The sequence below is a fragment of the Pseudomonas sp. AC016 genome (genome assembly GCF_979253365.1).
In genome coordinates this window covers 5330641-5445983 of the sequence record NZ_CEEDCC010000001.1, presented here as the reverse complement: position 1 = coordinate 5445983, position 115343 = coordinate 5330641, and the positions used below count along the sequence as shown (strand labels likewise).

Below are 115343 nucleotides of genomic sequence, written 5' to 3'. Positions count from 1 at the left end.
CGTTGATCCGCAGTTCCGCCGCCAGATCATAGGTATCGACGTAGATCGGACCGTTGACCCAGATCCAGATCGTCAGCGTTAGCAGAGCGCCGGGGAAATAAGCCGGGTGTGGCGTGCGCTTGCCTTTGAGGGAAGTGAAATTGAAGGCCAGTTCGACATCCTTTTCACCCAGCTTCGCCGGGAAAACGATCATCTTCTGGAAATACTCGCCACGCTCGACGTGCGCGCCGATCTGCGCCGTGAGCTGTGAACTGATGTTTCGCTTCTGAAGTTCATCGATGGCCGGATCAGTGATCTTCACATCCTTGATCATTGCCCCGACCGGCAACGTATTCTCGACGGCCTTGGCCGGAAGGCCAATGGGCCCTGCGGGCACGAAGGAGACACACCCGGTCAACACCAACCCCATCAATGCGATGGCGGCGTACTGCAGCTTGTTCATTTAACGTCCTTGAAGGTGTCGCACCAGGCGGCACCCGAAGCAAATATTGATGGCATGCCACGGGCGTTGCCGGTCCATGGCATGCAAGCAGAGATAGCACTATGCTATCGAGGCCAGGATTGTAACCAATTTATTTCAGGCGTGCCTGTTCTTCTACGGCAAAGAGACGGCGCAGGACGGAGAAAGGCAAAGGGATGAAAAAGTGGGAGCTGCACCTTGGGCTGGCCACTCATGGTTATACATAAGTTTTGCTGCAATCAGGGGCTGTGGGAGGCGCCACTACGTCTTCGACGTAGCGCTGTCGCGCAGCAAACTTGGTGGGAGCGGACTTGTCCGCGAATGCAGTATTTCAGCCACTGCATATGCGTCGGATGTACTGGCCTTTTCGCGGACAAACGGAACGCCGCCCGGTCCGCTCCCACAAAATCGAGTTCCTTCAGTGGGTTACAGGTTGTTTGATAAGAAGCGGCTTGCCGGCGATGCGTTTTGTGAAACGACATATCGGTGACTGAAGGGACGCCATCGTCGACGAACCGTCTCGACGGGGGTATGCATTCACTCGGAGTGGGTGAAGACGACCCGATACGAGAACCTGATCAGTACCTGATCCGGTAGATATTCATCACCTTCTCGTTATAGAACAGGTAGTCGACCTTGCCGATGAACACGCTTTTCTCCAGCCAGTCGTTCGGCCCTAGTGGCACCTGAAACTGCGGTGTGCAGGTGCATTGATAGTGCCCGTCGGAAATGGGCCATACCCCGTTCTGAAGCTGCTCCTGCCCGACTTCGTCCATGACAAGAACCCCTTTGTTCTCGACATTGATCAACTCGCCCGTCCGGGTTCGCAACGTGAAACGTGCATTGAAAAAGGCAAGTTCGCTCGATAACTCGACAAAGAAATCACTGCCGCCAGGCAGCACCGAACCCCGAATGCTCTCACCTTCGAACTCGCCACCGATGATCGAGCTGTTGCTGCGCAGGCCATCGCTGCAGATTCCCATGAGCGTAGGCGCGTCCGTCCTCACGGTAATCGACAGGACTTTCTCCAGCAGCGGTGCCCTTACGGTCGCCACTTCACGAACGGACGGATTGCGAGGCTTCTTGAAGTCGATGATGTTCACAGGTCTGCTCACTCCACGATTCGGTCAACACGGTAGTCGGGGCCAGAAGCTTTGGGGCTCAGGCATCTGCCGGCTCGGCATTGATGCGGCAGCGTTTATTTGAAGCGGCGTTTCCAGTAAGCTCCACGGAGACGAAATAAATCGTACCGAACGGTTCAGTTTTAGTCCATGTTAATTTGCGTTACACAGGCAAACGAAGATTCCCTGAAGGATTGAGGATTTAAATGAAGGTGCGTACCGAAGCTCGCCGTGAAGCCATCATTGATGCGGCAGCCAGCGTTTTCCTCGAAATGGGCTACGAGCGCACGTCGATGAACGAAGTCACCAAACGAATGGGCGGTTCCAAGGCAACGATCTACAGCTACTTCCCATCAAAAGAAGATCTCTTCATCGCCGTTGTGAATCGGCATGCCACGGCTCACCTGGCAGAGGCGGTATCAGAACTTGCGACCTACAGCGAAAAGGCTCTTGACCTCAGGGGATTGCTCAGCCGTTTTGGCGAGCGAATGCTGGCAATGCTGATCAACGACAACACAGCGCTGGACGTGTATCGCATGGTGGTCGCCGAGTCGGGTCGATCTGAAATCGGCATGATGTTCTATGAATCCGGGCCACGCCAGTGCATGCAAACCATCTCCACTCTAATGGCCCAGGCCATGCAGAACGGACAACTTCGCAAAATCGACCCTGACCTTGCAGCACTTCAACTGACTTCGCTGCTGACCGCAGAAACCGAAATCCGACTCTATCAGCAAAGCCCGCAGCCACTGAGCTGCGAGCAGATTCGCACCATGGTAGATCGGGCGGTCGAAACCTTTCTGCTGGGCATGGGCCAACGCTGAGCTGCCCGCCACGTATAACTGATTGCCCCTCTGCCTGACGCTTCAGACGATCTTTTTTCAGAGACCGCGCATCTCCAGCCACTGGGCTTTATCGATGCGCGGGGCGCTTTATATTGCACTTGTCATCAAGAAAAGCTCCATGCAGACGATAGGCTTTCTAATCACCCATGGAGAAGGCACATGTTTTTGCGCAAACTCAACCTCGCACCTCGCTCGGCTTTATGCTTCGGTTTGTTCTGCCTCATGATTGTCGCCCTGGGACTGCTGTCGTTGCGACAAGCCGCGATTCTCAACGAAGCGGAAAAATTCATCGAAACCAACGTGCTGCCCAGCGTGAAACTGCTCGGTATGCTGGACCGTGAATTTGTCGGTATCCGGGGCAACAACGCCCGCCTGCGCAATCCGCTGGAGCCGCAGGATCGTCGGACCAAGGCCTTGAGCGACATCAAACAATCGCGAGTCCTGATCGCCGACTATTCGAACTCACTGAGCAAACTGATCGTCACCCCCAAAGGGCGCGAAGCCTTCGACGCGCTTAACAAGGCCAACGCCGACTATCAGGTCAATCAGGACCGTTATCTGGCCTCTGTCGCGGCAGGTGATCTGGACACCGCTGTCGCCATATCGAACAACGAGATGAAAAGTGCCGCGGACCAAGTTGAAGCCTCACTCAAGAACCTGATCGGCATCAACGACCAGAAAGCCGAAAGAGCCGGTGACACCGCTGAATCGGCTTACAGTCAGACCCTATGGCTGGTCGGAATTTTCATCGCCGTGGGCGTCGCTACCACGCTGTTTCTCGCCTGGCTCTATACCCGCAGCCTGACTGGTCCCATTGGCGAATCACTGAAAATAGCCGAACGCATCGCAGCCAACGACTTGAGCAAGAACATCACGGTCGAAGGCAGCGACGAAGCGGCCAAGCTGATCGCCGCACTGGCGACCATGCAGACCAATCTGCGCAGTGCGCTGACCCTGATCGGCGACTCGTCGACTCAACTGGCAGCCACCTCCGAAGAAATGCATGCCGTGACCGAGGACGCATCGCGCACCATCCTGCGTCAGAGCAATGAAATTGAAATGGCTGCAACGGCGGTCAACGAGATGAGCGCTGCGGTCGAGGAAGTGGCCAGCAACGCGGCCTCCGCCTCGCAAGTGACATCACAATCCAGCACGGCAGCCATGGCTGGACGTGCTCAGGTCGATGAAACGGTTTCGGCGATCAACCTGATGGTGTCCAAGGTTCAGGTTACCTCGACAGAGGTCCAGGGTCTGGCGGTCATGGCAACCGATATCAGCAAAGTGCTGGACGTGATCCGCGCAATCGCTGAACAGACCAACCTGCTGGCGCTCAACGCTGCCATCGAAGCCGCGCGCGCCGGTGAGGCCGGTCGAGGCTTTGCGGTGGTTGCGGATGAAGTGCGCGCGCTTGCTCACCGCACCCAGCAGTCGACCCGGGAGATCGAGCAGATGGTCAGTTCGATTCAATCCGGCACCGGCAATGCGGTGACCGCCATGGAGCAGACCAGCTTCCAGGCTCAGAAGACTCTGGACATGGCCAATGGCGCAGGCAAGGCGCTGCTCGACATCACCGAGTCCATCAGCCAGATCAACGAACGCAACCTGATGATCGCCACCGCGGCCGAGCAACAGGCTCAAGTGGCGCGTGAAGTGGACCGCAGTCTGGTCAGCATTCGCGACCTGTCCAGCCAGACCTCCGAAGGCTCCAGCCAGACCGCCATAGCCACAGCTGAACTGACCAAGCTGGCCGCTGACCTCAGCCGCCTGACCAAACAGTTCCGCGTCGCCTGACCTCCTTTGGCCGGGAACCTGGTTCCCGGCCTCTCCCCTCGCTCCAGCCTCTTCCTGCTCATCGTTCAGTCTGCAAGCAGCCTTTACTTGTCAGAAATACGGCCCTCGTCTAAGTTGTACGACGACAGACGAATATGCTGTCTATCAGGTCATGCCGAGCGCATGTTCTGGCCACCCAACAATGACAATAAAAAGGAATGCACATGAGAAAGCTCAAACTGCTCGTAGGGTTTGTCTGCATGTTCACTGGCTACGTCGTCGCCGCACCATCGGATGAGGCTGATGTGGCTCAGGCGGTGGACAAGCTGACCCAGGCCATGTGGCACAAGGACATAGCGCAGCTTCAGGCGCTGACCGCCAACAACCTCACCTACGGACACTCCAGCGGCAACATCCAGGACAAGCAGGCATTCATTGCCGACATCGAAACCGGCAAGAGCGCCTTCAATGACCTGAAAATGCTCAACCAGAAGATCACCATGTCTGGCGATGTCGCGCTGGTGCGCAACCACTTCTCGGCCCAGGCCGTGAACAGTGGCAAAGTGGTGCCGACCGAAATCGAGAACTTCCAGATCTGGCAAAAGCAGAACGGCCAGTGGTTGCTGATTGGCCGTCAGGCGTTCCGCTTCTAAACGTCAGCTACACGCACGCAGCAAGTGAAGGCTTTCACTGCTGCGTGCCGAACATTGCGGTCCAGTAGATGCCTGCATCGCTCTTGGGATCGGTTGCATAAGCCGCCCCCAGTTCACGGAAACCGGCATTCATCAGATTCGCGCAATGTCCGGGGCTTGCCAGCCAGCCATCCACCACCTTGCGTGCAGTATCCTGACCGGCAGCGATGTTTTCGCCCACCTGCTGACCGATGTAGCCAGCCAGCTCCGCCCGATCACCGGGCATGCGCCCTTCCCGGTCCTTGTGATCGAAGAAATTGTTGTTGGCCATGGACTGGGAATGAGCCTGAGCCGCCGTGCCCAGCGTAGCGTTCCAGGCCAGCGGTGTGGTGGCAGGAAACGCCTGTGTCCCGCATTGGCGTGGCGCAGTGCGAGCGACGTTGATCATTTCCAGAACCTTCTGACCTTCGGCCTGCCAGTCTCCCAGACGCGCCGCGACCAGTGAGCGCGCCAGCACAATGCGCCAATCCTGCCCTTCGCGGCTCACGCCGATATCGATGAACTGCGGATCGAGCACAACCTTGCAGAAGCTTTCCTGCACGGCCTTCAGCGCCGACGCCGCATCACGCGGCCCGGAAAGGCTGATGGCCTGCACGGTGACCATCGGATAGGACGCGCGCGACAGTGCCTGCTGCAGGTCCACCCCGCCACTGGCGGGCAGAATCAGACGCGGATCAATGACCAGCGGCGGCAGTTCCATGGACACCTGATCACCACAGCGCTGCACCTGACCGCGCCAGGCATTGAGCGAGTCGATCAGTTGCGTCTCGTCAGAGGCCAGAGCCGACTGGGCGACAAGCACCCCGAGTGACAGTACCGCTACGCGCAGGAAGGACGTGATGGACCCCATGAAAATCTCCGACGGATTGAGTGCGCCTATCATGCGCGACCTGACCCGGTGAGATGCAACTGCTTTTTGCGCGTGGCGCCGGGATTGTCACGAGCAGGCAGGCAAAGAACCATGCTGGCTGGAAGGGTGGTGTTCTGGCAGCGAATCCAATTGTGGGAGGCGGCTTGCCGGCGATGGCGTCATTCCAGTCACAGATAGGTCGACTGAAAAAACGCATCGCCGGCAAGCAGCCTCCCACATTGAGTATTGCGTGTCAGCAGCAGGTTATGCGCGCGGCCTCCTCAGAGCTTGAACTTCGCCACCATGCCATTGAAGGACGTCGCCAGACGCGACAGCTCCTGACTCGATGCATTGGTCTGGTCGGCACCGGCCGCGCTCTGGGTCGAGAGATCCTGAATGTTCAGCAGGTTGCGGTCCACTTCGCGGGCCACCTGGGCCTGTTCTTCCGACGCCGAGGCGATCACCAGATTGCGCTCGTTGATGGTCGCGACACCCTGAGTGATCTTTTCCAACGCAGAACCGGCGCGCAGGGCCTGTTCCTGGGTATTGGTGGCCAGTGAAAGGCTCTTGCCCATGGCTGCCACGGCGCCGTCGGCACCCGACTGCACGGTGCTGATCATGCCTTCGATCTCCACGGTCGACGCTTGGGTGCGATGAGCCAGCGCGCGTACCTCGTCGGCCACCACCGCAAAACCGCGCCCCTGTTCACCTGCTCGTGCCGCTTCGATGGCCGCGTTGAGTGCCAGCAGGTTGGTCTGTTCGGCAATGCTGCGGATCACGTCCAGCACCTTGCTGATCTCGCGCACATGCCCGGCCAGCTCGGAAACCGCCTCGGTCGACTCGGTGATCTCATGCACCATGGTGGTGATGCCCTTGACGGTGTGATCCACCTGACCGCGACCATCGACAGCATCTTCGGTTGCGGTCTTCGAGGCTTCAGAAGTCGACACAGCGTTGCGCGCCACTTCTTCAACCGCGGCCGTCATCTGATTGACGGCAGTCGCTGCCTGCTGGATTTCGTCGTTCTGACGCGTCAGCCCACGGGTGCTCTCGTTGGTGACAGCGCTGAGTTCTTCTGCCGCCGAAGCCAACTGATCAGAAGCACTGGCGATCTGTTGAATCGTGCCTTTCAAGCCGTCCTGCATATTCGACAGGGCGTCGAGCAACAGCCCGGCCTCATCGCTACTGGTAGACACGATCGGCTGGGTCAGGTCACCGCCAGCGATGCGCTGCGCGCTGACTACGGCCACTGCCAACGGACGAGTGATCATGCGGGTGATGAAGATGCCCAGCAGAATCGCCACGATGAACGCGATCAAGACGCCGATTTCCAGCATCATCACGGACTTGTTTCTCAGCTCCGCAGCCGCTACAGCGCCTTCCTTGATCTGGCGGTTGTTGGAATCGATGATGGTGCGCAGATAAGCGCGAATTTTCACAAACCCTTCGGTAGACAGGTCGTTGAGGCGAGTCCTGGCGTTCTGCAGGTCACCGGCCCTCATCATCTCGATCACTTGCTGCGAACCTGCAATGTAGGCAGGCAACATCTGCTCAAGCTGATCACCTGCGACACGCTCGTCGTCTTCAAGCGGCGTCGCGCGGTAAGCGGCAAACACCTTCTGGGCACGAGCCAGGTCATCGGCCAGAGCCTGACGAACACGCTCCTTGTCGGTTTCCGATACGCCACCGTCCTGAGCATCCAGCAGGCGATACAAACCACGGTTATGGGCGGTCATGCTGGTCAGCGTTTCATTGGTGTTGCCAACCGAAACCAGGTTGTTGGAAAACGTTTGTTCCAGCGCATTGCCCAGACGGGTCACACCTGCCATGCCCAACCCACCCACAGCCAGTGTAATAAGCGCACAGATGATGAACGCCGAGAGAAGCTTGGTCGAAAACTTGAACTGACGCAGGATATTCATAGGGTGGACCGTTGCGAGATGAGGGATGACGGCTACGCTGAAATGATTTAGCACTCAGCAGTGATGTCATAGTGACTTCACCTATCTCGCAAACGTTCAACACGCCAAAAAATTAATTACACAACGACATAAGATGCTGCGAAACACTCATTCGGGCCCCGCCAGACGCTGGTGGTTGATGATCAGTGAAGCAGAATCGGCTGCTGTGTCCCATGCTGTCCTCGATGCTGCTCGACAAAGGCCTTCGCTTCCTGCGTCATCCGGTCAAGGCGTCGGTCCCGTTCTTTCTCGGCATCAGCCATCGCCTTGTCTCCGTGCTGTTTGAGCAGGTAGGCGTGAATCTGCCGCACTTCCACCGAGCTGTAGATCGGCGCGATGTCCATCACTGCGAGCAACCCTTCGGTACCGTGATCACGGGTGTTCATGATCACGTGCGGGCCGCGCGCGCCCAACACCTGAAAGCCCAGTGACTCGAAATACGGCACCTTGTCGACCACGCAGTACAACTCTGCGTGCGGGTATCGGCCGACCATCTTCTCCAGCATCGAGCGCGCGATGCCCTGACCGCGATGGCTTTCCCTGACTGCAAGGTAAGTCACCGCGCACGCTTCCGGATCGCCCTGCACAGGCAGATACAGCAGAAAACCCAGCACCTTTTCCGGGTCCTCGTCATCCAGCGCCACGATCAGTTCGACGGCCATGCTGCCGGAGCCGTCCATTGCATTGAGGTAAAGATGCACCTCGTAACCGACCCCGTACTGATAGAGGTTGTACAGCGGATTGCTCGGCGAGATGGCAACCAGACTGATATCGGTGACGTAATCGACCACCATCTGCTGGATCTGGCTTCGAATGAATTCCGGCGGCGGGCTTTGCAACAGCATGACAGTGGACATTGAACGTCTGGCTCCGAGGGTGAGGCTTGCCTGAGGCAGGTGGCGCGACATGATAACCCGGCAGGGTGTCATGAGCCGAACCGGAGAGCTTCAATCGGAGTTTCCGCGCCAACGTCTGATTTAGTTATTACCGACAGAACTGTTACAGCTTATTTCTTAGTGCGCGCTGCGCACATGAAAAACCAACATCAATGAGCCACCACTCCAAACAATAAACGCTCATTACTCTGGGACGCTCGTTCTAAAACTTGAAGTTTAACGAAAGAATCCTTATTCATGAATAATGCGACTGGTTTTCATTAACTAAAAACCTACCTTCTGAAATGCAGCGTATGGTGGCACCATAACATTCGATAAATTCATACATATCATTGAGTTATAGTATTAGCAGCTCAATATAAAGCCACTGAACTACATGAATTAATCTTTAATGCCACTATCCTTTAAACGACCAACACTACTTTCAAGACAACCAGGCACTCGGTTCCATTCGGGCACAAGTATTTATCTCAATCACCCCGATTGATTTTTATAATCGCCCACTTTTCTCCCGCGCGCATAACATGGCCCCGCCTACTAAAAAAATATGAGGGATTCAAAATGCCGTTATTAAACTGGTCCAGAAACATGGTTCGTTTAACAGCAGTCGGCCTTATCAGCATTCCGGCCGCCTACGCAGCCGACACCCTGACCCGCGACAATGGCGCGGCGGTCGGGGACAACCAGAATTCCCAGACAGCAGGTGCCCAGGGCCCGGTGCTGCTGCAGGATGTTCAACTGCTGCAGAAACTGCAGCGTTTCGACCGCGAACGCATCCCGGAGCGTGTCGTACATGCCCGTGGTACCGGCGTGAAAGGCGAGTTCACCGCATCGGCCGACATCAGCGACCTGAGCAAGGCGAACGTTTTCAAGTCCGGCGAAAAAACCCCGGTCTTCGTACGTTTCTCTTCCGTAGTGCACGGCAACCACTCGCCTGAAACCCTGCGCGACCCGCACGGCTTCGCGACCAAGTTCTACACGGCAGACGGTAACTGGGACCTGGTAGGCAACAACTTCCCGACCTTCTTCATCCGCGATGCCATCAAGTTCCCGGACATGGTGCATGCCTTCAAACCTGATCCACGCACCAACCTGGACAACGACTCGCGTCGTTTCGACTTCTTCTCCCACGTGCCTGAAGCTACCCGCACCCTGACCCTGCTCTACTCCAACGAAGGGACGCCAGCCGGCTACCGTTTCATGGACGGCAACGGTGTGCACGCCTACAAACTGGTCAACGCCAAGGGCGAAGTGCATTACGTCAAGTTCCACTGGAAAACCCTGCAAGGCATCAAGAATCTTGATCCGGACGAAGTCGCCAAGGTCCAGTCCAAGGATTACAGCCACCTGACCAACGATCTGGTCGGCGCGATCAAGAAAGGCGATTTCCCGAAATGGGACCTCTACATTCAGGTGCTCAAGCCTGAAGAGCTGGCCAAGTTCGACTTCGATCCACTGGACGCCACCAAAATCTGGCCTGACGTCCCCGAGAAGAAAATCGGTCAGATGGTCTTGAACAAGAACGTCGATAACTTCTTCCAGGAAACCGAGCAGGTCGCCATGGCCCCGGCCAACCTGGTGCCTGGCATCGAGCCGTCCGAAGACCGCCTGCTGCAAGGTCGCGTGTTCTCTTATGCCGACACCCAGATGTATCGCCTGGGCGCCAACGGCCTGAGCCTGCCGGTCAACCAGCCTAAAGTCGCCGTCAACAATGGCAACCAGGATGGCGCGATGAACTCCGGCCACACCACCAGCGGCGTCAACTACGAGCCAAGCCGTCTGGAACCGCGTCCATCCGTGGACAGCGCACGCTACAGCCAGCTGCCAATCAGCGGCACCACCCAGCAGGCGAAGATCACGCGCGAGCAGAACTTCAAGCAGGCCGGTGATCTGTATCGTTCTTACACCCCGAAAGAGCAGACCGACCTGGTCCAGAGCTTCGGCGAGTCGCTGGCCGACACCGATACCGAAAGCAAGAACATCATGCTGTCGTACCTGTACAAGGCCGATCCAACCTACGGCACTCGGGTAACCGAAGTGGCCAAGGGCGATCTGGGCAAAGTCAAATCGTTGGCTGCCAGCCTCAAAGACTGATGACCTGATGTCCCGCCCCGGCGCTTTGAAGGCCGGGGCGGTTCAGGCCAGACCAGGAGAACGCCAGTGAAAACCCTTCTTTACGGACTGCTGCTGTTGACTGCCGTTGCTCATGCCGAGCAACCCGTGCCCGCCCAACCTGACCCCGTCCAATCGACACCCGCCCAGAACCTGACCGCCGAGCAGACTGCCAGCCAGTTGCGCACCCTGTTCTTCGATGCGTCGCGTGAAGGCAACAATCCGATGCTGGACACCTTCATCGAAGCGCATTACGACCTCAATGTCCGAGACGAACAAGGCTATACCGGCCTTATTCTCGCGGCATATCACGGTCATGAGGGTTCTGTCGTACGCCTGATCGACGCGGGTGCCGACCCTTGCGCCAAGGACAAACGCGGCAATACCGCCCTGATGGGTGCGATTTTCAAGGGTGAGTTGAGCATCGCCAAACGCCTCGTGCAGGCCGATTGCGGAGCCAACCTGACCAACAATGCTGGCCAGACGGCCGCCATGTACGCGGCACTGTTCAAGCGTACCGAAGTGCTCAAGGAACTGACCGACAAGGGTGCCGACCTGAGCCTGCGCGACAGCATGGGTAACGACGTGCAGGGCTTGTCCAAAGGTGAGTTTCAGGTGATGCCGACCCGCTGAGGCGCACACATCGGCGTGCCGTCCGCAATTTTTTCGATGAAAAAACTGCCATCCGCGTCAGGACAGCAGTTTTTGTCGAACCTCACCTGATTGCTCAGACCTGACCGTTGCCACTTCCCAGCTTGCCAGGCATCTCTCCCGAGCCCAGCTCTGCACCCGTGATCGGTACCTCTGCAGAAGGGTCCGATTGCGTCCTTTGCTTCATGATCATCAACGTGGCCTCATCATCCTCACTGAGCATGACCGACGCCGTTCCATCTCCACCGTCGACGGCTGGGAGCGGATGCTCGACGTACTCGAAGTCCTCGTCGCTGTTCCACGGCCCCCGTGGACTCGCGTCGCCATTGGACATGTTGAAGTACTTGCGGCTGAACTCCGGCATGCCTGGCAGCTTGCCCTGCGGGAAATTCGGCTGAATCGAGTGCAGCGCTTTTTCGAAAGAGAGCTGGTGGGCAATCTCACGGGTCATCAAAAACCCGAGCGCGTCCTTGACGCCGGGGTCATCGGTCACGTTCATCAAGCGCTCATAGACGATCTTGGCCCGCGCCTCGGCGGCAATGTTGGAGCGCATATCGGCCGTCGGCTCGCCGATGGTATCGATGTAGGCCGCCGTCCACGGCACACCGGCCGAGTTGATCAGCGGTGCGCCCGCGCCGTAGAGCACGCTGGTGATGTGCGAGTCATTTCCCGCTCCGTTGATCTCACGATACAACTCACCTTCGGCCTGGATGCCCTCGGCAATCTTGCCCTTGGCACCCTTGTTGAGCATGACGATGATCGACCCCACCACCTCCAGGTGGCTCAGTTCTTCGGTCGCGATGTCGAACAGCAGATCCTTGCGGCCTGGATCATCTTCGGACAGCGCTTGAGTGAAGTAGCGGCTGGCGGCGGCCAGTTCGCCCTGGGCACCTCCGAACTGCTCCAGCAACAGATTGGCCAGCCCCGGATTGGGCTCCGAGACACGAACCGTGTACTGCAAACGTTTATTGTGAAGAAACATGATTTCTCCCCTTTCAGGCGTAAAGCATGGCTTTGTTTGGGCAAAATCAGCTAACGACCGTCAGTGACGGATCGACGACTTAGCGAACATCATCACCATCAAGGGTTGAGAGGCAGCAACCGGATAGAAAGATTCGAAAGAACGATGCGCGCGCGACGAAAGGTTGGCGTGCCAAGGTTTCATAGGTTTTCTCAACGGTGCAACGTTCCGGACACCGCAACTTTACAGTGACCGGAACGTGCGAGCCGGGAAAGCGGCAGATCGCGAAGTCAGTCGTCGCGCTCGATCATTTCGTAAATCCGGCTGGCAAGTGCCTCCATGGTGAAGGGCTTGGTCAGCACCCACATGCCCGGATCCAGATGGCCATTGCCGATGATGGCGTTTTCCGCATAACCGGTGATGAACAGCACCTTCAGGTCAGGACGGATGACCCGAGCTGCGTCGGCCAACTGGCGGCCGTTCATGCCGCCCGGCAAGCCCACGTCGGTCACCAGCAGGTCGATGCGCTTGTCGGATTCCAGCACCTTGAGCGCCGATGCGCCCTCGCCCGCTTCAATGGGAATGTAGCCCTGGTCTTCGAGCACTTCGGCCACGAGCATACGGATCGTGGGCTCGTCATCGACGATCATCACGGTTCGCAGGCTCTGGGTTCTCAGCGATTCCGACGCCTCGACGGTCTCGACCTCTTCCGGTGCTCCCACATAATGACGCGGCAGGTAGAGGCACATCGTGGTGCCCTGATCCGGTTCGGAATATATCCGCACCTGTCCGCCGGACTGGCGCACGAAGCCGTACACCATCGACAGCCCGAGGCCGGTGCCCTGCCCCAGCGGCTTGGTGGTGAAGAACGGATCGAAGGCGCGATTCATCACCTCGGGCGTCATCCCGGTGCCGGTGTCGCTGACACACAGCGACAGGTACTGTCCGGGTGAAAGATCACGGCTTTGGGAGCCTCGCTGGTCGATCCATTTGTTGGCAGTTTCAATGGTGATCCGTCCGCCTCGCGGCATGGCGTCCCGGGCATTGATGCACAGGTTCAGCAATGCGTTTTCCAGCTGTGGCGCATCGATGAAGGTTGACCATAATCCGACCGAGGTCACGACTTCCACCGTGATGTGCGGCCCCACGGTGCGACGAATCAACTCTTCCATACCCACCACCAGACGATTGATATCGACCGGCTTGGGGTCCAGCGTCTGCCGTCTGGAGAACGCCAGCAGGCGATGAGTCAGTGAGGCGGCGCGCTTGGAGGCGTCCTGAGCGGCAGCCACGTAGCGGTCGATTTCAGTGAAACGTCCCTGGCTGAGACGATTCTTGAGCAGCTCCAGCGAACCGGTGATCCCGGTCAGCAGGTTGTTGAAATCGTGAGCGATGCCACCGGTCAACTGGCCGACCGCCTCCATTTTCTGCGACTGGCGCAAGGCTTCTTCGGCCTGGGTCAGACGCTCCTGCTCACGGCGCCGCTCGCTGACGTCATAGGCAAACAGATAGGCACCGATCGGCTGGCCGTCAGCATTGCGCAAGCTGCTGTAGCGCATCTCGAAATGGCTGGAGGGGTCATTGGAATCACTGAAGTTGACGCTGATGGCGAAATCCTCGCCTGACAGAGCACGAGCCCAGCGCTGATGGAGACCGGCCTGACTTTCGGGCCGATCATTGAGCATCTCCAACATGCTGTCGCCGACCTTGGGCCTTACGCCGAACAGCCGCTCGAACTCGCGTGATGCCGAGCCGTTGATCGCGATCCAGCGATAATTGGAGTCGATGACATGAATGAACGCGTTGGTGCCGTTGACCACATCGGCGAGTACATTGCGCTCGGCCACCGCTTCAACAACACGGGCCTCAAGGGTTTCATTGAGATGTTGCAGCGCACGCTCGGCACGTTTGCGTGCGGTGATGTCCTGAAACAGCACCGCAACCTGCTTGCGGCTGGCCGGTTCGATGCGAAATGCCGTCAATGCCAGATAGCGGCCGGTTGCCTCAAGCTCACGTTCGAAACGAATCGGCTCACCGGTCGCCAACACCTGACCGTAGAACCTCACCCAGTCATCGGCCTCTTCGCGAACCATCTCGCGCAGCTTCTTGCCGACCACGTTGGGAATGCCCGCGTGGTATTCATACGCCGGGTTGGCTTCGATGTGAATGTAATCGCTGAGCGGGCCATGGGGGCCGTCGAAAAACTCGATGACACAAAAGCCTTCGTCCATGGCGTCGAACAGAAAGCGGTAGCGCTCCTGAGACAGCGCCAGCGCATCCTCGGCCTCACGACCGTTAACGCTCAGACGCTCCTTGAGCAGGGCATTTTCGTCCTCCAGAGCCTTCAAGCGGTTCTGAAGATGTTGCAGTTCGGTCGGGGTCAAAGCGGCTGTACCTGGAAGAATGGTCGTTGCCGTTTCCCCATCCAACAGGCCGGCACGAGCACGCTACGAGAAAAACGGTTCGCTGGCAAAATTAAAGGCGATTTATGGCTGGAAAATTCAGCGGCGTTCTGATGCTTCGTGTCGCTGCCCAAAGCGGACACGGAGCGTCCTGAGAGGCGTTACCACGCTGGAGTGGGAACGATCAGTGATCTCACGCTCACTGATCGTGCTCATGCTCCGCGTGGGCATCCCGTGACGCTCCGCGTCACATTTCAGAGCGACAACAGGTCTTCAGTCAACCACCGAACGCCTGCGCAGCCACTCGTCCACCACCTGCCCCATGCGCTTGGGTTCGCCGTCGATGATCCAGGCCATGAACGCGCGATCAAACCTGAACTGCGGCCCGCACTGTTCGGTCATGAAACGCCGTACGTTCTGGGTATTTCGATAGTACGCATCTACCGCGGTATCGCGGGTAATCAGATCGCTGTGCCAGTCGAATGCCATGTCCGATTCACTCATGTAGGAAACTCCGCCCCGTTATAACGCGATTCAGAAGTGGTCACGAGTCGGCCATTGTTCGAATCAGGCCTGAAGCCCTCAGATCAGGGCCAACTCGTCAGTTTATTTCAGGCTCTTAGTAGCGAACGACAGAGAGCCCCGTGACGAAACCGGGCACACCTGCGAATACAATTCCGTACGCTAAACATCCCTCCCGAGGCACGGATACAGGCGATCCACATCCGTGCCACCTGCAGGCGATGTATCGACTCGACCATCAGCTTTCAGGTAGATATGCGTCTCAGGCCACTTGGGATCGATTCGGACACAGCCGCTGATATTCCCGCTGTCCCACCAATAAACCTCCATGAAGAAGTCCTCATCCTGAAAAATCGCTCCGTAATCACCCGTCGTTTCGCCCGGAAGCAAACGGCGTTTGAAGGTACGGTGATGGGTATTCCAGATATAACTCAACTCGCTCGTTGCGTTTTCAGAGTAATGAAGCGTCACATCTGGCGTAGCTACTTGCCACACCGCGAAAGGTGAAAGCAGCATCAGGCATTTGAATTTGGCGTCCATCAGCGTGTGTGGTTCGGATTGTTGCAATCATGGGGCTGAATGCCTTCGCCCCAGACCTCAGGGCTTACCGATATGATGCTTTTCATCACTTGGCTTGCAGTAACGCCATCAGGACAGCACTTGTATAAATCAACTCCGATTTGAATCGAGATTCGATCAGGCGCATCGTCCCAGGCGCGAAATCCGGCGATATCATCTGAGCGATGAGGGCCAGGGTTCTTTTCCCAATTCTGAATTTTGCGCACGGTATCAGACCCAATCTGCTCCAACCCGGCTCCGTCCAGCAGTAGTTGCTCGGACAGCCCGGCAGCCATACCTACATATCCGTAATGAATGTTCGACCAGATATCATGAAAATACATATAGGCACCCTGTTTATGCCAAGCACGTCCGCGATACATCTTTCTTATGGGCGGCTTGTGGTCCCAAGGTCTATTCTGGCCGACTTTTTCCGTCCACATCATCAACGCAGCAACCTTGTAGGTGTTCCCCATCACCTGTGGATTATTTGCACTTCCTACCTTGGAGTACCAGGGTAACTCCATCCACTTCCGCGTTTCCTCTGCGACATCATAATCAAGCAGCTTCCTCATGTTCAAAACGACGGCATGGCACCGATTACGGTTGATTTCTCCAGCGATATAACAGGACAAATCATTCAGCTCGTCAGGATGACTGCAAATCGCCGCGACATTAGCCGCGTCCTGATGCTTGTCTGAGGCAACCATGGCACTCGCCGCGTCCGTCTTAAGAAGCAACTCTGGATCGCTCACCAGCTCTTTCAATCGCGACTCATTCAAAGTGCCGTCGTAACGCAACATCCCAAGCCGGGAAAAGTCGACCACACCGTCACCACCCGCATTGAAGCCACCCATCACATCCGGGCTGCCGGCGACGATCATTCCGCCATGGCTGGTGGGGCTGCCCAGATGGGCCATGGGGCGGCCGTTGACCAGAATCGACGGGAAGCCCGCGACGATCACGGCACCGCAGGCACAGACGTCGCCCACCCGCGCGACGTTCATCACGTTGGCGAGCACATCGCTGGATGCGCTGACGATGGGTGTTGGAATGTGCCCGGGTATCGGGCAGACGTGCAGGTCGCCCTGGCGTGCGGAGGGAATCATGCGGGGTCCTTTGCTTTATCACCTGCGGGATGCAGGGGTGACGACGCTAAAGGACACGCTCGAAGTTATATGTCAGATGGTTCCGAATCTGATGCACGAAGCCTCACTATTGAGGCCTGTTCATTCCCCGGCAAATGGCACGAGCGAATCCAGCAGCCATGAGCCGGCCGGGCCCAGACTGCGTTGGAACGACCAGATCACATCCACTGCCGAACGACGCGGCCAGCCGGATACGTTGAGTTCCTTGAGCAACCCGCCCGAATAGCGCGACACCAGCCAGCGCGGCAACGCCGACCAGCCGAAGCCGAATGCGGCCATGTCCATCAGCAGCAGGTAATTGGGCGCCGACCAATGCCTGTGGCCGCTGGTGGGCAAGTCATCGGTGGGTATGCTTTGCTCGACCAGCGTGTTGAGGCGCAGCGCCCGGTAGCGCGCCAGTTGCTGATAATCGACCCGTTCCAGCGCGGCCAGCGGATGCTTGTGCGACACGAACAGACCGAAATCGGCGCATTCATCGATGGTCGCATGGCCGATTTCGGGCGGGTAACTGGACTGCGCCGAGAGCAGACCCAGCGACGCCCTGCCCGACTGCACCAGACTGATCGCATCGCCATGCTCGGCAAACACGCATTCCATCTCCAACTCCGGGAAGCGCTGGTCCAGCTCGGCCATCAACCGCTCGAAATCGGCAAACTGATTGGCGTCCGACAGCACAAGCGTGAGCCTGGGTTCGACGCCCTCGACCAGTCTTCCTGCGGCCCGACGCAAGCGGTCGGCAGCGCACAACACGTCATCGACCCGACCCAGCATCACTTTGCCCGCTTCGGTCAGCACCGGCTGACGTGAGGAGCGATCAAACAGCTCCAGACCCAGATCGATCTCCAGTCGGGCAATCGCTTCGCTGATGGTCGACTGGCTCTTGCCCAGCCGCCGCGCCGCTGCACTGAACGAGCCCAGCGCGGCGATCTGGGCGAAGGCCTCTAGCGCTTCAGGTGAATAACTCATGGGTGACCTCTATCGGTTTTACCGATGGTAATGATTTTCAGCTTAACGTAAAGACCGATGATAATGCCGCCATCAATGAGCACAAAGGACCGACGCGTCATGAGCCGCACTCTCACGAACACTCCTGAACAGACTCAGGTACCGACCAAATCCGTCAAGGAGCGCATCCTGCACGCCGGCCTGTTCGAGCTGGGCGGTGTGATTCTGGTCGCCCCGCTGCTGGCCTGGCTGATGAACCACTCGCTGACCATGATGGGCGCGATGACGGTCATGATCTCTACCGTCGCCATGCTCTGGAACATGGTTTACAACGCGCTGTTCGACCGTCTGCGCGCCCGGTTCGGATTTGCCATGAGTCTGATGACACGTGCGCTGCATGCACTGGGTTTCGAGGGCGGTCTGATTCTGGCGGTCGTCCCGTTGGCCGCCTGGTGGCTGTCGATCAGCCTGCTCGAAGCGTTCGTACTCGATATTGGCCTGCTGCTGATGTTCCTGCCTTACACCATGCTGTTCAACTGGGCCTATGACAAAGTGCGCGAGCGGGTTATGCAAAGACGCCTGTCGAAATATGAGGCAGTGTGAGGGCAGGTCATCCATCAAGCCCGGAGATGCACCGGATAAGGATTTCTGGTTGGATTAACGCCTCGTATCTGAAGCACACTGTCAGGCCATGACAACGGCAAAGGACCCGCAACAATGGCGACTGAAATACTCAAACTGGCTGCATTCAGCGATGGGGATCAAGGCGGTAATCCGGCTGGGGTATGGATTGGCGATGCGTTGCCTGATGATCAGGTGATGCAGCAGATTGCCGCCGAGGTCGGTTTCTCCGAAACCGCGTTTGCCGCGCCTGTAGAAGGTGGCTGGCGAGTGCGTTATTTTTCGCCGCTGGCCGAAGTGCCATTCTGCGGTCACGCCACCATCGCCCTTGGCGCTGCACTGGCCGCGCAGCAAGGCGACGGGGTGTTCAACCTCACGCTCAATCACGCACAGATCACCGTCGAAGGTCATGCCCAGGGCTCGCTGACCTCGGCAGCGCTGCAATCACCTGCCACGCACAGCAAGCCGGTCAGTACGGAACTGCTGGACGAAGCACTGGCGCTGTTCGGTTATACGCATGCTGATCTGGACACTCGCATTCCGCCTGCCCATATCAATGGCGGTGCCGGGCATCTGATTCTGGCGTTGAACAACCGGGCTACGCTGAAGGCCATGCAGTATGACCAACAGGCCGGGCATGACCTGATGGTCCGCGAAGGCTGGGCCACCATTCTGTTGGCCTATGCCGAAACCGAGCAGTTTTTCCATACTCGAAATCCGTTTGCCTTTGGCGGCGTATACGAAGACCCGGCAACCGGCGCAGCCACGGCGGCACTGGCGGGCTATCTGCGTGACATTGACTGGCCACACGGCGGGATGATCGACATTCTGCAGGGCGAGGACATGGGCAGCCGTTCGCGCCTGCGCGCCGAGATACCACAGCAGACCGGCAGTTCGATCCGCGTGTCGGGCATGGCGCGCAGGCTCTGAGGCTCAGGTCCTCAATTTGCTCCCGCCTATCGCCACGCCCAGCAGCATCACGGCAACGATCATGAAAGCGATTTCAAGGCTGCTGACATGGGCGATGAAGCCGATGGCAGCAGGCCCGATCAGAATCCCGGCGTAACCCACGGTGGTGATTGCCGGGATTGCCACGCTTTCCGGCATGGTTTTCTGCCGACCAACCGCGCTGTAACACACCGGCACGATGTTCGAGCAGCCTGCGCCGACCAGTGCATACCCCAGCAACGCCGCTTCCCAGGCCGGAATCAATGTGGCCACGGCCAGACCTGCCGCTGCGCACAATCCGCCAAGGATAATCACTCGGTTGGAACCGACCCGGCGTACGATCGCATCGCCGAACAGCCGTCCCAGCGTCATGGTCGCGGCGAACACCGCATAGCCCAGTCCGGCGTAGGAAGCCTCGACACCGCGCAACGACGTCAGGAACACCGCGCTCCAGTCCAGCATTGCACCTTCGGCCAGAAACACCGTGAAGCACAGCAGCCCGATGAACAGCACCACGCCATGCGGAATGGCGAACGCCGGGCCGTCAGAGCGGCTGCCATACGACAACAGATTGGGCGCGGCCTTGGCCAGCGCCAGCAGCGTCAGAGCGGCCACGACGAGCATCGAAGCGAACGGCGAAATGCCCAGGCTCAGCAGACCGCTGACACCGGCAGCCCCGACGATACCGCCCAGACTGAACAGACCGTGGAAACCCGACATCATGGTCTTGCCGCTGGCCCGCTCGACAATTACCGCCTGCACGTTGGCCGTGCAGTCCACGCCGCCCATGCTTGCTCCGAACAGAAACAGCACAGCGATCAATAACGGCAGACTCGATACGGTCGCCAGCAGCGGCAAACACAGACAGATCAACAGCGTCGAGATAACCAGCAGACGCCGACAACCAAACCGCGCGGCCAGCGCCCCGGCCAGCGGCATGGCGATGATGGAACCCACGCCCAGGCACAACAGCAACAGACCCAGCGTGCCCTCATCAAGCCCCATCCGTTGTTTGGCGTAAGGCACCAGTGGTGCCCACGAGGCGACGCTGAAACCGGCAATGAAAAACGCAATACGCGTCGAAGACTGTTCGGCCCGCGCCTTGGCATCCTGGGCTACGGTGCTGAAAGAGGTCATGCATGCTCCTTGTTGAGGCCGGATGCCGTCAGCACAAGTGACGATCCGGCAAAGCCGGGTTGACTGATGATTTACAGCGTAAGTGCAGGTCTGAAAAATATTGCCCTACGCCTTGAAAGTTAAATACGTCCCGGCGTAATAAAGCCAATGCCCGTTGATCGGAACGAAAAATCGTTAGCATCAATAATCGCAGACGCCTATCCCGACTTGTCACGCCGGGAGTGTGGTTCCAGATTCAGTTTCGCATGTAACCGGTGCACCAGTCTGCCGTGACGACTCACCATCAGGCATCGGACATATGAGATAAGATGCTGTTCTTCAGCGTAAATCGATTTTATGAACCCTTCATCGGAACAACCATCCGCCACTTTCCCGAGCCAAACCATGACCCTTCCAGTCGCTACAAAGGACCGTGTACGCATCAGGCAGGTCGAAGTCCTGTCGGACAACTGGTATGTGCTGCGCAAAACGACCTATGACTTCCTCGGCCGCGACGGTAACTGGGCCACCTTGAGCCGTGAAACCTACGACAGGGGCAACGGCGCGACCATCCTGCTCTACAGCAGGCTCAAACAGACCATCGTGCTGACCCGTCAATTCAGGTTTCCTGCGTTCGTCAATGAACACGACGGTATGCTCATCGAAACCTGCGCAGGCCTGCTTGACCGTGATGATCCTCACACCTGTATCCGCAAGGAAACCCAGGAAGAGACCGGATATAGCATTCGGGAAGTGCGCAAGGTGTTCGAAGCGTTCATGAGCCCGGGATCGGTCACCGAGCGGCTGTATTTCTTCGTTGGAGAGTATTTCGACGAAGACAAGCGCAGTGCCGGCGGCGGCCTGGAGGATGAAGGCGAAGAGATTGAAGTGCTGGAACTGCCTTTGGACGAGGCGCTGGCAATGATCGAGACCGGGGAAATCTGCGACGGCAAAACCATCATGTTGCTGCAGTACGCCAAGCTCCATCGACTGCTGGATTAGCGCCAACGCTGACATCGGCAGCGTGATAGTCCGTCTGCACTGAAGCTTTTTGCCCGCCCGCACACTAAACTGGCAGCCGTTTGCCCCAAACCGGGGCAGACCGTCTTATTGATAGACCCAAGAGGCCGCTGTGTACAAAGGTGTCGTGCTGTCGGTTCTGGCTTCAGTGCTGTTCGGGGTCATGTATTTCTATACCTCGCTGATGAAGCCACTGGACGGCCAGGAAATCTTCGGCTGGCGAATGCTGCTGACCGTGCCCTGCGCCACGCTGTTCATGCTGATCAGTGGCGACTGGAAGCTGGTGCGCGCACTCGCCGCCAGACTGCGCCAACAACCGGCGCTGTTCTTCGGGCTGCTGCTGTCGTCGGTGCTGCTGGGCGCACAATTGCTGATCTTCATGTGGGCACCGCTGCATGGTCGCAGCCTCGAAGTGTCGCTGGGCTATTTCCTGCTGCCGCTGAGCATGATTCTCACCGGGCGCGTTGTGTACGGCGAACACCTGTCCTATCTACAGAAGATCGCGGCAGCCTTTGCGACGATCGGCGTCGGCCACGAGCTGTGGCGACTGGGCAGTTTCTCGTGGGAAACGCTGCTGGTCGCCGGGGGCTATCCGCTTTACTTCGTGCTGCGGCGCAGACTCAAGACCGATAACCTGGGCGGGCTGTGGTTCGACATGCTGTTCATGCTGCCCATTGGCCTGTGGTTCATCGCCAACGGGCATCCGCTCGCGATTCAGCAGACGCCCATTCTCTATCTGTTGATTCCGGTGCTGGGCATCATCAGTGCCTCGGCACTGGTCAGTTACATCATCGCCAGTCGTCTGCTGCCGTTCAGCCTGTTCGGGCTGCTCAGTTACGTCGAGCCGGTGCTGCTGGTGGGCGTTGCCCTGCTGCTGGGCGAAAGCATCAGCCGAGACGAAATGCTCACCTACATACCGATCTGGATAGCGGTGGGCGTGCTGATTCTGGAAGGCGCCAAACACATGCTGGCCCAGCGCCGAAGGGATGCAGCATGAGCGTCAGTGCTCGGTGAAGCGCTCCAGTTGCATCTCTTGAAGGCGGCTCAGGGTGCGGCGGAACGCGAAGGACAGGTAGCCTTCGGTGTACAACTCATCCATCGCCACCTGCGCTTCGACATACAGCGGAATGCGCCGGTCATAGCACTCGTCGACCAGCGCAATGAAGCGTCGCACGCCGTCATCGTGAGGTGACAACTGCGGCAATTCACGGTCCCCCGCCGCCACCTGCTCAACCCCGTCCTCGGTGCCACGGGCGATTTTTGATTCGCGTTGCGCTGCGCTCAGGGACGGCACTTCGCTGACCAGGATCACCGAGAATCGGTCGCACAGGGCAATGAAGTCCATCGCCGCCAGCGGTTGTTCGCACAGATCCCGATAACGGCACCACACCGCCGTGTCGGAATGCTGAACCACATTGATGCTGCGATAGCCGAGCATGACCTGGGAATCGTGGATCGGCTGCCCGGCGCTGAGCGTGTCGAAAATCCCTTGCAGGGCGCTGGGACGTCCGGCTTCGGCCACCCAGTAACGCTGGTGCAACTGGCCGGGATGCAGACGATGGTCCTCGCCGCCGTCGACCGCGACGACGTTCATGTATTTCTGGATCGCGACGATCGCAGGCATGAAGCGCTCACGGTTATGACCGTGGCTGTACAGTTGCTCCGGCGGCTGATTGGAGGTGCAGACCAGCACCACGCCTTCTTCGAACATGACCTGCAACAGGCCACCGAGAATCACGGCATCGCCGATGTCGGTAACGAACAGCTCGTCGAAGCACAGCACCCGGACTTCGCGGGCCAGCTCTTTCGCCACCACGGTCAGCGGATGCGGCGTGCCGATCAGCTCGAACATGCGCTTGTGCATCCAGCGCATGAAGTGATGAAAATGCTGACGCCGGGCCGGAACGCTCAGGCTTTCGAAGAAACGGTCCATGAGCCAGGTCTTGCCGCGCCCGACCGGCCCCCAGAGATAAACACCCTGTGCCCGGCCACGCCGTTCAGTCAGCGCCAGGTAGCAGGCCTGAAGCTGACGGGCCGCCTGCAACTGCGCCTCATCGGGCTGAAAACCACGCTGAACCGCACGTTCGTAGGCATCCAGAGGAGACACGGCACTCATCGATCACGCACCTTCGGCAACAGAAAAGACACTTAGCATATACAGGTTCAGGCGTGCTGCACGCCCGCACGTTTGAGCAGCCGTTTGCAGCGCTCGGACAGATGCACCACACGCAGATGCTTGCCCGCCTTGGCATAGCGCTCGCGCAGGGTCTTGAGCGCAGCGATGGCCGAATAGTCGACAAAGCTCAAGTGACGGCAGTCCAGCGTGACCTGCGCCGGGTCTTCGGCCGGGTTGAACTGGTCGAGAAAGGGTGTAGTCGAGGCGAAGAACAGCGTGCCGTGCAGGTGGTAGATCTTGCTGCCGTCGGCTTCGACATGGCTGTCGGCGTATAGCTCACGAGCCTGCTGCCAGGCGAAGTTGATCGCAGCGATGACAATGCCGAACAGCACGGCCGTCGCCAGATCGGTCAGCACCGTCACGACGGTCACGGCAATGATCGCCAGCACGTCGTTCACCGGAACCTTGCGCAGCACGCGCAGCGAGGCCCAGGCGAAGGTCTGCTGGGCCACCACAAACATGACGCCGACCAGCGCCGCCAAGGGAATGCGCTCGATCAGCGGCGACAGGAACAGCACGAACATCAGAATCATCATGCCCGCGACAATCCCGGACACCCTGCCCCGTCCGCCGGAGCTGAGGTTGATGACGGTCTGACCGATCATCGCGCAGCCGCCCATGCCGCCGAACGCACCCGATACCATGTTCGCCGCGCCCAGCGCCACGCATTCGCGATCCGGGTAGCCTCGGGTTTCGGTGATTTCGTCCGTCAGGTTGAGGGTCAGCAGGGTTTCCAGCAGGCCGACCAGCGCCATCAGGATCGCGTACGGCGCGATGATGCGCAGGGTGTCCAGATTCCACGGAATGTCCGGCAGGTTGAACATCGGCAAACCACCCGCGATGTGGGCCATGTCGCCGAGCGTCCGGGTCGGCAGATCAAGGAAATACACCGCCAGGCCGACGCCGAGAATCGCGACCAGCGCAGGCGGCACGGCGCGGGTCACACGCGGCAGCATATAGACCACGGCCATGGTCAGCGCGACCAGCCCCAGCATCACGTAAAGCGGCGTCCCACTCAGCCAGGCTTCGCCGACCTTGAAATGCTCCAGTTGGGCCATGGCGATGACGATGGCCAGGCCGTTGACGAAGCCGAGCATCACAGGATAAGGCACCAGCCGCACGAGCTTGCCCAGGCGCAAGACGCCGAACAGGATCATCAACAGGCCGCCCAGCAATACCGTCGCCAGCAAATACTGAACGCCCTGCTGCACCACCAGCGCCACGATGACCACGGCCATCGACCCCGCAGCCCCGGAGACCATTCCCGGTCGCCCGCCGAACAGCGCCGTCAGCGTGCAGATGATGAACGCGCCATACAGGCCCATCAGCGGATTGAGGTGCGCCACCAGCGCAAAGGCGATGCACTCGGGCACCAGCGCAAAGGATGTGGTGAGCCCTGCCAGGACTTCGGCGCGTAGACGGATTGTTTTCATGACTGACCTGAACGACGTCTGCGGAACAGCCCGCAACGGTGCGAAAAAGGGGGCATGTTACGCAAACACGTCTCTACCGGCCACTGCTGCAAGGGTTCAGCCTGACCATTCAGGCTCAGTCACGTCAGGTAATTTCGATGTCCAGCAATGCAGCACCCAGCGCCTTGCCATGGGCGTCCAGTGCCAGTGACCGGGTCACTCCGCCGCGTAGCACGCCGGGGATCACGAAATTCAGGGCATGCACATTGGGCAGCTCGTAGCGCCGAATCGGCCCGGCTTGCGGGTCGAGCAACTGCGAGAAGTACGCCGTCACCCGATCAACGGTCAGCGCCTGACACAGCCTCGCGTAGTCTTCTGCACGGTAAGCGATGACCGAGATGTTGGAGGTATCGCCCTTGTCGCCGGTCCGCGAGTGGGCCAATTCTCGAAGTCTGATGGGAACACTCATACCGAATCCTCCAGATGAATAACGGGATTGACCGCCTCACGCGGCAGAAACAGCGAAGCGACTGCCACCACCTGGCGCACCGCTTTGGTCGCCCCGCCACCGCCATACGGTCCGTTGGTGTACAAGGTCTCGACTTCATTGCCGACCCGAACGGCCTCGCTGCGCTCAACGCAACGCGCAGCAATACGCAAGCGCACCTCCCAGGGCTCGGCCGTGGCGCGCGAACCCAACTCGCTGCCATGCAAGGCATCGACGCCGATCAACTCGGCGCGCAGGTCTTCGACAATCACGCCCGTCAGCCTCAAACGCTCCAGCACGACTTCGCGCGCCAGTTGCGCCCGCGCCAGCGCACCGGGCCCGCCGTAGGAAATCTGCCCTTCGCCGATCCAGCCATCCAGGTAGCCGACCGACACCTTCAGGGTCTCGGGCCGCGCACGGCCATCCGCTCCGGCAACCTGTACCCGGTTCTCTGCGTCTGCGTGGAAGCTGACCCCGGAAAAGTCAGCACTCACGTCGGGTGTCAGGTAAGCCGACGGGTCATGCACCTCATAGATCAGCTGTTCGGTGCAGGTCGCGGTGTCGATCCGTCCGCCCGAGCCTTCAACCTTGGTGATCGTCGCCTGCCCTGCTGCATTGACTTCTGCCAACGGGAAGCCCAGTCGGGCCAGGTCCGGCACGTCCTTCAAACCCGGATCGGCGAAGTAACCCCCGCTGATCTGGCCCGCACATTCGAGCAGGTGACCCACCAGCGTGCCGCGTCCCAGCAAGTTCCAGTCATCGGCAGACCAGCCGAATTCGAACATCTGCGGCGCCAGAAACAGCGACGGGTCGGCCACACGGCCGGTAATCACCACGTCGGCATCGGCTTCGAGCGCCTGCACGATGCCTTCGGCGCCCAGATAAGCGTTGGCCGAGATCAGTCGATCTCCCAGTGAAGCCAGCGTCATGCCGTTATCCAGCAGTCTGGAAGCATCGGTCTGCAACGCAGCCAGTACGTCATCACCGGTCAGGGCCGCGACTTTAAGCCCGGACAAACCCAGTTCGGCCGCGATGCGCCGCACCTCCCGCGCTGCCGCCAAGGGGTTGGCCGCGCCCATATTGGTGATTACACGCAACCTGCGCGAACCGGCAGTGCGCCCGACAAAGGGCAGCACCCGGCGCATGCGCTCGCTCAGCAGCGGATCGTAACCGGCGTCGGGGTCGCTCAATCGGGCCTGCTGCGCCAGCGCAATGGTGCGCTCGGCCAGGCATTCGAAAATCAGGTAGTCCAGCTCGCCGTGTTCGGCCAGCTCGACGGCGGGCTCGATGCGGTCGCCGGAGTAACCGGCGCCGGAGCCAATGCGCAGGGTTTTCATTCAGAACACTCCCAGAAGCATGGCAGTCAGGGTCATGAGGACCGAGGCTGCGAACAGGAAAGGGATGGTGAAGCGCTGGTGATCGGCCAATTCGATCTTGCACAGGCCCACCAGCAAGAAGGTTGCGGGCGTCAGCGGGCTGACCGGGAAGCCGGTGGTGTGCACACCCAGCAACGAAGCCTGAGCTACTTGCAACGGATCAACGCCCAAGGCCTTGCCGACCTCGGCGATCACCGGCATCACGCCGAAATAGAACGAGTCCGGGTCGAACAGCAGGCTCAGCGGCATCGAGATGAACCCCACCACCATCGGGATCAATTTTCCGTGGCCTGCCGGAATCTGGTGCACTGCCACTTCGGCCATCGCCTTGAGCATGCCGGTGCCCTGCATGATGCCGGTGAAGACCCCAGCCGCCAGAAGAATGCTGGCCATGGTCAGCGCGGTCTTGGCGTGAGCATCGATACGGGTGCGCTGGGCATCGACGTTCGGGTAGTTGAGGCACAGCGCAACGACGGTGCCGAGCATGAACATCACCACCGGATCGACGACACCGGAGATCATCACGCCCATCACGGCGATGGTCAGCAACAGGTTGACCCAGAACAGACGCGGCCGACGCAGCAGCTCTTCCTGTTCGGTCAACACCCGCTTGGGCACCACATCCACTGGCGCTCCCGCACCGAGGCCCAGACGCCGCTCTTCACGTCGGCCCAGAAACCAGGCGCAGGCGAAGACAAAGGCGAGACCGACAATCTGCACCGGAATCAGCGGCTGAAACAGGTCCGCCACCGGCACGTGCAAGGCCGCAGACGAGCGCAGCACCGGACCGGTCCAGGGCAGAAAGTTGACCCCCGCCGCCATGGCCGTGACGCAGGCCAGAATGCGCTTGTCCATGCCCAGCCGCGTGTAGAGCGGCAGCATCGCCGGAATGGTCACCAGAAAGGTCACCGCGCCGGAACCATCCAGATGCACCAGCAACGCCAGCAGCGCCGTGCCCATGACGATTCGCGTGGGGCGTGTGCCGACGGCCTTGAGAATCCGGTCGATGATCGGGTCGAGCATGCCCGCATCGGTCATCACCCCGAAGAACAGGATGGCAAACACGAACATGCCCACCACTGGCGCAACGTTCTTGATGCCGGTGATGATGAAGGCGCTGGTCTGCAGACCGAAGCCGCCGATCAGGGCCGCGATGATGGGCAACGCAATGAGAGCAACGAGAGGCGAGAGACGCTTGCTCATGACAGCCGCGAGCAGGCAGAGAATGGTAATGACACCGAGGATGGCGAGCATGGAGGCTTCCTTGTCATCCCTGACCCATGTGTGGCGGGACGAGCTGTTGTTGTTTTCAACGAGTATCGAAACGGGGTTATGCTTTGTAAATTGAAATGTTCGGCACCTCTCATTCCAAAAAACAGAACATTGATCGCGAGCATCGCCAGCCCATGAAGAATTCGATCCAGCACATCCGGGCGTTCCTGGCCGTCGCTCACAGCGGCAGCTTTACCAAGGCTGCGGTGGAGCTGAACCTCTCGCCGTCCGCGCTGACCGTTCAGATCCAGCAACTGGAAGAGTGGCTGGGCGTTGCGCTGCTGGAACGCAGCCCACGCCACGTCAGCCTGACGGCGGCGGGACAGAACAATTTGCAACCTATGGAAAAGCTGTTGCTGGACCTGGACAACATCGTCAGCGGTTCGCGGGACCTGGCGGCTTTGCGCCGGGGCGTAGTAACTCTCGCCGCCCTGCCCTCGATGTGCTCCAGCTCGCTGCCGATCATCCTGCGCGAATTCCGTACCCGGTTTCCCGGCATCGAAGTGCGCCTGCGCGACGTCGTGGCGCAACGTATCGACGCGCTGGTGCGTGAAGGCGATGTCGATTTCGGACTCGGTGTTCGCGCCCGGATGAGCCACGGGCTGGAGTTCGAAGGCCTGATGGTGGACCGGCTGCGGCTGTTCGTCCCCGCCGCTCACCTGCTGGCCACACGAGCGTCAGTCAGCCTGGCCGATCTGGCGGGCCAGCCGATTATTCTGACCGGACGCGACAGCAGCGTGCGCGAGCGGGTCGAGCAACTGTTCGCCGACGAAGGACTTGCCCTGGTGCCCGGCCTTGAGGCCAACTACATGTCGACCGTTCTGGCGCTGGTGCGCCAGGGGCTGGGCATGACCCTGCTGCCGGAGTCGGCCGACGAAGGCCGGTCCGACACCGTTCAGGTGCCCATCGACCACCCCGGCGTCAGCAGGGAAATCGGCCTGATCACCCGCACCGGCCAGAACCTGAGCCCTGCGGCGAACCGGTTCGTGGAGATGATGAGAGAGGTTTTGAGTAGCGAGGCCTGTTGAGTCGCGTCTTGGCAAACACCACATTGTGGTGGCGCCCCCCCACAAATATGGGGTTTCTTCGGTACTTCGTAAACAACAGACTTACCCCTAAAAACAAGGAATGCTTTCATGCAATGGAATCAAAAGCGGTCATTGCAGACCGTGCTGCTGACCAGCCTCACGCTGACTTCTTCGCTCGCGCTTGCCCAGGAACAGAACCCGAAACTGGATGACTTCGTGCGGGAAACCGCCAGCAAAGTCATGCAGGAAAACGGCATCGCAGGCCTGTCGATTGCCATTACCCACAACGGCGAGCAACAGTTCTATACCTACGGCAAGGCGTTGAAAGATACCGTTCAAGTCGTCACCCCGGACACGCTGTTCGAACTGGGCTCGATCAGCAAGACCTTCACCGCGACGCTGGCCACCTGGGCGCAGGCCAACAGACAGTTATCGCTGACCAAGCGCATCGACACCTACGTGCCGCAATTGCGTGACACGCGCCTGGGCAAACTGCCGATTTTCCATCTTGGCACCCACACGGCGGGCGGCTTCCCGCTGCAGTTTCCCGACAGGGTCCAGACCACCGGACAGATGATGGCGTACTTCAAGGCCTGGCAACCCGAGTACCTGCCCGGCACTCACCGCAGCTACGCCAACCCCAGCGTCGGGCTGCTGGGGCTGGTCGCGGCGCGCAGCATGCAAGTGCCTTTCGAGAACGCCATGCAGCAAGGACTGTTTCCGGCATTGGGCCTGAAGAACACCTTCCTCACCGTGCCCGAAGAGCAGATGTCGCGCTACGCACAGGGTTACAACAAGCTTGATGAGCCGGTCAGGGTCAACCCGGGCGTGCTGGCATCCGAAGCTTACGGCGTGAAGTCCAGCAGCCGCGATGTGCTGGCCTTTATCGAGGCCAACATGGGCCGGGGCCAGTACGACGCGCCTTTGCAACAAGCGCTCAAGGACACCCGAACCGGTTACTTCAAAGTCGGCGGCATGACTCAGGACCTGATCTGGGAGCAGTATCCGATGCCGGTGGAGCTCGACACCCTGCTTGAAGGCAATGCCAGCAACATGGTTCTACAGACTCAAAAAGCCGAGCCGATCACCCCGCCCCTTGCGGCGCAATCCAACACTTGGGTCAACAAGACCGGTTCCACCAACGGCTTTGGCGGCTACGTCGCGTTCATCCCCGAGCAGCAATTGGGCATCGTGATCCTGGCCAACCGAAACTACCCGAACGAGGAACGGGTGAAACTGGCGTACCGGATTCTGAATCAGGTGCAGTGCTTCGACTGCAAACCCTAGGCTTCAGGAACCTGCTCACCAGCCGCGAAGTCGACCGGCACACGCCACAGATACCACGCCGCAACGGTTCGAAATGGCGCGAACCGTTCGGCGAGAGCGGTCATGGCCTTCGGTGTGGGTTTGAGCTCCAGGCCGTACAGCCGTCGATAGCCCTCGCACACGCCGAAATCACTCGCGGGCATCACGTCCAGCTTGCCCAGTCCGTAGATGAGCATCATCTCGACCGTCCAGCGGCCTACTCCCGGCAGTTCGGTGAGACGAGCGATCAGTTCCTCGTCGCTCAAGGTCAGCGCCTCAACCACGTCCGGCACCAGACCGCTGACTCTGGCAGCGGCAATCGCCTTGATCGCCCGGCATTTGGACGCCGAGAACCCGCAGCCCCGCAACGCCTGATCATCGAGTTCAGCCAGCGCCTGCGGTTCAGGGAAACGTGAAGCCGGAAACAGCGCACACAGGCGCGTGACCATCGCGTCACCCGCCCTGGCGTGCAACTGTTGATACGCGACACCCTTGACCAGCGCCTGATACGGGTCCTGCGCAGCAGTGACCGGATGCAGGCAAGGGCCGACATGGTCTATCAACGATTGCCAGCGCCCATCCACTGCTTTGAGCATTTCAGTGGCCTGAACATGGGCAATGGGCATTTCCGGTTCTGCTGACATTCTGATAGTCCATAAAAAAGCGCAATGCGAGGCCAATCCACTGTGCCGCATCGCCCCCGGACTCTGCAAACCCGGACGTTTTCAGGGAGTTCCCACGCCCCGCCTCAAAAACCTGAACCTCGCCTGAACGACATCGCAAAAACGACTTTCGGACGAAAAACAACTTTCTCCATTCAAGAATGAGTATCATTATGTTACGCATTGTGTCCGGTCGATCCGTTTGCCGAGACTCTCGAAACAGGTGCGTCTTCAGTCTCAACCCGGTGAAATATGCTCGTTCCGTTTTTGATCATGCTGCGCGAAGGCATCGAAGCCGCGCTCATCGTTGGCATCATCGCCAGTTACCTGAAGCAGACCGGCCGTGGCGAATGGATGCCCGCCGTCTGGATCGGTGTGTTTCTGGCAGTCGCACTGTCGCTGTTCGTCGGCGGAGGCCTGGAGCTGATGAGCGCCGAGTTTCCGCAGAAGCAGCAGGAACTGTTCGAAGGCATCGTCGGCCTGATTGCCGTAGGCATTCTCAGTTCGATGGTGTTCTGGATGCGCAAGGTGGCGCGTTCGATCAAGCACGCACTGCATGAATCGCTGGACGCTGCCCTCACCGGCTCGAAAAACCAGACCTACGCGCTGATCGCCATGGTGTTCTTCGCCGTGGCCCGTGAAGGTCTGGAAACCGTCTTTTTCCTGCTCGCCGTGTTCCAGCAGAGTGAAGGGTCCGGCGCACCACTGGGTGCGCTGCTCGGCCTGCTGCTGGCCGTCGGCTTTGGTGTCGCGATCTACAGCGGCAGCATGCGCCTGAACCTGAGCCTGTTTTTCCGCTGGACCGGCCTGTTCATTCTGATCGTGGCAGCTGGAATCCTGGCCAACTCGGTGCAGGCCCTGCATGAAGCAGGCGTCTGGAACCACTTGCAGGACGTGGTCTTCGACATCAGCGCCTGGCTGCCGATGGACGGTCCGACCGGCTCGGTGCTGGCCGGCATGTTCGGTTATCAGGACGCACCGACGGTCAGCACCCTGAGTGTCTACCTCATTTACCTGATCGGGGCGCTGGTGCTGTTTTTCCTGCCGCACGCCCCGTCCGGCCGCACACCGTTGCAGCAACATCCATCTTCCGTGACGAACGAATAAGGGCACCCATGTCGAACCGTCCCTCAGGGCCTTCCGAGAAAGCCCGGCCTCCCCGTGTCCTGCGATTGGCAGTCGCCGGTTCCGTGATCCTGATGATCGCTGCGGGCGGGCTGTTCTACTACGCCTCGCAGGTGGCCGCCAAAAAGCGCGCCGCCAATGCAGGCACTGAAACCGTGGTCAACATTCACGCCCACAACTGCGAGCCGAATGCCCTCACCGTGGCGGCAGGCCAGAACGCTTTTCGCATCGTCAACCGCTCGGAACGCGCCGTCGAATGGGAAATTCTGGATGGCGTGCTGGTGATCGAAGAACGGGAAAACATTGCGCCCGGCCTGAGCCAGGTGATCAATGCCAACCTGGCGCCTGGCGATTACGCGATCACCTGCGGTTTGCTGAGCAACCCTCGCGGCACGCTGCACGTGACGCCTACCGCCGAGTCCGACGCCAAGGCACGTCCCTCGATGACCGCCTTCATCGGTCCGCTGTCCGAATACCGCGTGTACCTGAGCCTGCAGGGCTCGGCACTGATCAAGGCCGTCACTGCCTTGCAGCAGGCCATCGATGCAGGCGACCTGAGCGCAGCGCAAGCCGCCTACCTGCCAGCGCGCGCCGCTTACCAGCGCATCGCCCCCGCCGCACAGCGTCTGGCCGAGCTGGACAACGCCATCAACGCCCGCGCCGATTACTACGAAAAACGCGAGCAGGACCCGGGCTTCAGTGGCTTCCACCGTATCGAATACGCCCTGTTCGAGCAGCACAGTGTCGAGGGCCTGAGCCCGGTGGCGCAGCGTCTGCAGACCGACGTGACCCAGCTCAAGCAACAATTGCTGGCCCAGTCGCTGGCACCGGAGCAACTCGCCGCCATCGTCACTCGCAACATGCGCAGCCTGGCCGATGTGCGCAGCAACGGTGAAGAAGAGCGTTACAGCCACAGCGATCTGAATGGCTTCGCCGCCAATCTGGAAGGGACGCGCAAGGTGGTCGATCTGCTGCGCCCCTTGCTGAGCAAAAGCGCAGGCGATCAATCGCAGAAAATCGATGCGGCCATGGCTGATCTGGACACCACGCTGGACGCCTTGAAGACCGACGACGGCTATCGCCCTTACGACCAGGTCGATGCCGGACAGCGCAAGCAGATCGCGACCAAGGCGGCGGCATTGGCCGACGCGCTGAACACCATCGACCCGGCGCTCGGCCTGTCCGGGCTCTGAACAGAACCGATTCGCCCATCAGGAGCACAGCACAGCCTCATGAAAACTCCCGACGCCAACAACGCACCCGACTCGATTCAGCGCCGTCGTGTCCTGATGGGCCTCGGCGCTGCCGGGGCCGCACTGGCCGGCAGCAGCCTGAGTGGCAACGTTCTGGCCGCAGCCCCCGCGCAAGTCACCGAAGCGCCGAACAGCGACAAGACCGAGGACCGTAACGCGTTCCACGGCCTGCATCAGACCGGCATCGTCAACCCGCGCCCCGCTGCTGGCATGTTCGTGGCGTTCGACGTGCTGGCCTCGGATCGTGAAGACCTCGAGCGCCTGTTCCGCACCCTGAACGAGCGCATCGCCTTCCTGATGACTGGCGGCCCGGTGCCGGATGTCGATCCGAAACTGCCACCGCTGGACTCCGGCATCCTCGGACCGGTTGTCACGCCCGATAACCTGACCATCACCGTGTCGGTGGGCGAATCGCTGTTCGATGAACGCTTCGGCCTGACCGACATGAAACCCCTGCGTCTGAGCCGCATGGTCGGCTTTCCCAACGATGCGCTGGAGCCCTCCAGCTGCCATGGCGACCTGAGTATCCAGTTCTGCGCCAACACCGCCGACAGCAACATCCACGCCCTGCGCGACATCGTCAAGAACCTGCCCGACCTGTTACTGGTGCGCTGGAAACAGGAAGGCACCGTGCCGCCGCAGGCACCGAAAAAACCCGATCAGCCACCTGAAAGCGCCCGCAACTTTCTGGGCTTCCGGGACGGTTCGGCCAACCCGGATTCCAATAACCAGAAGACCATGAACGAGCTGGTCTGGGTGCAACCGGACAGCGATGAACCGACCTGGGCCGCCAACGGCAGCTATCAGGTCGTGCGCATCATCCGCAATTTCGTCGAGCGCTGGGACCGGACCCCCTTGCAGGAACAGGAGTCGATCTTCGGCCGCACCAAAAGCACCGGCGCGCCCATGGACGGCAAGGTCGAAACCGACGTGCCCAACTATGCCGCCGACCCGGAAGGCAAGAAGACTCGTCTGGATTCGCACATCCGTCTGGCCAACCCCCGCACTGCAGAGACCCAGCGCAACCTGATCCTGCGTCGCCCGTTCAACTACTCCAACGGCGTGAACAAGAACGGTCAGCTGGACATGGGGTTGCTGTTCATCTGCTATCAGGCGGACCTGGAAAAAGGCTTCATCACCGTGCAGAACCGCCTCAACGGCGAGCCGCTCGAGGAATACCTCAAGCCGGTCGGTGGTGGCTATTTCTTCACCCTGCCGGGCGTGACCGACGACAAAGACTTCATCGGACGCTCCTTGCTGGCGGCCGTATCGAAAACCCAAACCGCATGACCTTCAACCTCCTCACCCGGAAGAGCACCATGAAAAAGACGCCTCTGGCTTTGCTGCTGACCCTTGGCCTGCTCCAGACTCCGCTGGCCGCCTTCGCTGCCACGGCGCCGCTGGATCTGGTCGGCCCGGTTTCGGATTACAAGATCTACGTCACCGAGAACATCGATGAACTGGTCAGCCACACACAGAAATTCACTGACGCGGTGAAGAAAGGCGACCTGGAGACTGCCAGGAAGCTGTATGCACCGACGCGTGTGTTCTACGAATCCGTCGAGCCGATTGCCGAGCTGTTCAGTGACCTGGACGCGTCCATCGACTCACGCGTCGACGATCATGAGCAAGGCGTGACGGCTGAAGACTTCACCGGTTTCCATCGTCTGGAATACGCGCTGTTCTCGCAGAACACCACGAAAGACCAAGGCCCTATCGCGGACAAGCTGATGAGCGACGTCAAGGACCTGGAAAAGCGCGTGGCCGACCTGACCTTCCCGCCTGAGAAAGTGGTCGGTGGTGCGGCAGCGCTGCTGGAAGAAGTGGCGGCAACGAAGATTTCCGGCGAAGAAGACCGTTACAGCCACACCGACCTGTATGACTTCCAGGGCAACATCGACGGTGCGAAGAAAATCGTCGACCTGTTCCGCCCGCAGATCGAACAGCAGGACAAGGCGTTCGCCGGCAAGGTCGACAAGAACTTCGCCACCGTGGAGAAGATCCTGGCCAAGTACAAGACCAAGGACGGTGGCTTTGAAACCTACGACAAGGTCAAGGAAAACGACCGCAAGGCCCTCGTCGGCCCGGTCAACACCCTGGCCGAAGACCTCTCGACTCTGCGCGGCAAACTGGGGCTGAACTGACATTCAGCTGCGGACGCAGAGTGTCCTGAGCGGCGTTACCACGAGCGTGGGAACGATCATCAGCGGCTGCCTCAACGCTGATCGTGCCCATGCTCCGCGCTCATCGTTATATACAAATCCGCCTCAACACTGATCGTGCCCATCGCTCTGCGTGGGTATGCCTCCCGTGACGCTCCGCGTCACAAATGGCACAGACAGAGGATTCAGTTAGCCGAACGCATGACGTGGATAACGCTGGAGCTTGAGCACACATCTGCGTCACATTCGAGAGCGGACGCGGAGCGTCCTGAGCGGCATTCCCACGCGGAGCGTAGGAACGATCAAACGCTTATCGCGACTTGTGTATAACGATGAGTGCTCCGCGTGGGCATGCAGCCCGGGACGCTCCGCGTCACATTTTCACGCGGACGCAGCACCTGCTCACACCGCGATAATCCTCAGATCCCGCTGAACCAGTTGTACCCCTGATCCTCCCAGTACCCGCCGGGGTTCTCGTTGCTGACGAAGATCTCGACGATGTGTTTGGGGTTCTTGAAGCCCAGCTTGGTCGGCACACGTACGCGCAACGGGTAGCCGTAATCAGGTGAAAGGGCCACGTCACCAAAGTCCAGCGCCAGCAACGTCTGCGGGTGCAGCGCAGTCGGCATGTCCAGGCTCGAGTAGTAGCGGTCGGCGCACTTGAAGCCGACAAACCGCGCAGTGGTGTCTGCGCCGATGTACTCCAGAAAAGTCTTCAGCGGCACGCCGCCCCACTGCCCTATGGCGCTCCAGCCTTCGATGCAGATCAACCGGGTGATGTCCATGCGTTGCGGCAATTTGCGCAAGGCTTCGATCGTCCACGGCTGCTTGTCACGCACCAGCCCGGACACTGCCAGACGGTAGTCGGCCAGATCAAGCTCGGGCACGTTGTATTCGGGGTAAAACGCATTGAACGGAAACGGATTGGTCAACTGCGCCTTGCTGTAGGTCGGCGCCAGTTTCTGGCCGTTGAACAGCCAGGCCTGGACCCGGTCGTTCCAGCGCGACATGGCCCACAGCGCCTTGTCGACCTGATCGCCATCCTGCAGGTTGCAGCCAGTCAGCATCGACATGGCACCCACGGTCAGACCGGCACGCAGAAAAGAACGGCGCTGGATGTCGATCAATTGCGTCTGTTGCGCAGGCTCCAGGCGGATGCGTTGGGTAATGCGTTTGCGTGGCTCGTTCATGGTTTGGCAGTTCCGTCTTCGTTCGGCTGGCGGCCGCCGGTGATCATCGGCAACAGGGTTCGCGGCACCAGCAACACCAGCGCCAGGTGGACGACGACAAACGCGCCGATGGCCGTCATGGCACCGAAGTGCACCCAGCGGGCAAAGTCATAACCGCCCAGCAGATTGGCCAGTTCCTGAAACTGCACCGGTTTCCACAGCGCCAGACCCGACACCACCACCAGCACACCCATGGCCAGCACCAGCCAGTACATCAGGCGTTGCACGGCGTTGTACTGACCCTTGATGTGCGCCAGCTTGAAACGCAAGGCGTCCACTACGTCGCGCTTCACTTCGCTGGGACGTACCGGCAGCAGGTCGCGCTTGAAGTGCCGACTGAACAGGCCATACAGCACGTAGATCAGACCGTTGATGACCAACAGCCACATCACCGCGAAATGCCAGGCAATGGAACCGCCCAGCCATCCGCCGAGGGTCAGGGATTTGGGAAAGGTGAACGGCATCAGCGGTGCCGCGTTGTAGATGGCCCAGCCGCTCATGAACATGCAGACCATGCCCACGGCGTTGACCCAGTGCGTGAGGCGCACCGGCCAGGGATGGATCGGGCGGGTTTTCATAGTGGTGTTCCTCGACATGAGGCGATGCAGAACGACAAGGCAGACAGGCGACCGAAGTCGCCTGCCATTGTGCTCGTCAAAGGCGATTACATAGGAGGCGTGAACCCGTCCTTGCCCACCGCGACGCCGCGTGCGGATTTGCCGTCATCGGCCGGGAACAGCACAACCTTGGCACCGGCTTTCAGCTCGCTGCGCTGGCCCGGTTCAACGTAGGCAATCGGCACGTCTTCCGGCACCACCAGTTGCTTCTCGCCGCCCTTGTACTGAACGGTCAGCGTGCGGCCATTGGCCTTGGACAGCGTGCCGACGGTGCCGTTGGTCATGGTGCCGGTGCTGCCGTCGGCGTTTTCCCAACCGTAATGACCTTCGCCGCTGCCCTTCAGGCTGGCTTCGAATACGGTCACTTCCAGTGCCTTCAGCGTGCCGTCGGCCTGAGGGATGGCCGCCGAGCCGACAAAGCTGTCAGCCTTGATGGTTTCCAGATCGGCCTTGGAGACCAGACGGATGCCGGTCTTGTCGGTCAGCTGGATGCTCTGATGCTGACCGGCGCGGGTGGTGAAGTTCAGCGTATCGGCCTGGAGGCTGTCGACGGTGCCGCGCATCGGCTTGACCACCGGCATGTCGGCGGCCTGAGTCATGACAGCGGCGCTGAGCAGCAACAGGCCGAACGTAGTGGACAGTGCAGTCTTCATCGGTAATTCCTTGGCAGAGGGGTCTGGACGCATCTTTACACCGCTACCGGCACCGCAGAATGACCGGGCAATGACATTTTTGTCATTCGCCGGACACCTTCCCGGCAACTGGTTAGACTTCGGCATCGGCGCGCTGAGGGCGCCTGCAGAGCGTAGCGGACATTGAGATGCATATCCTTCTGATCGAAGACGACACCAAGACCGGGGAGTACCTGAAGAAGGGCCTGGGCGAATCCGGCTATAAGGTCGACTGGACCCAGCACGGTGCCGACGGCCTGCACCTTGCGCTGGAAAACCGCTACGACCTGATCGTGCTCGACGTGATGCTGCCCGGCATTGACGGCTGGCAGATCATCGAAGTGCTGCGCGCCCGGCAGGACGTGCCGGTGCTGTTTCTGACCGCACGCGATCAGTTGCAGGACCGCATTCGCGGACTGGAACTGGGTGCCGACGACTATCTGGTCAAGCCGTTCTCGTTCACCGAACTGCTGCTGCGCATTCGCACCATCCTGCGCCGTGGCGTGGTGCGTGAGGCCGATCATTTCCACCTGGCCGACCTCGAACTGGACCTGCTGCGTCGTCGGGTCACCCGTCAGCAACAGGTGATCGTGCTGACCAACAAGGAGTTCGCCCTGCTGCACCTGTTCCTGCGCCGCGAAGGCGATGTGCTGTCGCGTACCCAGATCGCCTCCGAAGTCTGGGACATGAATTTCGACAGCGACACCAACGTGGTGGATGTCGCCATCAAACGCCTGCGCAGCAAGATTGACCTGCCCTACCCGGTCAAGCTCATCCACACCGTGCGCGGCATCGGTTACGTGTGCGAGGTGCGGCCATGCAGCGCAGACGCCAACCTTCCCTGACCCTGCGCTCGACCCTGGCGTTCGCGCTGGTGGCAATGCTCACGGTCGGCGGCGCAGGCCTGTACCTTTACCAGTCCATCGAACAGACCGTAATGCAGCGCTCCGACCATGCGGTGCTGGCGCGTCTGGATCACTTTCGCAAGCTGCTGCGCTATGACCTGACCATGGACAACCTCAAGGGCAGCCCGCAACTGTTCGAGAACATGCTCGACAGCGAGGAAGACATCTTCATCATTGGCGAGCCGGGCAAGGCGCCGGTGATCTCGGTCAACCCGCAACGCGCGCCTTTGCCGGAGCTGCCAACCGTTGCCCAGGATCAAGCCCTGCGCGTCGAAGACCTGCGCAGCGGCCTGAGCCTGCAGGGTGTGCCTCTGCGTGCGGCGGCCGTGCAAGTGATGTCCAACGGGGTCGAAGTGCGTTTGCAGGCCGCGCACCTGATGGTCAAGGAAATGGCCATGCTTGCGACCTTCCGCGAGCGTATCTACGCGGCAATGGCGCTGGCCTTTCTGGTCACGGCCCTGCTCGGCTACCTGCTGCTTCGGCGGGGTCTGCGGCCACTGCGCCGTATGGCAGCCCATGCGGCCGCCATCACGCCAGCCAGCCTGCACAGTCGACTGGACAGCCAGGACACCCCCGTCGAGTTGCAACAGTTGAGCGACGCCTTCAACGCCATGCTCGACCGGCTGGATGACGGCTATCGTCGCCTGACCCAGTTTTCCGCCGACCTGGCACACGAGATCCGCACGCCGGTGGGCTCGCTGATGGGGCATTGTCAGGTCGCACTGCGCCAGAACCGCAGCGCCGACGACTATCAGGCATTGCTGGCCTCGAACCTGGAAGAACTGGAGCGGATTTCCCGGCTGGTGGAAAGCATTCTGTTTCTGGCCCGTGCCGACGAAGCCCAGTCTGCGCTGGAGCGCAAATCGCTGGACCTGAACGAAGAACTGCACCGAGTGGCCGGTTATTTCGAAGGACTGGCCGATGAACGCAACATGACCCTGGTCCCCAGCGGCCAGGGCACCGTTCAGGCCGACCCGATTCTGCTGCGCCGTGCGTTGAGCAATCTGGTCGCCAATGCCATCCGCTATGCCGACGAGAACAGCGAGGTCCTGATGCGCGTTGCTGCGCTGGACGGGGAATGGAAAATCGATGTGGAAAATCAGGGGCCGCAATTGCCGCAAGCCAGTCTGTCGCGCCTGTTCGACCGCTTCTACCGTGGCGATGCCTCACGCCATCAACGCTCGGACTCCAACGGCCTGGGGCTGGCCATTGTGGCCGCAATCATGCACCTGCATGGCGGGCGGGTCGAGGTCGCGCAACCCGCCGCCGGGCGTATCTGTTTCAGCCTGATATTCCCGGCAACGTGACTGGACCCACAGGCTGGATCATTTCTTCTCGTGAGCGATGGCCAGCTTGTAGAACGTCGCCGAACCCCCTTCGGTGGTGTAGCCGGTATTGTCCTGGGTGTAGACCCCGGCCTTGAAGTAGAAAAGCTTGGTGCTCCACGCTGAATCAAGCTTGGCCACCCAGACGGCATCATAGGCGTTGACCGTCAGATCACCTGAAGGCGACAGGTTGATCGCATAATTGAAACGCTGATTGAGCGGCACACCCTGGGCAATGATGATGACCTCGATTTCCGAATCCGGGGTCCGGCGAAACTTGGCGACGATGTTGCCGGTCTGCAATTTCTCCTTGTACTGGTACTCCACCTTCAGCAATGGCTCGGTGCTCTGGTAGCAGTGAATCTGACCAATCACGATCTTGCCGCTGGACGGCACCTGGTCCACTTCCAGCGTGGCACGCAGAAAATTGTCGGCACTGGAGTAGTTCCAGTTGAACGCCCTGCCGTCGGCCGTCGTTTCACGCAACTCGGAACGGGGGTACTTGGCGTTCTCGGTGGTGGAACCGGTCACGGGCGCCCAGAAGAACAGCGTATCGCCGGAGCGAAAATAACCGTCCTGATAGCCCTTCATCAATTTCGGGGTTTCGATGATGGTCGCAGGAGTCCCGACAGGGACGGACAGATTCCAAGTGGCAAGGTCGATCATGGCGTTGCTCGCAAGGTGCGCGTCGCGCATCAGCAGAAGGGCTCTGGAACGGGCGCCCTGGCCCGTTCGGTTCATCCAGACTATCGGCTGAATCGTTTATTTTTTAAACAGGCTCGACAAAGCATTGGCGCCAAAAAAAAGTCATTCAGGGGTCAAAGCCACTATTTTGATGTCAATTTCCGAAAGAAAGCCATTTGCCAGCTCTGACCTGAACGCATCGGTCTGGGCGGACCTTGTCATTTCGGCATGGCGTCATTTTTTTGAAAGAAGACCCCGAAAATTGATGGCTTGAACCTCCATTTACCGACGAACGGTATCGATTATTTTCGATAACAAGGAACTTTTCCTGGTTTTGGCTTACTACGCACGACCGTTTATCGAGGTATTGCGGTCGACATCACATCCCCGATTCCTCCGTTATCTGAAAAACACCGTTGAGCGATCCGAGGTTGACTGAAACAAGTTGTTACGGGATATTAGTTAGCAAGCTACTAATATCCTCGCTAACAATATCGCTCCTAACTAAATTTCAGGTTGTTTTCCATGTCTGTCGATGCGCTTCACAGGGCGATCAGCAGCGGTCTGGTTGCGGCATCACGCCACTGGCGACGCAACTGCCAGACCACGCTGGTCACCTACGGTATTTCCGAAGCCTGCGCGGGGCCGTTGCTGGCCATTGCGCGGCTGGGAGACGGCGTGCATCAGGTCAAAGTGGCGCACGCCGCCGGAATGGAGAGCCCGACCCTGGTCCGCCTGCTGGATCAGTTGTGCAAGGCCGGTATCGTCTGTCGCACCGAAGACCCCAACGACCGTCGCGCCAAGGCCTTGAGCCTGACCGACAAGGGCCGTGAGCTGGCCGGTTCGATTGAAACCGAGCTGACGCGTTTGCGTGCCGACGTACTGAAAAATCTCGACCTTGAAGACCTTGACGCTGCGTTGCGTGTGTTCCAGGCGTTTTCCGAAGCGGCAGGCGCTGATCACGGGGCACAGCCATGAAGGGCTTCTTCTCAAGTGTGCCGCCGGCACGCGACTGGTTCTATGGCGTGCGCACCTTCGGCGCCTCGATGCTGGCGCTCTACATTGCGTTGCTGATGGAAATGCCACGCCCATACTGGGCCATGGCCACCGTCTACATCGTGTCCAGCCCGTTCGTGGGCCCGACCAGCTCCAAGGCGCTGTACCGCGCTGCCGGTACGCTGGCAGGTGCTGCGGCGTCGGTGCTGCTGGTGCCGATGTTCGTGCAGACTCCTTTTCTGCTGGCGGTGGTGGTCGGGCTATGGACCGGCACGCTGCTGTTTCTGTCGCTGCACCTGCGCACCGCCAACAGCTACGCGCTGATGCTGGCGGGCTACACCATGCCGTTGATCTCGTTACCCGTGGTGGACAACCCGCAAGCGGTGTTCGAGATCGCGGTGTCGCGTACCGAAGAGATCTTTCTGGGCATCATCTGCGCCGCCGTGGTTGGTGCCATGTTCTGGCCCAGACGCCTGGCTCCGGTGTTTCAGGCCACCACCGAAAAGTGGTTCAGCGATGCGGCGAGCTACAGCGAACGTTTCCTGAGCCGCACCTGCGAGCCTGAAGAAATCGGCACCCTGCGCAACTCGATGGTCGGCAGCTTCAACTCGCTGGAGATGATGATCGGCCAGTTGAGCCACGAAGGTGCCCGCAAACAGACTGTGCGCAATGCCCACGAATTGCGCGGCCGCATGATTCATCTGCTGCCGGTTATCGACGCGCTCGACGACGCGCTGTGGGCGCTGGAACGGCGCACGCCGGAACTGCTCGCCAGCCTGTCGCCCCTGCTGCTGGAAACCCGCAACTGGCTGGAAAACACCGCCAACGGTCCGCAACAGGAACAGTGGCAGCAGTTGCATCGATCCATGGAGCGACTGCAACCGGACTCCGCGCAACTGGACGACCGTGATCAACTGCTGCTGTCCAACGTGCTGTTCAGGCTGGGCGAATGGATTGACCTGTGGCAGGACTGCCGCACCTTGCAATACGCGATCAAGACCGACGATCAGTCGCAATGGCGTGCGGTCTATCGCCACTGGCGTCTGGGTCGGCTGACACCCTTTCTGGATCGTGGCCTGATGCTTTATTCAGTGGCCTCGACGGTGCTGGCGATCATCGTCGCGTCGGTGCTGTGGATTCTGCTGGGCTGGAAGGATGGCGCGAGTGCCGTGGCGCTGGCCGCCGTGTCGTGCAGCTTCTTTGCCGCCATGGACGACCCTGCGCCGCAGATCTATCGGTTCTTTTTCTGGACCATGCTGTCGGTGGTGTTCGCCAGCCTGTACCTGTTCGTGGTCCTGCCCAACCTGCATGACTTTCCGATGCTGGTGCTGGCGTTTTCGGTGCCCTTCATCTGCGTCGGTACGCTGACCGTACAGCCACGCTTCTTTCTGGGCACGCTGCTGACCATCGTCAACACCTCTTCATTCATCAGCATCCAGAGCGCCTACGATGCGGACTTCCTGAACTTCCTCAACTCCAATCTGGCCGGGCCGGCGGGTCTGCTGTTTGCGTTTATCTGGACCCTGGTGTTCCGTCCGTTCGGTGTGGACCTCGCGGTCAAGCGCCTGACCCGCTTCAGCTGGCGCGACGTCGCCAGCCTCAGCGAAGACTCGACCCTGGCCGAGCACCGGCGCATGGGCGTGCAAATGCTCGATCGTGTGATGCAGCAACTGCCGCGCCTGACCCTGACCGCGCAGGACACCGGCATCGCCCTGCGTGAACTGCGCGTCGCGCTGAACATGCTCGACCTGCTCGCCTACACCCGCCGTGCGACACCGCAGGCACAGGTGCTGCTGCGCCAGGTCATCGACGAAGTCAGCGGCTATTTCCGGCACTGCACCAAGGCCGGTGAGCGTCTGCCTGCACCACGGGGCCTGTTGATACTCATGGACCGCGCACGCCGTTCGCTGACCGATCAGGACATGGGCGACAACCCGGCCCGCGTCCACCTGCTGCACGCGCTCAGCGGTCTGCGTCTGGCCCTGCTGCCGGGTGTGGAGATCGTCACCGTGGCCGACGAGCTGACCGAACAACTGCCGCATAACATCGATGGAGCGCCTTTATGATCGGCGATCTGGACATCAGCGGGATCTTCATCCCCACTTTTCTGGCCATGATGGGCATCGCCTATCTGCTGTTTCTCGGCGTGCATGCCTTACTGTCGCGCGCCCACTTCTACCGTCTGGTCTGGCACCGGGCTTTGTTCAACGTAGGTCTATACGCTTTGTTGCTCGGCGCCGTGGATACTCTCAGTCGATACCTGATGACATGAAAAAACCGATACTGACTCTGGGCCGCGTGGTCCTGACCCTGCTGGTGGTGACTCTGGCTGCCGTCGTCGTCTGGCGCATGGTGATGTACTACATGTACGCACCCTGGACCCGCGACGGCCACATTCGTGCTGACATCGTGCAAATCGCTCCGGACGTGTCCGGGCTGATCCAGAAGGTCGAGGTCACGGACAACCAGCCGGTGCACAAAGGCCAGGTGCTGTTCACTATCGACCAGGACCGCTTCCGCCTGGCCTTGCGTCAGGCCCAGGCCACCGTGGCCGAACGCCAGGAAACCTGGGAACAGGCGCGCCGCGAGAACAAACGCAACCGTGGTCTCGGCAATCTGGTGGCACGCGAGCAACTGGAAGAAAGCCAGTCCCGCGAAGCCCGTGCATTGTCAGCACTGGGCGAAGCACGCGTGGCGGTCGACGCCGCGCAGCTGAACCTGGACCGCTCGGTGATCAAGAGCCCGGTGGACGGCTACCTCAACGACCGCGCACCTCGCGAACACGAGTTCGTCAGCGCCGGCCGCCCGGTGCTGTCGGTGGTCGATGCTGCGTCATTCCACATCGACGGCTATTTCGAAGAAACCAAACTGGACGGCATTCATGTCGGTCAGGGCGTGGATATTCGGGTCATCGGCGACAACGCGCGGCTGACCGGGCACGTGGTCAGCATCGTCGCGGGCATCGAAGACCGCGACCGCACCAGCGGCTCGAACCTGCTGCCCAACGTCAACCCGGCGTTCAGTTGGGTGCGGTTGGCCCAGCGTATTCCGGTGCGGATTGCCTTTGACGATGTGCCCAGGGATTTCCGCATGATCGCCGGGCGGACGGCGACCGTGTCGATCATCGAAGACACTCCGGAGGCCACACGATGAAACGGGCTCCTCGCCTGATGGTGCTGGGTTTCAGCGCCCTGCTGTCGGCCTGCAAGATGGTCGGGCCAGACTATGAGTTGCCGAAAGACAGCGCGATCAACCGCCCGGACCTGCAGGGCGAACTGGCGGGCCAGTCGGTGAACAGCGTGTCGGCACCGGTGCCTGCGCACTGGTGGCGGCTGTATCAGGACCCGAAACTGGATGAGCTGGTGCGTCAGGCCATGGCGTCGAACACCGACCTGCGCATTGCCGCCGCCAACCTGCAGCGCTCGCGCTATCAGGGTGCCGAAGCTGACGCCGCAGGGGGCTTTACCAACAGCGCCAGGATCGGCGCACAGCGTTTGCAGGAGTCGGGGGAAGCCTTTCTGCTACCCGACAAAGTGCCGGTGGCCAACGTCGGCGATATCGGCCTGACCACGTCCTATCAGTTCGACCTGTTCGGCACTCTGCAGCGTGGCATCGAAGCCGCGCAGGCCAACATCGATGCCACTCAGGCGGCGGCAGACACCGCCCGCATCACCGTGGTCGCCGACGTGGTACGCGCCTACACGCAAGTGTGCGCCGCCAATGAAGAGCACGACATCGCCCGCGAGTCGCTGGACCTGCAACAGCAGAGCGTGAAGCTGAATCAGCGCCTGCGCGATGCCGGGCGTGGCGATGAAACCCAGGTCACCCGCTCCCAGACCCAGTTCAAGTCCCTGCGCGCCGAACTGCCGCGCTACGAAGCGCAGCGTCAGGCGGCGCTGTTCCGTCTGTCGATGCTGCTGGCCCGGCCTGTCGAGCAGTTGCCTGCGGGCGTCAGCACCTGCAATGAGTTACCGCACATCGCACAGGTCATGCCGGTAGGCGATGGCGCCGCGCTGCTCAAGCGCCGCCCGGATATTCGTCAGGCGGAACGGCATCTGGCGATGTCCACCGCACAGATCGGCGTTGCGACCGGCGAGCTGTACCCGGACATCAGCATCGGCGCGAATATCGGCACCGTGGGCATGATCGAGAACCTGGGCAAACCGGCGGCCAATCGCTGGGGCTTCGGGCCGCTGCTGAGCTGGACCATCCCGTCCAACGGCTCACGCGCCCGCATCCATCAGGCTGAAGCCTCGGCACAAGCGTCATTGGCCCGCTTTGACGGCGTGGTGCTCAACGCCATCCGCGAAACCCAGACCGGCCTGGCCCAGTACACCGCCCTGCTCGACCGTCGCGACGCCCTGAAAGACGCCGAGCAATCGGCCAGGGAAGCCGCCGACCAGACCCACCGCTTCTACCAGGCCGGCCGCGCTTCATTCCTCGCCGACCTGCAGGCCACCCGCACCTACACCGACGTCCGCGCCCAACTGGCCGAAGCCAACACCCAGGTCGCCATGGGCCAGATCAACCTGTTCCTGGCGCTGGGCGGGGGTTGGGAGAAGGATCAAGTGGCGGGCAAATAACCCGTGAGTGTGCTCGAGGCCACCGATCGTTCCCACGCTCCAGCGTGGTAACGCCTCTCGGGACGCTCCGCGTCCGGTCCAGAGTGCGACGCAAATCAGTCATCTGACACCACAGCTTGCACTCCAACCCCCAATGCTCCTAGGCTCACCCGATCTTCAGACTCGGAATGCACCATGGACGCCTCTCTCAGCCGCCGCGAGCGGCTGCATATCGTTATTTTCGAGGCTGACACGCCTGCCGGGCGGCGCTTCGACAAGGTCTTGCTGGTCCTCATCCTGCTCAGTCTGCTGGTCACGATCATCGACAGCATCGAGAGCATTCACCGCGATTACTCGCAGGTGTTTGCCTGGGTGGAATGGGGCTTCACCGCGATTTTTGCCGTTGAGTACATTCTGCGTTTGTATTGCTCGCCGCGACCGCTCAAGTACGCGTTCAGCTTCTACGGGCTGGTCGACCTGCTGGCCATCGTGCCGGGCGTGCTGGCGATCTATTACAGCGATGCACAGTACCTGCTGATCGTGCGGATCGTGCGCATGCTGCGAATCTTCAGGGTCTTGAAGCTCGGTACGTACCTGCGTCAGGCCAACTACCTGCTGGCGGCGTTGCGCGGCAGCAAACAGAAGATCATCGTGTTTCTGGTGACCGTTTCGACGCTGGTCACAGTATTCGGCACCCTGATGTATGTGATCGAAGGCCCGGAACACGGCTTTACCAGCATTCCCAAGGGCATCTACTGGGCTATCGTCACCCTGACGACCGTAGGCTTCGGCGATATCGTGCCCAAGACGCCGGTCGGTCAGATGCTCTCTTCGCTGGTGATGATCACCGGTTACTCGATCATCGCTGTGCCCACCGGTATATTCACCGCCGAACTGGCCAATGCCATGCGCGGCGAGCAACTCAAGCATGACTGCCCGGTGTGTGCGAAGAAATTCCACGAGCATGGCGCCGCATTCTGCTCACGGTGCGGCAATCAGCTGTTCCCCAGGGAAGTAAATCAGGCATAAGCACAGACGTTTTTGGTATTTAGGCTCAGCGATGCGCGACTGCTAGTGTCGAGGCATTAAGCCATCAGACAACAATGATCCACCCTCAAAGGAATTTGCAGTGAACAGACTTTTCGCCGCTTCGCTACTGGCTGCAGGCCTGGCCCTTTCCAGCGCCGCCCAGGCTGCACCGACGCTGCTCAACGTCTCCTATGACGTGATGCGCGACTTCTACAAGGACTACAACAGCGCCTTCCAGAAGCACTGGAAAGCCGAGAAAAACGAAGACGTGACGGTGCAGATGTCCTTCGGCGGATCGAGCAAGCAGGCGCGTTCGGTCATCGACGGCCTGCCGGCTGACGTGATTACCATGAACATGGCCACCGACATCAATGCCCTGGCTGACAACGGTGAGCTGGTGCCCAAGGACTGGGTCAGCCGTCTGCCGAACAACAGCGCACCCTTCACTTCCGCCACGGTGTTCATCGTGCGCAAGGGCAACCCGAAAGCGCTGAAAGACTGGCCGGACCTGATCAAGGACGGCGTGGAAGTCATCGTGCCCAACCCCAAGACCTCGGGTAACGGCCGTTACACCTACCTGTCGGCGTGGGGTTACACCCTGAAAAACGGTGGCGATGAAGCAGCTGCAAAAGACTTTGTCGGCAAGCTGTTCAAGCATGTGCCGGTACTCGACACCGGTGGCCGTGGCGCAACGACGACCTTCATGACCAATCAGATCGGCGATGTACTGGTGACCTTTGAAAACGAGGCCGAGATGATCGCCCGCGAGTTCGGCCGTGATCAATTCGAAGTGGTCTACCCGTCCGTATCGGCAGAAGCCGAGCCGCCGGTGAGCGTGGTGGACAAGGTCGTGGACCGCAAGAAGTCGCGCGTTCTGGCCGAAGAATACCTGAAGTACCTCTGGTCGCCAGAAGGCCAGGAAATCGCCGCCAACAACTACCTGCGTCCGCGGGACCCGGCGATTCTGGCCAAGTACAAGGACCGCTTCCCGAAGGTCGATTTCCTGTCGGTGGAGAAAACCTTCGGTGACTGGCGCACCGTGCAGAAGACCCACTTCATCGACGGCGGCGTGTTCGACCAGATCTATTCGGGCAAATAACCCGTCCCATGCGAAACAAAACGGCGACCCTCAGGGTCGCCGTTTTCATTTGCGGAACTCAGTTGCTGAACTGACGCCCCAGACCTGCCGGCACGCCGCTGGCATCGGTCGGCTGCCACGGGCCGTTCGGACTGGTCGCCCAGCTCCAGCCGTTGTTCCACTGGTAATAGGTACGCTGGCGATAGAACGTGTTGCTCTGGTCATCCATCACATACACGCCCATGCGCGCATCCCAATGGCTGTTGCCACCCGGCGGTGGCGCGAAGCTGGCAGAGGTTTTCGGGCCACTGGACGGTGCCTTGACGGGTGGCTTGTTCGGTGTCGGCGTGGGACGCGGAGCGCCGGGCTGCTGGCCACCGGGCAATGACTGAATCGGTTCCTGACTCGTCGGGGCCGGTGGCTGAACCGCACAGGCGCTCAAGCCCAGGGCCAGACCCAACAAGGTGATACGTGCAGTGCGGTACATAAGCGGGCTCTCTTCTTCTCTGGCTGTCTATTTATCAGGGCTGTCAATGATCAACGCCTGCTGCGCCCCGCTGTCGCTGGCCAAGGGCTGGCTGCGACCGACCCACTCACCAGTGGTCGGTTGCCCTGCGCGGGACACGCGAGCTACCAGTTGGACTTGCGGAAAGTTCGACAGTTTCAGCTGCGGCATCATTGCGTCAGCATCGCTGAGTTCGACCTCGGCGGGCAGCTCGGCAACCGTGATGCGCTTGACCGCCAGCGGCGCGGGCGGGCCATCGACAGCACGGGCGAAAATGAACACGCTGTCACGTGGCTGGACCTTGTCTTTCAAGGCAGGCGCCAGATCGACCCGCACTTTTATCGAGGCAGCCCTGCTTGCAGCCAGCGCCGGTTTCGCGCCGGTTTTCAGGTTTTCCCTGGCACGGGCGATGCCGCCTTCCAGTGCCGAGCGCGACGGATCCTGCGCAGGCAGTACGTTAAGAAGCCGGGTCCAGTAATTGACCGCCGCCTGATAGCGCTCGGTTTCAAATGCCGCGATACCCAGCAAACCCAGGCTGGTGACTTCTTTGGGATCGGCCTTCAGCGCTTCGTCGGTCAGGGCCTGCACCTGCGGCGTGAAATGCTTGTCGCTGGCGAAGTACAACGCCTGCGCCCATTGTCCGAGCAGTTCCGGTGGACGCCCGGCGAGGCCAGCAGCACGCTCGAACATCTGCGCCGCATCGCCCGGACGATTCTGCGCCATATAGCTGCGCGCCAGAAAATACAGACTTTCGGACGAATCGGGCTGAGCCTGTACGGTGCGCTCCAGACGCTGGGTCATGTCGGCGAGCGAGGTGGGCGGTTGAGAGAATTCGCGACTCAGTTCGACCTTGTCGCTGGCGCCAAGCTGCAGATAAGCCCCCATGCCCAACACCGGAACCAGCACTGCCGCCAGCAACAGCCAGGGTTTGCCAAGCCGCGCGATTCGGGCCTTTTCAGCCCCCTCGGTGTCAGCCAGCAACTCCCGCGCCGCTTCGTCACGGGCGCTCTGGATCTGCATCGCTGAAAGAACGCCTTCTTCCTGCTGGCCTTGCAGCTCGCTGAGCCGTTCCTGATACAGGGCAACGTTCAGCGCCGTGCGGTCTTCCTCGCGCTGCGCACGCTGGCCGCGCAACACCGGGACCAGCAAGAAGCCCAGCGCCACCAGTAGCAAGAGTCCGGTCGCCATCCAGAAATCGATCATTTTCGGTGTTCATCCAGCAAATGGGTGAGGCGTTGCCGCTCCTCATCGGACAGCGTATCGAACTGCCCGGCAGTCAGGTTGCGACGTCGTCTGACGATCATCGCCATCACCACCAGCCCGCCAAGCAACAGGCCTGCCGGACCGAACCACAACAACCAGGTTCTGGCGGTCAGCGCCGGTTTGTAGCGCACGAAATCGCCGTAGCGATCGACCATGAAATCGATGATCTGCTGATTGCTCCGGCCCTCCCCCAGCATGCGGTAGATTTCCTTGCGCAAATCTGCGGCGATCGGCGCGTTGGAATCGGCGATGTCCTGATTCTGGCACTTGGGGCAACGCAACTCGCGGGTCAGTTCGGCATAGCGGGCGCGCTCGGCTTCGTCGCGAAAGGTATAGGCGTCAATGGCAGCGTGAGCGAGAGCACTGATCGCAAGGCCAAGCACCAACAGCACAGCGCTTAATGAGCGGTTCATGGTCTGGCCTCGTCCACCAGCGCCTGATACAGCCCGGCCAGTTGCTCGCGCCAGACCGTGTCGTCGATTACGCCGACGTACTTGTGACGAATGACACCCTTGGCATCGATCAGAAAGGTTTCCGGCGCGCCGTACACGCCAAGGTTCAAGCCCAGCGAGCCTTCGTCATCACGAATATTGAGGCGATAAGGATCATGAAAATCCTTCAGCCATTTCAGAGCATCGGCGTTGGTGTCCTTGTAGTTGACGCCGTAGATCAGCACGCCCTGCTGCGCCAGCCGGTTGAGCACCGGATGCTCGACGCGACAGGCGATGCACCAGGTCGCCCAGACATTGACCAGCGCAGGTTTGCCGAGCAGATCGGCGCGGGTCAAAGTGCGTTCGTTTTGTACTTCACGCAGGGTGAACTCGGGGAACGGCTTGTCGATCAGCGCCGATGGCAACTCGGCAGGGTCCAGGTACAAACCTCGAAACAGAACGGCTGCCACGCCGAGAAAGACCACCAGCGGCAACACCATGATCCAGCGCCTCATGCGGTGGCCTCCGACAGGCCCAGCGCGTCACGCACCCGGCCTTTGACTTTGACGCGATAACGCCGATCAGTGGCCGCCAGCACGCCGCCCAATCCGGTCAGCAGGCCGCCGAACCAGATCCAGCGCACGAACGGTTTCACATGCACCCGCACCGCCCAAGCGCCATCGGCCAGCGGCTCGCCCAGCGCGACATAAAGATCGCGGCTGAAACCGGCATCGATACCCGCCTCAGTCATCACCGATTGCTGCACGGTGTACAGGCGTTTCTCCGGGTGCAACTCCGTCACCTGTTCGCCATCGCGCAAAACCCGGATCGTGCCGCGATCCGAGGTGAAATTCGGCCCTTCATAGTGCTTTGCGCCTTCGAACACGAATACGTAGCCACCCAGCTCGACGGACTGGCCGGGCGCCAGACGCAGGTCGCGCTCGGCACTGTTCTGGCTCGACAGCACCACACCCAGCGCGCACACGGCAATGCCGAGGTGCGCCAGTTGCATGCCCCAGTAACTGCGATGCAGGCCGCGCGCGCCATTGATCAGGCCCTTGTGACGCGTCTTGTCCAGCAGATCGCGCACCCCGGCCAGCAGCACCCAGGCCGCCAGCATGAAGGTGGCCAGCACGGCCCACTGGAAATCACCCAGCGCCAGCCCGGCAATCACTGCCAGTACCGCGCTGCCGATCAATACCGGAGTCAGCATGCCCAGCAGCCATTTGACCGGCGTGTCTTTCCAGCGCACCAGCACGCCCACGGCCATCACCACCATCAGCAGGGCCATCAACGGCACGAACAGCGCATTGAAATAAGGCGGGCCGACCGACATCTTCGCGCCGCTCACGGCATCGACCACCAGCGGGTACAGCGTGCCGAGCAGAATCATCGAGGCCGCGACCACCAGCACCAGGTTATTGCCCAGCAGCAGCGTCTCCCGCGACCACAGACCAAAGCCGACCTGACTTTTCACCACGGGTGCGCGGATGGCGAACAAGGTCAGCGAGCCGCCGACAACCATCAACAGGAAGATCAGGATGAACACGCCACGTGCCGGATCGGAGGCAAACGCATGCACCGAGGTCAACACCCCGGAGCGCACCAGAAAGGTGCCCAACAGGCTCAGGGAAAACGCCGCGATGGCCAGCAGCACGGTCCAGCTCTTGAACACGCCGCGCTTTTCCGTGACCGCCAGCGAGTGGATCAAGGCAGTGCCCACCAGCCAGGGCATGAACGAGGCGTTTTCCACCGGGTCCCAGAACCACCAGCCGCCCCAGCCCAGCTCGTAGTAGGCCCACCACGAACCCAGCGTGATGCCGACGCCGAGAAACGCCCACGCCACCAGCGTCCAGGGTCGCGACCAGCGAGCCCAGGCCGCATCCAGTCGCCCGCCGAGCAAGGCGGCAATGGCAAAGGCGAAGGCCACGGAAAAACCGACGTAGCCCATGTAGAGCATCGGCGGGTGCACGATCAGGCCGATGTCCTGCAACAACGGGTTGAGATCGCGACCGTTGGCGGGCATCTGCGGCAGGATTCGCGCAAACGGATTGGAGGTGAGGATCAGGAACGACAGAAAGCCGAGGCTGATCATGCCCATCACTGCCAGCACTCGCGCCAGCATCACCTGTGGCAATTGTCGGGAAAATACCGATACAGCAAAGGTCCAGCCGCCCAGGATCAACGCCCAGAGCAGCAGCGAGCCTTCGTGCGCGCCCCACACGGCACTGAATTTGTAGAACCAGGGCAACGCCGTGTTGGAGTTCTGCGCGACGTAAGCGACCGAGAAGTCGTCAATCATGAAGGCGTAGGTCAGGCAACCGAAGGCAAAGATCAGAAAGCTGAACTGGCCCCATGCCGCAGGACGCGCCAGACTCATCCACAGTGGATCACCGCGCCACGCGCCGATCAGGGGAATGACAGCCTGCACGAGGGCAAAGCCCAGCGCCAGAATCATGGCCAGATGGCCGAGTTCGGGAATCATCAGTCAACCCTGCTTCGATGAGGGGGAAGACGCAGCCGGTGCAGCCTGGCCGCTGTCGCGCAACGCCTTGGTCACTTCCGGCGGCATGTACTTCTCGTCGTGCTTGGCCAGCACTTCATCGGCCACCACCTCGCCTTGCGCGTTCAACCTGCCCAGCGCGACGATGCCCTGCCCTTCACGGAACAGGTCCGGCAGGATGCCCCGGTAGGTGATGGTCACCGACTTGTTGAAGTCGGTGACGACGAAGCGTACGTCGAGCGAGTCCGCCGAGCGTTGCAACGAGCCCTTCTCGACCATGCCACCCGCCCGAATGCGGGTATCGACAGGCGCTTCGCCGTTGGCAATCTGGCTCGGGGTGTAGAACAAATTGATGTTTTCCTGCAGTGCGCTGAGGGCCAGCGTCAGGGCCAGGCCTATCCCCGCCACGATGGCCAGGATGATCAACAGACGCTTTCTGCGCAGCGGATTCACGTGCGCTTCTCCCGACGCATACGACGCGCCTCCTGTTGCAGATAGCGACGACGCGCCGCCACCGGCAGCGCGACGTTGACGAGCAGCACCAGCAGACAGAGGCCATACGCCGACCAGACGAACAGTCCATGGCGGCCCATCGCGAGGAAATCGCCGAACGAATCAAAACTCATGAAAGGCGCTCCGACGGACCAAGGCGACGCAGGACTTCGGCCTGCACCCACTGGGTTCGCGACTCGCGCTTCAGCACTTCAAGACGCATGCGCATCAGCAGTACCGCACCAAAGAAGCAATAGAACCCCAGCGTGGTGAACAGCAAGGGCAGCCACATTTCGGCGGGCATGGCCGGCTTTTCAGTGAGGCTGAAGGTCGCGCCCTGATGCAGCGTGTTCCACCACTCGACCGAATATTTGATGATCGGGATGTTCACCACCCCGACAATGGCCAGCACCGCGCAGGCCTTGGCCGCGCTGTCGCGGTTATTGATCGCGTTGCCCAAGGCAATCAGCCCGAAATACAGAAACAGCAGAATCAGCATGGAGGTCAGGCGCGCATCCCACACCCACCAGGCGCCCCAGGTCGGTTTGCCCCAGATCGCACCGGTCGCCAGCGCCAAAGCGGTCATCCATGCGCCGATGGGCGCGGCCGATTGCAGGGCGACGTCCGCCAGTTTGATCTTCCACACCAGCCTGATCACGCCACAGATCGCCAGCATCACGTAACAGGATTGCGCCAGCATCGCGGCAGGCACGTGGATATAGATGATGCGAAAGCTGTTGCCCTGCTGATAGTCCGGCGGCGCGAACGCCAGCCCCCAAACCACTCCGATGCCGATCAGCAACAGCGCCGCGATACTTAGCCACGGCAACAGGCGCGTGCTGAGGCCGTAGAAGACTTTCGGCGAGCCGAGCCGGTGCAACCAGGCCCAACCGATGCTGCTCTTTTTGAGGGAAGCGCTTTTCATCACGGTGCATCCAGGGTTTTACCGGGCGCCTGACGGGCAGGCCCCGGAACCTCAATTATTCGCCGACACTGATCTTCAGGCCAGCGGCTATCGCAAAGGGTGTCAGGGTAACCGCAAGTGCGGTCAGGCTGCCCAGCCACAGCAGATGACCGGTCGCGGGCATGCCTTGCAAGGCCGCCTGCAACGCCCCGCTGCCCAGAATCAGCACCGGGATGTACAGCGGCAGAATCAGCAGCGCCAGCAACAGTCCGCCACGCTTGAGCCCGACGGTCAGCGCGGCACCCACCGCACCCAGCAGGCTCAAGACCGGCGTGCCCAGCAGCAGCGACAGCATCAGCACCGGCACGCAGTGTCCCGGCAACCCCAGCATCAAGGCCAGCGCCGGCGCCACCAGCACCAGCGCCAGCCCGGAAAAGACCCAGTGTGCCAGTACCTTGACCAGAACCAGAAGGGCCAGAGGGTGCGGCGAAAGGACCCACTGTTCCAGCGATCCGTCCTCGAAATCACTGCGAAACAGCCCGTCCAGCGAGAGCAGCACGGCCAATAGCGCCGCTACCCAGACCAGCCCCGGCGACAAGGTTTGCAACAATTGCGTCTCCGGCCCGACGGCCAGCGGGAACAACGCCATCACGATGGCAAAGAACACCAGCGGATTGGCCAGCTCTGCCGGACGCCGCGCCAGCAGTCGTGCCTCGCGCTGCAGCAACAGGATGAACACATTGCTCATGCGGGTCTGCTCCCCAGATCCAGTTGTCGATAACCGGCAGGCTTGAGGTCCAGCACATGATGAGTGGTCAGCACCACGACGCCGCCCCGCGCGCAGTGTTCAGCCAGACAGGCTTCCAACTGGTTGATGCCCTGCTGGTCCAGCGCAGTGAAGGGTTCGTCGAGTATCCAGACCGGAGGACCCGGCAAATAAAGGCGAGCCAGTGCAACGCGGCGCTGCTGTCCGGCCGACAAGGCGTGGCAAGGCACGTCTTCAAAACCGCTCAACCCGACCGTCTCCAGGGCCTGCTCGAAATCGGCAGGCTCGCCAGTCCCCTGCAACGCATACAGCCAGGACAGGTTTTCCAGCGGCGTCAGTAACTCCTTGAGCCCTGACGCATGGCCGATCCACAGCAACAGACCCGTCAGTTGCGGACGCTGACGGTCCAGCGCAAGGCCGTTGAGCATGACCTGCCCCTCTGTGGGCTGCATCAGCCCGCACAGCATGCGCAACAGGCTGGTCTTGCCGCTGCCATTGGGACCGCTGACCTGCAGCAGGTCGCCAGCCTTCAGCACGAGATCAAGGTTCTCGAACAACAGCCGTCCGTCGCGCTCGCAAGTCAGCGCAGTGGCGTGCAGAAGTGGAGTCACAGCAGTCATCGAGCGCTTCCAGTATCGCGTTGTCTCGAAATGCGCCAATAACAGCACAAACGGAAGAAATGGCAGTTCAAGTCGAGCATGAAGCGGCCGTTACATGAAGGGAACTTAATGACGGCCAGACCGCTTTGGGTCGGTATTATACATACGAGTCCTGACACCCAAGGGGCAATTTCCTCAGGTCGAATATTCAATGACAGGCGATATCACCAGCGTTCCCGCAGCGGTCCCGACGACTGCACAGCTACGCGCCAACATCACCCAGGCACAGGTCCTGACATTGCTGCAGGCGTCAGCCCAGCTGATACCGGAAGGCCAGACCGCCGAAGCCGAAGTGCTGACCCTCAAGCAAGTCGACCAGAATTTCCAGTTACTGCTCAAACTGATCCTCGCCAACGGCACCCAGACCAACCTGCCCGTCAGCAGCGCCGTGCCGTTCACGCCCGGCAGCCTGTTACAACTGACACAGGCCTCGCCCAACGAGTTGACGCTGACCTTGCAGCAGCTCAACAGCGCACTGAAAAACTCGCTGACCAGCATCGATACCCGACAGCTGCCGGTCGGCACGCTGTTGCAGGGCAAGGTGTTGACCACTCAGGTCATCGCTCAGGCGGTCAGCCAACTGGCCAACATGCCCGCGACCACCGCAGCCGCTGCGCCAGCCACTTATCGCTCGATCGTGATGCTGCTGAACACTGTACAGGCAGGCGCGAGCCTGACCATCGACAGCCCGCAGCCCTTGAAAGTCGGCAGCCTGCTCAGCGCTCAGGTGCAGGGTAATCAGGCTCTGAATTTTGTCGCCTTGCCCGGCCGCTTCGACCAGTTGGCCGTGGCACAGCAACTGGCCACCCAGCAGAGCCGTCAGGGCTCACTGGAAAACCTGTTCAACGCCCTGCAAAACCTGCCGCGCAACAGTCCGGCAATCAGCGCGCCCCTACAGGCCAGCATCAACCAATTGCTGGCCGACATCCCTGATGTCGAACAGATGACCTCGCCCAGAACCGTCGCCCAGGCTCTCAACGCCAGCGGCCTGTTTCTGGAGGCGAAACTGCAGGCGGGCATGAATCCGATGCAGGTGCCGGACCTGAAAGCCAGCCTGACGCGTCTCATCGCGCAGATCCTGCCGGGCCTGCCAGACAACAGCACCTATAACGCAGCAGCAGCGTCCAATACCCTGGCACGGGTCATGCCTAACGCCATTCGCAACGCACTGGGTACTTTGGGTCTTGTCGCAGCGCGCACCCAGCCGAGTGTCTTTCCACTGCCCTCGCGTTCGGTCAGTGGCGGCGAGAAGGAAGAGGATCTGGAAATCCTGCTCAAGCTCGCCGCAGCCGCCGTTTCCCGCGTGCAAAGCCACCAACTTGGCGGGCTGGACCAGACCCGCACCAACGCCGACGGCACGCAGGTCACTACCTGGCAAATGGAAGTGCCAATGCGCAACGCTCACGACATCGTGCCTTTGCAGGTCAAAGTGCAGCGCGAGGACAAGCCGGACGAAGAGGCCTCCCATGAAAAGGCTGACGGCGACGTTCAGGAAACCCGGGAAAAGCTCTGGAAGGTCGATCTGGCGTTCGATCTCGAACCGCTGGGGCCGATGCAGGTGCATGCCCAGTTATTACGCGGCACGCTATCAAGCCAGCTGTGGGCCGAGCGGCCCGACAGCGCAGCATTGATCGGCCAGGAACTGGGCCATTTGCGCGAACGGCTGATTGCCTGCGGCCTGGCCGTCGGCGAACTGGCCTGCAACCACGGCACGCCACCCCAGGGCCCGCGAACGGCTCTGGAACAACGCTGGATTGACGAGAACGCCTGATGAGCAGAACCGACGACACACCGCGCCAGGCAATCGCACTCAGCTACGACGGACAAAGCGCCCCGACCCTGAGCGCCAAGGGCGACGACCAACTGGCCGAAGCCATTCTGGACATCGCCCGCGAATACGAAGTCCCTATCTACGAAAACGCCGAACTGGTCAAACTGCTGGCCCGTCTGGAACTGGGCGACAGCATCCCCGAACCGCTGTACCGCACCATCGCCGAAATCATCGCGTTTGCGTGGCATTTGCGGGGCAAGTTTCCCGAAGGTCAGGACCCGGATGCACCGCCGGCAGAGCGGGATATTACGCCGCGTCGGTGAAGCGGATCGGGTCATCACGAAACAGTCTTGCTGCCGGTCCGATACAGGGAGCAAAACGTGTCACAACGTCTCACATGCGTGTTAACTGAAGTTACGGACATCCTTGGGAGGATTTCGTAATGGGACGTGCACGCCAACTCGAAGCAGATGTCCGGCGATTTGCGACATCCATCAGCCATACGGGATCGAGCAGTCAGTTTGATCTGCCAGCAGATCGAGTCGGTGACTGGCATGCTCAAGGGGTATTGATTACCCATTTTCTGAACACCTTTTCAGTCATGGCTCCAGCCTTTGAGCGCTTTATCATCGTCAGCGCAAGGTATTACCAATCATCAATCACAGACCCGAAACTCAAAGAAGGGCTGGCAGGCCTGTTTGCGCAAGAGGCGATGCATTCCCGCGAACATAGGCACTACAACCGATTGCTTAGTCAAGCTGGCTTGCCAGGCAGGGAACTCGAACGCCAGTGCTACAGATTCCTGGATTATCTTCTGGGTGGGAATCGGGTCGCTCCATCATTTCGACTGGCGGTGGCGCTTATGTTTGAACATCACACGGCGCTTGCCTCCACCGTGACGCTAAACAATCCTGCGTTGCTGGAAGGATCAGTGCCAGGTTATGCGCAGCTCTGGAACTGGCACGCGCGCGAAGAGAACGAACACAAATCAGCAGCTTACGACCTATGGAACAGCGTTATAGGTAGAGGCGTAAAACCCTATCTGTTGCGTATTGGCGCGGTAGTTCTGATAGGACCACCAACGTTTTTGATGGCCGTGACTGTATTCACGATACTGCTCAGGGCGGATCATAAACGGCGAGTGGACGCCCGGGCAGTCTGGCTATTTCTCAAACATATGTACGGCACGGAAGGACTGATCGCCAACACCGCGAAGCTCTGGTTCAGATATTTCCTGCCAGACTTTCATCCAGACATGTGACCAGCCGCCCACTGATCGAGCAGGCTGGGTCATCCCAAGCGAAGCAGGAAGTCGCAAAGCATCTACATCGAAATCGGCTTGCGCCCCGCAAACGAATGCGCCAGCGTGCCGCCGTCCACAAGATCCAGCTCGCCACCCAGCGGCACGCCGTGGGCGATGCGCGAGGCGATGAGGCCTTTCTGGTTGAGCAACTGGGCGATGTAATGAGCAGTGGCCTCGCCCTCCACGGTGGGGTTGGTCGCCAGGATCACTTCGGTGAACGTGCCCTGCCCGGCGATGCGCTCCATCAGTTGTGGAATGCCGATGGCCTCGGGACCAAGACCGTCGAGTGGCGACAGGTGGCCCTTGAGAACGAAATAGCGGCCGCGATAGCCGGTCTGCTCAACGGCGTAGACATCCGTCGGCCCTTCGACCACGCACAGCAGCGTATCGTCGCGACGCACATCGGCGCATTGCGGACAGAGTTCTTCTTCGGTCAGCGTGCGGCACAGACGGCAGTGGCCGACACCTTCCATCGCCTGACTCAAGGCCAGCGCCAGCCGCGAGCCACCGCTGCGATCCCGCTCCAGCAACTGCAGCGCCATACGCTGCGCGGTTTTCTGACCAACGCCTGGCAGCACGCGAAAGGCATCGATCAACTGGCGAATCAGGGGGCTGAAGCTCATGAAGAAAAGTCCGACAAAAACACAAGACGCGGTTTATACCCGCGCGTTGCCGCCAGCGTCAATTCGGGGTTGAAGGGGGGCGACCAATAACAGGTGTTTCGTGATGAGGACAACAGTCCTCACACCTTCAACGCCATCTCCAGAAACTCCATCAGCGCCTGCACCCGCGCGCTGCGTTGTTTACGGACAGGCACCAGCAGATTGATGGGTGCGCTGGTCAGTTGCCAGTCGTTAAGCACTCGCACCAGTGCGCCGCTGGCGATGGCGTCGCTGACGTCCCATTGCGAGCGCAGCACGATACCCAGCCCCTGCTCGGCCCAGCGGCGGGCGACAGAGCCGTCGTTGGTCAGCAGCGCCGGCTCGATACGCAATGTCTTCTTCGAAGCACCTTTGCTCGTGTGCCAGAGGGTCACGTCTTCGTCGTTTTCCCGGATACAGATGCAGCGATGACCTGCCAGCTCGTCAGGCGAGGCAGGAATGCCGTGCTGCTCCAGATACGCAGGGCTGGCGCAAAGCCAGCGGTTGTTGAGCGCCAGCGTGCGGGCGATCCACAGGCTGTCGTTGAGGCTGCCGATATGAATCACGGCATCGCTGTCATGTCGATCCGGCCAGGGCGTTTCACGCAGGTCGAGGTGCAGGCGCAGTTGTGGATGCAGTCTGGCGAAGCGCGCTAGCAGCGGCGCGATACGCTGGCGGCCATAGCCAAAGGGCGCGGCCAGCCTGAGCGTGCCGACCAGGCGTTCGTCACGCTGTTTGAAAGACTCCGGCAGCGCTTCCAGCTGTTCCAGCAAATGCGCGCTTTCCCGGGCGAAGCGCTCGCCATCGGCAGTCAGGCTCAAGCGCCGGGCATCCCGGTTGGCCAACGTAATACCCAGTTGCGTTTCCAGCTTGCGCAGCCGCATCGACAACGCCGGTGGCGAAACGTTAAGCACTCTGGCCGCCGCACTGAGTGACTCACAACGCGACAGCGTTACCGCCAGACGCAAATCTTCGATGGCAATCATTCAGTTCAGCTTAAGGATTGATGAAGGTTGATTGAACCACAGCTTCATTATCGAACAGTAGAGTGAATGCGTACCCAGCCACACGAGCGCAACACATGTCAGCCTCTCTGATGCCCAACTTACCGCCATCCCTTGATACGCCAGTCGCGCTGATCGACGTGTCACGCATGCAGCACAACATCCAGCGCATGCAGCAACGCATGAATAGACTCGGAGTACGCCTGCGGCCGCACGTCAAGACCAGCAAATCCTTGCCGGTCATTGAGGCGCAACTGGCCGCCGGTGCCTGCGGCGTAACGGTCTCGACACTTAAAGAAGCCGAATATTGTTTTGCCAACGGGATCGACGAAGTGTTCTACGCCGTCGCCATGGCACCCGGCAAACTGCATCAGGCACTGGCCCTGCGCCGCAAGGGCTGCCGCCTGAGCATCCTGACTGACAGCGTCGTTGCTGCGCAGCACATCGTTGCGTTCGGGCAGGAGCACGACGAGCGTTTCGAGGTGTGGATCGAGATCGACTGCGACGGCCATCGCTCCGGTCTGGCGGCCGATGACGAGACGCTGATAGCGGTGGCACGACTGTTGATCGACGGCGGCATGCAGTTACGTGGAGTGATGACCCACGCGGGGTCCAGCTACGATCTGGATACGCCCGAAGCATTAGAGGCGATTGCCGAACAGGAGCGTTCTCTGTGCGTCAGTGCTGCCGGACGCATCCGTAACGCCGGACTGCCCTGCCCCGAGGTCAGTATCGGTTCCACGCCCACAGCCCTCTCGGCGCAGAGCCTGGAAGGCGTGACCGAGGTCAGGGCCGGGGTTTACGTGTTTTTCGATCTGGTGATGCACAACATCGGCGTCTGCGCGGCCGACGAACTCGCGCTGAGCGTACTGACCACGGTTATCGGTCACCAGCAGGACAAGGGCTGGATCATCGTGGACGCGGGCTGGATGGCCATGAGCCGTGACCGCGGCACACAGCGTCAGCGCCAGGATTTCGGCTACGGCCAGGTCTGCACCGAAACCGGTGACTGGATCGAAAGCGCGCGCATGACCGGGGCCAATCAGGAACACGGCATTATTACCCTGGCGGCCGAGGACTGCGGCGATATCACTGAGCGCTTCCCGATTGGCAGTCGGCTACGGATCCTGCCCAACCACGCGTGCGCCACCGGCGCGCAATTTCCTGACTATCACGCGCTGGATGCCGAAGGCCGCGTGCACACCTGGAGTCGCTTGCATGGCTGGTGAAATCGAGTTGATCCATACACCTCATGCCGCATCGCCGGGCGGGCATTATTCGCAGGCCGTTCGGCATCAGGACACGCTGTACGTCTCGGGGCAATTGCCGATACGCGCCGACGGCAGCCACAGCGTCGACGAGCCGTTCGAGGTCCAGGCAGCCATCGCGCTGGACAACCTGCTGGCGATTATCACGGCTGCCGAATGCAGCATCGAGGACGTGATCAAGGTCACGGTCTACGTGGCGGGCGTGAAGCACTGGCCTGCTTTCGACCGGATCTACGCCCGATATCTGGGCGAGCATCGCCCGGCCCGCGCCGTAGTCCCCGTTCCGGAACTGCACCATGACTATCTGATCGAGATCGAAGCGCTGGTACGCGTGCCAAAAACAGCTCCATGCGCTTAGCGGCCCGCATACAGCAGATTATTCTTCGCAGCCTTCAAGATCGGCGCTTTTTATCCAGATCGCTTTGTTAGCTTATTGATATGAAACGGATTGGCCTTCACGGGCCGTCTGCTGCCGCCGATCTTTTCTCGCTCCAGGGAGCCCGCTGGATGACCATACATTCCCCGAACAGCCATCGCGTCGATCCGCACACGGCGCAGCAGTTTTACATCGATGGCCGCTGGCGCTCTCCCGCGGTTGCGGCGACGCTGCCGGTGATGAATCCGGCCACCGAAGAGGTTGTCGCACACGTCGCCAGCGGTACAGCGGCCGACGTGGATCGCGCCGTGGCAGCGGCACGAGCGGCCTTTGCCGGTTGGTCCGGCACTCCGGCAGACGTGCGGGCTCAGGTGATTGGCCGCATCCATGAACTGATCATCGAGCGCAAGGAAGACCTGGCGCAGGCGTTGTCCCTGGAAATGGGCGCATCCATCAGCTCGGCGCGGACGATGCAGGTGCCGCTGGCGGCCGAGCACGTCCGGGTTGCGCGGGATCTGCTGGGTACTTATGCGTTCCAGACCGTCGAAGGCACCACGGCGATTCAGCGCGAGGCCATCGGGGTGTGCGGCCTTATTACGCCGTGGAACTGGCCGCTGTATCAGATCACCGCCAAGGTTGCGCCGGCCATCGCCGCAGGTTGTACCGTGGTACTCAAGCCCAGCGAACTGTCGCCCTTGAGCGTATTGCTGTTCGCGCAACTGGTACACGACGCGGGTCTGCCTGCCGGGGTGTTCAATCTGGTGAATGGCAGCGGCCCGGAAGTCGGCGGCGCGATGGCGGCGCACCCTGACATCGACATGATTTCCATCACCGGCTCCAATCGCGCAGGTGCCCTCGTCGCCCAGGCGGCAGCACCGACCGTGAAACGTGTCACGCAGGAACTGGGGGGCAAATCCCCCAACGTACTGTTACCCGACGCCGATTTCGCCAAGGCCGTGCCGCTGGGCGTCATGGCGGCCTTCCGCAACGTCGGCCAGTCGTGCAGTGCGCCGACACGCATGATCGTGCCGAAGAGTCGTCTGGCAGAAGTCGAGGCGCTGGCCATCGAAACCGCCAATGCAATCATCGTCGGCGACCCGCAGTCGGAAAACACAGTGCTGGGACCTATCGCCAACGAAGCCCAGTTTCATCGCGTGCAGGCGATGATCGAAGCGGGGCTGGGCGAAGGCGCGAAGCTGCTATGCGGCGGGCCGGGTCGTGTCGAGGGTTTCGAGAAAGGCTTCTATGCCCGCCCTACCGTGTTCTCCGATGTGAACACGTCGATGCGCATCGCTCAGGAAGAAATCTTCGGCCCGGTGCTGTGCCTGATCGCCTACGAGACAGTGGATGAAGCGGTGGCCATCGCCAACGACACGGTCTATGGACTGGGGGCTCACGTGCAAAGCCAGGACCTGCAGCAGGCTCGTGCCGTGGCCTCCCGGATCCGCGCCGGTCAAGTGCTCCTCAACTACCCGGCCTGGAACCCGATGGCGCCGTTCGGCGGCTACAAACGCTCCGGCAACGGGCGCGAGTACGGGGTGCAAGGGTTTGAGGAGTATCTGGAGACCAAGGCAATTGTCGGGTTTGGCGCGGAGTAAGCCTGGCAGGGGACGTTTCAGTCGGAATCGCCTTCACACTGATCGTGCCCATGCTCTGCGCTCGTCGTTATACACAAGTCCGCAAGACGCGCAAAACGGGGGCCAAAACGTAAGTATCTGACTGAATGCATACCCCGTGGTCGCAGCAAGACTCGGGTATAACGCTGAGCACAGGCGTGGGCATGATCGGCGTGCTTGAGATCACGCTGATCGTTCCTACGCTCCGCGTGGGAATGCCGCTCAGGACGCTCCGTCCGCTCTCGAATGTGGCGCAGATGCGCGCCCAAGCTCAAGCGTTACCCACGTCATGCGCCTGGCTAACTGAATCCTCAGTCTGTGCCATTTGTGACGCGGAGCGTCACGGGCGGCATGCCCAAGCGGAGCGATGGGCACGATCAGTGTTTGACAGACTTGTGTATAACGATGAGTGCTCTGCGTGGGTATGCCGCCCGGGTCGCACAGAAGTTTCAGTGCCCGGCACAATCCTGCGGCCAAAAAAATGCCAGGCACATGGCCTGGCATTGATACCCGCAACAGCAACCGTCAGAACGGCAGCTTCATGCCTGGCGGCAGTTGCATGCCGGCGGTCATGGAGGCGGTCTTTTCCTGGCTGGCCTGTTCGATCTTGCGCACGGCGTCGTTGACGGCGGCGGCGATCAGGTCTTCCAGCACTTCCTTGTCTTCCTGCATCAGGCTGTCATCCAGATTGATGCGCTTGACGTCATGACGACCGGTCATCACCACGCTCACCAGACCTGCGCCCGATTGACCGGTGACTTCCGCATTGGCCAGTTCTTCCTGCATCTTGGCCATTTTTTCCTGCATTTGCTGGGCCTGCTTCATCAGGCCAGCCATGCCACCTTTCATCATGGGATATCTCCTCGAATATGGATGGTTCGTTTGCGCAGCGCGTGAAGCGCCGTGCCTTCAGTTATTGAGTCTGCGCTGCCGGAGCATCCACAGGCTTGATCGTATCTTCTCGAATCATCGCGCCAAACTGCTGCAGCATCTGCTGAATGAACGGATCGGCATGAATCGAGGCCTCGGCCTGGCGCTGGCGCTCGGCACGCAAACGCGACGCGGCCTGGGCAGGGGTTTCCTGCTCGGGCTTGATCAGCTCGATAGACAGATTGATCGTGCGGCCCATGAACTGGTTCAACGCGTCGTTCAGACGACGTTGCTGGGTCGAGTTGAACAGTGCGCTGTGCGCCGGGTCCAGGTGCAGCAACCAGTGATCGCCCTCCTTGCCCATCAGCGTACAGTTGGCGGCGATGCTGCCGGTCATGCCGGAGATTGGCAAGCCGGGAAACATCTCCAGCCATTCCAGCGCAAAACCCGTAGCAGGCATGGCGGCAGGCGTCGGTTCGGGTTCGACCGGTTCGGCGTCACCGACGCTCTCATGCGCCAGTTCATCCAGATAGGCGTAGGACGCAGGGTCGATGTCCACATCCGGCTCGACATAGTCATCGTCCGGTGGCGGCTCGTCGTCGCGGCCCATGGGGGCTGACAGATACGCCGCCTCCGGAATGGCTTCGAGCATGGCTGGCGTGACAGCCTGCTCGGCAACCGGCTGGGGCTCTTCGGCAGGCTGTTCCTGCGCCTGCTGTTCCTCGACCTGCGGCGCGTCCGGTACGGGACTTGCGGGCGCAGGCGTCGGCATGGGCGTCAGATCAGGTTGTTCGCCGAGGGTTTCCAGAACGGGTTCGGCAACCGGCGCTTCGGCGGGCTCAGCGACAGGCTCAGGTATCACATCGGCCACGGGCGTTTTCGGCTCGTTCCAGGGCAGATCGATTTCTTCGGCAGGCGCTGGCGCTGCGGGTTGAGCCTGTTCAGGCTCAGGCTTCACCTGCGCAGCTTTGACCGGAGCCGGTTCAGGCGCGGGCACCGTCGCTTCAAAGGCGGGATCGGGCGCTGCCATCACAGGCGGTTGGGAAGCCACCGATGCAACAGGTGTCGCATCGGCCACTGCCCGTTGGGAATCAGCCGTGGCCTGGCTGATCCCCACCGGCTTTAGCGGCTGCCTCGGCGCGTTCTCGCTATCGGCCGGCCGGAACGCCAGCATGCGCAGCAGCACCATCTCGAAACCGCCACGCGGGTCGGGCGCCAATGGCAGGTCGCGTCGGCCGATCAGGCCCATCTGATAATAGAATTGCACGTCTTCGGCCGGCAGCGCCTGCGCCAGAGCGAGGACGCGATCACGGTCGCCGTGACCGTTGTCGACACCCTCGGGCAGCGCCTGGGCAATCGCCACGCGGTGCAGCACGTTAAGAATTTCCGAGAGCACACCGTTCCAGTCTGGCCCCTGCTCGGCCAGATGGCGCACGGCTTCAAGCACGCCTCGGGCATCGCCTTCCAGCAATGCAGTCAGCACATCGAACACCTGACCATGGTCCAGCGTGCCAAGCATGGCGCGCACATCGGTAGCCATGACCTTGCCTTCACCGAAGGCAATCGCCTGATCGGTCAGGCTCATGGCGTCGCGCATCGAACCATCGGCGGCGCGGCCCAGCAACCACAGCGCATCGTCTTCGAACGGCACGTTCTCGACACCCAGTACGTGGGTCAAATGCTCGACCACACGTTCCGGCGTCATGTTCTTCAGTGAAAACTGCAGGCAGCGCGACAGAATGGTCGCCGGCAGCTTCTGCGGATCGGTTGTCGCCAGGATGAACTTGACGTAGGGCGGCGGTTCTTCAAGCGTCTTGAGCAAGGCGTTGAACGAGTGGCTGGACAGCATGTGCACTTCGTCGATCAGGTAGACCTTGAAGCGTCCGCGACTCGGCGCGTACTGCACGTTGTCGAGCAACTCACGCGTGTCTTCGACCTTGGTACGGCTGGCGGCGTCGATCTCGATCAGGTCGACGAAACGACCCTCATCGATCTCCTTGCACACCGAACAGACGCCGCAGGGCGTCGAGGTAATACCGGTTTCGCAGTTCAGGCACTTGGCAATGATGCGCGCGATGGTGGTCTTGCCGACACCGCGCGTGCCGGTGAACAGATAGGCGTGGTGCAGGCGCTGGCTGTCGAGCGCGTTGATCAGGGCCTTCAACACATGTGTCTGGCCGACCATTTCGCGGAACGAGCGCGGACGCCATTTACGTGCAAGAACCTGATAACTCATTGAAAACCGTCGCGACTGGTAAGCGGAAGACCGCCAATGCTAGCCGAGCAGGGACAAAATTGCATCCGGTGTCCTGCTTATTGTGGCCTGACGGCCGAATTTGCCCGTTCGTGAACATGTTTTCATCAATAGAGGCTGTTCGCGCTGTAGCAATAGCGTCATATTCCATCGCTACGCTCGCCTGAAATCTTTGGTAACACATAATTCAGACAGGTATTCGCGATGACCGACAGACCCGACGACGAGTCCACCCTCCACCCCAGCCGTCGTCGCTTTCTGGGCGGCATGGCAGCATTGGGCGCAGGCGTTACGCTCAGCAGTTACGTCACCGCCGGTGAAAAGCCACCTGCCGCAGCCGAGAAGCACCTGACCGGCGCAGCACTGGACAAGGCCCTGCGCGACAACGTCAAGACAGTCGTGGTGATCTACGCGGAAAACCGCAGTTTCAACAACCTGTTCGGCAACTTTCCAGGCGTTGAAAAGCCGCTGTCTTCCCTCAAGGCCGCTGATTATGAACAACGTGACCGCGATGGCAGTCTGCTTAGCAAACTGCCGCCCGCCTGGGGTGGCGTGCTGCAGGTCGGTCCGCAGAGCGTCGATGGCGTGACCTACCCGGCTGGCGTGCAGTTTCAGGAAAACCTGCCCAACGCGCCCTTCCCGCTCAAGGGTCCGAACAATGAAGACCTGCCGCTGAGCCTGGTCACCCGTGACCTGTGGCATGTGTTCTATCAGAACCAGATGCAGATCAACGAAGGCAAGAACGACCGTTTCGTGGCCTGGGCCGATTCCGGCGGACTGACCATGGGCCAATATGCGCAGACACAATACTCACTGCGACTGTGGGACGTGGCGAAAGAATTTGTGCTGTGCGACAACTTTTTTCAGGGCGCTTTCGGTGGCTCGTTCCTCAACCACCAGTACCTGATTTCAGCGACGGCGCCGATCTATCCCGATGCCGCCAACTCGCCCGCCAAATCGCAGATCGCCACGCTGCAAAGCGACAACCCGGAAGACCCGCGCCTCAAGCCGCTGGACAAGTCCCCCGCCAGCGCCATGGAAGGACCGCCGCAATTTGGCCCCAGCGCGATCACCCCGGATAACTATGCGGTCAACACCCTGGCCCCGCCCTACTGGCCGACCTGGCTGCGCGACCCGCAGAACCCCGACTATTCAAAACCGGATCTGGCCAACGTGCTGGTACCGCAGAATCATGAGCACATCGGCGACAAGCTGTCGAAGAAGGACATCGACTGGGCGTGGTACGCAGGCGCCTGGCAGGTCACGCTGGATGAATTCAAGGATTCCACCGGTATCCCGAAGATCCCCAACTTTCAATACCATCACCAGCCGTTCAACTACTTCGTAAAGCAAGGCCCGCAGAACCCTGTCGAGCGTAAACGCCGGTTGCGTGATGGTGGCCTGGGTGACGAAGCGAGCACCAATCGTTTTCTGGCCGATGCCGAAGCAGGCAAGCTGCCCGCCGTTACCTTCTATAAGCCTCAGGGCAACCTGAACATGCACGCAGGCTATGCCGACGTGGCGTCGGGCGACCGACACATAGACCGTGTGGTCAAGGTGCTGCGTAACAGTCCGCAATGGGAAAACATGGTGATTGTGATCACCATGGATGAGAACGGCGGCTGGTGGGACCACGTGGCACCGCCCAAGGGCGACCGCTTCGGCCCCGGCACACGGATCCCGGCGCTGGTCATCTCACCGTTTGCCCGCAAAGGCACAGTCGACCACACCGTCTACGACACCGCGTCGATCCTGCGCCTGATCACTCGCGTTCACGGCCTGGAAAAGCTCGACGGCCTCAAGCGTCGCGACGACGCAATGGTCGCCCGGGGCCAGCAGCCCATGGGCGATCTCACCAACGCCTTGCAATTCAGCAACCATCACAAAGCCTGAATCGGCTGTCAGGCCTGAGCCTTGTCCATTTCCAGAGCGGTCCGCTTCGACGCTCTGGACTCGGGCAGGGACGCCACGTACACCGTGCGTGACGGGAAGGCAAAACGCACATCCATGTCGGCAAACGCTTCCATGATTTCCAGATTGATCGTCTGCTGCACGTCCATATAAACGTTGTAGCTGGGATCGAGCACGATGTAGACCGTCTCGAACTCCAGCGACGTCTCACCAAAGCTGCGGAAGTGCGAACGGTCGAAACGCGCGTTCTTCAGGCGGCGAATGATCTCTTCGACCTTCTTCGGTACTTCACGCACCTGGTCAACGGAACAATCGTACGTCAGCCTGAAATCGAAGACGATGCGCCGTTCCTGCAACCGCTTGTAGTTCTGAATGGTGCTGCCGATCATGTCGGCATTGGCCATGACGATCTGCTCACCGCCCAGACTGCGAATACGCGTGGTCTTCAGGCCAACGTGCTCGACAGTGCCTGAAAGCGAACCCACGACAATGAAGTCGCCAATCTCGAACGGTTTATCCACCGCGATGGCCAGCGAGGCAAAGACATCGCCGAGAATGTTCTGCACCGCCAGCGCCACGGCGATGCCGCCCACGCCGAGACTGGCCACAAACGCCGTGATGTTGACCCCGACGTTGGACAGCATCGCCATCAGCACCGTGGCCCACAACAGCACCTTTGCACCCCAGAGACTCAACGTCGCCAGCGCACTGCCCTGAAAAGTGCTGGTCGTGCTGTGCCGTGCAAAATAACGATACAGCGCAAGCGCAATCGCCCGATTCGCCCACAGCCCGACCTGCAACGCCGCGACCACGAACCACAGGCTGCTGACACGCCCGAGCCAGCGCTCCGGCAGGTCGAGCATGCCGACGCCGATCAGCAGTGACGCCAGCAATATCAGTGTATTGCTGGTGCCGGATAGCACCTCAACGGCGATATAACTCAACTGCGCGTTGGGCGCGGAGGAGCGCGTGCGGATCTTGCGCAATACAAAACCAATCGCACCGCGAACCAGGACGAAACTCAGCGTCGAAGCGACGATGGCCAAAATCCAGTTCGCCAGTGAAATGCCTAAAAATTCCGATTCGGTGAAAAAAACGATGATGTCATGTTCCATTCGGTCCTCCGGCTGCATTGCTGCGAGACGCCCGACCGAAAAGCCTTTGACACCCGCAGCGACCTGATATGCCCCTTGCCGTAACACGGTTTCAAGCGACGCGTAGAGGATTAGGTGGCATTGGTGCCAAGGCGTTCAGTGCAATTTTCTGTACATTCATCCAACCATCTACATTGGCGGAAAATTTGCAGACAAATAGGCAAACTTGAACTAAGGATCTGCTGAAACCTGCCGATACGCCTCGCTCAGGCGTCCTGTAACGAGCAGCCTAGAGCGCTCACGGCACATAAGCGGGCACTCATCGCACTCATGCACTGAAAGAGTGAACATCACCATTAACTACCCGAATTGTCGAACAAAAGGACAATGCTTCAACTAATCGCAAGACACTAGTTACTGCTTTATATATTCATGAGCTGAATCACTCAGCCTTTCACGCACACCCGGAATGGACTCGATCATGCTTTCGGTATCGACAGCACTTTCCAGCTTTTTGCATACGCATCAGGTGGAGAACGCAACCTTTCACTTCAACCAGCCACCTTCCGCCGAACTGCTCGACTCCGTCAGCCGCTGGTTCGACCAGCCCAAGAGCAAATCCCGCAAGCGCATCAGCGGACCGCTACTGGCCGGCGACACACGGCTGTTTGCCAAATCCCAATTACTCGAAAGCCTGAAATCCCGCTTGCGCGTGACGCTTGGGCGACAGACCGCCGACGGCCGCTATGACTGGGCCGTGGAAGAACTGCACAACACCCTGGCCGCCAGTCAGCGCGGGATACCCTCGCCTTCCATCATCGGCTTTGGCTACATCCGCCGCGGTCTGGGCCTTGTACAGGAAACCCTGCTGCTGACCGAACTGCTGGACGGTTATTGCGACGGCCAGGACTGGCTTGAGCAACATCCGCGACGCGTTCAGTGGTTCGTGGAACATGCACTTGAGCTGCTGCAGCGCAGCAATGCCAAGGGCATCTATCACATGGACTTCTCCGCGCTGAACATCATGCTCGACGAGAACAACGCCGAACCGATGAAAGTCATCGACATGGAAAACTGCTTTGTCGGGCCGACACCCTACTCTGCCGAAACGCTGGCCTTTCAAACGGGCTTTCTCTATCGACGCGGCTTGTACAAGTTCATTACCGAAGCGGACTACGACAGCCTGGTTTATCGAATGACCCAACGTGATGACGTCGAAATGAGCCGCTTCGAAGCGCTTTATGACGTCTGCAAACACGAGAACATAGGCCGCAAGGAACGCCGCCGGATATTTCTTGAGGGTGGGCTGTAGGAAGACAGATGCACTGAGCGTTGGCGTCGATTATCCAGGGAACGGATATCGATGGCTGATGCAACGACATGACTGAACGGAAGATTCAGATCGAGTGCTTGGACAGAGGCTGGGTATGTTGCTGCGTCGAGGACCGACAGAGGTTCGTTAAGGTGGTGCCCCCACCAGCCACACCCCGGCACACAATGTTCCCGCTGTGGCTGCTTCCTTCCGGATCTGACCAGGTTCACGGGTAATCGTTGCGGGGGGACCGATGGGGTCACCATAACGACGCTCACCAGTTGGCGAGCCGCGCCATTGTACCGGTCTGGAGCGACTTTACAACCACTGGTTTGGATAAAAATTTCGATCAGGCTCAAGCACTTGTGTGACGGGGCCGGGACGACGTCCGAGCGCTGGAAGAGAGGCAGAATGATCCTGTACCCTGCCCTTCCAATCATCATCAGCCGACAGGTTGCCCATGCAGACTCGATTGGTCAGCTACGAAGAACTTACGCCGACTCAATGCCAGCAGCTCGAAACGCTTCAGATCGCGCCGGAACAGATCCAGTTCTCGGGCGATATCCACACTGCGCTCAATACCCTGCTGGTCAATCCCAGTGCTGACATCGCAGGCTTCGTGTTTTTGGTTGATGAAGTGCCAAAGGGCTTTTTCATGCTCAAGCGTGGGGATTGCCTGCCGCATTGGGCATTGGAGGACGCGACCGCGACCTTGCACGCGTTGCAGATTGATCGTCGAGAACAGGGCAAAGGGCTGGGCAAGGTGTGTCTGAAGGCGTTGCCAGTGGCGTTGAGCCTGAAGTGGCCGGACATCCAGCAACTGATGCTGTCGGTGGATGCCGACAACGCAGCGGCTATCGGTTTGTATGTCGGGCAGGGCTGGATTGATACCGGCGAAGCCTATCGCGGACGGATAGGCTTTGAGCGACGGCTGGTGTTGAAGCTTTAAAGCTGGCGCACGCTCCGTGGGAGGCGCCACCACGTCTTCGACGTAGCGCTGTCGCGCAGCAAACACGGACCGTAGGAGCGCGCTTGCCCGCGATTGCGTCAGTTCAGTCGCTGAGTTTCTGTCCTTAAGATCCTATCGCGGGCAAGCGCGCTCCTACAAAAATCGCGTTTCTTCAGTAAGTTACAGGTTGTTTGATAAGAGGCGCCACCACGTCTTCGACGTAGCGCTGTCGCACGGCAAACACCGGGCGTCGTGGGAGCGGACTTGTCCGCGAATGCTGCATTTCAGTCGCTGAACCTTCATCGGCCGCACCGCACCTTCGCGGACAAGTCCGCTCCCACAAAATCCAGTTCCTTCAGTGGCTTACAGGTTGTTTGATAAGAGGCGGCTTGCCGGCGATGAACGATGAAGCGGATCACCTGATACACCGCGCCAATGTCATCGCGGGCAAGCGCGCTCCTACGGTCCGCGTTTACTGCGCCTGCAACACCTCGTCCGCCTTGCCACCGGCATCTTGAATCACCAGATGGATGAAGTGCAGTTTGGCGATGACCGCGGGCGGCAGCACGAACGGGTAGAAATCAGGCTGACCCATGCTGCGTGACAGTTCGTTAAGCATACTGGCCAGTTCGATCCAGGCGTTGACGAACGACAGGAATGCCGGGCCGCCAGGGTGTTGTGGGTCGAACAGCGTTTCCAGCGGGAACGGCTGATAATCGAGCTCCATATCGCGGGCGCTCATGCCGAAGCCCAGCGCCGTGTCGACCGCGTCCATCATGTGCAGGTAATGCGCCCAGGTTTCGGCCCAGTCTTCCCAAGGGTGCATGGTGGCGTACGCACTGACGAAGCTTTCCTGCCAAGTGTCAGGCGCGCCGTTCTTGTAGTGGTGATCCAGCGCGTCGGCATAGCTGGCTCGCTCGTCACCAAACAGGTTGCGGTAGCTTTCCTGCCAATAGGTGTTGGCGATCAGCCGGTCCCAGTAGTAGTGGCCGACTTCGTGGCGGAAATGGCCGAGCAAGGTGCGATAGGGTTCATGCATCTGCACGCGCATGGCTTCGCGGTGTGCGTCGTCGGCTTCTTCGATATTCAGCGTGATCAGGCCGTTGGCGTGACCGGTGGTGGGCAGATTGCCTTCCAGATCGACGCCGACAAAGTCGAAGGCCAGACCGGCTTCTTCATCGACTGTCTTGGGAATGACCTGCAGCCCCAGCGAAATCAGCTGCGCTACCAGACGCCGCTTGGCAGTCTCGACCTTGCGCCAGCGCTCGCCGTTTTCCGGTACTGAAAGGTCTGGAATGGTACGGTTCAGGCTGCAGGCAACGCAAAACTCACCCATGTTGTGGGCCGGAAACAACCAGTTGCAGGCCGCGGGCGTGTCGAGGTTGGCACACCGCCGATAAACGCCTGCATCCGGCTCATCGCTCAGACGCCACGTAGTAGGCTCAGCCCCAGGCTCCAGCGCCGCAATACGCCCCTGCTCAGGCAGATAGCCCAGTGCTGCCGAGCACGCCAGGCATTGGGTATTGGGGAAAAACACCGACTGTCCGCACTGGCACTGCCAGACTTTACTGTTGCGTTTGGTCTCACCGACGAAAGGCGCGGTGATACGTGAACTCAATTGCTCGAAAAAACGATACATGGCGATCTCCCGTGGGCCTTGCATGGACTAGATCATGCGGGGGCTTCAGGGGTTCAAAATATTATTCGGGTCAGTGAATAAAGGCGAAAGACGCAGGTTTTCGCGCCCGTATCGATCATTCCCACGCTCCTGCGCTCATCGTTATACACAAGTCGGGAAGACGCGCAAAACGGGGGCCAAAACGAAAGTGACTGACTGAATGCATACCCCGTGGGAGGCGGCTTGCCGGCGATGGCGTCAGTTCAGTCACTGATAGGTCGCTTCAGAAAAAGCATCGCCGGCAAGCCGCCTCCCACACTAGCGATGGGCACGATCATAGAGCCGGCCCCTCAATCCACCGACACACCCAGCTCGGTCAGGCGCGCCAGCAATGCATCCTCATCCAGAACGGTGAGGCCCAGCTCATTGGCCTTGGTCAGCTTCGATCCCGCCCCCGGACCTGCGACGACGGTGTGGGTCTTCGCCGACACTGACCCGGACACCTTGGCGCCCAGGCTTTCGAGCTTTTCCTTGGCGACGTCGCGACTCATGCGCTCCAGCGTACCGGTCAGCACCCAGGTCTGCCCGGCCAGCGGCAAGCCTTCCACGGCTTTTTTCTCGCTGCGCCAGTGCATGCCGAACTCTTTGAGCTGCGCCTCGATGGCACGTGCACGCTCGGCGTTGGCGGTGTCGTCAAAGAAATCGCGCACGGCCTTGGCCTGCTTTTCGGGCAGCGCCTGGCGCATGTCCAGCCAGTCCGCGCCGATGATCGCGTCCAGCGTGCCGAACTTTTCAGCCAGCTTCAGCGCAGCACCCGGCCCTACCGAAGGCACGTGCAGCTTGTCGATCAGGCCATCCAGCGTGGTGCTGGCGGCAAATTCAGCGCCCAGCTCGCCCTGATCCTGCAATTGCAGGCCGCACTCGCCCAGCAGCGCGTCGATCACGTTGCGGTTGTGCTCGTCCTCGAAGAAGCTGTGGATCTCGTAAGCAACTTCCATGCCGATGTCCGGCAGGTAAGTCAGCACCTCCGGCAAGGCCTTTTTGACCCGCTCCAGCGACGCCAGCGAACGACCCAGCACCTTGGCCGTTTCCTCGCCGACATCAGGGATGCCCAGCGCGTAGATGAAGCGCGACAGCGTCGGCTGACGGCTGTCCGCAATTGCCTTGAGCAGTTTTTCACTGGAGATTTTCGCAAAACCCTCCAGATCGATGATCTGTTCGTACTCTAGCTTGTACAGATCGGCCGGCGAGCCGATGAGTTTTTCATCCACCAGTTGCTCGATGGTCTTGTCACCCAGACCTTCGATGTCCATGGCACGACGCGACACGTAATGGATGATCGCCTGCTTGAGCTGCGCGCCGCAGGCCAGACGACCGACGCAGCGGTAAACCGCGCCTTCGCTGACGGTTTCCTTGCCCTTGCTGCGCTTGACCAGCTGGGTGCGTTCGACATGCGAGCCACACACCGGGCAGGTCTGCGGGACCTCCACAGGCTTGGCATTATCGGGACGGCGCTCCATGACCACCTGCACGACTTGCGGGATGACATCACCGGCCCGGCGAATGATCACCGTGTCGCCGATCATCAGACCCAGGCGCGCCACTTCGTCCATGTTGTGCAGCGTCGCATTGGCAACCGTCACACCGGCGACCTTGACCGGCTTGAGACGCGCGACCGGCGTCACTGCGCCAGTGCGTCCCACCTGGAATTCAACGTCCAGCAGTTCGGTCAGCTCTTCCATGGCCGGGAATTTGTGGGCAATCGCCCAGCGCGGTTCGCGGGCGCGGAAACCCAGTTCACGCTGATCGGCGAGCTTGTTGACCTTGAACACCACGCCGTCGATCTCGTAGCTCAGCGACAGGCGTCGCTCGCCGATGTCGTGGTAGTAGGCCAGACACTCTTCGATGCCGTTGGCGAGCTTGAGCTCGCGACTGACCGGCACACCCCATTCCTTGAGCTGGTTGAGTACGCCGACATGGGTGTCGGCCACTTCGGCGGAGATCTGCCCCAGGCCGTAACCACAGAATTCCAGCGGTCGGTTGGCGGTAATCTTTGAGTCCAGCTGACGCAAACTGCCTGCTGCGGCATTGCGCGGATTGGCGAAGGTCTTGCCGCCGATTTCCAGCTGGCTGGCATTGAGCCGTTCGAAACCGGCCTTGGACATGAACACTTCGCCCCGCACTTCCAGCACTTCAGGCCAGCCGGTGCCATGCAGCTTGAGCGGGATATTGCGCACGGTGCGCACGTTGACGCTGATATCTTCGCCGGTTGCCCCGTCGCCCCGCGTCGCGCCACGGACCAGCGCACCGTCGCGGTACAGCAGACTCACCGCCAGACCGTCGAGCTTGGGTTCGCAGCTGTACTGAACCTTGCGGCTACCTTCGGGCAGGTCCAGGCCTTCGGTCACCCGACGGTCGAACTCGTGCATGTCGTTTTCTTCGAACGCATTGCCCAGGCTGAGCATGGGCATTTCATGACGCACCTGGGTAAACGCCGACAGGGCCGCGCTGCCGACCCGCTGCGTGGGCGAATCAGGCGTGACAAGATGCGGGTTCTCGGCTTCCAGCGCTTTCAGCTCGTGGAACAGGCGGTCGTACTCGACATCAGGAATGCTGGGTTCATCCAGAACGTGGTAGCGATAGTTGTGCTGATCCAGCTCTGCGCGCAGTTCCAGGATTCGGGTTTCGACGGCCTTCATACGGTGTTCTCTCAAAAAGCAAAAGAGCAGCCTGGGCTGCTCGATCGGGTGGTTCTGTAGTACCGGTCTGCAGCCCTTGCCGAACGCAGAGAATGCGGTTCAACGAGGGCTGGCACAGCAGACTCAGCCGCGACGCTGAGTCAGGGCGCGGCGTTCGAATTCGACGATGCGCTGGCGGTAGTGCTCGATGGTCTGCGCGGTCATTACGCTGCGCTGATCATCTTTCAGCTCGCCGTCCAGCTCATGAGCCAGCTTGCGTGCTGCCGCGACCATGACGTCGAACGCCTGCTTCGGATGACGAGGACCCGGCAGACCCAGGAAGAAGCTCACCGCACGAGTGCTGAAATGGTCGATGTCGTCCAGATCGAAAACGCCCGGCTTGACCGCATTGGCCATGGAGAACAGCACTTCGCCGTTGCCCGCCATGCTTTCGTGACGATGGAAGATGTCCATCTCGCCGAAACGCAGGCCGCTTTCCAGAATGTTCTGCAACAAGGCCGGACCCTTGAAGCCGCTTTCGCTGCGCGAGATTACGCTGATGACCAGCACTTCCTCGACTGGAGGCAGGTCCTTTTCCTCAGTGATGATCTGGGTTGGCTTGTCGTCCGGGAAGTCGTCGTCACGGCCGGTAAACAGGCTCGGACCGCCCATGTCCAGATTCAGGTCGCCCTGTTGTGGCTCGCCCTTGCGTTTCTTGTCGCTGTTGCTGCGCTTGCTCTCGCGAGCGTTCTCACGAACGTTGTCTCGCGGGCTCGCACTCATCGACGGCAGATCGTGCTCGTCCAGTTGCGGCTCTTTATGCGTATCCAGCACACGGGGCGGCCCCAGCACTTCGGCCGAGCTCGGTTCCTCGTCGTCCGGAAGGTTTGAAAAGCTCCGGTCCAGCCTGAATTTCAGTTTTCCCTTGCCGCCGCGCATACGGCGCCAGCCATCGAAGAGAATACCGGCGATGACAATTATGCCGATGACGATCAGCCACTCGCGCAGACCGATTTCCATGTAATCCAGTGCCTCTAATGAAGAATTCTGAAAATAAGGGCCTAAACCCCTTTAATACGTGGTGCCAAGTCTATGTTCTGACTGGCATTTTGCCCACGGAAAAATAAAAAGTAGCCGCTAAACTAGCACGACCAAAGGTAACTTTACACCGTCTGTTACACCTCTTTGGTGCGCAAATTGATATCTACCGCACGACCGTCACACTTTCAGGCATCCACAAGCCGTTTTCCCCGGAAAAACACAGGTCCCGACCTAGGCATCCACCAGCGCCATGGCCTCTTCCACATCCACCGCAACCAGCCGCGAACAGCCCGGTTCATGCATGGTGACGCCCATCAGTTGATCAGCCATTTCCATGGCGATCTTGTTGTGGGTGATATAGATGAATTGTACGGTTTGTGACATTTCCTTCACGAGCCGGGCATATCGACCGACGTTGGCATCGTCCAGTGGTGCATCGACCTCGTCGAGCATGCAGAACGGTGCGGGATTGAGTTTGAAAATGGCAAAAACCAATGCCAGTGCAGTCAGTGCCTTTTCCCCGCCGGACAGCAAATGAATGGTGCTGTTCTTCTTGCCGGGGGGACGCGCCATGATTGTCACCCCTGTATCGAGTAAATCTTCGCCCGTCAGTTCCAAATAAGCGGAGCCGCCACCGAAAACTTTTGGGAAAAGTGCCTGAATTCCGCTATTTATCTGATCGAAGGTCTCCTTGAAGCGATTTCGAGTCTCCTTGTCGATCTTGCGGATCACGTTCTCCAGCGTCTCCAGCGCTTCCACCAGATCGGCGTCCTGGGCATCCAGATAGCGCTTGCGCTCGGACTGCTGCTGGTACTCGTCGATGGCCGCCAGGTTGATCGCGCCGAGGCGCTGAATACGGCCGGCAAGACTTTCCAGTTGCAGCTCGGCGGCCTGTTCGCTGGCTTCCGGAGTCAGCGTGGCGAGGACGCCGTGCAGGTCGTAGCCGTCTTCATGCAACTGGTCCTGCAAGGCCTTGCGGCGTACTGTCAGGGCCTGCCATTCCAGACGCTGCTGCTCAAGTTGACCGCGCAGCAACTGCGATTGCTGTTCAGCCTGGGTGCGGCGCTTCTCGGCGTCACGCAGTTCGCGGTCAGCGTCTTCCAGCGCGTTCTTGGCGATGCGCATCTCGTCATCGACCACCATGCGCCGCTCAAGCAGCTCTTCCAGTTTGAGCCGCAGTTCTTCCAGCGGCGCCTCACCCTCTTCCAGGTTGAGGCTCAATTGTTCACGCTTTTCCGTCAGGCGCTCGGACTGCATCTGCAAACGTTCCAGCGCCTGACGTGTCGAGTCATGTTGCGCCTTGAGTGACCCCAGACGCACGGCCAGTTTATGGCTGCGGTCCTTGTGCAGGCGGGCTTCCTGACGCACACGGTCAAGCCGCTCGCGAAGGCTGTCACGCTGCGCCTGCAGCACTTCGCGCTGTTCGGTATCCAGCGCCATGGCGTCGAGCGCGTCCTGCAACTCCAGACGTGACTCACCCAGATGTTCATGTTCAAGCGCGCGTTGCTCGCCCAGCTCGGCCAGCTCTTCATCCAGACGGGTACGACGCAGGGTCAGCTGCTCGACCTTGGCCCTGGCCGCCGACAGCCGCGCCTTGAGTTCGCTCTGCTGGCGCGTCTCGTCCTGCACGCGACGGCGCAGCTGCTCTCTTGATTCTTCCTGTTGCGATTGCTGCTCGCGCAGGCTCAACAGCTGTTCTTCCAGCGCGGCCAGCGTCGCTTCGCGCTCGTCACGTTCCAGAACGAGCTGCTGCAATTCCTGACCTCGGGCCAGCACACCGCTCTGCGCTTCGCTGGCACGTCGCACCCGCAGGAAGTGACGGCCAACCCAGTAGCCGTCCCGACTGATCAGGCTCTGCCCCGCCGCCAGTTGACCACGCCGGGCGAGCGCCTCATCCAGGTCGTTGACCGGGATCACCTGCCCCAGCCAGGCCGACAGGTCGATATCGCTTTCCACCTTGTCGAGCAGACTGCCTGCGACGCGTTGAGTATCGGCTCCAGCGCTCAGCAGGCGCAGATCGCCCTGCTGGAAGTTCGCCACGTCCAGACCGTCGAAATCATCGACCAGTACCGCTTGCAGATCAGCGCCAAGCACCGTCTCGACCGCCACTTCCCAACCGGCATCCACCTTGAGGCTTTCCGCCAGACGCGGGCGATGATCCAGGTGCTGATCGCGCAGCCATTCGGCGGTACCGGTGTCAGGGTCGAGGGCGGCCTGTTGCAGGGCTTCCAGCGAAGCCAGTCGGCCATTGAGGCGCTGCAACTCGCCTTGGGCCTGCTGCTGGTCCTGATTGGCGCGCTGCAAGGCTTCGCGCAATTGTTCAAGACGCTCGACTGCCTGCTCTTCGCCCATGTGCAGTTCTTCGAGGGTCATGTCACGGGTGGCGAGATCTTCGCTCAGTTCCAGAATCGCCGCGTCTTCAGGGTCGGCAGCCAGCAACTGACGCTCTTCGCCCAGACGCCGCTGGCGCTCGGCCAGCCGCTCCATGCTCTGTTCCAACTGCTGGATGCGCGATTGCTGAACCTGAGCCTGACGCTGCGGCTCGGCGGACTGCTGATTGAAGACGTCCCACTTTTCCTGCCAGCCGTGCATGGCGGCTTCGGCGTCTTCCAGGGCGATGGCCGATTCTTCGGCGGCCGCGCTGGTCATCTCCTGCTCGGGCTCGAGCATCTCCAGCTCTTCGCTGAGCGTAGCCAGCAGCGTGGTGTCGTGCCCCAGGTGCGATTCGGTTTCCTGGCGGGCGCGCTCGGCTTCGCGCAAGTCGTCCTGCAGCTGACGCAAACGCTGCTGGCCGTGCTGAATGCTTTGCTCGACGCGGGCGATGTCGCCGCCCACCGAATAGAAGCGCCCCTGCACCAGATTGAAGCGTTCGGAGAGGTCGTGATGGCCGTCACGCAATCGTTCGATGCTGGCATCGGCACTGCGCTGATCAGCGACCAGTGCTTCAAAGCCGACTTCCTGACCACCGATCACGGCTTCGCGCTGACCGACCTGTTCGTTCAACGCCTGCCAGCGCAACGCCGACAACTGCGCCTTGAGTTGGCGTTCTTCGGTCTTGTATTCCTGATACTTCTCGGCCGCCTGAGCCTGCCGATGCAAACGCTCGAGCTGGCGTTCCAGCTCTTCACGCAGGTCGGTCAGGCGCGCCAGGTTCTCGTGAGTGCGGCGGATGCGGTTCTCGGTTTCACGGCGGCGTTCCTTGTACTTGGAAATGCCCGCTGCTTCCTCGATGAAATTGCGCAGATCCTCGGGCTTGGCTTCAATAAGCTTGGAGATCATGCCCTGCTCGATGATCGAGTAGCTGCGCGGTCCCAGGCCAGTCCCGAGGAAGATGTCGGTGATGTCACGACGACGGCATTTGGTGCCGTTGAGGTAATAGCTGTTCTGGCTGTCGCGGGTCACTTTGCGGCGAATGGAAATTTCCGCATAGGCAGCGTATTCGCCCACCAGCGTGCCGTCGGAGTTGTCGAACACCAGCTCGATGCTGGCCTGACTGACCGGCTTGCGACTGGTCGAACCGTTGAAAATAACGTCAGTCATCGACTCGCCGCGCAGGTTCTTGGCCGAGCTTTCGCCCATGACCCAGCGCACGGCGTCGATGATGTTGGATTTTCCGCAACCGTTGGGGCCGACAACGGCTGCCATGTTGCTGGGGAAGTTCACCGTGGTGGGGTCGACGAAGGATTTGAACCCCGCCAGCTTGATGCACTTCAGACGCATGGGGTCAGCCTGCCGTCAGTGCAGCGAGCACCAGCTGACAACTGCGCTGGCCATAGTTGATGAGCACAACACGGATCTGCGCCAGATCGCGCGCAACGACGGCTTCAAGCAATTGCCCGAACAGTTCGAGGTAATCGCTCATCTCCGCCTTGCGCTGCTCAAGGGCCAGGAAATAGCTGCGACTCATGGACGGCTGCAGATTCTCGATGGTTTCCTCCAGATACGGATTGTTGGCAAATGGATACGCCGCACGCATGACATTGAAGCTTTCCTCGACGAACGCCTTCACGTCCTGACTCTCCAGACTGGCCCGCAGACGCTGTTGAATGGCCACAAACGGAGCAAGGTCGGCCTCCGTCTTCCAGTGCTCGGCCACGGCATTGGCCTGCAGAATGTACAGCTCACTCATCAGCGTGCACAGGCTGGTGACATTGTGGGCATTGAGCACCGTAACCTGCGCACCACGACGCGGCAGGATTGCCACCAGATGGCGGCGCTCCAGAATCAGCAATGCTTCGCGCACGGAACCACGGCTGACGTTCAACGCCTGCGTGACCTTTTGCTCCTGAATCCGCTCTCCAGGCTTGAGTTCACCGCGGATGATCCGTTCTGCAAGGTGATGGGCTATCTGCTCAGCGAGGCTGTCCGGTGCCTTGAACGTCATGAGTATCCTTCAAAAACCAGTTCTTCGTACAAGAGGCGGAGTGTATCGCAACCCAAGGGCATGGCGCAGGGCCACAATCCTCGAATCTGGCACGAAACACGCAAAACCTCGACCATTGCCTGACAGGCGATTCAACAGGTGTGACGTCTTTGATCGGCAGAGGTGCCGAAAACCTGATTTCCTGACCCGAAAGTCAGAAACAAATTGACCCAATAAACAAAGCTGATAGATTCATCGACATGTCCGATGGAAGCCAATTGAGGGCATTACGCCGTGATTCAGTTCCTTTTGAACCAAGAGCTAAAGACCGAGCGAACCCTCGATCCGAACATGACGGTGCTGACCTACCTGCGCGAGCAGGCACACAAGCCCGGCACCAAGGAAGGGTGCGCCAGCGGTGACTGCGGCGCCTGCACCGTTGTGGTGGGCGAGCTGCAAACCGACGCAACGGGCGAGCAACAACTGCGCTATCGCAGCCTGAATTCATGCCTGACGTTCGTGGCTTCGCTGCACGGCAAGCAGTTGATCAGCGTCGAGGACCTCAAACACCAGGGCCGCCTGCACAGCGTGCAGCAGGCCATGGTCGAATGCCATGGCTCGCAATGCGGCTTCTGTACGCCGGGTTTCGTGATGTCGCTGTTTGCCCTGCAGAAGAACAGCGAACAGGCCGATGCGCATCAGGCCCACGAAGCACTGGCCGGCAATCTGTGTCGTTGCACGGGTTATCGCCCGATTCTGGCCGCTGCCGAACAGGCGTGCGGGCAGCGTGAGCCCGATCAGTTCGACCAGCGTCAGGCGCAGACCATCGAGCGCCTGCGCGCCATCACCCCGCAGCAGACCGGCGAACTGAACGACGGCGAAAAACGCTGCCTGATCCCGCTGACGGTGGCCGACCTCGCCGACCTGTACGATGCCCACCCTCAGGCTCGTCTGCTGGCGGGCGGCACCGACCTGGCACTGGAAGTTACCCAGTTTCACAAGCCACTGCCGGTGATGATCTACGTGGGACACATCGAGGCGATGAAGCGCGTCGAGCGTTTCGAAGATCGCCTGGAAATCGGTGCCGCCACGCCGCTGACCGATTGTTATGCCGCGCTGGAAGCCGAGTACCCCGACTTCGGCGAACTGTTACAGCGCTTCGCGTCGTTGCAGATTCGCAATCAGGGCACGCTGGGGGGCAATATCGGCAACGCCTCACCCATCGGCGACGCCCCGCCACTGCTGATCGCCCTTGGCGCGCAGATCGTGCTGCGCAAAGGCGACACCCAGCGCACGCTGGCGCTGGAAGATTACTTCATCGATTACAAGGTCACGGCGCGCCAGGAAAGCGAGCTCATCGAAAAAATCATCGTGCCGACTGCCAATGCCCGTCAGGTGTTCAAGGCCTATAAAGTCTCCAAACGACTGGACGACGATATCTCCGCCGTCTGCGCCGCATTTCGCCTGCAGATCAGCGACGGTGTCATCGAAGAAGCGCGTGTTGCATTCGGCGGCATGGCTGCGATTCCGAAACGTGCATCAGCCTGCGAGCAGGCATTGATGGGTCAGCGCTGGAACAGCGAGACCGTCGAGCACGCCTGCGCCGCGCTGGGTAACGATTTCACGCCGCTGTCGGACTTTCGCGCCAGCAAGGAATACCGTCTGCTGAGCGCCCGCAACCTGCTGCGCAAATGCTTCGTCGAGCTGCAGACGCCCCATATACCGACGCGGGTGACTCACTATGTCTGATCACGCCCCGCAAAAGACTCAGGCCGAAATGGCCGATCTCTTTCAACAGGGAATCACCACCGGCGCAGGGCGCAGTGTCAAACACGACAGCGCCGACAAACATGCGTCCGGCGAGGCCGTTTACATCGACGATCGGCTGGAATTTCCCAATCAGTTGCACGTGTATGCGCGGCTTTCGGATCGGGCTCATGCACGCATCATCAGCATCGACACCGCGCCGTGTCATGCCATCGAAGGTGTGCGGATCGTCATCACTCATGAGGACATCCCCGGCCTGAAAGACATCGGTCCGCTGTTGCCTGGCGATCCGCTGCTGGCCATCGACAAGGTCGAGTTCGTCGGTCAGCCGGTGCTGGCCGTGGCTGCACGTGATCTGGACACCGCCCGCAAGGCCGCGATGGCCGCCGTGATCGAGTACGAAGACCTGGAACCGGTACTGGATGTGGTGCAGGCCCTGCGCCAGAAGCATTTCGTGCTCGACAGTCACACCCACAAGCGCGGCGACTCGGCGACCGCCCTGCAAGGTGCAACCCATCGCTTGCAAGGCAACCTGCACATCGGTGGGCAGGAGCATTTCTATCTGGAGACGCAGATCGCCTCGGTGATGCCCACCGAAGATGGCGGCATGATCGTCTACAGCTCGACTCAGAACCCTACCGAAATCCAGAAACTGGTCGCCGAAGTGCTGGACGTTCCGATGAACCGGATCGTGGTCGACATGCGGCGTATGGGCGGCGGCTTTGGCGGCAAGGAAACCCAGGCGGCCAGCCCAGCGTGCCTGTGCGCTGTCGTGGCGCGCCTCACCGGCCAGCCGACCAAGATGCGCCTGCAACGTGTCGAAGACATGATCATGACCGGCAAGCGCCACCCGTTCTACATCGAGTACGACGTGGGTTTCGATGACAACGGCCGCCTGCAGGGCATCGAGCTTGATCTGGCCGGCAACTGCGGTTATTCGCCTGACTTGTCGGCCTCCATTGTCGACCGCGCCATGTTTCACGCCGACAACGCCTATTACTTGGGCGAAGCGACGATCAACGGCCATCGCTGCAAGACCCACACGGCGTCCAACACCGCCTACCGCGGCTTCGGTGGCCCGCAAGGCATGGTCGCCATCGAAGAGGTCATGGATTGCATCGCCCGCTACTTGGGCAAGGACCCGCTGGCGGTGCGCAAGGCCAACTATTACGGCAAGACCGAGCGCAACGTCACCCACTATTACCAGACGGTCGAGCACAACCTGCTGGAAGAAATGACGACCGATCTTGAGCAGAGTTGCGAGTACGCCGAGCGCCGTGAAGCGATTCGCGCGTTCAACGCCAGCAGCCCGATTCTGAAGAAAGGCCTGGCGCTGACCCCGGTCAAGTTCGGCATTTCGTTTACCGCCAGCTTTCTCAATCAGGCAGGTGCGCTGATCCATATCTACACCGACGGCAGCATTCACCTGAACCACGGCGGGACCGAGATGGGCCAGGGCCTCAACGTCAAGGTCGCGCAGGTGGTGGCCGAGGTGTTTCAGATCGATATCGAGCGCATCCAGATCACCGCCACCAATACCGACAAGGTGCCCAACACCTCGCCTACCGCTGCTTCCAGTGGCACCGACCTCAACGGCAAGGCCGCGCAGAACGCAGCCGAAATCCTCAGGCAGCGACTGGTCGAGTTTGCCGCGAAGCATTTCAAGATCGAGGAAAGCCAGGTCGAGTTTCGCAATGGCCATGTGCGGGCTGGCGAGACGCTGCTGTCGTTCGCAGAGCTGGCTCAATTGGCGTGGATGGGTCAGGTTTCGCTGTCCAGCACCGGCTATTACAAGACACCGAAGATTTTCTATGATCGCAGCCAGGCGCGGGGGCGGCCGTTCTACTACTTCGCCTTTGGTGCTGCTTGCGCGGAAGTGATCGTCGACACGCTGACCGGCGAATACAAGATGCTGCGCACCGACATCCTGCATGACGTCGGCGCCTCGCTGAACCCGGCCATCGACATCGGTCAGGTCGAAGGCGGCTACATTCAGGGCGCGGGCTGGCTGACCACCGAAGAGCTGGTGTGGAACGCCAAGGGCAAACTGGTGACCACAGGACCCGCCTCGTACAAGATTCCCGCCGTGGCCGACATGCCACTGGACCTGCGGGTCAAACTGGTGGAAAACCGCAAGAACCCTGAAGACACGGTATTTCACTCCAAGGCCGTGGGCGAACCGCCGTTCATGCTGGGCATTGCCGCGTGGTGCGCGATCAAGGACGCTGTGGCCAGCCTGGGCGACTACCGCCACCAACCCCGCATCGACGCGCCTGCGACGCCGGAGAAGGTGCTGTGGGGTTGCGAACAGATGCGCGAACAGGGGAAAACCGCATGCCTGTGATCCCTACTGATCGTTCCTCACGCTCCGCGTGGGAATACCTCTCAGGACGCTCCGCGTCCCGACGTACACGCCGAAACACCTGCGTGAACCGACCCAGTGGGACGCAGAGCGTCCCGGGCTGCATGCCCACGCGGAGCGTGGGCACGATCATCAATCACCACACCGATCGTTCCTCACGCTCCGCGTGGGAATGCCTCACAAGACGCTCCGCGTCCCGGCGGACACACAGAACCCTCTGCGCAAACCGACCCAATGGGGCGCAGAGCGTCCCGGGCTGCATGCCCATGCAGAGCGTGGGCACGATCATCAATCACCACACCGATCGTTCCTCACGCTCCGCGTGGGAATGCCTCACAAGACGCTCCGCGTCCCGGCGGACACACAGAACCCTCGGCGCAAACCGACCCAATGGGACGCAGAGCGTCCCGGGCTGCATGCCCATGCAGAGCGTGGGCACGATCATCAATCACCACACCGATCGTTCCTCACGCTCCGCGTGGGAATGCCTCACAAGACGCTCCGCGTCCCGGCGGACACACAGAACCCTCGGCGCAAACCGACCCAATGGAACGCAGAGCGTCCTGGGCTGCATGCCCACGCAGAGCGTGGGCATGCCTCACAAGACGCTCCGCGTCCCGGGGACACACAGAACCCTCGGCGCAAACCGACCCAATGGAACGCGGAGCGTCCCGGGCTGCATACCCACGCAGAGCGTGGGCACGATCACCAATCGCCACACTGATCGTTCCTCACGCTCCGCGTGGGAATGCCTCACAAGACGCTCCGCGTCCCGGCGGACACACAGAACCCTCGGCGCAAACCGACCCAATGGAACGCAGAGCGTCCCGGGCTGCATGCCCACGCGGAGCGTGGGCACGATCATCAATCACCACACCGATCGTTCCTCACGCTCCGCGTGGGAATGCCTCTCAGGACGCTCCGCGTCCCGGCGGACACACAGAACCCTCTGCGCAAACCGACCCAATGGAACGCGGAGCGTCCCGGGCTGCATGCCTACGCAGAGCGGGGTGCAGCCATGAATAACTGGATAAGCGCCCTCGCCGATCTGCAGGCCCGTGGCGAGCCTGGAATTCTGGTGACGATCATCGAGGAGCTGGGTTCGACGCCGCGCAATGCCGGTTCGAAGATGGTGGTCAGTGCCGAGCGGATTCACGACACCATCGGTGGCGGGCATCTGGAATACAAGGCCATGGAGATCGCCCGTGAAATGCTCGCCAGCGGCACGCGGCAGACCCGGCTGGAGCGCTTCAACCTGGGCGCGAGCCTGGGCCAATGCTGCGGCGGCGTGAACGTGCTGCTGTTCGAGCCCATGGGCGAGCCGGTCGCGCAGATAGCCGTATTCGGAGCCGGGCATGTCGGCCGCGCGCTGGTGCCGCTGCTGGCCAGCCTGCCCTGCCGGGTACGCTGGATCGATTCCCGCGAGAACGAATTCCCGGAATCGATGCCTGATGGCGTCGTAAAGATCATCAACGATGAACCGGTCGATGAAGTCGCGAATCTGCCTGCAGGCAGTTACTGCATCGTCATGACCCACAACCATCAGCTCGACCTTGAATTGACCGCCGCCATCCTCAAGCGTGGCGATTTCGGCTACTTCGGCCTGATCGGTTCGCGCACCAAGCGGGTCAAGTTCGAACACCGGCTGCGTGAACGCGGTTTCGAGCCCGGCCTGCTGCAACGCATGCGCTGCCCGATGGGGCTCGCTGAAGTGAAAGGCAAGCTGCCCATCGAAATCGCCGTGTCCATCGCCGCCGAGGTCATCGCCACCTACAACGCAGACTTTGGCCAGCAACGCGCCAACACCCAACCTATCGCCAAACTGCTGCCCGCCTCGCGTCGCAGCAGGTCGTCATGAGATGCCCATGAGTTCAGTTACGTCCCGCAAAGCCTATCGCGCCGCCATCATCCACAGCATTGCCGACCCTGCCCAAGTCGGACCTGATGCGTCCTTCGAATACTTCGCGGATGGCCTGATGCATGTCGAAAACGGCAGGATCACTGCCATCGGCCACGCCGAGGAGCTGCTGGCAACGCTGGATGACGATGTCGAGCTGATCGAATACCCGGACGCCCTCATCACGCCCGGCTTCATCGACACCCACATCCACCTGCCGCAGACCGGTATGATCGGTGCGTATGGCGAGCAACTGCTGGACTGGCTCAACACTTATACTTTCCCCTGCGAGCGCCAGTTCGCCGATCCTGAGCATTCGGCGCAGGTCGCGGATATCTTCATCAAGGAACTGCTGCGCAACGGCACCACGACGGCGCTGGTATTCGGCAGCGTGCACAAGGAGTCGGTCGAGGCGTTCTTCAGCGCCGCGCAACAGCTCAACCTGCGCATGATTGCGGGCAAGGTGATGATGGACCGCAACGCGCCGGACTATCTGGTGGACACACCCGATTCAGGCTACGCCGACAGCAAGGCGCTGATCGAGCGCTGGCATGGGCAAGGTCGTTTGAGCTACGCCGTCACGCCGCGCTTCGCCCCGACCAGCAGCCCCGAGCAACTGGCGCTGGCGGGCCAACTGCTGCAGGAATACCCCGGCCTGTACATGCAGACCCACATCAGTGAAAACCTGCAGGAAGTCGAATGGGTCAAGGCGCTGTTCCCGGAGCGCAAGCACTACCTGGACGTCTACGACCACTTCAACCTGCTGAGCGAACGCTCGGTGTTTGCCCACGGCGTGCACCTGTGCGACGCGCAGTGCGCGCGACTGGCAGAAACCGGCTCGGCCATTGCCTTCTGCCCTACCTCGAACCTGTTTCTGGGCAGCGGCCTGTTCAACTTGCCGATGACCGAGAAGCACAAGGTCAATGTGGGTCTGGGCACCGATGTCGGTGGCGGCACCACTTTTTCGATCCTGCAGACGCTGAACGAGGCGTACAAGGTCATGCAGATGCAAGGCGCACGGTTGAGTCCGCTCAAGTCGTTGTACCTCGCGACACTCGGTGGCGCACGGGCGCTGCGTCTGGAGGACAAGGTCGGCAGCTTCAAGGTCGGCAACGAAGCGGATTTCGTGGTGCTGGACTACAACGCCACGCCGCTGCTGTCCTACCGCTTGAAGCAGGCGAAGGACATTGAAGAGATTCTGTTCGTGCTGATGACCCTCGGCGATGACAGGACCGTCAAGCAAACCTGGTCGGCAGGTGAACGGGTGCATGTGCGGGGGTGAATGCAACCTGTGGGAGGCGGCTTGCCGGCGAAGCGTTTTTTCAGGCCACGCGGCTGTGACTGGCCTGACGCCATCGCAGGCAAGCCGCCTCCCACAGTCACGTGTTTGCTGCGCGACAGCGCCAGGTTGAATACTTGATCGCGCCTCCCACACATTCAGCGAGGCAGGCTTTAGCCACTGAAGCTTGAACGCCTGTCAGGCCAGCCCCAAACTTTCGGCTGCCACCGGCACCACCAGAATCCCCGCCCGCAAGCCGTTCTTCACCTTCGGGTTCGGGAAGATGATCCGCGCGCCCTCTTCCTGCACCACCCAGCGTGAATCACTCACGTCTTCAGCAAGCACGAAGCCTTTTTTCAGCGGCGAGAAGTTCTCCACGTCATCGGCCAGATGAAACTTGAAAGCGTCGCTGCGCTTGATCACTTCCCGTGCCACGCTGAACAGTTGCAGGCCGTCGAGCGAATCGTCCGGCTCGGGCTCGGTGCCTTCGATCAACTGCTCAAGGCTCGCTCGCAGCGGCTCTAGGTTGACCTGCTGGTTCTGACCGAACGGCCGGGCCTTGCCCAGTTCAAGGGTGAAGGCTTCGACGCCCAACTGATCGTAGGTGTAGGCGCTGAACACGATCGACGGCTTGTTCTGCAACAGCACCGCGCTCATGCCTGCGGCGCGCAATCGGGCCAGTTCGCGGCGTGAATGCTTGCGGCCTTCTTTCCAGGGATACAGCGCAAACTGCTCGATCTTGGAGCCCCGGATCGCGGTGTGCAGGTCGTAATGCAGGCGGTAGCGGTCCGGCAGCTTGAAGAAGCTGGCCGCCAGCCGCTCGAGCTCACAGGCCCGCAAGGCCTCGGAACCGCCGTTTTGTTCGTGACGGCCGTTGAACAGCCGATTGACGTCCTGCTCGACGAAGCGTGTGCCGCGGCGCATGGCCTCGGGGTTGCCGAACAGGAACAGAATACGTGCGCGCGGTTTCAGATCGCCGCGCGCAATGCTGCGGATCAGTTGATCCAGCAGCTCGATGGGGGCCGTCTCGTTGCCGTGGATACCGGCTGACAGCAGCAGGTCAGTGCCGTTATCACGAGCCTCGGGCGGGCGAACTTCCAGCGCCCCCTCGCCCAGCCAGCGCATGCGCACGCCTTCGACGGTCAGTTGAGTCTTTTCCGCCGGCTCACGTCCGGCCAGGGTCAAATCAAGCAGTTTGCCGAGAGCGAGCATGGCGCTTCCTTACGGGTTGTTTCAGTGGTTGCAGTCAGGACCGTGCACATGGCCGTCTTCTTCGGCACCCATGTCGGCCGGTTCCATTTCCAGCTGCAGGCTGACCAGATTGGTGGCCAGTGGACGCAGCAGTAGGTTGGCGTATTCGGCGTCGTCTTCTTCGACGTCAACGCCGATCAGCAGTTGGCCACGGCCGTCCTGCTGAATCCACAATTCCTTGCCCTGCCAGATGACGGCAACGCGGGTGCAGGAGGTTTCCAGCTGGGTGCCATCGGTGTCTTCGAGGATTAACTGCAGGGCGTCGCTCATGTTCGGAATGCTCTTGAAAGGGAAAATCATGCGTCGGGCCGTGGCTCGACGCGCAGGTTTCAAACGAGTTGAAAAGGATAAACGGCGCCCAGTTTAAGGATTTGCGTCAGTTCATCCAATGCCGTTCGGCATTCGGTCAGCAATCGGGGATCGGCCAGATCGTTTTCGCTCATGCGGTCACGGTAGTGCCGGTCGACCCATTGCGTCAGGGTTTCGTACAGCGGCGCGGTCATGATCACGCCGGGATTGACGGCCGCCAGTTCGGTTTCATTGAGCGCCACCCGCAAGCGCAGGCAGGCCGGACCACCGCCGTTCTGCATGCTCTGCTTGAGGTCGAACACCTTCACCTCGGCCACCGGACTGTCATCCGTGATCAGGCGTTGCAGGTAGTTCCAGACGCTGCTGTTGGCCTGACATTCCTGCGGCACGATCAGCAGCATCGAGCCGTCAGGGCGCGACAGCAACTGACTGTTGAACAGGTAAGAGCGCACCGCATCGGACACCGAGACCTCGGCACGCGGCACGCAGATCGCCGTTAACTGGCCGCCAACCCGCGCAAGTTTCTCGCGCAGTTCGTCCAGCATCGAGTCAGTGTGAAGGAATGCGTCCTCGTGGTAGAACAGCACCTCGCCATTACCCACCGCAATCACGTCATTGTGGAACACGCCCTGATCGATCACCGACGGATTCTGCTGGCCGTAGACCACGCCTTCATCGCTCAGACCGTGCAGACGGGCAACGGCTTTCGAAGCCTCCAGCGTCTGCCGGGCCGGGTATTTCTGTGGCGCGGGATAGCGGGTGTCAAAGGCGCTGCGCCCGAACACGAAAAACTCCACACCCGCCTCCCCGTAGTCCCGGCAAAACCGCGTGTGGTTCGCCGCGCCCTCGTCACCGAACTGGGCGACGGCAGGCAAGGCAGCGTGATGGGCGAAGTGCTGAGAATCGACGAACATCGCGCCCAGTACGCGGCTGGTGGTCGGATGCTCGATGCTGCGGTGGTACTTGCAATTGAGGTTGGCGGCCGTGAAGTGCACGCGGCGGTCGGCCGTGTCGGCACTCGGGCTGACAGTCGCGGCATTGGCGACCCACATGCTCGACGCCGAGCAACTGGCGACCAGCAGCGGCATGTCCTGCCGTGCGGCCTTCTCGATCACCTGCTCGTCGGTGCCAGTGAAACCCAGTTGACGCAGACCCGCCACGTCAGGCCGTTCCTGCGGTGCGAGCACACCCTGGGTGAACCCCAGGTCCATGAGCGCTTTCATCTTGGCCAGCCCCTGCAAGGCTGCTTCACGCGGGTTCGAGCATTGCTGGCTGTTGCTCTGGGACGCGACGTTACCGTAGGACAACCCGCCGTAGTTGTGGGTAGGCCCGACCAGACCGTCAAAATTCACTTCACAGGATTTCATCGGCAAGGCTCCGTGGATCTGTTTTTATAAGCAATCGTTCGCGCACTGTCAGCTCAGCCTGATGCCCGGAGTCAGCGTGGTCGGCAGCGTCAGGCTACCGGTTTCAAGGGATGCCACTGGATACGCGCAGTAATCGGCGGCGTAATAGGCGCTGGCGCGATGATTGCCCGACGCACCCACACCACCAAATGGCGCGCTGCTGGCTGCACCAGTCAACTGCTTGTTCCAGTTGACGATACCGGCGCGGCTTTCCAGCCAGAACTGCTGATAGCGCGCTTCGGAGTCCGACAGCAGACCGGCTGCAAGGCCGTAGTGCGTGTCGTTGGCTTCGGCAATGGCCGCGTCGAAATCGGCGTAGCGAATCACCTGCAACAGTGGGCCGAACAACTCTTCGTCGGAGCGCTCGCTGACAGCCGTCACATCGATGATGCCGGGGGTCAGCAAGGCAGACTGGGCCAGCGGCTGACGCATTTCAAGCAGCGACACCGCGCCCTTGGCCAGCAGAATGCGCTGGGCGTCCAGCAGGCCGAGCGCGGCGTCCAGCGAAATCACCGAGCCCATGAACGGCGCAGGCTGCTGATCGAACGAGCCGACTTCGATGGTTTCGCTGACTGCAACCAGACGGGCCAGAAAGGCATCGCCCCACTCGCCCTGCGGCACCAGCAGCCTGCGTGCACAGGTGCAACGCTGACCGGCGGAAATGAAAGCCGACTGGATCACGGTGTACACCGCAGCGTCCACGTCCTGCACTTCATCGACCACCAGCGGATTGTTGCCGCCCATTTCCAGGGCGAGGATCTTGTCCGGACGGCCTGCAAACTGCTGATGCAACGCGTTGCCGGTGCGACTAGAACCGGTGAAGAACAGCCCGTCGATACCCGGATTGGCGGCCAGCGCGATGCCGGTTTCACGATCACCCTGCAACAGGTTGAGCACACCGGCTGGCAGCCCGGCTTCGATCCAGCACTTGACGGTCAGCTCGGCGACTTTCGGGGTCAGTTCACTGGGCTTGAACAGCACGCTATTACCGGCCAGCAGTGCAGGCACGATGTGACCGTTGGGCAAGTGACCGGGGAAATTGTAAGGGCCGAATACGGCAACCACACCGTGCGGCTTGTGGCGCAGCACCGCAGTGGCGTCGCCCAGCGGGCCGCTTTTTTCGCCGGTGCGCTCGCGATAGCTCTGTACCGAAATCGCGACCTTGTTGACCATGGTGGTCACTTCGGTAACCGATTCCCACAGCGGCTTGCCGGTTTCTTCACCGATACAGCGCGCCAGTTCGTCGGCGTGATGCTTGAGACGTGCAGCGAAGGCTTCGAGCACGTCGATGCGCTCCTGCAACGAACGCCGCGCCCAGCCCGGAAAGGCCTGTCGGGCGGCCTGCACCGCCAGATCGACCTGCCCGGCCGTCGCGCCCTGACCGGACCACAGCACCTGCTGGGTCACCGGATTCAGCGACGTGATGGTCTCACCCTGCCCGGCCTGCCAGGCACCTGCGATATACAGCGTACTCATCAGACTCCCTCCCGCGCCGCCGACAGCGGCACTGCCCGCACGTTGTCGCCAGCACTCATGCGCAGGCGTTTGGCGGTCATCGGATCGACCACCAGGGTGCCTGCGGCAAAGCGCGCCGGTCCGACCGTGATGCGGCAGTCCTCGCGCTTGCGGTTGTAGATCAGAAATTGTGGCGCATCGTCGCCCGGCGTGCCGATGGCCAGGACCAGCGCCTGGCTGTCGTGTACCGCCCGGATCTTGCCGGTTTCGCATTCGATAGCCGGCCCGGCGTCGAAGATGTCGACGTAGCCCTGATAACTGAAGCCTTCGGCCTTGAGCATGGTCAACGCGGGCTCGGTGTCAGCGTGTACACGGCCGATCACGTTGCGGGCATCTTCGGACAGAAAACAGGTGTACAGCGGAAACTTGGGCATCAGTTCGGCGATGAACGCCTTGTTGCCGACACCGGTCAGGTAATCGGCCTGGCTGAATTCCATCTTGAAGAAGTGTCGGCCCAGACTTTCCCAGAACGGCGAACGTCCGTTCTCGTCGGACATGCCGCGCATTTCGGCGATGATCTTGTTGCCGAACAATTTCGGAAACTCGGCAATGAACAGCATGCGCGCCTTGGACAGCAGGCGGCCGTTGAGGCCGTTGCGTGCGTCGCTGCGCAGGAACAGGGAGCACAGCTCCGAGTTGCCGGTCAGGTCGTTGGCCAGGAACAGGGTCGGAATCTCGCGATAGATGTTCAGTTCCTGCGACGCGCTGACAGTCAGGCCGACCCGGTAGTTGTACCAGGGCTCACGCAGGCCGACGGCACCGGCAATGGCCGAGATACCCACCACGCGTCCTTCATCGTCTTCGAGCACGAACAGGTAGTCCGCGTCGCCCCGCTCGGCTTCGCCGCGAAAGGTCTTTTCAGCCCAGCCAACACGATGCGCCAGGCGCTGCTCGTTGGCTGGCAGGGTCGTCAGACCGGCACCGGTACTGCGCGCCAATTCGATCAGCGCGGGCAGATCACTGCTGCGTACGGGACGAACGATCATGTTATCTCCTCAGCGGCTCTCAAGAGCCTCGAAACTCGCTTAACAGCTTTCGCAGGTCTGACTCAGACCGCCACGATCCGCACACTGGCACCTTCACCGACACCCAGCGCTTCGGCGGCCTGCAGGCTCAGCACCACCGGACGACCAGGCGCCCAGTCCAGCTCCAGCAGCACGGCGCGGTAATCCTGCAGCAGACCATTGGCGACCAGATACGGACGTCCGCCCCGGCCGACATCACTGGCATTGCCGCTGTTGGCGCCCGCTTCGATCTTCACAGGAACAAGTCTGCTCTGGGCAATCGAACGAATGCCGGAGACCCGTGCGTGCAGGGTCGGACCGCCGTCGAAAATGTCGATGTAGTGATCGGTTTCGAAGCCTTCGCGCATGAGGATGTCGAAGGTGATCTGTGCACGCGGGTGCACCTGTCCCATGGCTTCCTGCGCTTCATCGGGCAGCAGCGGCACGTAGATCGGGTAATGCGGCATCAGTTCGGCGAGAAAGGTGCGGCTTTTCAGCCCGCACAAACGCTCTGCGGCAGCATAGTTGAGGTCGAAGAAGTTACGACCGATGGCGTCCCAGAACGGCGAGTCGCCATTCTCGTCGCTGTAGCCGACGATCTCGGTCACCACCGAATCGGCAAAGCGCTCGGGATGACTGGCGACGAACAGCAGGCGGCCTCGGGAGTTAAGTTCCGACCACGGCGTGCCGACCAGTTCAGGCACGACATAGAAGCTGGTCAGGAGGCTGTTGCCGGTCAGGTCGTGACACTGCGACAGCACGTGAATCTTGTTATGGATTTTCAACTCGCGAGACGCGTGCACAAAGGTCTCGTTGCGAAAGCTGTAGAACGGCTCGGAATAGCCCGCCGAGGCGACGATGCCCGAACAGCCCACCAGTTGTCCGCTCTCGCTGTCTTCCAGCACGAAGAAGTAGGTCTCTTCGCCGTTGAAGCTGACTTCTGCAGCGAACGAGGCCTCCGAGGAGCCGATCTTGTCGCTCAGGCGGCCAGCATCGTCGGGCAAGGACGTGACACCAATCGGGCTGTCGGCGGCGAGGCGTTGAACCTCGGCCAGATCAGCCATTTGCGCGGGGCGCATCACCAGCATGGTGCCACTCCTTGTAGATCCACAGGCCGGAACGACCGGCGCTAAAAAAGCACCACGCGGCGTCTTGCCCGCAGGGTGCCAGAAAAAAGGCCGGTGCCCGCCCTGGCGGGCACCGGCAGGTAACGCGTTGACTCAGGACGTCAGTTTGGCGACGGCGCGCTCGAAGCGGTTCAGGCCTTCGTCAATGTCGGCGTCTTCGATCACCAGACTTGGCGCGAAACGAATCACGTCAGGGCCGGCCTGCAGAATCATCAGGTCCTGAGCTTCGGCCGCATTGAAGAAGTCCTTGGCCTTGCCTTTCCAGGCATCGGACAGCACGCAGCCGATCAACAGACCGAGGCCGCGCACTTCGGTGAACACACCATATTGCTGGCCGATCTTTTCCAGACGGGTCTTGAACCGCTCGTGCTTGGCCTTGACGCCCGCCAGTACTTCAGGGGTGTTGACGACGTCGATCACCGCCTCGCCCACAGCGCAGGCGAGCGGGTTGCCACCATACGTGGTGCCATGTACGCCGACGGCCAGGTGTTTGGCGAGTTTGTCGGTGGTCAGCATGGCCGCCAGCGGGAAGCCGCCGCCAATGCTCTTGGCGCTGGAAAGAATGTCCGGGGTCACGCCGTAATGCATGTAGGCGAACAGATGGCCGCTACGACCCATGCCGCTCTGCACTTCGTCGAACACCAGCAGGGCCTTGTGCTCGTCACACAGCGTGCGCGCGCCTTGCAGGTATTCCAGCTCGCCGGGCAGCACACCGCCCTCGCCCTGAATCGGCTCCAGCACTACCGCGCAGGTCTTGTCGGAGACCGCCGCTTTCAGCGCCTCAAGGTCGTTGTAAGGCACGTGGCTGATGCCGGTGATCTTCGGGCCGAAACCGTCGGAGTATTTCGGCTGACCACCGACGCTCACGGTGAACAACGTGCGACCGTGAAAGCTGTTCACGGCGGCGATGATTTCGTACTTCTCAGGCCCGTACAGGTCATGCGCCACACGACGGGCCAGCTTGAAGGCGGCTTCGTTGGCTTCGGCACCGGAGTTACAGAAGAACACGCGATCGGCGAAGGTCGCGTCCACCAGCTTTTTGGCCAGACGCAGAGTCGGCTCGTTGGTGAAGACGTTCGACACATGCCACAGATTATTGGCCTGCTCGGTCAAGGCACCGACCAGCGCCGGGTGGCAGTGGCCCAGAACGTTGACGGCGATCCCGCCCGAAAAATCCACCAGCTCACGGCCCGCCTGGTCCCAGACTCGGGAGCCCGCGCCACGTACAGGAATGAACCCGGCCGGCGCGTAGTTGGGGACCATTACCTGGTCGAAATCGGCGCGTTGCACCGCAGCATGCTCAACGGACATCGGAGTCTCCTGATGAGGAACGCCTGCCTGAAACTGGCGAGCGATAGAAAGATTGTAAGGACAGATTCGGCTTCGACCTTGCCGCCAGGCGACAACTTGTTACAGCGCAAAACCGTGTTTTTTCAAGGTTTTCGGCAATGCGACATATTGCGTCACAAAGGCGCAGTTTAAACCGATTGGGGGGCGGGTGTCTGGCCCGGCGCTGTCGGCGCGCGCAGATTGATGCGCCGCCGTGACAGAGGTGTTTCAGCCGCGCTCTGCCGGCACAGGAGAAAGCTCGAACGGGCTGCTGCTGCGTCGCTGGTTGCGGTCTTCACGGGGCGTGGCGCCGAAGAAGTTGCGGTAAGCGCTGGAGAAGTGCGGCCCGGAGGAGAAACCGCAGGACAGGCCGATCTGGATGATCGATTTGCTGGTCTGCATCAGCATCTGGCGTGCCTTGTTCAGGCGCAGTTCCAGGTAGTACTGGCTGGGCACGCGATTGAGGTACTGCTTGAAGATGCGCTCCAGCTGACGACGCGACACGCAGACATGCTGGGCAATCTCATCGGTGGTCAGCGGCTCTTCGATGTTGGCTTCCATCAGCAGCACCGCCTGGGTGAGCTTCGGATGGCTGGAACCCAGCCGGTTCTGCAACGGGATGCGCTGACGCTCACCGCCCTCGCGAATGCGCTCCACCACCAGTTCTTCGGAAACCGCACCCGCCAGTTCAGCGCCATGATCCCGGGACAGCACTGCCAGCAAGAGATCGAGCACCGACATGCCGCCGCAGGCCGTCAGGCGGTCGCGGTCCCAATCGAACAAGTGGCTGGTGGCGATGACTTTCGGGAAGCGCTCGCTGAAATCGTCCTGCCAGCGCCAGTGCACAGCGGCGCGATAGCCGTCGAGCAACCCGAGTTGCGCCAACGGGTAAACGCCCGCCGACAGACCGCCAATCGAACAGCCGGCACGCACCAGTTGCTTGAGGGCACTGCCGAGCACCGATGCCACAGGAGCAGGTGGCTCGTCCGCCAGCAGAAACAGCTTGTCCAGCCCGTCCAGACGCCCGGCCCAGGGCTCGCCCGGCAATTGCCAGCCGCCGGTAGCGGCGGGATCGGCAGGTTCGGCCTGCAGAAACGACAGTTCGTAGACCACTTCAGGGTGCACGCGCTGGGCCATGCGCAAGGCTTCCTCGGCAAGCGCCAGGGTCAGGGCTTTGGTGCCAGGCCAGACAAGGAAACCTATTCGATGGGCAGTCATTGGGACATCCGATACGTATCGCCGCAAAAGCCAAGCCCATGAACAGGCTCGATCTGGAATCTCCAGGTCATGTCGCGTGTCGCGCAGCATGCCCTGTTCCGTTGCAAAAAGGCACCGCCGAAGCGGTGCCACTCATCACTTCAAGCTGCCGGACAGAAACTGCTGCAGGCGCTCGGTCTGCGGATTGGCCAGCACTTCACGCGGGTCGCCACGTTCCAGCACCACGCCCTGATGCAGAAAGACCAACTGGTTGGAGACTTCACGGGCAAAGCCCATTTCGTGGGTCACCACCACCATGGTCCGGCCTTCCTGCGCCAGACCCTGCATGACCTTGAGCACATCGCCGACCAGCTCAGGATCGAGTGCCGACGTCGGCTCATCGAACAGCATCACCTCAGGCTCCATCGCCAGCGCGCGGGCAATCGCCACGCGCTGCTGCTCGCCACCGGACATGTGCCCCGGATAGGCATCCTTGCGGTGCCCGACGCCGACCTTGGCCAGGTAATACTCGGCCTTTTCCAGCGCTTCCTTCTTCGGAACGCCCAGCACATGCACCGGCGCCTCGATGATGTTCTGCAGCGCAGTCATGTGCGACCAAAGATTGAAATGCTGGAACACCATGGACAGGCGTGAGCGCATGCGCTGCAACTGCTTGCCGTCCGCGGCCTTCAGACCGCCGTCCTTGTTCGGGACCAGCTTGAGCTCTTCACCATTGAGCAGAATCTTGCCCGCATGAGGCTGCTCAAGCAGATTGATGCAACGCAGAAACGTGCTTTTGCCCGAGCCGCTGGAGCCGATGATGCTGATCACATCGCCAGCGCTGGCCGTCAGGGACACGCCCTTGATCACTTCATGGCTGCCATACCGCTTGTGCAGGTCCTGGACTTCCAGTTTGTTCATGCTTTGGTTTCTCACGGAACGATCAATCACTGAGCAGGCGTCCCTGACGCAGCGCCGTGCGCCCCGCCACTTTGGCCAGCCAGAAACCGGGTTGAGCGTAGCGAAGCCGCTCGATGGCAAACAGCACACCGGCAGTATTCGCGCAAAGGGTGCTGACCTGATCGGACAGCGGATCGATGACTTCGAACAGCGGCTCGCCGGGCTCGACCCACTCACCAGGGGCGCGCAGGAACGTCACCACACCGGGATGCGGCGCGTAGAGCAATTCAGTGCCTTCGAACGGCATGCCTTCGCAGGCTTCATGCGCGGGCTGAGGCCAGTCGCCACTGATAAAACCCTGTTCGGCCAGAAACGCCAGAATGCCTTCGGCATGGGCTTGGGCTTCGGGCCTGCCGGTGTCGGCCTGACCGCCCAGCTCGATGGTGGTCGCCAGACACGCCAGTGGAATCTGTGCCTGCGGGAAGATCCGCGACAAACGCAGCCACGGCAACGAACAGGCTTCGTCGAATGAGCTGCCGCCAGAATCTTCGGCAAGCAACCCGACCTTGACGTTCAGGTGCGCCGACAACGAACGCCACTGCGGCCAGTGCTGGGGCAGCGCGTACATGTGCAGCGCGGCATCGGCGTCGCAGTGCAGATCGAGCACCACGTCAGCAACGCAGGCGTGCTTGAGCAGAATCCGCTGCATGCCCTGCAGCTCGCATTGCGGCGCAGGCAGACGCTCGAGCACGGTGCTCATGGCCTGACGAATCAACTGAGTATTGGCGCGCGGATCGTCGCCCAATTGCCCTTCCAGCAACTCGGCAACCGGTTCGCTCAATTCAGTGAAGTCGCGATTGAAGTTCTTGCCGCTGCCGAATTCGAACCGCCCTTGATGCGCGCCTTGCAGCAGTTGGCCGAGGCCCAGCGGATTGGCGACCGGCACCAGTTCGATGATGCCTTTCAGCGCGCCCTGTTGCTCAAGCTCGGTGAGGCGTTTCTTCAACTCCCACGCAGTGCGCATGCCCGGCAGTTCGTCGGCGTGCAGGCTGGCCTGAATGTAGGCCTTGCGCTCGCCGGAACCGAAACTGAAAACGCTCAACTGGCGCTGGGTGCCGAGGGTGCTCCACGGCAATACATGATCGACTCTTTGCATTTCAGACCTTCCGTGGGGCCATGTAGCCCAGCCAGCGACGTTCGGCCATCTTGAACAGTCGCACCAGAATGAATGTCAGGCACAGATAGAAAACGCCTGCGGTGATGTACGCCTCGAAAGGCAGGTAGAACTGGGCATTGACCGTACGGGCCGCGCCGGTGATATCGATGAGGGTCACGATGGACGCCAGACTGGTGGTCTGCAGCATCATGATCACTTCGTTGCTGTACTGCGGCAGCGCCCGGCGCAGGGCCGAAGGCAGCAGGATGCGACGGTACATTTTCGAGCGCGACATGCCCATCGCCCGCGCCGCTTCGATTTCCCCGGCAGGCGTTGCCTTGAGGCTGCCTGCGATGATTTCGGCGGTGTAGGCGCTGGTGTTCACGGCGAAGGCCAGACAGGCGCAAAACGTTGCGCTGGACAGCCATGGCCACAGAACGCTTTCACGCACGGCTTCAAACTGGGCCAGTCCGTAATAGATCAGGAACAGCTGCACCAGCATCGGCGTGCCTCGAATCACGTAGGTGTACAACCAGGCCGGCATGTTCACCCATGGGTTTTTCGAGACCCGCATCAGCCCCAGAGGCAGTGCTGCGAGCAGACCGAAACCCAGGGAAATCGCCAGCAGCTTGAGGGTCACCAACAGGCCGCCGAAGTACAGCGGCAGGCTTTCCCAGATGACGTTGTAGTCGAAAATCATAGGTCAGCCGCCCTGACGCCCACGGAGTAGCGTTTTTCCAGATAACGCAGGGCCAGCAGCGAAACACTGGTAATCACCAGATACATCGCCGCGACCGCGAGAAAGAAAGTGAAGGGTTCGCGGGTGGCATCGGCCGCCTGCTTGGCCTTGAACATCATGTCCTGCAGACCGACCACTGAAATCAGCGCGGTGGCCTTGGTCAGTACCAGCCAGTTGTTGGTGAAACCGGGGATCGCCAGACGGATCATCTGCGGCACCAGGATGCGGAAAAACACTTTGCCGCTGCTCATGCCATACGCCATGCCCGCCTCGGCCTGGCCCTTGGGGATGGCCATGAACGCACCGCGGAAGGTCTCGGACAGGTAGGCGCCAAAGATGAAGCCCAGCGTGCAGATGCCGGCTGCGAACGGGTCGAGATCGATGTAATCCTCAAAACCCAGTATCGGCGCGACACGATTGAGCAGGTCCTGACCGCCATAGAAGATCAGCAGAATCAAAACCAGATCGGGGATACCGCGAATCACGGTGCTGTACAGATCACCCAGCCAGGCCAGCCAGCGCACCGGCGACAGACGAAGCGCCACGCCGATCAGACCGAGAACGATCGCCAGGGCCATCGATGACAGCGCCAACTGCAACGTCAGCCAGGCACCTTCGAGGATCACAGCCCCGTAGCCTTTCAACATCATGTGCGGTCCTCAAGCGTGGAATAAAAAATGGCGCAAGCCAGCGAGTCTGTTTGCGCCATTTCGGTCAGTACCTTGCGGCGGTTTTATTTGCCGTAAATGTCGAAATCGAAGTACTTGTCCTGGATTGCCTTGTACTTGCCATTGGCACGAATTGCAGCGATGGCAGCGTTGAGACGGTCAAGGTTGGCCTTGTCGCCCTTGCGCACAGCGATGCCGATGCCGTCACCGAAGTATTTCGGGTCGGTGAACGACGGGCCGACGAATGCGTAACCCTTGCCAGCGTCGGTCTTCAGGAAACCGTCCTGCAGCAGGGTCGCATCAGCCACGGTACCGTCCAGACGACCGGCGCCGATGTCCAGATAGATTTCGTTCTGCGAACCGTATGGCGTCACTTCGACACCCAGAGGCGCCAGCGTTTCACGGGCGAAACGCTCGTGAATCGAACCACGCTGCACGCCGATCTTCTTGCCCTTGAGCTCAGCCAGGTTGTCGCTGACCGTGGTGCCTTCCTTCATGACCAGACGAGCCGGGGAATTGTAGTACTTGCCGGTGAAGTCCACGGACTTCTTGCGGTCTTCGGTAATGGACATCGAAGACAGGATCGCGTCGATCTTGCGGACTTTCAGCGCAGGGATCAGGCCGTCGAATTCCTGTTCGACCCACGTGCACTTGGCTTTCATTTCTTCACACAGCGCATTGCCGATGTCGTAGTCGAAACCGACAATGCTGCCGTCCGGCGCCTTGGAGGCGAACGGAGGGTACGCGGCTTCAATACCGATTTTCAGCGGCTTTTCGTCAGCGAATGTCGGCTGGGCAAGCACGGACAACGCCAGCGCGCCAATAAGCATGAGCTTTTTCATTTACAGAACTCCATCGGTAAAGCACGACAAGTGGCAGAGTGGGCAGCGCCCATTATGCGAAAGGACCATCCAGAGAGAGCGACATCAGGCATCCGATACCGTGTTTCGGTTCACCGGCCTCTGACGAGTGAGGGGCATTTTAACGACAGGCTCGAAGTCGATATTTCTTCAATGCGACAACAAGTTACAGAAGCGCCTGAAAAGCCCGTGCGGCCTGTTGACGAAGCTGAAATCACGTGATCCAGCAGAGCAGACCCAACCTATCAATACAGCAAAAAGCGCGCCCATTATTGGCAAAGCCTTCTAATCCGGCAAGCCCAGCGTGTGATCGGCCTGGAGAATCGTCTTCGGGCACTGCTTATTCCTACAAATAACGGGACGAATGTCCCACAAGGAAGCAGACAGGAGAAACAGCGTGTAGACGCGTAACAGGTCGATATATCCCGGCCGGAAAGCCAGAAGCTGATCGTGCAGATGCTCAGCGACCGCATGCAGCCGGGACGCAGAGCGTCCTGAGAGGCATTCCCACGCAGAGCGCTCGTCGTTATACACAAGTCCGTCTCGACACTGATCGTGCCCATCGCTCCGCGTGGGCATGCCTCCCGTGACGCTCCGCGTCACAAATGGCACAGACTGAGGATTCAGTAAGCCGAGCGCATGACGTGGATAACGCTGGAGCTTGGGCACACAGCTGCGCCACATTCCAGAGCGGACGCGGAGCGTCCTGGGAGGCATTCCCACGCAGAGCGTAGGAACGATCATCATCGTATTCCTCCAGGAGGATTTGTGTATAACGCCGAGCGCGGAGCGTGAGGAACGATCAGTGGGGTATCAGACAGTGATGATCGTGCATCCGACGCAAGTGTGGCGGACGCGGAGCGTCCCGAGAGGCATTCCCACGCCGGAGCGTGGGAATGATCAGTGGGGTATCAGGCGGCGCTCATGGTCTTGTGGGTTTCGATCAGGTGCTGAACAACACCTGGATCGGCCAGGGTGGAGATGTCGCCCAAGGCGTCGTACTCACCGGTCGCGATCTTGCGCAGGATGCGGCGCATGATCTTGCCCGAGCGGGTTTTCGGCAGGCCCGGCGCCCACTGGATGAAGTCAGGCGAGGCAATCGGACCGATCTCCTTGCGCACCCAGTTGCGCAGTTCGATGCGCAGCGCTTCATCCGCCGTTTCGCCGGCATTGAGCGTGACGTACACGTAGATGCCCTGCCCTTTCAGATCATGCGGCACACCGACCACCGCCGCCTCGGCGACTTTCGGGTGCGCGACCATCGCGCTTTCGATCTCGGCAGTCCCCATCCGGTGGCCGGAAACGTTGAGCACGTCGTCCACGCGACCGGTAATCCAGTAGTAACCGTCTTCGTCGCGACGCGCACCGTCACCGGTGAAGTACATGCCACGGAACGTCTTGAAGTAGGTGTCGACGAAGCGGTCGTGATCGCCATACAAAGAACGCGACTGACCCGGCCAGGAATCGAGAATCACCAGATTGCCTTCGGCCGCGCCTTCGATCAGGTTGCCCAGGTTGTCCACCAGCGCCGGAATCACGCCGAAGAACGGACGTGTTGCCGAACCCGGTTTGAGCGCGGTCGCGCCCGGCAGCGGGCTGATCAGGATGCCGCCCGTTTCGGTCTGCCACCAGGTGTCGACGATCGGGCAGTTTTTCTTGCCCACGGTGTCGTAGTACCAACCCCAGGCTTCCGGGTTGATCGGCTCGCCGACCGAACCCAGCAGACGCAGGCTGGAACCGTCAGCGCCTTCAACCGAACGCGTGCCCTCGGCCATCATGGCGCGAATGGCGGTCGGTGCGGTGTAGAGGATGTTGACCTTGTGCTTGTCAATGATTTTCGACACGCGGGTGATGTCCGGGTAGTTCGGCACACCTTCGAACAGCAGCGTGGTCGCGCCGTTGGCCAGCGGGCCGTAGACGATGTAGCTGTGGCCGGTGACCCAGCCAACGTCAGCCGTGCACCAGTAGATCTCGCCCGGCTTGTAGTCGAACACGCGTTCGTGAGTCAGTGCCGCGTAGAGCAGGTAACCGGCGGTGGTGTGCAGCACGCCCTTGGGCTTGCCGGTGGAACCGGAGGTGTAAAGGATGAACAGGGATTCTTCAGCGCCCATTTCCTTCGGCGCGCAGGTGCTCGATGCCACTTCCAGCAACGCGTGGTACCAGATGTCGCGGTGGCGGTTCCACTCGATCTCGCCGCCGGTGCGCTTGCAGACAATGACTTTCTGCACGCTGCTGGTTTCAGGATTGGTCAGGGCGCGGTCGACGTTGGCCTTGAGCGGGGTTTTCTTGCCGCCACGCAGACCTTCGTCAGCGGTGATGACGACTTTGGAACTGCAATCGATGATGCGGCCGGCCAACGCTTCCGGCGAGAAGCCGCCGAACACCACCGAGTGGATCGCTCCGATCCGGGCGCACGCCAGCATGGCGACCACAGCCTCGGGGATCATGGGCATATAGATAGTCACGACGTCACCACGGTGCACGTCCTGACCGCGCAGGGCGTTGGCGAACTTGCAGACTTCGGCGTGCAGTTCACGGTAGGTGATTTCACGGTGTTCGGAAGGATCGTCACCTTCCCAGATGATCGCAATGCTGTCGCCGCGCTCTTCCAGATGACGGTCCAGGCAGTTGTAGGCCACGTTCAGCGTGCCGTCGGCGAACCATTTGATGTCGACGCGGTGATCGTCGAAGGAAGTCTGTTTGACGTTTGTGAAGGGTTTGATCCAGTCGAGGCGCTTGGCCTGCTCACGCCAGAAACCATCGGGATTGACCACCGACTGCTGGTACATGGCCTTGTAGGTTGCCTCATCCGTCAGCGTGTTCGCTGCGACTTCTGGGCGGACGGGGTACAGGGAAGCTGCACTCATCTTGGTTACCTCGGTGGATAGTTGTTGTTTTATGAGTCCGTTGTATCCCGGCCTACCTTACAGGACCATTCGACGTTGGTCTTACCGGCCGGGACCGCTTCGTCCACGCCTGCACACATGCCATGACCGCAGGCGCCATAAACGGATTGTTACCGTTTCGATAAAAAGGCTTATCAAAAGCCTTTATATATGTCGCGCCGTCAGAAGCCTAGAATCACTTCCGCCAACATGGCAAACACCAACAGCCCCCCACACAGGCACGGTTCAAATCAATCGCAATGCTTCCTGAATTCGATTATTCGTCAGGCGCATTCGCTCGCACTCAAGAAGGTAAACAGCAATGAAAGCTTCATTCGCGATTCTGGCACTTTGCGGTCTCAGTACATTGGCCATGGCCGAAGAATCGCAAACCAAGGTTGCCGCGCAACAGGCACGCGTCGAGGAATATAAATATGGCACTCACCTGGATATCGCCAGGGTCATTTCCACCAGCCAGATCCCCAATGTCTGTCAGGTCGTCCCGGCCCGCATGATCTATGAAGACTCGCAGGGCAAGCAGCACATCATGAGTTATCAGGTGATGGGTAACGGGTGCAGCAACGGCTGACACTGGCTTGACTGGCGCGACGCCTCGCAGATTATTGTGCAGATAACGATGCGAGGCGCCTCCTGAAACGCTTACATCAGGCACAGGCTTTTCAATAAACACCCGTGCTATTCAATGTGCTTGCCCACTTCATATTCACGCAACTTGTTGGCAATGGTTGTATGTGAAACACCCAGTCTTTTACCCAATTGCCGACTGCTGGGATAGTGCGCGTAAAGTTGCTCGAGCACCGACTTCTCGAAACGCCCGACAATGGCTTCAAGCCCCCCATCCAGAGAAACATCGGTCATTGTCTGCCGCACGCCGTAATCGGGCAGCCGGATATGGTCGGCCTGCACCTGTGTGCCGTCGCACAACGAAACAGCCTGAAACAACACATTCTCCAGCTGCCGCACATTGCCCGGCCAGTGATACTGGCTGAGTCGTTTCATGGCGGCAGGCGCAATTCCCGGCAAAGCGCAACCAATCTGGCGACTGGCCTGATCGAGAAAGTGCTCGACCAGAGGCGTCAGGCCATCCAGGCACTCGCGCAGCGGCGGAATGTGCAGGGTCAGCACGTTGAGCCGGTGGTAAAGGTCCTGCCGAAAAACACCTTGGGCGCAGAGTTCGGACAGATCGACTTGCGTCGAGCACATCACACGCACATCCAGGTACATGTCCTCATCGCTGCCCACGCGGCGAAAGCAGCCATCCTGGATGAAGCGCAGCAACTTGGCCTGCATACGGGCGCTCAGTTCGCCGACGCCATCGAGAAACAGCGTGCCGCCCGCCGTCAGTTCCAGCAGACCCAGCCGCCCTTCCACGCGTGCGCCTTCGAACGCACCGGGGTCGTAGCCGAACAATTCGGTCTCGGCCATGGATTCGGACAGCCCCGCGCAATTCAGCGCCATCATCGGCGACTGGCCGCGTGGGCTCGACAGATGACAGGCGCGGGCCAGCAGTTCCTTGCCGGTTCCGGTCTCGCCTTCGATCAGCAGCGGCGCGTCCAGCGGCGCCATGCGGCGTGCCTCGCGTACCACGGTGGCCATGACCTTCGAACTCTGAAAGATGCTGTCAAAACCGCGCAGCTCCTGCTTGCGCACGTGATAGATACGCTCGCCCACCCGGTCCGCCCGGTGCAGCGTCAACACCGCGCCCGCCATTGCCTCGCTGTTGTCATGCTCTGACTGCAACGGCGCGATGTCCGCCAGAAATACATCACCGCGCACCTTGATGCGCAATCCATTGATCCGCGAGTTGTTGGCGCGCACCAGCGCGGGCAGGTCGAAATCTTCGGCATAGCGCGACAGCGGAATGCCCGGCACTTCATCGACGCGCACGCCCAGCAACTGGGCCGCTGCGCGGTTGGCAGCCACAATGGCACCGGCCATGTCGATGGACAGCACCGGAAATTCCAGCGCGCCCAGCAAGGCATTCAGCTCCATGTGGCGTCGTTCGCTGGGCATCAATCCGACGCGTTTGACGCCGAATACCCCGGTAATCGCCTCGAACCGGGGACGCAAGGCCTGGAACTGCATGTTGATCAGGTTCGGGCAGTGCAGGTAAATCGCATCGCCATGCTCACCACCCACCTCGCCTCTGGCCACGTTGACCCCGTAGGCAACCAGCAGGTCGAGAATGTCGCGAAGAATGCCGATGCGATTCTGACAATGGACCTTGATGCGCATGGATGCTCGTTCCTCGGGACGTGTTTTTTGTTGTAGCACGAAGTCTACCGTCAAGAATACGTGACAGCCCAGCGCAATGAAGGGCTCTCAGGACCACGATTCGCTTGACCAACAAAGCATTCGTAAAGTTTTCGTTACGCTTGAGCGTGCAAATTACCGAGGCCGCACGAAGCAGCCCGCTGACCTTGCGCAAGATTTGCGCTATTTCTGGGTCATTGCGCTTCGCACAGAAAGCAGCCCCATAACAACAACAGCGCTCTTCAGGAGACCAGCATGGCCCAGACGCACTACGTAGCGCGTGAGCCCGACGCAGAGGGCTTCATCGATTACCCGGCCGCCGAACACGCGGTATGGAACACGCTGATCACTCGCCAGATGAAAGTCATCGAAGGCCGTGCCTGTCAGGCATATCTGGACGGCATCGAGCAGCTTGGCCTGCCCCACGACCGGATTCCGCAACTGGGCGAAATCAACAAGGTGCTGGGAGCAACTACCGGCTGGCAGGTCGAACGCGTGCCCGCACTGATTCCGTTCCAGACCTTTTTCGAACTGCTGGCCAGCAAGCGCTTCCCGGTCGCGACGTTCATTCGCACTGAAGAAGAACTGGACTACCTGCAGGAACCCGACATCTTTCACGAGATCTTCGGTCACTGCCCGCTGCTGACCAATCCCTGGTTCGCTGAATTCACCCACACCTACGGCAAGCTTGGCCTGAGCGCGACCAAGGAACAGCGGGTGTATCTGGCCCGCCTGTACTGGATGACCATCGAGTTCGGCCTGGTGGACACGCCACAGGGACGCAAAATCTACGGCGGCGGCATCCTGTCTTCACCCAAGGAAGCGGTGTACAGCCTGTCATCGGAGCCCGAGCATCAGCCGTTCGACCCGCTCGAAGCGATGCGCACGCCTTATCGCATCGACATCCTGCAACCGGTGTACTTTGTTCTGCCCGACCTCAAGCGCCTGTTCGATCTGGCGCAGGAAGACATCATGGGCCTGGTCGAACGCGGTATGCAGATGGGTCTGCATGCGCCAAAATTTCCGCCCAAACCTAAAAACCACGCGGCCTGATCGCCTGATCGGCAGCCACGCGTCATAAGGATCCTGTTCATGACTACACTCAACCAAGCCCACTGCGAAGCCTGCCGTGCCGACGCGCCACAAGTCAGCGAAGCCGAGCTGCCGGAATTGCTCAGGCAGATTCCGGACTGGAACATCGAAGTGCGCGACAGCGTCATGCAGCTGGAAAAAGTCTTCCTGTTCAAGAATTTCAAATTTGCCCTGGCCTTTACCAACGCCGTCGGTGAAATCGCCGAAGCTGAAGGTCATCATCCGGGTCTGCTGACCGAATGGGGCAAAGTGACCGTGACCTGGTGGAGCCACTCGATCAAAGGGCTGCACCGCAATGACTTCATCATGGCTGCCCGCACCGACGAGGTGGCCAAAAACGCCGAGGGACGCAAATAATGCATTTCAGGGACATCCAGCGTGTACCGGGCGATCCGATTCTGGGTCTGATCGAGGCTTACGCCAATGATTCGAACCCCGACAAGTTCGACCTGGGCGTGGGTGTCTACAAGGATTCACAAGGCCAGACGCCGGTGCCGCGCGCAGTGAAAGCCGCAGAACAGCGGCTGGTCGACCGGCAGATGACCAAAACCTACATCGGCAGCCACGGCGATCCGCGCTTCGGCGCGCTGATCAGCGAACTGGTGCTGGGCGGCGATTCGCCGCTCATCAAGGCAAAGCGTGCAGGCGCCACCCAGACACCGGGCGGTACCGGCGCGTTGCGTCTGGCGGCAGACTTCATCGCGCAGTGCCTGCCCGGCAAGGGTATCTGGCTCAGCGACCCGACGTGGCCGTTGCATGAAACGATCTTCAACAAGGTTGGCCTGAAGGTCGGCCATTACCCTTACGTGGGTAGCGATAACCGGCTGAACGTCGATGGCATGCTCGACGCGCTGCGTCAGGTTCCGCAGGGCGATGTGGTGCTGCTGCATGCCTGCTGCCACAACCCGACCGGCTTTGATCTGTCTCACGATGACTGGCGTGAAGTGCTGAAGATCGTGCAGAGCCGCGAGCTGTTGCCGTTGATCGACTTCGCTTACCAAGGCTTTGGTGACGGACTGGAAGAAGACGCATGGGCGGTTCGTCTGTTCGCCGAGGCACTGCCGGAACTGCTGATCACCAGCTCGTGCTCGAAGAACTTTGGCCTGTACCGCGAGCGCACCGGCGCATTGATCGTCTGCACCGACGAGACACAAAAGCTGCTGGATGTGCGCAGTCAGCTGGCAAGCATCGCGCGTAATCTCTGGTCGAACCCACCCGATCACGGTGCTGCCGTGGTAGCCGAGATTCTGGGTGACCCCGAGCTGAAAAGCCTGTGGGCCGACGAGGTTGAAGAGATGCGTCAGCGCGTGGCGCAACTGCGCAGCGGACTGGTCGAGGCTCTGACGCCGCTGGGGCTCGGCGAGCGTTTTGCTCACATCGCACAGCAGCGCGGAATGTTTTCCTACACCGGCATCACCGGCGAACAGGTCACCAGACTGCGTGAGGAGCAAAGCGTGTACATGGTCAATGACGGACGAGCCAACATGGCCGGTATCGATGCCAGCCGTCTGGATCAGCTGGCGCAGGCGATTGCGGCGGTGTGTAAAGGATAAAGGGTAACGGGCGCCTCTCGCTTCTGATCAGCAAACACCTGACTGCGGGAGGCGGCTTGCCGGCGATGCGGTCGACGCGGTAGGTCAGGAAATCAAGTCATCGTTCATCGCCGGCAAGCCGCCTCCCACGGTCCGCGCTTGCTGCGCGACAGCGCTACGTCGAAGACGTGGTGGCGCCTCCCACATTTTGTCGTTCGCTGGGACACTGCGTTGAACCGGCAGCCTATTGGTTGCGGCCCCAATACCGGCAGTGAGCCATCCCATAAAGGCCTATTGCCAGCCAACTCGCCCAAGACAGTAAAATCCTTTTTTTGTTTCGCCACTCAGTCAATCAGTTGAAAAAAATATCGGGATTGTCATTTTCAGTGGGGTATCCTGCGCATGCTTTTTTAAAGCACGGTTCTATCTGCAACCCCTTGCGAGGAGCGATGACGATGCATGAAATCCCTAACTTCCCACCAGGCCAACAGGAACCAAAGCAGTCGACTCTGGCTCAACAGGAGCTTGGTCAACCTGCCGCAATGAAAGCTGCACCCTCGGCTCAAGACAGCCAAAAAGCCCGAAGCAAAGACTGAAGGCGATTGTTTTCAGGCGTATCGAAAAACGGTTCTGCCGATTTTCAATACGCCTGGAAGACCAGCGAGAGGCACACGGACACACCCATGAGCGATTTCACCGAAACCCAGGCCAGCGCATTGATCGGTACTGCTGAAAAAATGATCGAGATCTGGTCGCGCCTGAGCCCGGAAAAGCAGCAAGCCCTGCTGGCCCGCTTCGGCACCCAGGAAAACGCCTTGGCTGCACTGGTGACCACGCATCTGGTTGCACCTTCCGGCTCCTGATCTGCTTTCCGATCTGCCCTTCAATCTAAAAGCATTCCCCCTGCCCTACAGATTTATTGCAATCTGTTACCAGCATCGTCCGATGCGCCGTATGATGTTCATATAGAGAGCTTGCTAAGGGTTTTTCCCGCACGCTTTTCCATCGCACTGCTTTAACGCCACACGCCTACTTCGTGATCAGAATGAAACCTCTCTCCATGCCCGAGACAAACACTGCTGCACCGCAAACCCCGATGGCCATCACCCTGACGGTGGTTTCCATCGTCATGTTCACGTTCATTGGCTACCTGAACATCGGCATCCCGTTGGCCGTTTTGCCGGGTTATGTCCACAGCGACCTGGGTTTCGGCGCAGTGATAGCCGGTCTTGTCATCAGCGTGCAGTACCTCGCCACCGTCATCAGTCGCCCTTGGGCGAGCCGAATCATCGATAACCTGGGCAGCAAGAAAGCCGTGCAGATAGGCCTGGCCGGGTGCGGCGTGAGTGGCGTGTTCATGCTGGTGCCCGTCTGGCTGCAGGCGTGGCCGATGGCGAGTCTGGTGGTACTGCTGATCGGTCGGGTGATTCTGGGCAGCGCGGAAAGTCTGGTGGGTTCGGGCTCGATTGGCTGGGGCATCGGCCGGGTCGGCGCACAGAACACCGCCAAGGTAATTTCCTGGAACGGCATCGCCAGTTATGGCGCGCTGGCTGTCGGTGCGCCACTCGGCGTCTGGATGGTGAAAGAGCTGGGCCTGTGGACAGTCGGTGTGAGCATCATGCTGTTGTGCGCGACAGGGCTGCTGTTGACCTGGAAGAAACCCGGTGCACCCATCGTGCACGGCGAACGCCTGCCGTTCATGCATGTGCTGGGGCGCGTCTTTCCCCATGGCATGGGCCTGGCACTGGGCGGGATCGGCTTCGGCACCATCGCGACCTTCATTACCCTGTACTACGCCAGCAATCACTGGCCAAACGCCGCACTGTGCCTGACCCTGTTCGGTGCCAGCTTTATCACGGCACGTTTGCTGTTCGGCAATCTGATCAATCGGCTGGGCGGTTTTCGCGTGGCGATTGCGTGCCTGTCGGTCGAAACGCTGGGCCTATTGTTTCTGTGGATGGCACCCACACCTGGCCTGGCGCTGGCCGGTGCAGCATTGACGGGGTTCGGCTTTTCGCTGGTGTTTCCGGCGCTGGGCGTCGAGGCGGTCAATCTGGTGCCAGCGTCCAGCCGTGGCGCGGCGGTGGGTGCCTATTCGCTGTTCATTGATCTGTCGCTGGGCATCACCGGGCCGCTGGCCGGGGCGATTGCAGCCGGCTTCGGCTTTGTTTCGATCTTCCTGTTCGCCGCGCTCGCGTCGCTGAGCGGACTGGGCCTGAGCATTTATCTGTACCGTCAGGCGCAGGCCCTGAGGCAGCAACAGGCAGGTTGATTACGCGTCAGTTGGCCTTGGGCTTTTTCTTGCCCAGCAGGTGCGAGAACACGGCCTGCAGGTCATCCGAACTCGCGTCTTCGTCCAGGTTGAGTTTGCTGTCGATGTGATCCATGTGGTGCATCATCAACTCGACCGCCAGCGCCGCATCCCTGGCCTCGATCGCATCGATCAACTGGTTATGCTCTTCGTAGGAACAGTGCGTGCGGTTGCCGGTTTCGTACTGGGCAATGATCAGTGAAGTCTGGGAAACCAGGCTGCGCTGGAAGCTGATCAGCGGCGCGTTTCGGGCCGCAACGGCCAATTGCAGGTGGAACTCGCCGGACAGACGAATGCCTGCACCTCGATCGCCTCGGGAAAAACTGTCGCGCTCATCGCTCACCATCTGGCGCAACTGCGCGAGCTGCGCGGCCGTGGCGTGCTCGACAGCCAGCTCGGTGATGGCCTTTTCCACCATGCGCCGGGCGAAGAACACCTGACGGGCTTCCTCGACGCTGGGACTGGCGACCACGGCACCGCGATTGGGGCGCAGCAGCACGACGCCTTCATGACCCAGACGCGACAAGGCGCGGCGGATGATGGTGCGACTCACACCGAAAATCTCGCCCAGTGCCTCTTCGCTCAGTCGGGTGCCCGGCGCCAGACGCTGCTCAAGGATGGCGTCGAAGATGTGCGCGTAAACAATATCGTCCTGAGTCAGGCTGCTTCCAGCCCTGGCAGGTCGCGTCGGTTTCTTGAGAGGCAGGGACTGATCGTTCATGGGCACTCGGGCGCGGATGGATGACGGCGTCGCAACGCGCGCATTGTACACAGGGCAAAACCGGAAAGGCGTGCTCACGTCTGGCGACTGAACGGCACGCAAAAAAAAAGCCCGCAGTGTGCGCGGGCAAGCGAGTATCAGCTGCCCCGGTACGTCGAGTAGCTGTAGGGCGAGATTAACAGCGGCACATGAAAGTGGGCCTGACCTGCGTCAATGCCGAAGCGCAGCACCACCACATCGAGAAAGGCCGGCTCGTTCAGCACCACGCCTCGCGCCCGGTAGTAATCGCCCGCGTGGAAATGCAGCTGGTAGACGCCGGATCGGTACTCGTCGTCCTGCAACAACGGCGCGTCGCAGCGCCCGTCGCTGTTGGTGACGGCGCTGGCAACCTTGCGCATCTGTCCGCCTTCAACTTGATACAGCTCGATGACGATGGCGGCACCGGGGCAGCCGTGCGCGGCGTCCAGTACGTGTGTGGTCAATTTTCCCAAGGCGCTGCTCCTTGCCGAGATGATTGCGACGAAGCTGCACCAACAGGGTGCTCGTCGTGGCGCTGTTGCCAGCGATTAAGTCACTTTTCGAAAATCCTGTACACGCCGGGCCTGAAACCACCGGGCTCTGAACGCCCCGATCCGGCCGGATTGCGCCGATTTCAGTGAAGCGAAGGAAATCAATCAGGTTTTTCCAATTAAGCTGACCAGTCAGGCAGGTTTCTTGCTTGTGCTGATCGTGTAGACGCTTCGTGCCGTTGTCATCGCGATTGATGACAGGGAGCGAGGTTACAATTTCAAAAATAAATTGTATACAATCCTTGCGCTGCGGACGCCCTGCCTTTACCCGCACCCGACCTGATTTCACGTCTATCGCCAATAAGGAAGCCAGCAGTGAGCGCCGACTACCCCCGCGACCTGATCGGATATGGAAACAACCCGCCTCACCCTCGCTGGCCGGGCAATGCGCGTATCGCGCTGTCGTTCGTGCTGAACTACGAGGAAGGCGGCGAGCGCAATATCCTGCATGGCGACAAGGAGTCCGAAGCGTTTCTCTCCGAAATGGTCGCCGCGCAACCGCTGCAGGGCCAGCGCAACATGAGCATGGAATCGCTCTACGAATACGGCAGCCGCGCGGGCGTGTGGCGCATTCTCAAGCTGTTCAAACAATTCGATATCCCGTTGACGATCTTTGCCGTGGCGATGGCCGCGCAGCGTCATCCGGAC

Annotated in this window: 103 protein-coding genes and 1 other RNA gene (2 of these 104 only partly in view); 44 read left to right on the top strand and 60 right to left on the bottom strand. The window is 60.5% G+C overall.

Features of this window, described 5'->3' with window-relative positions:
- Together AC0IXS_RS24500 and AC0IXS_RS24495 are read right to left on the bottom strand one after the other, a co-directional pair.
- Nucleotides 1–442, bottom strand: the 5' portion of a protein-coding gene (locus AC0IXS_RS24500; protein ID WP_025994571.1) for a hypothetical protein. It extends 164 nt beyond the left edge of the window; 442 of the gene's 606 nt are visible here — the first part of the coding sequence; it begins with the start codon at nucleotides 440–442; its stop codon lies off the left edge, out of view.
- Between the two features lie 596 nt (nucleotides 443–1038).
- Nucleotides 1039–1563, bottom strand: coding sequence for a DUF3237 domain-containing protein (locus AC0IXS_RS24495; protein WP_025994572.1), 525 nt, complete (start codon nucleotides 1561–1563; stop codon nucleotides 1039–1041).
- Nucleotides 1564–1787: 224 nt separating this feature from the next.
- Between AC0IXS_RS24495 and AC0IXS_RS24490 the strand changes: the two genes are divergently transcribed.
- The 3 genes from AC0IXS_RS24490 to AC0IXS_RS24480 all read left to right on the top strand — a co-directional run bounded on the left by AC0IXS_RS24490 (nucleotide 1788) and on the right by AC0IXS_RS24480 (nucleotide 4849).
- A complete protein-coding gene (locus AC0IXS_RS24490) occupies nucleotides 1788–2405 on the top strand; it encodes a TetR/AcrR family transcriptional regulator (RefSeq protein WP_029243784.1) in 618 nt (205 codons plus the stop codon).
- A 180-nt stretch (nucleotides 2406–2585) separates the two neighbouring features.
- Nucleotides 2586–4217, top strand: a complete 1632-nt coding sequence (locus tag AC0IXS_RS24485; protein WP_057410232.1) for a methyl-accepting chemotaxis protein — start codon at nucleotides 2586–2588, stop codon at nucleotides 4215–4217.
- Nucleotides 4218–4420: 203 nt separating this feature from the next.
- Entirely contained in the window at nucleotides 4421–4849 is a 429-nt protein-coding gene (locus tag AC0IXS_RS24480) for a nuclear transport factor 2 family protein (RefSeq protein WP_057410231.1), read from the top strand.
- A 34-nt stretch (nucleotides 4850–4883) separates the two neighbouring features.
- Here the strand turns inward: AC0IXS_RS24480 and AC0IXS_RS24475 are convergent, their stop codons facing one another.
- From AC0IXS_RS24475 to AC0IXS_RS24465, 3 genes are all read right to left on the bottom strand, one after another.
- A complete protein-coding gene (locus AC0IXS_RS24475) occupies nucleotides 4884–5738 on the bottom strand; it encodes a CAP domain-containing protein (RefSeq protein WP_057410256.1) in 855 nt (284 codons plus the stop codon).
- 281 nt (nucleotides 5739–6019) lie between these two features.
- Complete coding sequence (locus tag AC0IXS_RS24470) at nucleotides 6020–7660, bottom strand: methyl-accepting chemotaxis protein (RefSeq protein WP_057410230.1); 1641 nt, start codon at nucleotides 7658–7660, stop codon at nucleotides 6020–6022.
- A gap of 182 nt (nucleotides 7661–7842) precedes the next feature.
- Nucleotides 7843–8556 (bottom strand): GNAT family N-acetyltransferase, encoded by a 714-nt coding sequence (locus tag AC0IXS_RS24465; protein WP_122667828.1) that lies wholly within the window; start codon nucleotides 8554–8556, stop codon nucleotides 7843–7845.
- Nucleotides 8557–9183: 627 nt separating this feature from the next.
- On the opposite strand from AC0IXS_RS24465, the gene katB reads away from it, so the two are divergent.
- Nucleotides 9184–10689 carry a catalase KatB gene (gene katB, locus AC0IXS_RS24460; protein ID WP_449117520.1) on the top strand — a complete coding sequence of 502 codons (1506 nt, stop codon included), beginning with the start codon at nucleotides 9184–9186 and terminating at the stop codon, nucleotides 10687–10689.
- Nucleotides 10690–10755: 66 nt separating this feature from the next.
- A complete protein-coding gene (locus tag AC0IXS_RS24455) occupies nucleotides 10756–11340 on the top strand; it encodes an ankyrin repeat domain-containing protein (RefSeq protein WP_122689535.1) in 585 nt (194 codons plus the stop codon).
- 94 nt (nucleotides 11341–11434) lie between these two features.
- On the opposite strand, the gene AC0IXS_RS24450 is transcribed toward AC0IXS_RS24455, so the two are convergent.
- The 6 genes from AC0IXS_RS24450 to AC0IXS_RS24425 form a co-directional block, all read right to left on the bottom strand.
- On the bottom strand, nucleotides 11435–12340 hold the full coding sequence (locus AC0IXS_RS24450; RefSeq protein WP_057410227.1) for a manganese catalase family protein: 906 nt from the start codon (nucleotides 12338–12340) through the stop codon (nucleotides 11435–11437).
- 269 nt (nucleotides 12341–12609) lie between these two features.
- Nucleotides 12610–14703 (bottom strand): PAS domain-containing protein, encoded by a 2094-nt coding sequence (locus AC0IXS_RS24445; protein ID WP_057410226.1) that lies wholly within the window; start codon nucleotides 14701–14703, stop codon nucleotides 12610–12612.
- 291 nt (nucleotides 14704–14994) lie between these two features.
- Nucleotides 14995–15210, bottom strand: a complete 216-nt coding sequence (locus tag AC0IXS_RS24440; RefSeq protein WP_025993384.1) for a DUF6434 domain-containing protein — start codon at nucleotides 15208–15210, stop codon at nucleotides 14995–14997.
- A 195-nt stretch (nucleotides 15211–15405) separates the two neighbouring features.
- Complete coding sequence (locus tag AC0IXS_RS24435; protein ID WP_057410225.1) at nucleotides 15406–15783, bottom strand: hypothetical protein; 378 nt, start codon at nucleotides 15781–15783, stop codon at nucleotides 15406–15408.
- A complete protein-coding gene (locus tag AC0IXS_RS24430) occupies nucleotides 15783–16910 on the bottom strand; it encodes a polymorphic toxin type 44 domain-containing protein (RefSeq protein WP_057410224.1) in 1128 nt (375 codons plus the stop codon). Before AC0IXS_RS24430 ends, AC0IXS_RS24435 begins: the two co-directional genes overlap by 1 nt.
- 120 nt (nucleotides 16911–17030) lie before the next feature.
- Nucleotides 17031–17915 carry a LysR family transcriptional regulator gene (locus AC0IXS_RS24425; RefSeq protein ID WP_004883824.1) on the bottom strand — a complete coding sequence of 295 codons (885 nt, stop codon included), beginning with the start codon at nucleotides 17913–17915 and terminating at the stop codon, nucleotides 17031–17033.
- Between the two features lie 99 nt (nucleotides 17916–18014).
- Here AC0IXS_RS24425 and AC0IXS_RS24420 point away from each other — a divergent pair, with 99 nt between their 5' ends.
- Nucleotides 18015–18497, top strand: a complete 483-nt coding sequence (locus AC0IXS_RS24420) for a multidrug/biocide efflux PACE transporter (protein ID WP_122436255.1) — start codon at nucleotides 18015–18017, stop codon at nucleotides 18495–18497.
- 114 nt (nucleotides 18498–18611) lie between these two features.
- Nucleotides 18612–19445, top strand: a complete 834-nt coding sequence (locus AC0IXS_RS24415; RefSeq protein WP_122667832.1) for a PhzF family phenazine biosynthesis protein — start codon at nucleotides 18612–18614, stop codon at nucleotides 19443–19445.
- A 3-nt stretch (nucleotides 19446–19448) separates the two neighbouring features.
- Here the strand turns inward: AC0IXS_RS24415 and AC0IXS_RS24410 are convergent, their stop codons facing one another.
- A complete protein-coding gene (locus AC0IXS_RS24410) occupies nucleotides 19449–20600 on the bottom strand; it encodes an MFS transporter (RefSeq protein ID WP_122667833.1) in 1152 nt (383 codons plus the stop codon).
- 384 nt (nucleotides 20601–20984) lie between these two features.
- On the opposite strand from AC0IXS_RS24410, the gene nudK reads away from it, so the two are divergent.
- Together nudK and rarD are read left to right on the top strand one after the other, a co-directional pair.
- On the top strand, nucleotides 20985–21581 hold the full coding sequence (gene nudK / locus AC0IXS_RS24405; RefSeq protein WP_057410221.1) for a GDP-mannose pyrophosphatase NudK: 597 nt from the start codon (nucleotides 20985–20987) through the stop codon (nucleotides 21579–21581).
- Nucleotides 21582–21711: 130 nt separating this feature from the next.
- Entirely contained in the window at nucleotides 21712–22596 is an 885-nt protein-coding gene (gene rarD / locus AC0IXS_RS24400) for an EamA family transporter RarD (protein ID WP_025993403.1), read from the top strand.
- Nucleotides 22597–22599: 3 nt separating this feature from the next.
- Here rarD and zapE read toward each other — a convergent pair whose 3' ends face one another.
- From zapE to AC0IXS_RS24375, 5 genes are all read right to left on the bottom strand, one after another.
- Nucleotides 22600–23715, bottom strand: a complete 1116-nt coding sequence (zapE, locus tag AC0IXS_RS24395; protein ID WP_025993404.1) for a cell division protein ZapE — start codon at nucleotides 23713–23715, stop codon at nucleotides 22600–22602.
- A gap of 47 nt (nucleotides 23716–23762) precedes the next feature.
- Entirely contained in the window at nucleotides 23763–25208 is a 1446-nt protein-coding gene (locus tag AC0IXS_RS24390; protein ID WP_057410218.1) for a SulP family inorganic anion transporter, read from the bottom strand.
- A gap of 124 nt (nucleotides 25209–25332) precedes the next feature.
- The gene (locus AC0IXS_RS24385; RefSeq protein WP_122667834.1) at nucleotides 25333–25656 is read right to left on the bottom strand and encodes an AtuA-related protein; all 324 of its coding nucleotides are present in this window, start codon (nucleotides 25654–25656) and stop codon (nucleotides 25333–25335) included.
- Nucleotides 25653–27011, bottom strand: coding sequence for an acyclic terpene utilization AtuA family protein (locus AC0IXS_RS24380; RefSeq protein WP_122667835.1), 1359 nt, complete (start codon nucleotides 27009–27011; stop codon nucleotides 25653–25655). The genes AC0IXS_RS24385 and AC0IXS_RS24380 overlap by 4 nt, the downstream gene beginning before the upstream one ends.
- Nucleotides 27012–28304, bottom strand: coding sequence for a CitMHS family transporter (locus AC0IXS_RS24375; protein ID WP_057410216.1), 1293 nt, complete (start codon nucleotides 28302–28304; stop codon nucleotides 27012–27014).
- 152 nt (nucleotides 28305–28456) lie between these two features.
- On the opposite strand from AC0IXS_RS24375, the gene AC0IXS_RS24370 reads away from it, so the two are divergent.
- Nucleotides 28457–29350, top strand: a complete 894-nt coding sequence (locus AC0IXS_RS24370) for a LysR family transcriptional regulator (RefSeq protein WP_122436294.1) — start codon at nucleotides 28457–28459, stop codon at nucleotides 29348–29350.
- A gap of 108 nt (nucleotides 29351–29458) precedes the next feature.
- Entirely contained in the window at nucleotides 29459–30637 is a 1179-nt protein-coding gene (gene ampC, locus AC0IXS_RS24365) for a class C beta-lactamase (protein WP_217662572.1), read from the top strand.
- Here the strand turns inward: ampC and AC0IXS_RS24360 are convergent.
- Nucleotides 30634–31251: a DNA-3-methyladenine glycosylase family protein gene (locus tag AC0IXS_RS24360; RefSeq protein WP_162236554.1), complete on the bottom strand. Its 618-nt coding sequence runs from the start codon at nucleotides 31249–31251 to the stop codon at nucleotides 30634–30636. The genes ampC and AC0IXS_RS24360 overlap by 4 nt on opposite strands.
- A gap of 318 nt (nucleotides 31252–31569) precedes the next feature.
- Here AC0IXS_RS24360 and efeU point away from each other — a divergent pair, with 318 nt between their 5' ends.
- From efeU to efeO (AC0IXS_RS24340), 4 genes are read left to right on the top strand one after another with little or no spacing between them, the layout of a single operon-like run.
- The gene (gene efeU, locus AC0IXS_RS24355; RefSeq protein WP_122429057.1) at nucleotides 31570–32424 is read left to right on the top strand and encodes an iron uptake transporter permease EfeU; all 855 of its coding nucleotides are present in this window, start codon (nucleotides 31570–31572) and stop codon (nucleotides 32422–32424) included.
- 8 nt (nucleotides 32425–32432) lie between these two features.
- Nucleotides 32433–33635 carry an iron uptake system protein EfeO gene (gene efeO, locus AC0IXS_RS24350; RefSeq protein WP_471825905.1) on the top strand — a complete coding sequence of 401 codons (1203 nt, stop codon included), beginning with the start codon at nucleotides 32433–32435 and terminating at the stop codon, nucleotides 33633–33635.
- Nucleotides 33636–33674: 39 nt separating this feature from the next.
- A complete protein-coding gene (gene efeB / locus AC0IXS_RS24345) occupies nucleotides 33675–34985 on the top strand; it encodes an iron uptake transporter deferrochelatase/peroxidase subunit (RefSeq protein WP_057410212.1) in 1311 nt (436 codons plus the stop codon).
- A 29-nt stretch (nucleotides 34986–35014) separates the two neighbouring features.
- Nucleotides 35015–35839 (top strand): iron uptake system protein EfeO, encoded by an 825-nt coding sequence (gene efeO, locus AC0IXS_RS24340; protein WP_057410211.1) that lies wholly within the window; start codon nucleotides 35015–35017, stop codon nucleotides 35837–35839.
- A gap of 437 nt (nucleotides 35840–36276) precedes the next feature.
- Here the strand turns inward: efeO (AC0IXS_RS24340) and AC0IXS_RS24335 are convergent, their stop codons facing one another.
- From AC0IXS_RS24335 to AC0IXS_RS24325, 3 genes are all read right to left on the bottom strand, one after another.
- On the bottom strand, nucleotides 36277–37047 hold the full coding sequence (locus AC0IXS_RS24335) for a molybdopterin-dependent oxidoreductase (protein ID WP_191958095.1): 771 nt from the start codon (nucleotides 37045–37047) through the stop codon (nucleotides 36277–36279).
- Nucleotides 37044–37664 carry a cytochrome b/b6 domain-containing protein gene (locus AC0IXS_RS24330; RefSeq protein WP_004883843.1) on the bottom strand — a complete coding sequence of 207 codons (621 nt, stop codon included), beginning with the start codon at nucleotides 37662–37664 and terminating at the stop codon, nucleotides 37044–37046. Before AC0IXS_RS24330 ends, AC0IXS_RS24335 begins: the two co-directional genes overlap by 4 nt.
- A gap of 86 nt (nucleotides 37665–37750) precedes the next feature.
- Nucleotides 37751–38356: a hypothetical protein gene (locus tag AC0IXS_RS24325; protein ID WP_088235590.1), complete on the bottom strand. Its 606-nt coding sequence runs from the start codon at nucleotides 38354–38356 to the stop codon at nucleotides 37751–37753.
- A 167-nt stretch (nucleotides 38357–38523) separates the two neighbouring features.
- Between AC0IXS_RS24325 and AC0IXS_RS24320 the strand changes: the two genes are divergently transcribed.
- Together AC0IXS_RS24320 and AC0IXS_RS24315 are read left to right on the top strand one after the other, a co-directional pair.
- On the top strand, nucleotides 38524–39219 hold the full coding sequence (locus tag AC0IXS_RS24320; RefSeq protein WP_004883845.1) for a heavy metal response regulator transcription factor: 696 nt from the start codon (nucleotides 38524–38526) through the stop codon (nucleotides 39217–39219).
- Entirely contained in the window at nucleotides 39192–40586 is a 1395-nt protein-coding gene (locus AC0IXS_RS24315; RefSeq protein WP_122689527.1) for a heavy metal sensor histidine kinase, read from the top strand. Before AC0IXS_RS24320 ends, AC0IXS_RS24315 begins: the two co-directional genes overlap by 28 nt.
- Nucleotides 40587–40604: 18 nt before the next feature.
- Here the strand turns inward: AC0IXS_RS24315 and AC0IXS_RS24310 are convergent, their stop codons facing one another.
- Entirely contained in the window at nucleotides 40605–41270 is a 666-nt protein-coding gene (locus AC0IXS_RS24310; protein WP_122409210.1) for a polysaccharide lyase family 7 protein, read from the bottom strand.
- 543 nt (nucleotides 41271–41813) lie between these two features.
- On the opposite strand from AC0IXS_RS24310, the gene AC0IXS_RS24305 reads away from it, so the two are divergent.
- From AC0IXS_RS24305 to AC0IXS_RS24275, 7 genes are all read left to right on the top strand, one after another.
- On the top strand, nucleotides 41814–42266 hold the full coding sequence (locus AC0IXS_RS24305; RefSeq protein ID WP_471825902.1) for a MarR family winged helix-turn-helix transcriptional regulator: 453 nt from the start codon (nucleotides 41814–41816) through the stop codon (nucleotides 42264–42266).
- The gene (locus tag AC0IXS_RS24300) at nucleotides 42263–44350 is read left to right on the top strand and encodes an FUSC family protein (protein ID WP_471825900.1); all 2088 of its coding nucleotides are present in this window, start codon (nucleotides 42263–42265) and stop codon (nucleotides 44348–44350) included. Before AC0IXS_RS24305 ends, AC0IXS_RS24300 begins: the two co-directional genes overlap by 4 nt.
- A complete protein-coding gene (locus AC0IXS_RS24295) occupies nucleotides 44347–44556 on the top strand; it encodes a DUF1656 domain-containing protein (RefSeq protein WP_005738672.1) in 210 nt (69 codons plus the stop codon). The genes AC0IXS_RS24300 and AC0IXS_RS24295 overlap by 4 nt, the downstream gene beginning before the upstream one ends.
- Nucleotides 44553–45437 carry an efflux RND transporter periplasmic adaptor subunit gene (locus tag AC0IXS_RS24290; RefSeq protein ID WP_057408390.1) on the top strand — a complete coding sequence of 295 codons (885 nt, stop codon included), beginning with the start codon at nucleotides 44553–44555 and terminating at the stop codon, nucleotides 45435–45437. The genes AC0IXS_RS24295 and AC0IXS_RS24290 overlap by 4 nt, the downstream gene beginning before the upstream one ends.
- Nucleotides 45434–46867, top strand: coding sequence for an efflux transporter outer membrane subunit (locus AC0IXS_RS24285; RefSeq protein ID WP_057408391.1), 1434 nt, complete (start codon nucleotides 45434–45436; stop codon nucleotides 46865–46867). Before AC0IXS_RS24290 ends, AC0IXS_RS24285 begins: the two co-directional genes overlap by 4 nt.
- Before the next feature lie 174 nt (nucleotides 46868–47041).
- Nucleotides 47042–47875: an ion transporter gene (locus AC0IXS_RS24280; RefSeq protein WP_057408392.1), complete on the top strand. Its 834-nt coding sequence runs from the start codon at nucleotides 47042–47044 to the stop codon at nucleotides 47873–47875.
- 100 nt (nucleotides 47876–47975) lie between these two features.
- Nucleotides 47976–48974, top strand: a complete 999-nt coding sequence (locus AC0IXS_RS24275; protein WP_004888155.1) for a sulfate ABC transporter substrate-binding protein — start codon at nucleotides 47976–47978, stop codon at nucleotides 48972–48974.
- A 58-nt stretch (nucleotides 48975–49032) separates the two neighbouring features.
- On the opposite strand, the gene AC0IXS_RS24270 is transcribed toward AC0IXS_RS24275, so the two are convergent.
- From AC0IXS_RS24270 to ccmA, 10 genes are read right to left on the bottom strand one after another with little or no spacing between them, the layout of a single operon-like run.
- The gene (locus AC0IXS_RS24270) at nucleotides 49033–49440 is read right to left on the bottom strand and encodes a hypothetical protein (RefSeq protein WP_043304595.1); all 408 of its coding nucleotides are present in this window, start codon (nucleotides 49438–49440) and stop codon (nucleotides 49033–49035) included.
- A 27-nt stretch (nucleotides 49441–49467) separates the two neighbouring features.
- A complete protein-coding gene (ccmI, locus tag AC0IXS_RS24265) occupies nucleotides 49468–50661 on the bottom strand; it encodes a c-type cytochrome biogenesis protein CcmI (RefSeq protein WP_471825897.1) in 1194 nt (397 codons plus the stop codon).
- A complete protein-coding gene (locus AC0IXS_RS24260) occupies nucleotides 50658–51134 on the bottom strand; it encodes a cytochrome c-type biogenesis protein (protein ID WP_471825895.1) in 477 nt (158 codons plus the stop codon). Before AC0IXS_RS24260 ends, ccmI begins: the two co-directional genes overlap by 4 nt.
- Entirely contained in the window at nucleotides 51131–51667 is a 537-nt protein-coding gene (locus AC0IXS_RS24255; RefSeq protein ID WP_122689520.1) for a DsbE family thiol:disulfide interchange protein, read from the bottom strand. The genes AC0IXS_RS24260 and AC0IXS_RS24255 overlap by 4 nt, the downstream gene beginning before the upstream one ends.
- Nucleotides 51664–53637: a heme lyase CcmF/NrfE family subunit gene (locus AC0IXS_RS24250; RefSeq protein WP_471825893.1), complete on the bottom strand. Its 1974-nt coding sequence runs from the start codon at nucleotides 53635–53637 to the stop codon at nucleotides 51664–51666. The genes AC0IXS_RS24255 and AC0IXS_RS24250 overlap by 4 nt, the downstream gene beginning before the upstream one ends.
- A 3-nt stretch (nucleotides 53638–53640) precedes the next feature.
- Nucleotides 53641–54108, bottom strand: a complete 468-nt coding sequence (gene ccmE / locus AC0IXS_RS24245) for a cytochrome c maturation protein CcmE (RefSeq protein WP_449124705.1) — start codon at nucleotides 54106–54108, stop codon at nucleotides 53641–53643.
- Nucleotides 54105–54281, bottom strand: coding sequence for a heme exporter protein CcmD (ccmD, locus tag AC0IXS_RS24240; protein ID WP_025996941.1), 177 nt, complete (start codon nucleotides 54279–54281; stop codon nucleotides 54105–54107). Before ccmD ends, ccmE begins: the two co-directional genes overlap by 4 nt.
- Nucleotides 54278–55072 carry a heme ABC transporter permease gene (locus tag AC0IXS_RS24235; protein ID WP_122667847.1) on the bottom strand — a complete coding sequence of 265 codons (795 nt, stop codon included), beginning with the start codon at nucleotides 55070–55072 and terminating at the stop codon, nucleotides 54278–54280. The genes ccmD and AC0IXS_RS24235 overlap by 4 nt, the downstream gene beginning before the upstream one ends.
- A 55-nt stretch (nucleotides 55073–55127) precedes the next feature.
- Nucleotides 55128–55799 carry a heme exporter protein CcmB gene (ccmB, locus tag AC0IXS_RS24230; RefSeq protein ID WP_122667848.1) on the bottom strand — a complete coding sequence of 224 codons (672 nt, stop codon included), beginning with the start codon at nucleotides 55797–55799 and terminating at the stop codon, nucleotides 55128–55130.
- A complete protein-coding gene (ccmA, locus tag AC0IXS_RS24225; RefSeq protein ID WP_122667849.1) occupies nucleotides 55796–56437 on the bottom strand; it encodes a cytochrome c biogenesis heme-transporting ATPase CcmA in 642 nt (213 codons plus the stop codon). The genes ccmB and ccmA overlap by 4 nt, the downstream gene beginning before the upstream one ends.
- A gap of 190 nt (nucleotides 56438–56627) precedes the next feature.
- On the opposite strand from ccmA, the gene fliK reads away from it, so the two are divergent.
- From fliK to AC0IXS_RS24210, 3 genes are all read left to right on the top strand, one after another.
- Entirely contained in the window at nucleotides 56628–58247 is a 1620-nt protein-coding gene (gene fliK, locus AC0IXS_RS24220) for a flagellar hook-length control protein FliK (protein ID WP_122422515.1), read from the top strand.
- On the top strand, nucleotides 58247–58570 hold the full coding sequence (locus AC0IXS_RS24215) for an EscU/YscU/HrcU family type III secretion system export apparatus switch protein (protein WP_057408401.1): 324 nt from the start codon (nucleotides 58247–58249) through the stop codon (nucleotides 58568–58570). Before fliK ends, AC0IXS_RS24215 begins: the two co-directional genes overlap by 1 nt.
- Before the next feature lie 119 nt (nucleotides 58571–58689).
- Nucleotides 58690–59508, top strand: coding sequence for a metal-dependent hydrolase (locus AC0IXS_RS24210; RefSeq protein WP_057408402.1), 819 nt, complete (start codon nucleotides 58690–58692; stop codon nucleotides 59506–59508).
- 62 nt (nucleotides 59509–59570) lie between these two features.
- On the opposite strand, the gene recR is transcribed toward AC0IXS_RS24210, so the two are convergent.
- Together recR and AC0IXS_RS24200 are read right to left on the bottom strand one after the other, a co-directional pair.
- Nucleotides 59571–60173 carry a recombination mediator RecR gene (gene recR / locus AC0IXS_RS24205; protein WP_025996936.1) on the bottom strand — a complete coding sequence of 201 codons (603 nt, stop codon included), beginning with the start codon at nucleotides 60171–60173 and terminating at the stop codon, nucleotides 59571–59573.
- Between the two features lie 119 nt (nucleotides 60174–60292).
- On the bottom strand, nucleotides 60293–61177 hold the full coding sequence (locus tag AC0IXS_RS24200) for a LysR family transcriptional regulator (protein ID WP_122667850.1): 885 nt from the start codon (nucleotides 61175–61177) through the stop codon (nucleotides 60293–60295).
- 110 nt (nucleotides 61178–61287) lie between these two features.
- Between AC0IXS_RS24200 and AC0IXS_RS24195 the strand changes: the two genes are divergently transcribed.
- From AC0IXS_RS24195 to AC0IXS_RS24185, 3 genes are all read left to right on the top strand, one after another.
- On the top strand, nucleotides 61288–62424 hold the full coding sequence (locus tag AC0IXS_RS24195) for a DSD1 family PLP-dependent enzyme (RefSeq protein WP_471826291.1): 1137 nt from the start codon (nucleotides 61288–61290) through the stop codon (nucleotides 62422–62424).
- Nucleotides 62414–62821 (top strand): RidA family protein, encoded by a 408-nt coding sequence (locus AC0IXS_RS24190; protein ID WP_122689513.1) that lies wholly within the window; start codon nucleotides 62414–62416, stop codon nucleotides 62819–62821. The genes AC0IXS_RS24195 and AC0IXS_RS24190 overlap by 11 nt, the downstream gene beginning before the upstream one ends.
- A 149-nt stretch (nucleotides 62822–62970) precedes the next feature.
- Nucleotides 62971–64437: an aldehyde dehydrogenase family protein gene (locus tag AC0IXS_RS24185; protein ID WP_471825889.1), complete on the top strand. Its 1467-nt coding sequence runs from the start codon at nucleotides 62971–62973 to the stop codon at nucleotides 64435–64437.
- 543 nt (nucleotides 64438–64980) lie between these two features.
- On the opposite strand, the gene AC0IXS_RS24180 is transcribed toward AC0IXS_RS24185, so the two are convergent.
- Together AC0IXS_RS24180 and dnaX are read right to left on the bottom strand one after the other, a co-directional pair.
- On the bottom strand, nucleotides 64981–65307 hold the full coding sequence (locus AC0IXS_RS24180; protein ID WP_004886053.1) for a YbaB/EbfC family nucleoid-associated protein: 327 nt from the start codon (nucleotides 65305–65307) through the stop codon (nucleotides 64981–64983).
- Nucleotides 65308–65368: 61 nt separating this feature from the next.
- Nucleotides 65369–67561 (bottom strand): DNA polymerase III subunit gamma/tau, encoded by a 2193-nt coding sequence (gene dnaX / locus AC0IXS_RS24175; protein WP_471825888.1) that lies wholly within the window; start codon nucleotides 67559–67561, stop codon nucleotides 65369–65371.
- 222 nt (nucleotides 67562–67783) lie between these two features.
- Between dnaX and AC0IXS_RS24170 the strand changes: the two genes are divergently transcribed.
- Complete coding sequence (locus AC0IXS_RS24170; RefSeq protein WP_122583512.1) at nucleotides 67784–69472, top strand: acid phosphatase; 1689 nt, start codon at nucleotides 67784–67786, stop codon at nucleotides 69470–69472.
- Nucleotides 69473–69480: 8 nt separating this feature from the next.
- Here AC0IXS_RS24170 and AC0IXS_RS24165 read toward each other — a convergent pair whose 3' ends face one another.
- Nucleotides 69481–70605 carry a mechanosensitive ion channel family protein gene (locus AC0IXS_RS24165; RefSeq protein WP_057408408.1) on the bottom strand — a complete coding sequence of 375 codons (1125 nt, stop codon included), beginning with the start codon at nucleotides 70603–70605 and terminating at the stop codon, nucleotides 69481–69483.
- 460 nt (nucleotides 70606–71065) lie between these two features.
- Here AC0IXS_RS24165 and AC0IXS_RS24160 point away from each other — a divergent pair, with 460 nt between their 5' ends.
- Nucleotides 71066–71896: a lipopolysaccharide kinase InaA family protein gene (locus AC0IXS_RS24160; protein WP_057408426.1), complete on the top strand. Its 831-nt coding sequence runs from the start codon at nucleotides 71066–71068 to the stop codon at nucleotides 71894–71896.
- A 159-nt stretch (nucleotides 71897–72055) separates the two neighbouring features.
- Here the strand turns inward: AC0IXS_RS24160 and ffs are convergent.
- Nucleotides 72056–72152, bottom strand: an RNA gene (gene ffs / locus AC0IXS_RS24155) — signal recognition particle sRNA small type.
- Nucleotides 72153–72356: 204 nt separating this feature from the next.
- Between ffs and AC0IXS_RS24150 the strand changes: the two genes are divergently transcribed.
- On the top strand, nucleotides 72357–72845 hold the full coding sequence (locus tag AC0IXS_RS24150) for a GNAT family N-acetyltransferase (protein ID WP_057408409.1): 489 nt from the start codon (nucleotides 72357–72359) through the stop codon (nucleotides 72843–72845).
- Nucleotides 72846–73317: 472 nt separating this feature from the next.
- On the opposite strand, the gene AC0IXS_RS24145 is transcribed toward AC0IXS_RS24150, so the two are convergent.
- The 5 genes from AC0IXS_RS24145 to AC0IXS_RS24125 form a co-directional block, all read right to left on the bottom strand.
- Nucleotides 73318–74484 carry a zinc-binding metallopeptidase family protein gene (locus AC0IXS_RS24145; RefSeq protein WP_057410990.1) on the bottom strand — a complete coding sequence of 389 codons (1167 nt, stop codon included), beginning with the start codon at nucleotides 74482–74484 and terminating at the stop codon, nucleotides 73318–73320.
- A 329-nt stretch (nucleotides 74485–74813) separates the two neighbouring features.
- On the bottom strand, nucleotides 74814–77162 hold the full coding sequence (gene ligA, locus AC0IXS_RS24140) for an NAD-dependent DNA ligase LigA (protein WP_122413061.1): 2349 nt from the start codon (nucleotides 77160–77162) through the stop codon (nucleotides 74814–74816).
- Between the two features lie 123 nt (nucleotides 77163–77285).
- Nucleotides 77286–78161: a cell division protein ZipA gene (gene zipA, locus AC0IXS_RS24135; RefSeq protein ID WP_057410988.1), complete on the bottom strand. Its 876-nt coding sequence runs from the start codon at nucleotides 78159–78161 to the stop codon at nucleotides 77286–77288.
- 252 nt (nucleotides 78162–78413) lie between these two features.
- Complete coding sequence (gene smc / locus AC0IXS_RS24130) at nucleotides 78414–81902, bottom strand: chromosome segregation protein SMC (RefSeq protein WP_471825884.1); 3489 nt, start codon at nucleotides 81900–81902, stop codon at nucleotides 78414–78416.
- A 4-nt stretch (nucleotides 81903–81906) separates the two neighbouring features.
- A complete protein-coding gene (locus tag AC0IXS_RS24125; RefSeq protein ID WP_122667858.1) occupies nucleotides 81907–82566 on the bottom strand; it encodes a GntR family transcriptional regulator in 660 nt (219 codons plus the stop codon).
- A gap of 273 nt (nucleotides 82567–82839) precedes the next feature.
- Here AC0IXS_RS24125 and xdhA point away from each other — a divergent pair, with 273 nt between their 5' ends.
- The 4 genes from xdhA to guaD all read left to right on the top strand — a co-directional run bounded on the left by xdhA (nucleotide 82840) and on the right by guaD (nucleotide 89853).
- The gene (xdhA, locus tag AC0IXS_RS24120; RefSeq protein WP_122667859.1) at nucleotides 82840–84294 is read left to right on the top strand and encodes a xanthine dehydrogenase small subunit; all 1455 of its coding nucleotides are present in this window, start codon (nucleotides 82840–82842) and stop codon (nucleotides 84292–84294) included.
- Nucleotides 84287–86656 (top strand): xanthine dehydrogenase molybdopterin binding subunit, encoded by a 2370-nt coding sequence (xdhB, locus tag AC0IXS_RS24115; RefSeq protein ID WP_122667860.1) that lies wholly within the window; start codon nucleotides 84287–84289, stop codon nucleotides 86654–86656. Before xdhA ends, xdhB begins: the two co-directional genes overlap by 8 nt.
- A 1036-nt stretch (nucleotides 86657–87692) precedes the next feature.
- Nucleotides 87693–88532: a xanthine dehydrogenase accessory protein XdhC gene (gene xdhC, locus AC0IXS_RS24110; protein ID WP_057410983.1), complete on the top strand. Its 840-nt coding sequence runs from the start codon at nucleotides 87693–87695 to the stop codon at nucleotides 88530–88532.
- 7 nt (nucleotides 88533–88539) lie between these two features.
- Nucleotides 88540–89853: a guanine deaminase gene (gene guaD / locus AC0IXS_RS24105; protein WP_122667485.1), complete on the top strand. Its 1314-nt coding sequence runs from the start codon at nucleotides 88540–88542 to the stop codon at nucleotides 89851–89853.
- A 195-nt stretch (nucleotides 89854–90048) separates the two neighbouring features.
- Here guaD and astE read toward each other — a convergent pair whose 3' ends face one another.
- The 14 genes from astE to acs all read right to left on the bottom strand — a co-directional run bounded on the left by astE (nucleotide 90049) and on the right by acs (nucleotide 106178).
- Nucleotides 90049–91062, bottom strand: a complete 1014-nt coding sequence (gene astE, locus AC0IXS_RS24100) for a succinylglutamate desuccinylase (RefSeq protein ID WP_122667486.1) — start codon at nucleotides 91060–91062, stop codon at nucleotides 90049–90051.
- Nucleotides 91063–91083: 21 nt separating this feature from the next.
- Complete coding sequence (locus AC0IXS_RS24095; protein ID WP_004886111.1) at nucleotides 91084–91371, bottom strand: hypothetical protein; 288 nt, start codon at nucleotides 91369–91371, stop codon at nucleotides 91084–91086.
- Between the two features lie 59 nt (nucleotides 91372–91430).
- Entirely contained in the window at nucleotides 91431–92777 is a 1347-nt protein-coding gene (astB, locus tag AC0IXS_RS24090; protein WP_122667487.1) for an N-succinylarginine dihydrolase, read from the bottom strand.
- Between the two features lie 48 nt (nucleotides 92778–92825).
- Nucleotides 92826–94295 carry a succinylglutamate-semialdehyde dehydrogenase gene (gene astD, locus AC0IXS_RS24085; protein WP_162236566.1) on the bottom strand — a complete coding sequence of 490 codons (1470 nt, stop codon included), beginning with the start codon at nucleotides 94293–94295 and terminating at the stop codon, nucleotides 92826–92828.
- Nucleotides 94292–95317, bottom strand: a complete 1026-nt coding sequence (gene astA, locus AC0IXS_RS24080) for an arginine N-succinyltransferase (RefSeq protein WP_025992932.1) — start codon at nucleotides 95315–95317, stop codon at nucleotides 94292–94294. Before astA ends, astD begins: the two co-directional genes overlap by 4 nt.
- A gap of 62 nt (nucleotides 95318–95379) precedes the next feature.
- Complete coding sequence (aruF, locus tag AC0IXS_RS24075) at nucleotides 95380–96423, bottom strand: arginine/ornithine succinyltransferase subunit alpha (protein WP_004886120.1); 1044 nt, start codon at nucleotides 96421–96423, stop codon at nucleotides 95380–95382.
- Between the two features lie 132 nt (nucleotides 96424–96555).
- Entirely contained in the window at nucleotides 96556–97773 is a 1218-nt protein-coding gene (locus tag AC0IXS_RS24070; protein ID WP_057410978.1) for an aspartate aminotransferase family protein, read from the bottom strand.
- A 246-nt stretch (nucleotides 97774–98019) separates the two neighbouring features.
- Nucleotides 98020–99009: a transcriptional regulator ArgR gene (gene argR / locus AC0IXS_RS24065; protein ID WP_025994313.1), complete on the bottom strand. Its 990-nt coding sequence runs from the start codon at nucleotides 99007–99009 to the stop codon at nucleotides 98020–98022.
- 135 nt (nucleotides 99010–99144) lie between these two features.
- A complete protein-coding gene (locus AC0IXS_RS24060) occupies nucleotides 99145–99909 on the bottom strand; it encodes an ABC transporter ATP-binding protein (RefSeq protein WP_029244297.1) in 765 nt (254 codons plus the stop codon).
- Between the two features lie 22 nt (nucleotides 99910–99931).
- Complete coding sequence (locus tag AC0IXS_RS24055; RefSeq protein ID WP_137202471.1) at nucleotides 99932–101044, bottom strand: M14 family metallopeptidase; 1113 nt, start codon at nucleotides 101042–101044, stop codon at nucleotides 99932–99934.
- A gap of 1 nt (nucleotide 101045) precedes the next feature.
- A complete protein-coding gene (locus tag AC0IXS_RS24050) occupies nucleotides 101046–101744 on the bottom strand; it encodes an ABC transporter permease (protein ID WP_004886146.1) in 699 nt (232 codons plus the stop codon).
- Nucleotides 101741–102430, bottom strand: coding sequence for an ABC transporter permease (locus AC0IXS_RS24045; protein ID WP_025994310.1), 690 nt, complete (start codon nucleotides 102428–102430; stop codon nucleotides 101741–101743). The genes AC0IXS_RS24050 and AC0IXS_RS24045 overlap by 4 nt, the downstream gene beginning before the upstream one ends.
- Nucleotides 102431–102516: 86 nt before the next feature.
- Complete coding sequence (locus AC0IXS_RS24040) at nucleotides 102517–103293, bottom strand: ABC transporter substrate-binding protein (protein WP_004886149.1); 777 nt, start codon at nucleotides 103291–103293, stop codon at nucleotides 102517–102519.
- A gap of 929 nt (nucleotides 103294–104222) precedes the next feature.
- Nucleotides 104223–106178 carry an acetate--CoA ligase gene (gene acs, locus AC0IXS_RS24035; RefSeq protein ID WP_004888094.1) on the bottom strand — a complete coding sequence of 652 codons (1956 nt, stop codon included), beginning with the start codon at nucleotides 106176–106178 and terminating at the stop codon, nucleotides 104223–104225.
- Between the two features lie 340 nt (nucleotides 106179–106518).
- Between acs and AC0IXS_RS24030 the strand changes: the two genes are divergently transcribed.
- Complete coding sequence (locus AC0IXS_RS24030; RefSeq protein WP_471825880.1) at nucleotides 106519–106785, top strand: DUF2790 domain-containing protein; 267 nt, start codon at nucleotides 106519–106521, stop codon at nucleotides 106783–106785.
- 107 nt (nucleotides 106786–106892) lie between these two features.
- On the opposite strand, the gene AC0IXS_RS24025 is transcribed toward AC0IXS_RS24030, so the two are convergent.
- Nucleotides 106893–108452 (bottom strand): sigma-54-dependent transcriptional regulator, encoded by a 1560-nt coding sequence (locus AC0IXS_RS24025; protein WP_449122247.1) that lies wholly within the window; start codon nucleotides 108450–108452, stop codon nucleotides 106893–106895.
- A gap of 273 nt (nucleotides 108453–108725) precedes the next feature.
- Between AC0IXS_RS24025 and phhA the strand changes: the two genes are divergently transcribed.
- The 5 genes from phhA (at nucleotide 108726) to AC0IXS_RS24000 (ending at nucleotide 113366) form a co-directional block, all read left to right on the top strand.
- Nucleotides 108726–109523, top strand: coding sequence for a phenylalanine 4-monooxygenase (gene phhA / locus AC0IXS_RS24020; protein ID WP_471825878.1), 798 nt, complete (start codon nucleotides 108726–108728; stop codon nucleotides 109521–109523).
- A gap of 39 nt (nucleotides 109524–109562) precedes the next feature.
- Entirely contained in the window at nucleotides 109563–109919 is a 357-nt protein-coding gene (locus AC0IXS_RS24015) for a 4a-hydroxytetrahydrobiopterin dehydratase (protein ID WP_025994306.1), read from the top strand.
- Nucleotides 109919–111115 carry an amino acid aminotransferase gene (locus tag AC0IXS_RS24010; RefSeq protein ID WP_191957494.1) on the top strand — a complete coding sequence of 399 codons (1197 nt, stop codon included), beginning with the start codon at nucleotides 109919–109921 and terminating at the stop codon, nucleotides 111113–111115. The genes AC0IXS_RS24015 and AC0IXS_RS24010 overlap by 1 nt, the downstream gene beginning before the upstream one ends.
- Nucleotides 111116–111777: 662 nt before the next feature.
- On the top strand, nucleotides 111778–111957 hold the full coding sequence (locus tag AC0IXS_RS24005; protein WP_122413048.1) for a hypothetical protein: 180 nt from the start codon (nucleotides 111778–111780) through the stop codon (nucleotides 111955–111957).
- Between the two features lie 197 nt (nucleotides 111958–112154).
- On the top strand, nucleotides 112155–113366 hold the full coding sequence (locus tag AC0IXS_RS24000) for an MFS transporter (RefSeq protein ID WP_057410862.1): 1212 nt from the start codon (nucleotides 112155–112157) through the stop codon (nucleotides 113364–113366).
- A 7-nt stretch (nucleotides 113367–113373) separates the two neighbouring features.
- On the opposite strand, the gene AC0IXS_RS23995 is transcribed toward AC0IXS_RS24000, so the two are convergent.
- Nucleotides 113374–114126 (bottom strand): GntR family transcriptional regulator, encoded by a 753-nt coding sequence (locus tag AC0IXS_RS23995; protein WP_057410861.1) that lies wholly within the window; start codon nucleotides 114124–114126, stop codon nucleotides 113374–113376.
- Between the two features lie 137 nt (nucleotides 114127–114263).
- Entirely contained in the window at nucleotides 114264–114617 is a 354-nt protein-coding gene (gene uraH, locus AC0IXS_RS23990) for a hydroxyisourate hydrolase (protein ID WP_057410860.1), read from the bottom strand.
- 393 nt (nucleotides 114618–115010) lie between these two features.
- On the opposite strand from uraH, the gene puuE reads away from it, so the two are divergent.
- On the top strand, nucleotides 115011–115343 hold the start of the coding sequence (gene puuE, locus AC0IXS_RS23985) for an allantoinase PuuE (protein WP_471825874.1). It continues 597 nt past the right edge of the window; only the first 333 of its 930 coding nucleotides appear in the window; its start codon is at nucleotides 115011–115013; its stop codon lies off the right edge, out of view.

Coding starts and splice junctions, on each gene's coding strand:
- AC0IXS_RS24490 (WP_029243784.1), top strand. CDS start 1,788: ATGAAGGTGCGTACCGAAGCTCGCCGTGAAGCCATCATTGATGCGGCA.
- AC0IXS_RS24485 (WP_057410232.1), top strand. CDS start 2,586: ATGTTTTTGCGCAAACTCAACCTCGCACCTCGCTCGGCTTTATGCTTC.
- AC0IXS_RS24480 (WP_057410231.1), top strand. CDS start 4,421: ATGAGAAAGCTCAAACTGCTCGTAGGGTTTGTCTGCATGTTCACTGGC.
- AC0IXS_RS24475 (WP_057410256.1), bottom strand. CDS start 5,738: ATGGGGTCCATCACGTCCTTCCTGCGCGTAGCGGTACTGTCACTCGGG.
- AC0IXS_RS24470 (WP_057410230.1), bottom strand. CDS start 7,660: ATGAATATCCTGCGTCAGTTCAAGTTTTCGACCAAGCTTCTCTCGGCG.
- AC0IXS_RS24465 (WP_122667828.1), bottom strand. CDS start 8,556: ATGTCCACTGTCATGCTGTTGCAAAGCCCGCCGCCGGAATTCATTCGA.
- katB (WP_449117520.1), top strand. CDS start 9,184: ATGGTTCGTTTAACAGCAGTCGGCCTTATCAGCATTCCGGCCGCCTAC.
- AC0IXS_RS24450 (WP_057410227.1), bottom strand. CDS start 12,340: ATGTTTCTTCACAATAAACGTTTGCAGTACACGGTTCGTGTCTCGGAG.
- AC0IXS_RS24440 (WP_025993384.1), bottom strand. CDS start 15,210: ATGGCATTCGACTGGCACAGCGATCTGATTACCCGCGATACCGCGGTA.
- AC0IXS_RS24435 (WP_057410225.1), bottom strand. CDS start 15,783: ATGGACGCCAAATTCAAATGCCTGATGCTGCTTTCACCTTTCGCGGTG.
- AC0IXS_RS24430 (WP_057410224.1), bottom strand. CDS start 16,910: ATGATTCCCTCCGCACGCCAGGGCGACCTGCACGTCTGCCCGATACCC.
- AC0IXS_RS24425 (WP_004883824.1), bottom strand. CDS start 17,915: ATGAGTTATTCACCTGAAGCGCTAGAGGCCTTCGCCCAGATCGCCGCG.
- AC0IXS_RS24420 (WP_122436255.1), top strand. CDS start 18,015: ATGAGCCGCACTCTCACGAACACTCCTGAACAGACTCAGGTACCGACC.
- AC0IXS_RS24415 (WP_122667832.1), top strand. CDS start 18,612: ATGGCGACTGAAATACTCAAACTGGCTGCATTCAGCGATGGGGATCAA.
- AC0IXS_RS24410 (WP_122667833.1), bottom strand. CDS start 20,600: ATGACCTCTTTCAGCACCGTAGCCCAGGATGCCAAGGCGCGGGCCGAA.
- nudK (WP_057410221.1), top strand. CDS start 20,985: ATGACCCTTCCAGTCGCTACAAAGGACCGTGTACGCATCAGGCAGGTC.
- zapE (WP_025993404.1), bottom strand. CDS start 23,715: ATGAGTGCCGTGTCTCCTCTGGATGCCTACGAACGTGCGGTTCAGCGT.
- AC0IXS_RS24390 (WP_057410218.1), bottom strand. CDS start 25,208: ATGAAAACAATCCGTCTACGCGCCGAAGTCCTGGCAGGGCTCACCACA.
- AC0IXS_RS24385 (WP_122667834.1), bottom strand. CDS start 25,656: ATGAGTGTTCCCATCAGACTTCGAGAATTGGCCCACTCGCGGACCGGC.
- AC0IXS_RS24380 (WP_122667835.1), bottom strand. CDS start 27,011: ATGAAAACCCTGCGCATTGGCTCCGGCGCCGGTTACTCCGGCGACCGC.
- AC0IXS_RS24375 (WP_057410216.1), bottom strand. CDS start 28,304: ATGCTCGCCATCCTCGGTGTCATTACCATTCTCTGCCTGCTCGCGGCT.
- AC0IXS_RS24370 (WP_122436294.1), top strand. CDS start 28,457: ATGAAGAATTCGATCCAGCACATCCGGGCGTTCCTGGCCGTCGCTCAC.
- ampC (WP_217662572.1), top strand. CDS start 29,459: ATGCAATGGAATCAAAAGCGGTCATTGCAGACCGTGCTGCTGACCAGC.
- AC0IXS_RS24360 (WP_162236554.1), bottom strand. CDS start 31,251: ATGCTCAAAGCAGTGGATGGGCGCTGGCAATCGTTGATAGACCATGTC.
- efeU (WP_122429057.1), top strand. CDS start 31,570: ATGCTCGTTCCGTTTTTGATCATGCTGCGCGAAGGCATCGAAGCCGCG.
- efeO (WP_471825905.1), top strand. CDS start 32,433: ATGTCGAACCGTCCCTCAGGGCCTTCCGAGAAAGCCCGGCCTCCCCGT.
- efeB (WP_057410212.1), top strand. CDS start 33,675: ATGAAAACTCCCGACGCCAACAACGCACCCGACTCGATTCAGCGCCGT.
- efeO (WP_057410211.1), top strand. CDS start 35,015: ATGAAAAAGACGCCTCTGGCTTTGCTGCTGACCCTTGGCCTGCTCCAG.
- AC0IXS_RS24335 (WP_191958095.1), bottom strand. CDS start 37,047: ATGAACGAGCCACGCAAACGCATTACCCAACGCATCCGCCTGGAGCCT.
- AC0IXS_RS24330 (WP_004883843.1), bottom strand. CDS start 37,664: ATGAAAACCCGCCCGATCCATCCCTGGCCGGTGCGCCTCACGCACTGG.
- AC0IXS_RS24325 (WP_088235590.1), bottom strand. CDS start 38,356: ATGAAGACTGCACTGTCCACTACGTTCGGCCTGTTGCTGCTCAGCGCC.
- AC0IXS_RS24320 (WP_004883845.1), top strand. CDS start 38,524: ATGCATATCCTTCTGATCGAAGACGACACCAAGACCGGGGAGTACCTG.
- AC0IXS_RS24315 (WP_122689527.1), top strand. CDS start 39,192: ATGCAGCGCAGACGCCAACCTTCCCTGACCCTGCGCTCGACCCTGGCG.
- AC0IXS_RS24310 (WP_122409210.1), bottom strand. CDS start 41,270: ATGATCGACCTTGCCACTTGGAATCTGTCCGTCCCTGTCGGGACTCCT.
- AC0IXS_RS24305 (WP_471825902.1), top strand. CDS start 41,814: ATGTCTGTCGATGCGCTTCACAGGGCGATCAGCAGCGGTCTGGTTGCG.
- AC0IXS_RS24300 (WP_471825900.1), top strand. CDS start 42,263: ATGAAGGGCTTCTTCTCAAGTGTGCCGCCGGCACGCGACTGGTTCTAT.
- AC0IXS_RS24295 (WP_005738672.1), top strand. CDS start 44,347: ATGATCGGCGATCTGGACATCAGCGGGATCTTCATCCCCACTTTTCTG.
- AC0IXS_RS24290 (WP_057408390.1), top strand. CDS start 44,553: ATGAAAAAACCGATACTGACTCTGGGCCGCGTGGTCCTGACCCTGCTG.
- AC0IXS_RS24285 (WP_057408391.1), top strand. CDS start 45,434: ATGAAACGGGCTCCTCGCCTGATGGTGCTGGGTTTCAGCGCCCTGCTG.
- AC0IXS_RS24280 (WP_057408392.1), top strand. CDS start 47,042: ATGGACGCCTCTCTCAGCCGCCGCGAGCGGCTGCATATCGTTATTTTC.
- AC0IXS_RS24270 (WP_043304595.1), bottom strand. CDS start 49,440: ATGTACCGCACTGCACGTATCACCTTGTTGGGTCTGGCCCTGGGCTTG.
- ccmI (WP_471825897.1), bottom strand. CDS start 50,661: ATGATCGATTTCTGGATGGCGACCGGACTCTTGCTACTGGTGGCGCTG.
- AC0IXS_RS24260 (WP_471825895.1), bottom strand. CDS start 51,134: ATGAACCGCTCATTAAGCGCTGTGCTGTTGGTGCTTGGCCTTGCGATC.
- AC0IXS_RS24255 (WP_122689520.1), bottom strand. CDS start 51,667: ATGAGGCGCTGGATCATGGTGTTGCCGCTGGTGGTCTTTCTCGGCGTG.
- AC0IXS_RS24250 (WP_471825893.1), bottom strand. CDS start 53,637: ATGATTCCCGAACTCGGCCATCTGGCCATGATTCTGGCGCTGGGCTTT.
- ccmD (WP_025996941.1), bottom strand. CDS start 54,281: ATGAGTTTTGATTCGTTCGGCGATTTCCTCGCGATGGGCCGCCATGGA.
- AC0IXS_RS24235 (WP_122667847.1), bottom strand. CDS start 55,072: ATGAAAAGCGCTTCCCTCAAAAAGAGCAGCATCGGTTGGGCCTGGTTG.
- ccmB (WP_122667848.1), bottom strand. CDS start 55,799: ATGAGCAATGTGTTCATCCTGTTGCTGCAGCGCGAGGCACGACTGCTG.
- ccmA (WP_122667849.1), bottom strand. CDS start 56,437: ATGACTGCTGTGACTCCACTTCTGCACGCCACTGCGCTGACTTGCGAG.
- fliK (WP_122422515.1), top strand. CDS start 56,628: ATGACAGGCGATATCACCAGCGTTCCCGCAGCGGTCCCGACGACTGCA.
- AC0IXS_RS24215 (WP_057408401.1), top strand. CDS start 58,247: ATGAGCAGAACCGACGACACACCGCGCCAGGCAATCGCACTCAGCTAC.
- AC0IXS_RS24210 (WP_057408402.1), top strand. CDS start 58,690: ATGGGACGTGCACGCCAACTCGAAGCAGATGTCCGGCGATTTGCGACA.
- recR (WP_025996936.1), bottom strand. CDS start 60,173: ATGAGCTTCAGCCCCCTGATTCGCCAGTTGATCGATGCCTTTCGCGTG.
- AC0IXS_RS24200 (WP_122667850.1), bottom strand. CDS start 61,177: ATGATTGCCATCGAAGATTTGCGTCTGGCGGTAACGCTGTCGCGTTGT.
- AC0IXS_RS24195 (WP_471826291.1), top strand. CDS start 61,288: ATGCCCAACTTACCGCCATCCCTTGATACGCCAGTCGCGCTGATCGAC.
- AC0IXS_RS24190 (WP_122689513.1), top strand. CDS start 62,414: ATGGCTGGTGAAATCGAGTTGATCCATACACCTCATGCCGCATCGCCG.
- AC0IXS_RS24185 (WP_471825889.1), top strand. CDS start 62,971: ATGACCATACATTCCCCGAACAGCCATCGCGTCGATCCGCACACGGCG.
- AC0IXS_RS24180 (WP_004886053.1), bottom strand. CDS start 65,307: ATGATGAAAGGTGGCATGGCTGGCCTGATGAAGCAGGCCCAGCAAATG.
- dnaX (WP_471825888.1), bottom strand. CDS start 67,561: ATGAGTTATCAGGTTCTTGCACGTAAATGGCGTCCGCGCTCGTTCCGC.
- AC0IXS_RS24170 (WP_122583512.1), top strand. CDS start 67,784: ATGACCGACAGACCCGACGACGAGTCCACCCTCCACCCCAGCCGTCGT.
- AC0IXS_RS24165 (WP_057408408.1), bottom strand. CDS start 70,605: ATGGAACATGACATCATCGTTTTTTTCACCGAATCGGAATTTTTAGGC.
- AC0IXS_RS24160 (WP_057408426.1), top strand. CDS start 71,066: ATGCTTTCGGTATCGACAGCACTTTCCAGCTTTTTGCATACGCATCAG.
- AC0IXS_RS24150 (WP_057408409.1), top strand. CDS start 72,357: ATGCAGACTCGATTGGTCAGCTACGAAGAACTTACGCCGACTCAATGC.
- AC0IXS_RS24145 (WP_057410990.1), bottom strand. CDS start 74,484: ATGTATCGTTTTTTCGAGCAATTGAGTTCACGTATCACCGCGCCTTTC.
- ligA (WP_122413061.1), bottom strand. CDS start 77,162: ATGAAGGCCGTCGAAACCCGAATCCTGGAACTGCGCGCAGAGCTGGAT.
- zipA (WP_057410988.1), bottom strand. CDS start 78,161: ATGGAAATCGGTCTGCGCGAGTGGCTGATCGTCATCGGCATAATTGTC.
- smc (WP_471825884.1), bottom strand. CDS start 81,902: ATGCGTCTGAAGTGCATCAAGCTGGCGGGGTTCAAATCCTTCGTCGAC.
- AC0IXS_RS24125 (WP_122667858.1), bottom strand. CDS start 82,566: ATGACGTTCAAGGCACCGGACAGCCTCGCTGAGCAGATAGCCCATCAC.
- xdhB (WP_122667860.1), top strand. CDS start 84,287: ATGTCTGATCACGCCCCGCAAAAGACTCAGGCCGAAATGGCCGATCTC.
- xdhC (WP_057410983.1), top strand. CDS start 87,693: ATGAATAACTGGATAAGCGCCCTCGCCGATCTGCAGGCCCGTGGCGAG.
- guaD (WP_122667485.1), top strand. CDS start 88,540: ATGAGTTCAGTTACGTCCCGCAAAGCCTATCGCGCCGCCATCATCCAC.
- astE (WP_122667486.1), bottom strand. CDS start 91,062: ATGCTCGCTCTCGGCAAACTGCTTGATTTGACCCTGGCCGGACGTGAG.
- AC0IXS_RS24095 (WP_004886111.1), bottom strand. CDS start 91,371: ATGAGCGACGCCCTGCAGTTAATCCTCGAAGACACCGATGGCACCCAG.
- astB (WP_122667487.1), bottom strand. CDS start 92,777: ATGAAATCCTGTGAAGTGAATTTTGACGGTCTGGTCGGGCCTACCCAC.
- astA (WP_025992932.1), bottom strand. CDS start 95,317: ATGATCGTTCGTCCCGTACGCAGCAGTGATCTGCCCGCGCTGATCGAA.
- aruF (WP_004886120.1), bottom strand. CDS start 96,423: ATGCTGGTGATGCGCCCCGCGCAAATGGCTGATCTGGCCGAGGTTCAA.
- AC0IXS_RS24070 (WP_057410978.1), bottom strand. CDS start 97,773: ATGTCCGTTGAGCATGCTGCGGTGCAACGCGCCGATTTCGACCAGGTA.
- argR (WP_025994313.1), bottom strand. CDS start 99,009: ATGACTGCCCATCGAATAGGTTTCCTTGTCTGGCCTGGCACCAAAGCC.
- AC0IXS_RS24060 (WP_029244297.1), bottom strand. CDS start 99,909: ATGAACAAACTGGAAGTCCAGGACCTGCACAAGCGGTATGGCAGCCAT.
- AC0IXS_RS24055 (WP_137202471.1), bottom strand. CDS start 101,044: ATGCAAAGAGTCGATCATGTATTGCCGTGGAGCACCCTCGGCACCCAG.
- AC0IXS_RS24050 (WP_004886146.1), bottom strand. CDS start 101,744: ATGATTTTCGACTACAACGTCATCTGGGAAAGCCTGCCGCTGTACTTC.
- AC0IXS_RS24045 (WP_025994310.1), bottom strand. CDS start 102,430: ATGTTGAAAGGCTACGGGGCTGTGATCCTCGAAGGTGCCTGGCTGACG.
- AC0IXS_RS24040 (WP_004886149.1), bottom strand. CDS start 103,293: ATGAAAAAGCTCATGCTTATTGGCGCGCTGGCGTTGTCCGTGCTTGCC.
- acs (WP_004888094.1), bottom strand. CDS start 106,178: ATGAGTGCAGCTTCCCTGTACCCCGTCCGCCCAGAAGTCGCAGCGAAC.
- AC0IXS_RS24030 (WP_471825880.1), top strand. CDS start 106,519: ATGAAAGCTTCATTCGCGATTCTGGCACTTTGCGGTCTCAGTACATTG.
- AC0IXS_RS24025 (WP_449122247.1), bottom strand. CDS start 108,452: ATGCGCATCAAGGTCCATTGTCAGAATCGCATCGGCATTCTTCGCGAC.
- phhA (WP_471825878.1), top strand. CDS start 108,726: ATGGCCCAGACGCACTACGTAGCGCGTGAGCCCGACGCAGAGGGCTTC.
- AC0IXS_RS24015 (WP_025994306.1), top strand. CDS start 109,563: ATGACTACACTCAACCAAGCCCACTGCGAAGCCTGCCGTGCCGACGCG.
- AC0IXS_RS24010 (WP_191957494.1), top strand. CDS start 109,919: ATGCATTTCAGGGACATCCAGCGTGTACCGGGCGATCCGATTCTGGGT.
- AC0IXS_RS24005 (WP_122413048.1), top strand. CDS start 111,778: ATGAGCGATTTCACCGAAACCCAGGCCAGCGCATTGATCGGTACTGCT.
- AC0IXS_RS24000 (WP_057410862.1), top strand. CDS start 112,155: ATGCCCGAGACAAACACTGCTGCACCGCAAACCCCGATGGCCATCACC.
- AC0IXS_RS23995 (WP_057410861.1), bottom strand. CDS start 114,126: ATGAACGATCAGTCCCTGCCTCTCAAGAAACCGACGCGACCTGCCAGG.